Below are 112487 nucleotides of genomic sequence, written 5' to 3'. Positions count from 1 at the left end.
GTCAGTCACAGTCACCGCGCCGCGGGCGTCTATGGCGCCCATGTCGCCCGTGCGCAGCCACCCTGCGGCATCGAGCACGGCGGCGGTCTCGCCCGGCTGCTGCCAGTAGCCTTGCATGACCTGCGGGCCTCTAATGCAAATCTCGCCCACAGTCCCTGCCGGGAGCGTCGTGCCGGCGTCGTCGCGGATCGCCACTTCGGTCGACGGGAGAGGCAAGAGGCCACTGCCGAAGCCCAGATGAACCGGATTCGAGAGTGCGAACGGCGAGGTTTCGGAGAGTCCGTAGCCTTCTGTGATGCGGCAGCCCGTTGCCATAAGCCATCGCTGTGCCAAGGAGGACTGCGTGGCGGCGCCGCCACTGACCGCCAGCCTAAGCGTCGAGAAATCGATGCGATCGAAGGCCGGAGAATTCAGCAGGCCGTTGAACAACGTGTTGACGCCGGAGAGCACCGTAAAACCCGGCTCAAGCGCCGCCGACACCTGCTGCGGATCGCGCGGGTTGGCGACCAGACGGTTCAAGGCACCGATCTGGATCATCAGCAGGCCGTTGAAGCTCAGGCCGAAGATGTGATACAGCGGCAACAGGGTGACCGCCACCTCGCCGGCTTCGCCGAGGCGGTACCAGGCTGCGCCCTGCTGAAGATTGGCCACCAGGTTGCCGTGAGTGAGACTCGCGCCCTTGGATACGCCTGTCGTGCCGCCGGTGTACTGCAGCAGCGCCATGTCCTGCAACCCGATGGGCGGCGGGCTGAATTCCAGACCGGCGCCCTTTGCCAGCACGTCGGCGAGGTGTTCCTCACCCGATTCAAGCGAGGCGGCCTCGGCGTTGGGACGGCGCGGATCACCAGTTCCCGCGACGATCACGCGCCGGATGTCGACCGCGGCGCGCACCTGACGCACCAGCGGCAGGACACTGTCCACCGCGACGATGGCTTTCGCACCCGAGTCGCCCAACTGGTGCTGCAGTTCGCGGCTCGTATACATCGGATTGACATTGACAACCACAAGGCCGGCACGCAGCGCGCCGGCCAGTGCCACCGGATAGGCCAGCAGGTTGGGCATCATGAGCGCAATGCGCTCACCGGGAACAAGCCCGCAGTCACCCAGCAGAAACGCGGCGAAAGCACGGGACAGCGCATCGAGCTCGCGATAGGTCAAGGCGGTGCCACCCTGCTCGTAGGCACGCCGCTCGCTGAAGCGGTCACAAGCAGCCGTGATCATTTCGCCGATGGACTCGAAGGCTCGAGCGTCGATGGTGGTCGGCACACCGGGCGAGTAATGCCCAAGCCACGGGAACGTCATTTTTGTCTCCTGCCATGGTGGCGATGAGACAGATCGTATATCTGCATCTCGCGTCAGAAAACAATCAAATAAGATACACAGCTCCTCCTATTCCAGCCGCCGTGGCCACCCGACCCAAGCCTTCCTCCGCATTGGCCCGAATGGACCGGCGCTCGCACGAGCAGCAGCTGCTTCAGCAGCTCGCTGCGCGCATCCGCTTCCTGCGCGACCAGCGGGGCATGTCTCGCATGTTGTTCGCCGAGCAGTCCGGCGTTTCAGTGCCGCACATTGCACGGCTCGAAGCGGGACAAGGAAACGTCTCCGTGCTGGTGCTCGACAGGCTGGCACGTGCTTTGGGGGTGACGCTCGACGCAGTATTCGCATCGCCCGAGGAGGCAGAGGGTGGCGATCGATCGCTCATCATCGAGTTCGTGCGCAAGCAGCCTCTGCGAGACCTGCCGGCATTGCGCCGCAGCCTGCTGCACAGCCTTGGAGAAACGTCTGGCTTGCGGCGCGTTGCTCTGTTGGGGCTGCGTGGCGCGGGCAAGTCCGCAGTGGGTGAGTTGCTGGCTCGACGCCTACGCATTCCCTTCGTTGAGCTGGATCACGAGATCGCCGCCGAGGCTGGAATGGATCTCGATGACATCTTTGCGATGTACGGGCAGAACGGTTATCGCACCCTGGAGCGGCGCGTGCTGGAACGTGTGCTGATACAGCAAGCCGAGGCCGTCATTGCCACCGGCGGAGGCATCGTGACGGATCCTTCGTCGTATGAACTGGTGATGCGGACTTGCTATACCGTCTGGATTCACGCAAAGCCAGAGATTTGCTTCCAGCGAGTACGGTCGCAGGGAGACACTCGCATTGCTGCGCCGTCGCTTCGCCGCCAGGCGATGGACAGCATACGCAGGACTATGTCGGCGCGCACCGAGCTGTACGCGGCCGCGCGGCTGGCAGTTGACACCAGCGCCCTGTCGGTCGAGGAAGGGGCCGAACGCATTCTCAAGGCGCTGAAGGCTGCCCGCCGCACGGGCCCGACATAGGCTCGCCGTTCAAGTGGGGCTCGTGTTCACACGCTCGAGCTATCGCTGCCCAAATCTCATCGCGTTGAGCAATTGCTTGTGCTCGCGTTAAAGGCGCCGGTACTGCTTGGGAGCAAGCACGCGCGCCCAGCCCCGCGGACATGGACGCCATCATGGTGATCGCGAAGAAGCATGGTCTTTTCGTCATCGAAGACTGCGCTTGGATCGCCTTCTTCTCGTCGAAGCTGAACACCGTCGCGTGCAGAGGCGGACCGAGATACAGACCGGTCACGTCGGCCATGCCCCTAAGCTGTACCATGCCCCTTGGGATATCTCGAAGCATTCAGACCATGGCAGTGCCCAGCCATCGCTATGGTGAGCTTGACGAAGTAAAGTCCGGCACAAACACGCGCGGTAGATGCTCCATCAAACTGAATACCTATGAACACTGAAAAGCAAAAGATGTTAGCTGGCGAGTTGTATCGTGCCGGAGATGCGGAACTTCGTGACGATCGAACTGAAACTCAGCGATGGCTCGCGAAGTACAACGCCATGCTCGGCACATGCCTTTCAGAGCGAAGTTCCGTCTTGAAGGAGCGGCTCGGGTTCGTCGGCGAAGGCGCGGCGATACGCCCGCCGTTTCATTGCGATTACGGCTACAGCATCAAGCTCGGAAAAGACGTTTTTCTCAATTTCAACTGCGTCATTCTTGATGGTGTGGAGGTCGTTATCGGGGACGGCACACAGATTGGACCAGGTGTTCAACTCCTTACCGCTGACCATCCTCGCACCCCCGAAGAGCGCGCCTCGGGTGCGGAGTTCGGCAAGCCCATTCATATTGGAAAAAATGTTTGGATCGGCGCCGGTGCGTTGATCTTGCCAGGAGTGAATATCGGCGACGATGCGATCGTCGGCGCCGGGAGCGTTGTGACGAAGGATGTGCCGAAGGGAACGACTGTCATGGGAAATCCGGCGCGACCCAAGTAGGGTTCCTTGATCTCAAACGCGCAGCGCCGTCGACGCCGGAAAAGCTAGTGCGTGATCGATGCTCGCGACGCAGTCGATCCAGGTTCGGCTCGTGACGATGGTCTGCCTTTGGGACGGCCGGATCTATCAAGAGCCTAGAGCGTTTCGGCTCAATCATGATCTCCGCGACATCGCGCGCGGCAACGGGAACCCACCCTATCTTCTTGGTTGCGAGGTCGATCAGGTTCGTAAGCGCGTTCTGCAGGTCGCGCCTGACTTGTCGCGCCTCTTCGGCGAGCACGTTACCTTGCGGTGTAAGCACGATTTGGCGAGTGGAACGCTCGGACAGCGGAACTGTATCGCTGCAAGGAAGATCGCTGATCTGATCTCGTCATAAGCGATATCGCCATTAAACCAGCGAACGTCCAACAGCCTAGAAGCTGCGAACTCGCGTTCAAATCGCATCAATCTGCACGGAAAAGACGATCACCCTGAGTTGCTCTAACTCATTGAGTTCATTGACTTTGTGCGTCAGCTAGATAAGTCCGTCAACGAGAAATTTGTCGGCCGCGCAATTGCCAGTTTACGGCCTGACCGCGAATCATCGCTGACACCTGCTGCCCCAATCGGCTTTCGACTATCGGCTTCCATGGAACCAAGCTGAAGCCCAACCCGTCATCTAGCAGTGCGAAGCGGCCGCTGGTTAGTTGAATGGAGCGGCTGTAGACACCGCTGACCTGCTGCCCCTCCCGCAGCGGCCGGTAGACCCGGGCTGTCTGGTTCTGCAGTAACTTGCCCTCGGTCGCCAGTTCGCGGTCGCGCAAAGTCGCCAGCAGGTCCCGCGCGAGGACCACGTGCTGGCCCCTGCGTTCTGCCAGCCCCAGTTCGATGAGAAACTCTGCGCGGGATTGCATTGCGTCGAGAACTTGCGCGCCGAAGCCCTGGTTCACCGCGCCGCCATCAGCGACCAGGTTGCGGTCCAGCCAGGTGGCCCCGATGGCGCGCACCTGCTGCTCTATGGGCAGGTGCGAGCGTAACTCGATCACCCGGCCCACCGTCCTTCGTAAATCGTGCTGCTTCGCCTTCTGCATCAGGTCTGCCGGAATTTTCCATATACCATCTGCCAAGCGCTCCACCGCTCCCACGCCACGCAGGGCTTCGAGCCGGCGCACGTGGATTTCCACCGCGGCCTTCGAGTCTCGAACCTTGGCCTGCTCGAACTGGGCCTGATGATTCGCGGTGCTATAGATACCGTCCTTCGACACGGCCAGGATGTTGCGGTCCACGGCTTTCTCCCGCCCCTGCGGCTTTGCCTCCACGACAGCACTAATTGGCAGCCCGGACAGGTCGGAGCCAGCAGGCAGCTTCAGGTAATGTGCTCGACCATCAATGCCATCGACCACTAGATAGGCTAGGTCGTTCAACTCATCGGCCAGACCCTTGCCGGCGATGCGGCCGATCACAGGCGCAGCGTTAACACCATCCGCGTCATGCACCATCAGTTCGCGCTGCTGGCATTTAAGCGCGCGGCGCATCGTGTCCAACGCACCCTCCCGATCCCCCATGGCGCTGAGCGTGGCCGCCATGCCGGGCTGGAGCTTCCACCGGTTCGCATCCACCCGCGCGGCAAGCCTCATGCCTTCGAGCTGCTGCAACCGTGCCCGAAGTACGTTTTGGCGCTGCCGATCCGATGGATTGCCGGTTAGATCAATCCCGTCCGCATCCGCCTGCCGGATCAGCGCCCGGTCAAGGCTAGTGAGCCTCTGCTGGTCAACCTCCCTCAGCAGGCTCTGCCGCATCTCAGCTTCTGTACGCGGCCCCAGCCACTCGGAGGCGATCTCGATGGCACGCATGCGCATGCCGTGAGCCATGTAGTCCGGAGAGATGACCAGATTCTCCTTGCTGGCAGTACGCCCGTTCAGCACGATGTGCGTGTGCGGGTTGTCCGTGTCCCAGTGATCGACGGCTACCCAGTCCAGCCGCGTTTCCAGGTCAATCTCCACGCGGCGCATGAGTTGGCGGGTGAATCCTTTGAGGTCATCCAGTTCCATTCCATCTTCGGGCGAGACTATGAACCGGAACTGGTGGCGGTCCCCCTGGCCGCGCTCCTGGAATGCCTCGAGGTCCGCAGCGTCGGTATCGTTTCCGTAGGCTTGTCCCTTCTGTCCGTCACGCGTGACGCCGTCGCGTTCGATGTAGCGCAGGTGGAGGGCCACGGAGTTCGAGCTTGCGCGCCTCAGCACCACGAAGCGGCTCTTGATGATGACGCGCCTGGCGTTTGCGCCCAAGCGCTTGCCGGCCACGGTGGCTGCGACGCGTCCCGCGCCGAAGGTATTGGCGGGCCGCGCTGCGCCCTTTCCAGAACGCTTGGCAGCGGCCTTCGACACCTCCTTCAGTACCTGCGAAATGAAGCGCTGTGAGCCCGACCCGCCGCGCGACTTCGGTGCCGCCGGCTTGACGCGAAAGTCGTCATCGTCATGACTGGCCATAGCGAAGCCCCGGGCGCACCATGGCGCACGCCATCGAAAACGGCACGCGGCAAACGCCGCAGCCATGCGGGCTCCCGTGTCTGCAAGGCACATGCAAGGCCCCTCGCGGTGCCGCCGCACATCCACGTGCAGACTGGCTTTCGGGGGCACGGCGTGCCGCCCCCTTTATCTGGCCCTCCGTCTTCACCTCCCGCATTCGCTCCCGGCTCCGACCTGCCGCCAGCCGCGCACGGGGGGCACAACGCTGCTCGAAGGGCAGCGGCGGTGCAGTTCGCGCTGCACGCTGGCGGCGGACCCTCTGCAAGACCAGGTGCAGCACGGACGCACGTCCGGCTGCAGTTCGGCGGCATGCTTGGTCACGGGAAACAGCGCAGTTCATGGCGCACCCCATGTCCACAAGGGCCGCGCGACGCCAAACACGGCCGAAGCGGAGATGGGCCCGAAATACCGGCTGTCGAACGACGCCGGGTTCGTGTCGCCGAGCAGGAACAGTTCGCCCACCGCAAGGGGGCGGCATTGCGACCAGGCTTGCAGCGGGCGATGCGAGCCGTCATGCGTTCGCAGGCTCGCCACCACGGCACCGTCAATGCGCACGAGCTGATCGCAAGCACACACCGATTGCGGCGCAAGCGCGCCGATGCGCTTGAGGATCGGCACGCCGCTCGGCAGGTAGCCGCGCTGTGCCGCGAAGGCGGCCACGCCGGCCGGAAGCCGTGCCAGCACGATGCTGCCGAGGTGCAGCGAGGCTGCGCTCTCCATGCGGCCGATGCGATACCAACCGCGCGGCACGCTATCGCTCGGGTTGTAGACCACGAACACGCGGTCGCGTATCGCCATCGGCATGACGGCTGGCGCGCACAGCGCCGCCAGGCCGATGCTCATGCAGGCGAAGAGCAGGCGCTGCGTCATCGCAGCGCCCCGCGCGCCAGATGCGCCGCATGCCGTTCGGCGGTGTAAGCCGGCAGTGGCTGCCGCGCAGCCAGCCGATTTCCAACCGTGCGCCAGTACGTGATGGCCGCCGCGCACGGGTCGACGCCCGAGGCCTCGATGGCGTCGACCGCCGCGAGCACGGCCTTGACCTGGATCTCGCCATCGGCGCGCAGCAGAATGCGCGCGCCCGGCTGTACACCGGCGACGCGCTGTGCGCCGTCGGACGGCATGGGGGCCTGCAGCACCATCAGCTGCCAGAGCGCCGTGCCATAGTCGTTCCCGATCCACTTGACACGGCAGCAGACCGCATCCGGCTCGAAGATCGCAACGCGCCGCCAGCGATCGAGGATGGTCTCGCGCGCCGGCCGACCGAAGCGCAGCCAGACGTTCACGCGATGCTCGACGAAGGCCAGAGACACCCGCATGTGAATGGGCCCGCGCGTGGTCCCTGGAGATACGACGGCTACGGGCGAGGGCCGCGCAGAAGACGGCTGCGGCTGCATCACGGTTCACCTCCGCCGTACTCGCGCTCCAGCAACTCGCGCAGCATCTCGGCCGCAGTGACGCCGCGCTTGAACGCAATCACCTTGATGTGACCTCGCAGCGCCGGCGTCACGTCGATGGTCAAGCGCGCGGTGTAAATCGACGCCGTGGCCGTGGCCGCCGGGTCGTCGGCCCGTCGCACCCAGGCCGATGCCGGATCGGCAGCCGGCCTGCGGCCGATCTGCGCGCGCTTCGGCGATGCGGATGTCGCTCGCGACGTCACAGCATCTCCCGCACGGCCTGCACCAACGCAGCGATCTCGCGCGCCGCGGCGCATGTGGGCGCCGCTTCGCAGGCGAGCCGCCCTGCAGCAACGCTGTCGGCGAACACGATGCGCTGCGAGATTTCAGCGCGCAGCGCAGCGAACGGCTGATCGGCCAGCGCCGCACGCGCCTCGCGCCCGATGACCGTCCCCACCACACGCCGATTGATCACGAAAGCGGCGCGCAGTTGCGGCCGAAACACCCTCGCCTCGATCACGAGCTGCACCATCTCGTGGCTGGCCCACACGTCGTAGGCGCTGGGCTGCACCGGAATCAGCACCAGATCGGCGGCCAGCAGCGCGGAGCGCGCGAGGGCCGCGACCCGCGGCGGGCCATCGATGACCACGTAGTCGGCCTGCGAGGCGATTTGCGGCGCCTCCTGGTGCAGCGAGTCCCTCGCGAGCCCGAAGACGCCGTACAGCCGCGCCTGACCGTTCTGAAGCCGCCGCTGCGCCCAGTCCAGGGCCGAGCCCTGCGGATCGGCATCGAGCAGCGTGACGCGCCGGCCTTGCATCGCCAGTTCGCCGGCCAGATGCGTGGCGAGCGTTGTCTTGCCCGCACCGCCCTTCTGGTTCAGCAGCGCGATCACCTTGCCGGGCCGAGGCCCACTTCCCGGCGAGCGGTTCTCGGCTGTCTGGTCTGCTTGGGCCGCCTCGACAGAAGCACTGCCTAATGCTTGAGCAGGCTTGGCTCGCGCGCGCGTGACTTCCATTTATGTATCCCTTTAGATGTTTAGGGAGCCCCGAAGCCGTTGTCGAGCGCGGCTTCCCGCCCGATCGGTGCGGGCGATCCACCGATGTTTCTGCGGGTGATCCACCGAGAGTGGTGCGGGCGATCCACCGAGCCCGTCCCCACGTCATCCACAGGTTCTTCAACAGAAACTGTGGATAAGTCGCTTTGAAACGGTGCGCCCGTCATCGGTCGGAAAGCCAGCCACTCCATGCCACCACTGCGCTCAATGGACAGCCGGTAGCCCGGCACCGCCTGGCGCCTCACCAGTTGGCGCACCTGCAGCGCGAAGTCGGAATGGCGCTGCAGGCTTCCGGACTTCAGATGCAGGTGGCGCATTGCGAAGCGCCAGCCGCCGGGCTGCCGCCCGCCGTGCTTGCGCACCACCCGGTACAACCAGCGCTCGATGCCGCCGGAAAGCCGGAAGTACGTGGGATCGAGCGTGAGGACCAGGGCCTCGTCCATCACGCCCGAGAAGAACCAGTCGGCCAGGATCAGCTCGATGCCGTCGGCGCGTCCGTCGGAGCGGATGTACTCCTTCCACTCGTTGATCCAGGAGAAGCGGTGCACGCGCATCGCGCCATTCGGACGCTCCCGCTGGCGCAGGGTCGTGGCGACGGTGGTGGATTGCAGCCGGTCCAGCGCGGCGCGCAGCGCCAGGTAGTCGCTGCGGCCGGTGCCGCGCTGCGCGAAACGCAAGATCTCATAGGGCGTGGCCACCATCAGGCGCGAAGGCGCGATGCCTTCCTTCTTGGCTTGGACGATCTGGCTCGCGGCCCAGATCAGCACGTCGGCATCCCAGATCGTGGCGATCCCGTGCTCCGGCACGCCCTCGACGGTGAGCGAGACACCGCCGGCCTCGAAGCGGATCGGCACCGCGCGCGGCGACTTGGCCAGCGAGAAGAACGGGTAGGCCATCAGGTCCTGCGCATCGCGCAGCGCCATGTCAGCGCCCGGCAGCGCGCGGAACAGCGACAGCTGTTCGCGTTCGCTTGGCCGCTTCGACATGGATGGAGCCTCCCTGCCCTGCTTGCCGGTCATCGGACGGAGTCGCGCTGCACGTACCCGGGGTCGGACGTCATCTCGTAGGCCCGACTGTTGGCCCAGGCCCGCAGATCCTCGACGGCGTAGACCACGCGCGCGCCGAACTTCCGAAAGCGCGGGCCCCCGCCCAGCACGCGGTGCTTTTCGAGCGTGCGCGGCGACAGGCGCAGGAAGGCGCCGGCCTCGTCAGTGGTCAGGAACTCAGGGTTTGCCGGCGCGGCGGGCACCGCAAGGGGCCGCGGCGCAGCCGTCGCAGCGCGGGCGGAAAACGGGGAACTGGCACTTGCCATGAGGGCCTCCATCGTTGTCACGGGGCCGCGAACCATTCGTAGCCCAATGGAGGCAGTCTCGGGAGTAAGGCCGTTGTTGCGCAGGGAGATATTCAGCGCATCGGTTCGTCTCCGGAAGCATCGGCTGCACTGCGCTGTATGCCCGCGAGGCTCAGATAGCCGCCGCTCATGTACGTCTTGGCGCGCCGCAGCAGGTGCCGGACTGCGGCGCGCAGTTCGCCATCGGCATGCCAGCGCATCACGGCTTCGAGACCGAATAAGGCCTGAGCGATGTCGCGCTGCGACGCGCCGGCCTGCGCGCCGTCGAGCGCCTGCAGGGCGCGAAGATGCAGCAGCGCAGCACGGGTGACAGTCCGCGTGGAATCGTCGGCCGGCGCATGGCCCTGAAGAGCCCGTGCCTGCGCGTTGAACACGTCCAACTGGCCGCGCAGGCCAGGGCCGAGCGGGACGGCGCAGATGTAGACCGCGCCATCGCAGAGGTCGTCGGCCAGCGACATGCGCAGCCGCTGCGCGGGCACCTCGGTCAACAGCGTGAGGCCCGAGCCGCCGAGCGCCAGGCGCTTGCGGCCGGGCACGCGCCAGAGGTCGAAGGTCGGCCGGGTCGAAGCGCCGTGCGCGCGCGAAGCGCGCACGTGCAGCAACTCGTCAGCCGCCGTGATCCAGTAGGGTCGCGCTTCGCGCGCATCGAGACGGGGGTCTTCGGCGCTGTCGCAACCCCCACCGGTCGAGCGATGCGGCGCGGCGCCGTGCCCAGTCCACCTGGTACTGCGGATGGCGGCGCAGGTACTCCCACGCGAGCGCGGGGCTGTCGAGATCGAGCGTGTAGAGGTAGGCCGCCGACGCGCGCCAGGGCGCGGTCGGCAGGCTTTCGGCCTTGCGGTCGGTCATGGCAGAACTCACTTCTTCTTGCTTGCGCGAAGACTGCCACGGGCACGGCCGGCATGGCTGGCTTTTGCGGCGATGCGCTCTCGCGCGGGCGGCGACGACGATCCCGTGCGCCCCGCCCCCCAAGAAGTTCAGTCGTTGATCGATCCGTCGCGCTGCGCGTCGGCCGCATAGCCGGATAACGGCTGGCGTGCCCTGAAATGCGGATCGGCGACGATGCGCAGTCCCTGGGGGCCGCGCACACGCTCGAGCGCCGACAGGCTCACGTGCCCGAGTTCGGGGAAGCCCGTACCGGCATCGGTCAGCCCGTAGGCGCGATCGCCATCGGCATCGAACTCGGTGAGCAGCCAGCAGGCAGGGGCGTCCAGCGTGTACAGCTTGACGACGGGATAGGGATCGATGGCTTGGCCACGGGCGCGCGCCGTACCGTTGGCCAGCATCTCGGCGCGCTGCTGCTCGGTGAGAAGAGTCATTTGGCCCTCAAAAAGATGACGAGGTGCTAGCGCCACAAGGACAGGTGCAGAAGGATTTCTGCGCGCTGGCAGGTCTCGAAAACAACGATATGAGTTAAAGATAACGTGGTTTAAATTGTGCTGAAACGAGACGCTTCTGTCCATGCAGAAGCGAGCCATTCAGCGAGGACGCCCTACCGGCGCGACGACCTTCGAGGTCGCGCCGGCGCTGGCGTTCGGCGCTGTGGTGCGCGCACTGAGAACCGAGGACGGCATCGCCCAGGAAACGCTGGCGCACCTCGCCGGCATCGAGCGCTCTCACATGGGCAAGATCGAGCGCGGCGAGCACATGCCCACACTGGTTCTGGTGCTCAGGATCGCCCGGGCGCTGGGCCGCAGCGCCGGCGAATTGATGCTCGAAACAGAGGCCAGGTTGCCTAAGGAATGGCATCAGCCAGCCATCGGCGGCTGATGCCTTCAGCGCTACGCCACGATGCGACCAGCCAGCCGCGCTTCACGCGCATAGCCGCTAAGTGCCTTGTCGGCAACGAAGTAGAGATCGCGCTCGATAGGCAGCCCCCATCTCCCGCGCAAGCTCTCCAGTTCCGTCAGGCTCACATAGCCGAGTTCGGGAAAGCCTTGCCCGAGGTCGCACAGTCCAAAGGCGCGGTCCTGGTCATCAGGATCGATTTCGGTCAGCAACCACGTCGCGCCCGCGTTGGGGGTAAACAGCTTGACCACCGGCCGCGGGTCGAAGTGAGAGTTCTCGATCGATTCCCGGCCGTTGGCCAGCAGCAGCGCGCGTTGTTCGTCGGCAATGAGCTTCGTCATGGTCTTTCTCCTTGGAAGGATTCCGGGCGGAATTGCCCGAGACCGAAGCCGCACGGCGCAGCACAGCCGTCAGGGTTCGAGAGACGGCCGCCGGCCGCAAGCGCACGACGTGCGCGCAGACCTTGACGGGGAGAACGCCGTGCAACGATGAAGGGAACAGCAAGCCAGCCCCCCCTTCCTCGTGGCAAGCGAAGCGCGCAGGCCGGCAGCACAGTGAAGGCCACAGGCGTCAGGGATGGAGACCCGAAGGGGCGAGACGCCACCGGCGGCTCGATGCGCAGCACGACAGCGCGGCCCGGCACCGCCGGGAGACGCACCAATGTCTTCGCCGCCGAACCGTATGCACGCCGATTCGCAAAACCTGCGATGCGTCTCTGCACAAACGCACGGATCCGCAGAAACGCTTCCGTGCATCCACTTCCTCCCGTGCCTCCGTAGAAATCCAAAGTCGGAAGGCGACGATCCACAGATCAGGAAATCAGGAAGTACGGACTGACGCCGATCCGTACTTCCGCAATTCGGTGCGGGCTCGCAGCAGGGAAACGGCCCGCGACAAGCGCGGGCCGTTGATGGACCCGGAGGTAAAGCGCCCCGCTGCTGGCGGGGCGCCGGGGCGACGATCAGTCGCCCTTGCTGCGCGACCAGATCAGGTTGTGCGCGCCGTCGTCGCCCTCGACCAGGCGGGCATAGATGGTCGCCGGGAACGACGGGTCGTCCAGCGTCACCGACAGATAGGGCCGGTCCGCCTTGCTGACCTTCTTCCATGCCGCGCCGATCTCGTAGCCCGTGCCCGCCACGATGCGGTAGTCCGGGGCGTTCTCGCTTTCCTTGTCGCTGGGCGCGATCTTGACCTTGACGTTGAGCGTCAGGGTGCGAACCGTGCCGGCGAAGCCGTTGTTCTGTGCGGTGAAGGTGCCGATGTTGGCCATGATGAAGTCCTTTCGAAGTTGACCAGGTCCGCGCCCATCGCGGCCTTGGCGTGATCCGGACGGCGCGGGTCCGGGCGCGACGCACCGAAGGCCGCAACGCGAGTGGAGGACCGGGAGGCCCGAGAAATTTGCTTCGCGAGGAAGACCGCAGGTCGGGGAAATTTGTCGGGCCGCACGGTTGCGGCGATGAAGCCCGAGGCGAAGCGCAACGAAGAGAAGCGCCGCCGTGCCCGCGCCAGGATTCACGGCAAATACAAGGCCGTGGGCGCGAACCTGATCCCGAAAGGGCGCATGGCCCTGGTACTGCAATCGCAGCAACTGCTTTCCGGCATGGACCCGGACGCAGTCCAGGTCCATGCCGGATGACCAGGAAAGCGCCGCCGGAACGTCCCACAGCGTCGAGGCGGCAGACGTGATCGGCATCGGCGGCATGGAAGAAAGTCAGTTATCTGCGGCAAGAGCCTGAACCGTGACGCGGGATGACCCGTCATTCCCGGCCGTCAGCCCTGTTGCCCGCCGCCGCGAGCCGCCGCAAGCGCATCGACCTTCGTGGCGATACGCGACTCGATGCTGACCCGATGCGCCGCCACCAGCGTGACGGTCCCGTCGAGTACGAGTTCGTGGTCGTCATATGCCTGGACACGGAATGTCGCACTGCGCTCGCCGAGCCCCTCGGCCCATCCACGCAGTCGCAGCCGTGTCGTCGGTGGAATGGGGCCGAGATGCTCGATATGCACGGTGCGGCCCACAACCACCTCCACCATCGGATCGATATGCATCCGCATTTCGCGGACGCAGATGGACTCGACCACCGCGACCAGGTACCCGGTCGCCAGACATTCGATCAGCGTCTGCGCGTATTCGCGGCCATGCGGCAACCTCGCGAACAAAGACCGTGCCGTCTGGTCATGCGACACCGCATAGGTTTCTTCAAAACAGATTTCGCTGACGCCTTGCTGATTCATGGGGATGTGAGGGGTGAAATCGTCGAGCTCTCCGAATCCGAGAGACGCGTGCGCATCTGGACCGGAACTCTCACGATGCTCACGCGATGTGTCGGCGCAGCCAACCTAACGAGGCATGCCGGGGAGCACCACGGCGCAGGAAATTCCGATTGCTAGGGACGCGCAACGCCGCCACGGCGTGGCCATCGCCCTCCCCCTCGTCGCAAACGAAAACGCGCGCGGCACACTTGCCGCGCGCGTTTGCGCTCGCACATCGAAGGCCCCGGCCTCCGGCCGGGGCCTCATGCTTAGGCGACTGCCGCCAGTTCCTCGCGGTCTTCGGCCTCGGCAGCGGCTTCATCCGCTGCCGGCACCGCCTCGATCCCCGACGATGGCGACGTCTCAGGACTCGGTTCTGCCGCGCTCCTGAACATCACCGGCAGCCAGCCGGTTCCGGCCGCGAGCCTTTCGGCCTCGCTCGCCATCTCGGCCTTCTTGAGCTTGGACAGCCGGGTCACCTGATCGGGGGCAAAGGCCAGCACCGCCTCCAACGCCTTGGCCTTGGAGACATGTGCGAAGTAGCCTTCGGCGGTCGGTATCCACCAACCGTGCATGTCGAGGTTCACGGCCTCGGCCAGCTCGGCCGCAGGCGCCTCATCCTCGCGGGACACCAGCACGCTGACCGTGGAAGCGACGCACACCGCCAGCAGCGACAGCAACTCGCCCTGCGGCAGGTCCAGCAGTTCGGCAAAGAGAGCCTTGGGCTCTTTCGGCAGGCGCGCCGCCCACGCTTCGCGGACCTTGCCCATGCCCACCGCCGCGGGCGAGTCCCCGATATCGGGTGCATGCAGCGCGAGCCCATCCTGCGGCGTGGCGATGATGTCGACGGGCGACCCGCCCGAACCGTAGCTGTCCAGGACCACGCGCAGCGCGAGCCGATGCACCACAGCCACCAACGCCACCTGCGGATGCCGGGCGACCTCGGCCTGCAAGGCAGCCGTGCGGTGCGCGCTCAGCCGCTTCGCCAGCCTCTCCGAGATACCGGGCTTGGCCGACTCGTCAGCCTCATCACCATCGTGGCCGTTGCGCTCCTCGCCTGCCGCACCGGCTTCCTGCCGCTCCTGCGCCCGCAGCGCCTTGGCCTCCTGCTCGCGCAGCAGCCCACGGTGCACCACCACACCGCCCATGTGATCCACCGACACCACGGCACCGGCTATTTCTACCGCGCCGGGTGGATAGACCATCAGACTCTGCTCGATGGCTTCCAGCTCGTTGCCCAGCGGTCCAGTTCCTCCCGCAGCGCACGCTCGCCATCCTCGCCCAGTTCCGCATCCTCGTCGTCGAATCGGTCCTGCATCTCGTTCTGCTTCGCTTCGAGCTTGGCGATGCGCTTGGCCTCGGTCCTGTTCGGGTCGCGGCGCGTGCGCCGCACCCGCTGGAACACATGGAGTTCGGCCGCCGTGGCGCGCGGCGCGACCTCCACCCACCCCCAGCCTTCCAGCTGGACCTGCTCGGCGACAGCGGCGAGCTTGTGGCGCGCGAGCGTGTCCAGCAGTCCGGCATCGGTGAGATAGCCGCCTTGCCGTTCGTCCGAGAACAGGTCGCGGCGCACGCCGCCCCCTGCGGACGCGTAGGCCTCCAGCCCGACGAAGCGGGCCAGCGCATCGCGGCTGGCATCGATCTCGTCATGGGTCAGATGGTCGCGCAACGCCTCGGGGCTGCGCTGCCACGCCGGGCTGTCGTAGAACGCGGCCTCCTGCGCCGCGTGGTCATCGGTGATGGCAAGCGCCATCAATTGTTCGAGGATCGCGGCGCCGGCCTGATAGTCCGCCAGCAGGCGCGGCGAGACATTGGCGAGCCGCAGCCGGCGTTTGACCACCAGCGGCGTCACGCCGAAGTCCGCCGCGATGGCCTCCACCGAGCGGCCTTCGGCCACGAGGGCTTTCCAGGCGAGCAATTCCTCGACCGGCCCCATCGCCTCCCTCTGCAAGTTCTCGGTGAGGCTCGCCGTGCGCGCCAGCGTGTCGGCCACCAGCAGGCAAGGCACCGGCCAATCCTCCGGGATGCGCCGCTTCTTCGCGAGCAGCTTCAGGGCCGCGAGGCGCCGCCCACCGGCGACGACCTCGAAGTCCCCGTCGTCGCCGAAAGGAATCACGGTGAGGTTCTGCAGGAGGCCCAGACGCCGGATGCTCGCTGCCAGCGCAGCAATCGACGTGCGCGCCTTGCGGCGCACATTGCGCTTGGATGGCCGCGAGCGCAGCCGCGAAAGCGGCACCAGCACCATGTTCTGCGCAGGCATGGCCGCTTCAAGCGTGGAAGCTTCTGGCGTATCAACAGTATTCATGATCGAACTCCTGTCCCATGTCGGGACGTTGGAAAACAAAACTGGAAAGAAACGAAAACCGGAACTGGATTCAGGGTGTGGGTCTGTGCATAGGCGCTCTCCTTGGGTGTTGGGCTCCGCAGGGGCCGCGAAGCCCTTTCGCGGCCATAGAGGCCGGCTGGGGCCGGCGCGGGTGCGCCGTCAAGGGAGAACAGCGAAGGCGCTGGCGCGGCCCGCAGGCGAAGCCGAGGACACGGGCGCCGCAGCGGCCCTTGACGGGAGGAGCGCACGCAGAGGCCAGGCAAGCCGCAGACGGCGGCGCGCAGGTGGCGGGTACCGCCACCGGAGAGATGAAATCGAGAGAATCGGCCGGCACCGGCCGCCGGCCAGATGCACACGCGCAGCGCGCATGCGAATGGAAAATCGAAAGGGGGCGAAGCCCCCTTCTCCCTTCTGCTACATCAGCCCATGCTCGGCCATCGAGTAGATGGCGCTGCCGCCGACGATCAGGTGATCGAGCACCCGCACGTCCACCAGCGAGAGCGCGGTCTTGAGGGTCTGCGTGAGCGCCTGATCGGCCGGCGACGGCTCTGCCAATCCCGAGGGATGCCCATGCACCAGCAGGAGCGCCGCACTGTTGCGCGCCATCGCGTCCTTGAGCACCTCGCGCGGATACACCGAGGTCTGTGCCACCGTCCCCCGGAACATCTCCACATAGTCCAGCACGCGGTTCTGCGAATCCAGATGCACGACAGCGAACACCTCGTGTGCCAGTGCCCCGTGCCGCAGACGCAGGAAGTCCCGCACCAGCGCAGGCGAAGACAGTGCGTCGCTGCCACGCACCCGCCTCGCCAGCAGCCGCTGCGCCGCGAGCAGCACCTCGTCCGCCTGGGCCGGACGGTACTCGCCCGCGACATCGCGAACGAGGAGAGGAACAGAAGCGGAGAACTCGAATGAAACGAGAGAAGAAAAGAGATCGTGCGACATGGTCGGCTCCGTGAATCAGGCGGGATTGCCCGAAACCGAACCAGCACGCCGCAGCGCAGCGGTCAGGGTTCGAAGACGGCCGCCAGGACGCAAGCGCAATGCCATTGCGCGCAGACCTTGACGGCGAGAACGGCGTGCAACGATGGAAGGGACAGCAAGCCAGCCCACCCACCACCCCTTCCCTGCCTTTCAGCAAGCGCAGCGCGCAGGCCCGAAGGGCCGGAGGTCACCGGCAAGCACCGAGCAACACCCCGACCTCAGGCGTCCTGCGTATCGGCCGTCCGCAGCTTTAGCGAGAGGTCCCCAGCGGTTGTTGCTACTCGAAGTGCGCCGGCCAGCGCATCACGCTCGGCAATGAGCGCGGCGAGTTCTTCAGCGGTGATGGGGGCTGAATCTACTTTTTCTTCGGGCGCGCGCCCTTCTTTGTCTTCTCGTCAGACACCGACGCAATGCTGACAGTTTCCAAGTCAATATGCCAAGCCCTGCCGCCTCGCAGATTGGATGCCATCTGCCGCAGATCCGACTGCAGCAACTGCTGTCCCGCCCGAGTATCCAAACCCGTCGTCGTCCACTCGACTTCGAAAAATCCTGGGTCAATCCGCTTGAGAACCTTCTTCACTTCGCGCGTCAGGACGTCCGGGTCACTGTATTGGATATCTGCTTCGCTGAAGAGCCTCATCTGCTCGAGAGCGTCGCAAAGGTATGCCGTCAGTGCCTGGATGCAAGCCTTCTCCAGCAAGTGCGAATCGCTGTTCCAAAGATGCGGCCACTGCCCCTTAACGGTTACCCACACGAGGGTAAACGCCTCAAGTTCAATATCTTGAACCATGAGCAATGAGCTTCGGTTCAGCACCTCGGACAGTCCAGCCTCCAGCGCATTTGGCACGATGAACCCGTCGTTGTTCTTCGCCCACTTGACCTCCCCTTTAAAAGGGCTGTCCGTGCCGCGGTCAAAGTAGTCCAGCGCGGTGATCTTCTTTTCGTCGATATTGGTACTTCCGCTCGCCAGCATCCGATCAAAAAGTTCCTCTTCCTTATAGTCGGTGAACAGCGCCTTAACGTGGCTCGGGGAAACTTTCGAGCTGTTGTTGTTGATCACCAAGAACTGGAACGCACCTTCGGTCGGGTCGGCCCCAACAATTCCAACGACGTTCAGGTGAAGCGAGCCATCCACAACATTACTCGCCCCGATCACTCTATGCTGGCCATCGACGATCGTCGCTGCCTGAGCTTTCGGCCCTTTCCACTTCACCGTGAGATTCCCGCGCCCTTTAACCGCCTTTCCCTCGACTTTGGACTCGATGAAAGAGATGGCATCTTTATTGAACACAACGACGACAGAGGTTGCGATCGTATTGGGATAGGGCGCCTCCAAATATTCTTCCAACTTACGCACTTTGGTCTTATTCAGGTTTCGTTGAATCCCCTTAGGCGTGTTGGGCGATAGACGCTCGACGGCTGCCCACTCCAGAATGTCGGCTGCCGGCGCATGAAAAAGATAGAACTTGAGCTTCGGAGCTTCCGGCCGCTGAATGTTCTCTAGCGCATAGTACTTACGTTGAATTAGTGGTGCAGCAGTTGCCATGTCATTCCTCAGCAAATTGAATAAGTTCAAAGAACGTGTATCGCCTGCCCTGCTCAAGTCGCACTTTTGGTTCGACGACATTGAGCATCTGGGCCGCTGTCTTGAGAGACACTGCTGTGCGAGACATACGAGTTTGTCCACTCGCAACTCGCATCAGTCTGTGCAGAGCCAATGCGAGACGGACGTTTCGCGGCAAAGTCTGATGCTTGTCCAGCTTTTCGTTGAACCCTTGAACAGCGAACCAAGCCCACGAAAATGCATGCTGACGGGCCGCATTACAGCTGTCGCATGCAACTGCCGCGTTGGCTTGACTGCTCGATCCTCCAAGAAATGCAGGCCAGAGGTGCTCGATGGTGGCGATGGAGCCTTCGGCAGTGCCTTGCTTTCTCGAAACAGCCTTTCCACACCAGCAGCATCGACTGGACTCGCGATGAATCCTGTCGGCTCGATGAGCAGTGAAATGCTTCTCGAGTGCTGCAAGGCCTGCCTGCAAAGTCAACTCTGCAATCCGAAGGGTTGTCGGTCCCTGTCCATACATTTCTACAGACGATCGCAGTAGTTGCAGCACAACTGATACTGGCGCGGTGGGGCTGATCCGCAGATGCTCGCTCACAGCATTCAGGCAACGGTGCGTGAGTTCCATCGCCGCAGTAAGTCGAAGAAACTCACTAAGGCCATTGACCGACACAAACCAATCACGGTCGACAAACAGGTCGGGGACATCCTCTTTTACCAAGTCATAAAGCGCTAGGAATAGCCGCTCTCCTGGCGTTTCAGGATCCCAAGGATGCAACTCGGAAAAGTTCGCCACGCTATTCAAGCCGAAGATCGCAACGGTCTCCGATGCCGTCTCTCCAAACGGAAACTCGACTCAGACTGAAGCCTGAGGCTCCGGCCAACCTCACGATGAATGTGCAGAGGTTTTCAAGCGTTGGAGTGCCCAGATCCGGGACGTCGTCAAGCATCCGGTGGTCGAGCCGGTCACGAATCTTGTCGAGCGTCACGCGCAACTGCCCCAGATCAACGACCATGCCGGTCTCGGAGTTCACTGCTCCTCCTACGGCGACTTCGGCGTTATAGGTGTGCCCATGAATGCGGGCACTGCCCTCAACCTCGATCTCGCGATGCAGCGTATGGGCGGCGTCAAAGAAGAAGCGCTGAGAAACTTCGAACTTCATCGGATACCCACCATCTTGTGAGTCTGGACACTGAGTCGCCAACGAGGGTCCCGCATACAGTACTCGATGGCCCATTGCAGGTTCTCCTTCAAGAGAGGACCATCCATAGGCTGCAGAAGGTGCTGATCGAAGCTCAGTTTAATCAACTCGTCAAGGTCAAGACCAGCTTGGGGTACAACTACCTTGAGTTCACGCCCTCGCTGCACTTTGAGTTGAGTGTTCGCCTTCGGACTGACACAGACCCAATCCAACCCCTGCGGAGCCTCAATCGTGCCATTTGTCTCAACCGCGATTTCGAAATCGCGCTCATGCAGCGCCTGAACCAAGGCCGCATCGACTTGGAGCAGCGGCTCCCCGCCGGTCAGAACCACCAGCCTCTTGCCCGGGATTGCCGTTGGCCAGCGCAACGCCACTTGGTCTGCCAGTTCCGAGGCCGTGGGAAACTTGCCGCCCCCGGTGCCGTCGACGCCGACAAAGTCGGTGTCGCAGAACCGGCACCGGGCTGATATCCGATCCGCTTCCCGACCGGACCAGAGATTGCACCCCGCGAACCGGCAAAACACCGCCGCCCTGCCGGCATTCCCGCCTTCGCCCTGCAGGGTGTAGAAAATCTCCTTGACCATGTAGCTCATGGACTAGGGCCTTTTCGCCAGTTCGCGTAGCCCGCCGCTCGCAACTCGCATGCAGGACAGGTACCGCAGCCGAATCCCCATTCGTGCTTGTTCTCTCTGTCGCCGCGATAGCAGGTATGCGTGTCTTCCTGGATGGCCTCGACCAATTTGTCGCCGCCGAGATTCGCTGCCAACCGCCAAGTTTCGGCCTTGTCTATCCACATCAAGGGCGTCTCGATTAACAACGGCCGTGCAATGCCAAGACTCAAAGCAACCTGCATCGCCTTCATCGTGTTGTCCCGGCAATCCGGATATCCGGAATAGTCGGTTTCACACATGCCGCCCACGAGCACGGTGCAGCCTCTGCGATAGGCGACAGCCGCAGCAAGGGTGAGAAAGAGTAGGTTCCGCCCAGGAACGAAAGTGTTTGGCAACCCGTCGTTCTGCAGAACAATCTCCGCATCCTGCGTCAACGCCGTGTCGCTGATTTTCCCGAGCACCCCGATCTCAAGGAGGTGGTCCTCACCTAGACGTGCCGCCCATTGCGGAAAATCGCTCCGTATGCGTGCCAGGACGGTATGTCGGCAGTCCAGTTCTATCCGATGGTTCTGCCCGTAGTCGAATCCGATCGTCTCGACGTGCTCGTACTGATGGAGCGCCCAGGCCAAGCATGTCGTGGAGTCTTGCCCTCCCGAAAAGAGGACGATGGCTTTTCGTGCAATCATTTCGTCTTGCTCCCTTTGGTCCGCTGCTTGAGGACCGCGGCCCTCTTGACTCTGCCGACCAGGTGCAAGGCAAGCCGCTGAATCTGCCGTGGCGTGTTCTCGACCTCGTCCCACTTCGTCACCGTACCGTCAGTGAACGTCCAAGAGCCTGATGTCCAAGCGGAGTTCTTTGCGAGTGGTTGCAATCCCTCGACAAAGTCCTTGATCGCAATGCTGCCCGTGCGGCTGTACAAGGTCTCCATCACGTACCCCATGGACACCACGCCCGCCCCGTGCACGAGACGAGACGTTCGGGGCGTCTGGTCGTGCCAAGCCTTCGGGAAAACCTGAGCCACCGCCGCATAGAAGTTGCTCAGGAGTTCGTACCCAAATTCCATCCGCGTAGACGCTTCTGCGTGATCCCGGATTGCGCCGCTGTCGGCGGAGTTCATGATGACCTTCTGAAGCGATGTGTCCTTGATCGCACCGCCCGGGTTTGTATGCATGGAGATCAACCCGTGGAGCGACGACTGCTGACGGTAGTTGAGCAGTTCGACGAGCTTCGCCGCCAGGGCTCGCGACGTGAGTCGCTTGGGCAGCGCCTTGACTTCGGGCAAGAGTTCGTAGATCAGCGACTTCGGTAGCGGTCTGGTGTTATTGATCAGAATGAATTGCCTCCGCAGTTCTTCCTCACTATCACAGACAACACAGGAAACGAACACTTCGAAGTCATCGCGTTCCGTTTTCGCCAACGCCGTGAGCCGCTGCTGGCCATCGACCACAAAGCCGGGCTTGCCGCCAGCAGTGGAGATCGAGATCTCCACGACACCATTGCCCAAGGCTTTGATCTTCGTCCCACCCAAGAACCCGACGACTACGGCATTGGGCAGAACGGCCTCCGGCTTCTGCAGGTAGTCTTGGATTTCCTGAATATGCCCCGCGATCTGCGGCCGTTGGAAGCCGAACAGCTTTCCACTCTCCGAGCGGCCGGCCCTGCTGATCTCGCATGTCGCAAGGATGTCCTTGGCCTTGGCTGCGAACGTTAGAACATGTGCGCCGGGCGCCTGCCGAGCAGAAACTGCGTGGAACTTAAACTGTGTAGAACTCATTGGGCAAGCTTCTTCAGATGTTGGTGATAGACCGCTAGGTTGTGAAACCCTCTGCGCTTGTTACGGTTGCTGCCACGGAATATCACGGCATCGATCCCAGCCTCACTGCAGACCCGGCACGAGCATTGTTTCCAAGGCCTCTCATCGAGGGTGCGTTGCAATGCCACCTTGGTCTTTCCCATGGCGACCTCATTGGCATCAGCGCTCTTCTTCGGATCCCAAAGAAACTCACGGTTGTATTCAAGCACGGCATCCAACGCGCGCTTGCAGGAGCCGCCCTTCCGGTCGTATAGCCTGAGCTCGCGCAAGGCGCTTTGCTCCAGCTTGACCAGACTTTCCTGGTCAACGCCGGACTCCTTGGCCTTGCGTTTCAGACGGGCGTTCTCCGTGGCCTGCGGCACGCGGATCGCAGTGAAATACTCCAGACCGCCCTTGACCCCCGGAAGGTAGTAGTTGGACTTGGCATCCTTGAAGGCACGCGTCAGGGGTGACGTGCTGTCGAAACTGGCGATGCCATAGCCGGTAAATTCATGAATCTGTTCAGCTTTCGCAAACCCGAGGATGTGCAGTTTCACGCGCGTTGAGATCTTCTTGCGAATCGCCTGTAGGCATTGATGCACTTGGTCAGCAGACAAGGGCACCATCCCGCCAATGGCGAGATATGTGTAACCCATCTTCTCGAGGCGTTGCCCAGCGATAGCCATGCTCTCCGGCGACCAACCTTGAATCACGCCGAGCGGCGTGAAACCCTTCCCCATCGCCTTGGAGGCCTTCAGGAAGGCAGATGCGTTTTCCAAAGTGATGTCGAAACGCCGGCGAGCCTCCGGAGTTCCCCCTTCCAACCCTCTGGTATCGGGTAGGAAGTCGAAGATGATGTGGTCAACCGAGCAGCCGTGAGTGAAGCCTCCATCCGCATAGAAGTCGAGCATCATTTCCGGCGTGTACGGTGGTACCTCGCGATCCACATACGAGAACGCCCCACAATCGCCGAAGATGTCCATCTTCGCGAGCTTGCCCTCCATTCGCAGAAACTTGCGGGCGCCTATGCGACGAAACCGCATCATCAGATCCTCCGGATACTTCCCGGGAAACATGTCATCACCCACAATGCCGCGCGACACCAGGACTCCTTGGTAAGGAGGCGTCGAGAAGAATTCGTGCGGATACACGTCGCCCCAGTACATCTCGCGGTCCGCTCCTGACCGATCCGCTTCGAAGTCGAAAGTCGGATCGATCATGTCCATGGAATCAGCGAAGATGAATTTCATCGCTTGATCTTCTGGGCATAGAGTTGCACCAACGTCTGGGAAAGCATCTTGACATCTTGAGGCGTGTTCTGGATTTGGTCCCACTCCCGATCCAATCCTTTCCACATTCCCGCTGTCCAAGCGCAGTCCTTTTTGATCCTCGCCAACTCGGTGGCGAAGTACTCGCGCTGACCCTTCCGCGTCGTCACACGCGCAGCCATGCGATCCATCAAGTCTCCGAGCGCCGCGATTCCGGCTGAATGCATAAGCCGACTTTCCGAAGGAGGGAGTCCCCAGGCATCTGGGAACGTGTCCCGCACAGCGGTCCAAAAATCGATTAGCGTTTGCAGCATCGAATTGGCATCGCCGGTCTCATCACCAAGCGCTTTGAAGTCTGCCAACGCACCGATAGGGTTGTTGAGACTGCGTTTGATCATGTCAAGGATTGCGGTGTCCGTCACAACCTGTCCGGACCCGCTGGTCTGAGAAGAACGTTTGATCAAGCCGCGCAATGGCGATTGTTCATGCGAGTTGAGTGCGTCGCACAATCGGCTTGGCATCTGGCGCATCGTGAGATCACGAGGCAGCGAAATGCCTTGCGTTTCCGGCAGGAGTTCATCAATCAAGCGCTGCGGCAGTGGCTTAGCCCTATTCACCAGAATGAACTGCTCGCGTTGCACTTGAATCGAGTCGGTCACAAAGGCCACGACCGGAACAACCAGGCCCGGGTTCGAGGATTTCGAGAGCGCGAGAGACCTCTGCTGACCATCCACAATCCAGGCGAGCCGCTGTCCCTCCTCGTGCACAGGTATGTGAAGTCGACCAAGGGCCGCATCCTTAACGGTCACGTCGGACTTTGGGGGCCCACGGGATCCATCGAACTTAATGCTGGGCTCCAGGGCCAGAATGATCGCGTTCGGGAACAACGTCCCTCCATGGTCCAAGTACTGCGCAATTTCATTGACGTGGTCGCGAATCTCTTGACGCTGGAATCCTTCCAACTTTTGGTTCTTGTCGCGCTGCAGCCGACGAATATCTGCGATCCGCAGCAAATCACTACCTGGCAGGAAGGTCAGATAGAGGGTGATGTTGCCCTGTTTCGATCTGACGGCAGGGGCAATGACGACCTGCGTCGCCCTCTTCGATTTCATAGTGCTTCCCATGCGCTGGAGAAGCGCTGTTGTTCACAGGCGTAGCCGAGTTCCCGCCTCAGCTTGGCCAACGCACTGGTTTTCGATTCGCCGGCTTTCTTCAACGCGCGAACATGTCGACGCAGCGCTGCTGCATCGATTCGCTCTCGCTGAAGCCTCTCAGGTGCCCGGCGCTTGGAGAGCGAGAGACGTACACGTTTGGCATGGTCTTGTGGAGATTGAATGCACTCATCGCCGCCCACAAGGTCGACAAAGTGTGTCAGCGCCCTTGCTGCAAAGTCAAAGCGGGTGCCCCGCAAACCGACGTCAACATCATCTAGACGGTCGTCGTACGGCATCACCGAGGGGCGGAGTAGTTCAGGCAAAGCGTTGGCCTGCGTCGGCCCCACGATCCGGAGCCGCGCCACCTGGGCGGCAGTCAGACTCGCCAGTTCCTCCTCGACCATCTGGATGTAAGGACGAGTGGCGGCCAGAACCAGCATTGCCTTCGGTCTCCCGCTTAAGAGCTTCGCCAAAGGTCTTGAGCCTTGTGCTTCGTGAAGCGCCGCCCACCACTGAGACGCAGTGAATGGCTCAGCGCGTGATCGCAGCAGGATGCAGTCGTCCGTGTTGAGGGCTACTGAAAGGTTGTAGGGCGGCACCAGTGCGTCCTGCTTCACGAACCCCATCCCGGCCGATAGCACATAGAGATCCGCGCCCGCACCCTCAGCGGCCTTGCTCGCCAATGCGAAAGCTCGCCCCGAATAGAGTTCGCGCACAGGGATCTGCTGGACGATGGCAGCTTCTACCCGGGACCTCCACTCCTTGACCAACTGAGCGACCTCTCCTCGCTCGAGATCACGCGCGCAGAGGCGTCTCCCAGCCTCGGCAGTTTTTCTGGAGGTACAGTTTACGGCAACAATTAACTGCATACACTCTAAAGGATACCTCAAAATAACTGCAGTCCGCTCAGAAGAAGCATCTGCGGTTATTGCGGCACTGGCGGATGCGCGAGGCTTAGCCCAACCCACCTGCTGCGAGCAGAAGTCCGGAAATCGCAAGCGTCGATGGGACTTGTCCCGCAGTTGCGATGCAACACCTGTCCGGCATTCCTTGATCGCACTGGTGAGGCAGCGCCGTACACACCCGCTCTAGCGTTTGCCTGAAGGGATTGGAGCACGGACATTCGTTGATAACGACGTACGACAGGACATCCGCAACGCCGGTCCGTTCGTAGCGATCAGCGCACAAGCCGATGGGATACGAAATGAGCTTCGTAAGCGCGCGGTGATCCCGTCTTGAGCTGCGGGCTTGTGTCTATGACGATGGTGTCCACCAAGGATTTAGGTGGACACCTATGGAAGACTCCAAGCGCGTGAGCCGGCGGCGCCACGCGGCCGATCTGAAGCGGCAAGTGTTGGCGGCGTGCGCAGAGCCCGGGGCGTCTGTGGCTCAAGTGGCGCTGGCCCATGGCCTCAACGCCAACCTCGTTCACAAGTGGCGCCGCATGGTCGACGCGGGAGGCATCGCGTCGAAGGCCGGCGACCCGCAAGCCGAGTTCGTCTCCCTCACGCTGGCGCCAGATCCCACCGTCGCAAGTGACATCCGTCTCGAGCTTCGCCGCGGTGCGATCGCGGTGAACGTGACATGGCCGTTGAGCGCGTCAGGCCAATGCGCCGCCTGGCTGCGCGAGATCCTCAGGTGATCCGCGTCGACGCGCTGTGGCTGGCCGTCGAGCCGTTGGACATGCGCGCAGGCACCGAAGCGGCGCTGGCACGGGTTGTTCGTGTCTTCGGCGCCGCGCGCCCGCACCACGCCTATCTGTTCGCCAACCGACGCGCGAACCGAATGAAGGTCCTGGTGCACGACGGCATTGGTATCTGGCTGTCGGCACGACGCCTGCACCAGGGCAAGTTCGCCTGGCCCAAGGACAGCGGCACCACCCTCAGCCTGACTCCTCCCCAGTTCGATGCGCTGGTGCTCGGACTGCCGTGGCAGCGGATCGGCGAAGCTGGAGTGATCTGCGTGCTGTAGTGCAATTGCCGAATGTGCTGATGCGTGGACCCGCACGCTGGGGCACCATCACCTTCCGTGATCGACACGGCCGACCTTGACCACCTGGACGCGCAGCAACTGCGCGAGATGGTCCTCTCCCTGAGGAGAGGGGCTGCAGCCGACAAGCTCGAGATTGCCCGCCGCGACCACGAGATCGCGTTCAAGCAGGCCGCCATCGACAAGCTCACGCACGAGATGGCCGTGCTCAAGCGACTGAAGTTCGCCGCCAAGTCGGAAGCCTTCAATGCCGAGCAGAAGAGCCTGCTGGAAGAGACCATCGACGCCGACTTGGCAGCGATGGAGCGTGAGCTGGAGGACCTCGCGACGGTGCCGGCCGCGCAGCGCGAGAAGCAGCAACCCAAGCGCCGGGCACTGCCCGCGCACTTGCCGCGCCGGGAGATCCGCCACGAGCCCGAGAGCACCACCTGTGCCTGCGGCTGCACGCTCCAGCGCATCGGCGAGGATGTGGCCGAGAAGCTCGACTACCGCCCTGGGGTGTTCAGCGTCGAGCGCCACGTGCGCGGCAAGTGGGTCTGCACGAACTGCGAGACGCTGGTGCAGGCGCCTGTCGCCCCGCACATCATCGACAAGGGCATCCCGACGGGTGGGCTGCTCTCGCAGGTGCTGGTGGGCAAGTACCTGGACCACTTGCCGCTGTACAGGCAGGAAGCCATCTTCGCTCGCACGGGCCTCGCCATCCCGCGCTCGACGCTGGCCAGTTGGATTGGACAATGCGGCGTGCAGCTGCAGCCTCTGGTCGACGCGCTCAAGCGCGAGATGCTCGAAGACCGCGTGCTGCATGCCGACCAGACGCCCGTGGCGATGCTCAAGCCCGGCAACGGCAAGACACACCGGGCTTACCTCTGGAGCTACTGCACGACGAGCTACAGCGCGCTGCGCGCGGTGGTGTTCGACTTCGCCGACAGCCGCGGCGGCCAGCATGCGCGCGCCTTCCTCGGGCTGCCGGGCGAGCATGGCTGGCGCGGCACACTGGTGTGCGACGACTTCAGTGGCTACAAGGCGTGCTTCGAGCTGGGCATCACCGAGGCGGGTTGCCTGGCCCATGCAAGGCGCAAGTTCCACGAACTCTGGGCCAATCACGGCAGCCCGATCGGCGAGCAGGCGCTGAAGTTCTTCGGCGAGCTCTACGCTGTTGAACGCGAGGTCGCCGAGCTAATGCCTGACGAGCGACGTCGAATACGACAAGAGCAGTCCCGCAAGGTGGCCGATGCCCTGCAGCATTGGCTCGATGGGCAACGGCAGAGGGTGCCGGATGGCTCGGCCACGGCCAGGGCAATCGACTACAGCCTCAAGCGCTGGAAGGCGCTCACGCGCTACATCGACGACGGCGATCTGCCGGCGGACAACAACTGGGTGGAGAACCAGATCCGCCCGATCGCCATCGGACGATCGAATTGGCTGTTCGCGGGATCGCTACGGGCAGGCCAGCGCGCCGCGGCCATCATGAGCTTGATCCAGTCAGCGAAGCTCAATGGACATGAGCCGCACGCGTACCTCAGCGACATTCTTGAGCGGCTGCCTACTCACCCGGCCAGTCGCGTCGGAGAGTTGCTGCCGCATCGCTGGCTGCCAGCCTGAGCTGCGACTTCAGTCAAGACGGGATCACCGCGCTCTTACTGAGCTTCGCGCTGCGCGACGCCTTGGGTGGCGACAACTCGGTCTTTCTCCGAAGACACTGACGTCGTGGATTGAACGCGAGGAATCTAGGCTTTGCGCAAGTCCCGTCGAACACGGTCAAGGCGTTGCAAACGCCGCGGCTTTGGAAGGCGGATCGCAATCGCGAGGCGCGAAGAACGTATGCGCCTTCAGGGAGCCATAGGCGGAGCAATCTCGTAGTGCGACGGAGAGCCCGACGGTTTTGGGCAGGAGGGTTGAAAGTCACAAGCGACACAGGTCTGGGCGTCGTTGCAATTCGCGTCCCAGACGTGAGAGATTGCCCCGTCAGCCACCTCTTCCGAGATGTTCGACTCGATCTCCAACACCACTCTGTCGAACTCCTTCAATGATCTGGCGATGCTGGCCTCGGTAATAGGAATCACACGCAAAGCGCGCCTGATCCTGAAACCAACGGACAGGTTGCTCGCGCCGGCCACGCCTTGCCTCCACAAATTCAAGGTATTGAAGTCCTGGGAACCCTTTTCTGGAAGAACGTCACTGCGCCCTTCATGAAATGCACGCGCCATATTTCGCATGTCATCAGAGTTCGGCAGCAACTCATTGATGTACAGCAGTATCCCCGCCACCACAGGCTTGGCGTCCGCCTTCCGCTGACGCAGCCATCCATACGTCTGGATCTGCCATTCATGCTGCTGCCAGTACTCAGCGTTCGACTCGGGGCGAGCCGCGCCCTTGTAGTCAACGATCACCTCATACTCGGGAGGAGTTTCAAGTCCCTGTGCAGCCAATTCCTCTTCAATTGCCTGTCTGATGAGGTTCTCTGCGGGCACGGTGTTCATCTTGATCGCAGTGAGCACATCTACGACACCGGTAAGCCCGTAACGACTAGCGCGCAATGCTTCGCCCTGCGGGTGAGGCGGTAATAACCGAGAGCCAGTGAGCGGCTCTTCAGCGCATTCGACGAGTGGAAAAAGGTGCGGCCCGACAAGATTAATCGCCTCCCGAACTCGTTCGTATGCAGACAAGCGGGCAGAAGCATTTCTTGCCGATTTGCCTTGGATCGCCAAGGTATTCTCAACGCGTCTGCCTATTTCACCAATGTCGTTCTCAGCCAAACCAAGATCGTTCTGCCGCGCGCTCCATTCGATGGGGGTGCATGGCCAAGGCAGGGGGTATCCCTTGGCGCGCCATAAAGTGAAAGCCATCTCCATAACGCCATGGACGAACTCACCGAACCACAACTGAACTGGCCTCGCCGGAGGCAGAGCACTTCCATTCTGGTAACGGTACTGCCTAGAGCACCTCATGTATGACAAGAGGTCACCGGTGAGGCTGTAGTCCGGGATCGATTTCGCTTCCTCGCGCGCTGTTAATTTCATCACTGGTCTCCTAGATAAGCAGCAGAGGGTGATTCTCGGGCTGGGCGGGCGTCTGCTTTGTCAAGGGAGGGTTATTCGCGCGCCAAGTCCAGTCTCCGTTTCGCTGCCAAAACATAGCGACGTTAGAAATCTTGCTCCCATACTGCATACAGTTGGTTGTCCCCACCAAGATCAACAAGTGCTTTGGCCTGCTGTACGCGACGTAGTACAGGCGCACGAGATCGTCGAATGTCCGGTCAAGCGCCGGCCTGGCTGTGCGGTACGCCCCGATCGGCGTATGAACCGCAAGGTGATCTTCCATGTCTGCCTGCGAACTGGGCTTCTTGGGAAATCGCCGGAAGGCTTGGGTGTGATGGTTGGTCTTGAAGTCAGAACCTACATCCACAATCACGACGGGAAACTCAAGTCCTTTTGACTGATGAATTGTCATGATATTTAAGCGCGACCGGGGCAACGCAAATAGCAAGTCCTCATCGACGTCTATTTCACGCTCAGCCACCGGCACCAAAACGTCCGAAAACACACTGTTGACACTGCGCTCGTTGTGCTCTGCCTTGGGCGACGAGGCCGCATGATTGAGCACATCAAGGTTGTACGCGGAATAGTTCGCGCCCTGCGCGACACAGCGTGTGATGGCCTCCAAGTAGATTTGATGCTCCGGATCGTCTTGAAATCTGGGCAACCAAGTGATCAGCTTGTAGATCAAGTCGAGTACCGGCCACTCGTCCGGCCACTTCTTACCGTTGCCCGTCTTTCGCGATTTCCAACCAGCAACAAAACTCGCAAGGCTGCCGCTCTTCGTATGAGGCGCGGGGTTTGTACCCACATAGATTAAAGCGGTTGCCCGCCATTCCTGTATGTACTCTTTCGATTTGTTCGAGATGTACATCGTCAACTCGCGGTTTGCCCCGGGGTCTACGCACTCCGCAATGAGGCCCAACAAGATTCGCACATCTGGAATGTCGCGCAAGTCTTGGCCACGCGGATTGAAAACACCCGAGCCTAGAGCTTCGAGCTTTTCTCTGAGCAAAGCAGGTAACCGGGCCGTTCTGTCGTCGTCATCCTTGTACTCACGAACGGTGGACGACAGCAGCAACGCGTCACCCATCGCCCCAGCGGCACCATCTCTTTCGATCAGAGTGGAGGTGCCTGGCACCTGAAAGCCGGCACCCAGAAAGATGCTTTCCAGGACCGATGCCAAATCAGTGGCGATGTCGTCCGTGTTGGCGCGAAACAACCCTAGGATAGGCACTCCCTCGTCAGTCTTCGACACGACCACTTGTGGCTTGCCCTGAACCCTGGCTGCCTGAAAACCTGCGTCGTGAGTCGCGAAGGTGTTGAAGAAATTTATGATCTGTGGCGATGACCGATAGTTGCGCATCAAGTACACCGGCTTCGGGGCCACGGCAACTACATTGGCTTGGTACCTAGTCACAAAATTCGTGAACAACTCCACCGTTGCACCTCGGAAGCGGTAGAGCGCTTGGTCGTCGTCCCCAACCACCGTGAAAGCCGCCCCCGATCGCTTCGCCAGTTCAAGGTAGATGGCCTCTTGTATCGGGTTGGTGTCTTGATATTCATCAACCAGCAGCGCCTTGATCTCTGGCATCGATGAGTTGGGATACAAGGTGCCCGCACGCGCTGCTTCCAGGATGACGTGCGCACACGTCGAAAAGTCGACTAGTAACTGTTGATTTAGGTAGTCGCGATATTGGGTCAGGAGATCGTGCTGGATCTGCTCTGCCGACTTACCGTTGGCGCCTGCGGTGATTCCTGCCGTCGCCCATGCCGAAGCATCAACGAGGTCCTGGACCAGTCGACCGTTTAGCTCGAACGCCTTGTCGGCGGCGTCTCCTTGAGTCCGAGGCGGCCTGCCATCGAAGGTAAATTGGCCGAGGTAGTCGTACAGGGGATTGCTCGCGCCCTGGGTTCCCCATGCTCCCGAAGCCTGTGCCGCGTTCACCCCCCTGAAGATCTTTCTTCGGAAGATGAACTTCGCCGCGAATTGCTCTAACATGATGCGATTGGGCGAACCGACTGGCTTGATGACACGCAGCCAGTCCTGCAAGAAACTATCCAAGGTTCCGGTCTGGAACGAGTTGATGTCTATGCGTCCAAGCCAAGTCACTAAGGTGGCGTTTCCTTTTGCCGCCGCGTCAGACTCGAAGTATTCAACCAGCCGGGTGCCCCAGTCGATAAGACGATCCCTCAGTTCGGCGGCAGCCTTGCGAGTGAAAGTAGTGATTAGGACGTTGTCTGGCTGAAAACCATCCACGAGGACATGGCGCAGCGCACGAAGAACCAGGACAGTCGTTTTCCCGGACCCCGGCCCCGCAACAATCATCAGAGCTGGGCTCAGACCTTGCTTGACGGATTCGAGTTGTTCCTTGTTGAGCTTCTTGTCGAGTACTGCTGGGGCCGTAACCGCAGCAAGAAAGCTGTCTATGGAGATCATGTGGTGCGCGCCCCTCATGCGCTGCAGCAGCTTGTATAAAAATGTACTGCTGCTGGTAATTTCACAGAAATTCGTCTCTATGGCAATCGATTTCTAAGGTTGGGCCCGCTGGGTGAAAAACACGAGTAGCCGCTTCGAAAACGTCGTGCGTCGGTCAATCGGTTCGCTTACGAGCGGCTTGGAGACCGCAACTTGCCCGGACACCTACGTCGGCGTGGTTTCGGACCTGCTAGATGCGGCCACCGACTTTCCAACCAGGCAGGAAATCGACTCCCGGCCAACGATCCCCTGCGTCGTCTTGATTCTGGAATCTCCTCACGATAAGGAGTTCAAAGGAACGCCAGGGCCAGCCAAGGGTGCCACCGGCGTGCAAATCCGCCGGCACTTAGCTGGCCTGCTACAAATTGACTCGAGGTCGTTCGGACTGCTGCTTATGAACGCGGTTCAGCATCAGTGTTCGCTCGGGTGGGCTGCTGCCGGTTTCGTGGACACCGACCTAAGCTTTTTGAGCTTTCTCGAACTGTATCGGACTGACGTAGCCGAGCGTCGAGTGACGACGCGTCGGGTTGTAGAACCGCTCGATGTAATCGAACACATCAGCGCGGGCCTGTTCCCGGGTCCGGTACACCTTTCTAGCCGTGCGCTCAGTCTTCAGTGAACTGAAGAAGCTCTCCATGGCCGAGTTGTCCCAGACCTCGCCCGCGCGGCTCATGCTGCAGGTGATGCCTTGCTCCTTGAGCAGCTCCTGGAAGTGCTCGCTGGTGTATTGGCTTCCTTGATCGGAGTGATGCAGCAACGCGACCGGCTTGCCCCGGCGCCACACGGCCATCATCAACGCATCGGCCACGAGTTGCGAGGTCATGCTGTCCTGCATCGACCAGCCGACGATGCGACGCGAGTACAGGTCGAGCACCGCAGCGGCATACAGCCAGCCCTCGGCCGTCCAGATGTACGTGAAGTCGGCCACCCACTTCTGGTTGGGCGCATCAGCCTGGAACTGCCGGTCTAACACGTTGTCGGCGATAGCGCTGCGCTGGCCTCGGTCTTGCGGCAAGCCTCTGCGTCGTGGCCTCGCACGCAGGGCCTGTTGACGCATGAGCCGTTCAATGCGGTGCAATCCGCATCGCTGACCGAGTGCCAGCACGTCATGCCACACGCGCCGGGCACCATAGGTGCGGTCACTGCCCAGGAAACTCTGACGCACCTGGCTGCCGAGCACCTCGTCTTCCAGACTGCGTTGGCTTCGGGGCCTGCTAAGCCACGCATAGAAGCCGCTTCGCGAGACACCGAGCGCCTCGCACATCATTGCCAACGGCCACGTCCCTCGGTGTTTCGCAACGAAGCCGAACTTCACATCGACTCCTTGGCGAAGTAGGCCGCCGCTTTTTTCAACAGGTCACGCTCCATGCGCAGCTTGGCGTTCTCCTTCCTCAAACGCTCCAGCTCAGCCTGTTCGGGCTTCATCACGCCATGACCAGGGAACGCCTGCTGCGGGTCCGCAGTCGCCTCACGTACCCATTTGCGCAGCACGTTCTCGTGCACATCGAGGTCGCGTGCAGCCTGCGCCACCGACACGCCTCGTTCCTTCACCAGCTTGTTGGATTCCATCGATCTCTGACCCGAGATTTCCATTGAATACTGACCCACCCGCTTTGTGAGCCTGAAGGCTTCACGGTGTGGATAAGTGCTTGGTGTTCTCCTTGTGTGGATCTGCCGCAGATTGCGCCGCTGTTTGCGCGATTTGGTTGCCTCGATCGCGAGCCAGGTCGCGAGCTTCTCGGCATAGGGATCGAGCTTGCTTGAGCTCGTCCGCTTGGCGTAGCGCGGCTCTTCATCGCCGGCTCGCAGGTACTTCTTTACGGTGTTGCGAGACAGGCCTGTACGCCTGGCTATCTCGCGAATGGACATCTGCTCGCGCAGGGCCCAGCGTCTGATGACACTCAATGTCGCCACGTCTATCACTCCTAGGATCCCCTGCTTTAAAAATGAGCAGGGTAGGGTTTTACGTGGGTCAGTCTTAGACGGAAATTACTGCGTTAGCTGGGTCAATTTTCGGCGGCAATCAACACTAGGTCATCCGAAGCGCTCCAACTTGGCAATACTGGTGCACACGCCGTGCACACGGACGCCCCTAAGTAGTTGATTTATCTCAGGTTTCCGATTTATCCATCATGGGCGCGACGGAAATGACTTTTTCTTTCAAATTCAACAGCTTGGCGCTTTCGTTCATACAGATGGCCTTCAGCTGTAGTTTCTCATGCAGCGGCCGCCCGGGCGCGGTTCACCGCCCCATCAGCCGCCGCGCGATGTAGCTCGCGGCATCCACCAGGGCGACCAGCACGATCATCGCCAGCAGCACCGTGCCGGTCTCGCCCATCTGGAACAGGCCCAGGTGGAAGGCCAGCATCTGGCCCAGCCCGCCGGCGCCGACCACGCCCAGCACGGCCGCGGCGCGGATGTTGTTCTCCCACCGGTAGAGCGCATAGCTCATCAGTTGCGGCAGCACCTGCGGCAGCGTCGCATAGAGGAACACCCGCCCTTCCGGCACGCCGCGCACGCGCAGCGCGAAGGCCGGGCCCTGCGCCGCGTTCTCGATGCTCTCGGCGAACAGGCGGCCCAGCACGCCGGAGGTGTGCACCGCCAGCGCCAGCGTGCCCGCGAAAGGCCCGAGGCCCGCGGCAATCAGCAGCAGCGCGGCCCACATCAGCTCCGGCACGCTGCGCAGGGCGTTGAGCAGCAGCCGCGTGGGGCCGCGCCAGCGCGCCGGATCGCCGGCGTGCAGCTTGCTCGCGGGCAGCGCGAGCAGCAGGCCGGCCACCACGGCCAGCAAGGTGCCGACCACCGACATCGCCAGCGTCTCGAGCGCGGCCGGCAGCAGCTTCTGCAGGAAGGCCGCGCCAAGGGCCGGCCTCGCGAGCTCGCCGGCGAAGCGGCCCATGCGGGCCAGCGAATCGATCGAGAAGAAGCGCGCCCACTGCAGGTCGAGCGACCAGAAGCTCGCGACCACCAGTGCCACCATCGCAGCGACCATCCAGCAGGCGCGGCAGCGCGCATCGAACAGCGGCGGCGGCAGCCGGTAGACCTCGTTGGCGGCGGATGATTGCGGCTCGATCTTGGGCATGGCGAGGAGGCTCTCAGGCCAGGGCGCGCCGCAGCCAGGCGCTCAGCCGGTCGGTGGCGGCGACCAGCAGCACGAACACCAGCAGCATGGTGCTGACCTCGGCGCCGTTGAACATCTTCATCGACGAATCCATCTGCTGGCCGAGGCCGCCCGCGCCCACGAAGCCGAGCACGGCGGACGATCGGATGGCGCACTCCCAGCGATAGACGGTGTAGCTGGTGAGCTCTGCCGCGTTCTGCGGCAGCAGGCCGTAGAAAAAGGCCTGGATGCGGCCGGCGCCGTTGCGCAGCAGCGTCTCGGTGGGATGGGCATCGCCGCTCTCCAAAATCTCGCCGTAGACCTTGCCCAGCATGCCGGCGTAGGTCAGCGCGATGGCCAGCACGCCGGCCGTGACGCCCAGCCCGACCACGCGCACGAACACCAGCGCCCAGATGAGCTCCGGCACGCTGCGCAGCACGATCAGCAGGCCGCGCACCGAAAAGCGCAGCACCGCCGGCAGCGCCGCCATGCGGCCGGCCAGCCCGGAGATGGAGAGCGAGCGCACCGACAGCAGCGTGAGCGGAACCGCCAGCACCATGGCCAGCGTCAGCCCGGCCGTGGCAATGGCCACGGTGCGCCAGGTTTCCCGCGCCACCAGCGCCAGGAACTCCGCGTCCATGCGCGGCGGCACGAAGCCGGCCAGAAACCGCAGCGCCGGCTCCATGCTGCCGGGCGCCAGCAGCAGCCAGGGCTTGAATTCGGTCAGCACGAGCATCGGCCACAGCACCACGGCCGCGGCCAGCAGCCAGAACACGCGGTGCGCCCAGGCGGGGTCGCGCTCGGCCGGTGTTGTGCGTGACGGGACGGCGGCCATGGTCAGCGGCAGTGCATCACGACAGGAGCCGCTGCGACCGGGCCCTCGTCGAGGACCCCAGCCTGCGCCGGCTCCTGCGCATACAGCTCGCGCAACAGGGCCGGCGTCACCTGCGCGGTCGGCAGGTCGAAGGCTAGCGACCCGTCGCGCAGGCCGATGATGCGCGGGAAGTGCTGCAGCGCGAGCGGCACGTCGTGCAGGGTGGCCACCAGCGTCGCCCCGCTCTCGCGCGCCCACTGCGTGAGAGTGTCCAGCGCCTGCCCGGACCGAGCCGGGTCCAGGGCCGACAGCGGCTCGTCGACGAGCAGCAGCTGCGCCTCGGACAGCAGGCCGCGCGCCAGTCCCACGCGCTGCCGCTCACCGCCGGACAGGCGGTCCACGCGCGCGAAGAGCTTGTCCGCCATGTCGAAGCGCGCCAGCGCAGCATCGGCCTGCGCGATGCCGATCGGATAGAACAGGCTGCGCAGCGCCTGCCACAGCCCGATGCGCGGCAGCCGGCCGGCCAGCACCGCGGTCACCACGCGCTGGCGCGGCGGCAGCGGCGGCACCTGGGGCGCAAGGAACAGCCGGCCGCGCAGGCGCTGCAGTTCGCGCCGGGGCAGCCGCCACGGATTGCGGCCGTCGAGCTCGATGCTGCCGGCCGCGGGCGCGAGCGCGCAGGCCATCAGGTGCAGCAGCGTCGTCTTGCCGGCGCCCGAGGGGCCGATCACCGCGGCCTGCTCGCCCGCCGCCACGTGCAGGTCGAGCGCCCGCAGTGCGGGCGGCGCCGCGGCGGGGGCCGCCGGATGACGGCCGGACGCCGACCGCAGCTCGATGTTCACCGGCCTCGCTCCTGCATGGCGCCGGTCAGTTCAGCAGCCCGGCGTTGCGCGCCGCGGCCTCGATGCCCTTGTAGTTCTCGGCGCGCGTCGGCACGAAGCGCGTGGCGCGCTGCAGCGCGAGGATGTCCTTGCCCTCAGGCGTGGCCGGGCTCAGCTCGACGAATGCGCGCACCAGCTGCTCGCGCCTGGCGGCCGGCATGTCGGCATGCACGGTCCAGTTGTAGTCGTAGTAGGCAGGCGTGGTGTAGAACACCCGCACCTTCGCCGGATCGACCTTCTTGTCGGCCACGAGCTTCTCCCACACCGAGATGTTGAGCGCCCCGGCGTCCACCTTGCCGGATGCGACCGCGGCCACCGTGGCGTCATGCGCGCCCGAATAGGCCACGCGCTTGAGGTCGCGGTCGGGGTCGATGCCGGCCGCCAGCAGGAAGCTGCGCGGCATCAGGTGGCCCGAGGTGCTGGACTGCGAGCCGAAGCTCAGGTTGCGGCCCTTGAGGTCGGCGAGCGAGCGGATGTCCGGGTTCGTCGTGATGAACACCGAGCGGAATTTCTCGTCTTCCTCGCGCTGCACCAGCGGCACCACCTTGCCGCCCGAACGATGGCTGGCCTGCACGAAGGTGAAGCCGCCGAGCCAGGCCAGGTCGACCTGCTTGTTGGCGAGCGCCTCGACCGCGGCCGCGTAGTCGGTGACCGGCGTGAACTCGACCTTCACGCCCAGCTTGCGCTCCAGGTAGGCGGCCAGCGGCGCCGACTTGCGCGCGAGCTCGGTCGGCGATTCGTCGGGAATCGCGGTGATGCGGAAGGTTTGTTGGGCCTGCGCGGCCGCGGCACAAGCCAGCAAGGCCAGCGCCAGCACGAAGCGCGGCAAAACAGCAAATTTCATGAGACTCCCGAAAAGCGAAGAACAAGGCGGGGATTAGACCGCAAGAGCCCCGGTCACCCGCCGGCGGCCCGGCAGCTGCGGAAGCCGGCGAAGATGTCGCGGCGGTGCGGCTCGAAGAAGTTGCGGTAGCGCGCATGCGCGAGCGCCGCCGACGTGGCATGGCAGGCGCCGCGCAGCACGCGCCGGGTGCCGAACCACGGCGCCGAGTAGTCGCGGTAGGGATGGGGCGTGAAGCCCGGGTAAGGCTCGAACGGGCTCGAGGTCCATTCCCAGACCCGGCCCCAGGCGAAGCCCGGCAGCGTGAGCGCCGCGCACTCCCATTCGGCTTCGGTCGGCAGCCGCCGCCCGGCCCAGCGGCACCAGGCTTCGGCTTCATGGGCGTTCAGGTGGACCGCTGCGCCCATCGGGTCGAGCGGCAGCCAGCGGCCGCCGCGCCGCTGCTGCCAGCCGGTGCCCGCCACACGAAGATGGGTCGGGTGGCGCAGCGACTGGCGCGCGAGCCAGTCGCGGCCTGCGTCGGACCACCACGCCGGTTCCTCATAGCCGCCGCCTTCCACGAACGGTAGGAAGCGCGCCCAGCTCACGGGCTGCGCGTCGATGCGCAGCGGCTCGATGGCGACGTCGTGGGGCAGCAGCTCGTTGTCGAACGCAAAGCCGGTGCCGGCGTCGGACCCGATGCGAAAGCGCTGCGCCGGCAGTTCCAGTTCGGCATCCTCCGCAGGCTGCGGCGCAGGCCCGCCCTCGCGCAGCGCGATGCCCAGGCCCTCGCCCATGTAGGCCGCCGCTTCCGCATGCATGGCCTCGTGCAGGGCGACCAGGCGGAAGAAGTAGAGCGCATCGTCGTGCGCATCGGGCGAGAGCTCGTCCAGCAGGGCCAGCGTTTGCGCGATCGTGCGTTCGAGATAGCCGCGCGTGGCTTCGGCATCGGGCAGCGGGAGCGCCCAGCGGGTGCGGTGCGCCACGCGGCTGGAGTCGTACCAGGCATCGGCCTGCGGCAGCAGCGAGGGCTCGCGCGCATGGTCCGGCTCGCAGGCCACGCCGCGGGCGCGCTGCCTGTTGCGGCCGATCCACCATTCCTGGAACCAGGCCACGTGGCCCAGTTCCCAGAGCGGCGGATTGAGTTCGGGCGCGTAGCCGATGCCGGGATAGGCGTCTCCCAGCGCGGCCCGAACATCGTCCGCAAGATCGAGCGTGCGCCGCCGCGCAGCGAGCAGCGCCGCGCGCACCGAGGCCGGCGGCCCCGCGCGAAGCGCGAGTGCCTCGGGCGCGGCGGCCACGCTATAAACAGGCGATGTCGAATCCATCGGTTGTCATCGTAAGCCCGGCGTTGCCCGGCGCCAACAACGGCAACTGGCGCACCGCCCAGCGCTGGAAGACCCTGCTGTCGCCGGCCTGCAGCGCACGCGTGGTGCAGCAGTGGCCCGATGCGGGCGCATCGGCCGACACCGTGATGCTGGCGCTGCACGCGCGGCGCTCGGCACAGTCCATCGCGCACTGGGCAAAGGCCCACCCCGGCCGCGGCCTGGCCGTGGTGCTGACCGGCACCGACCTGTACCAGGACATCGGCAGCGACCCGCAGGCGCAGCGCTCGCTGCAGCTGGCGCAGCGCCTGGTCGTGCTGCAGGCGCTGGGCGCCGAGGCCCTGCCGCCGGAATGCCGGAGCAAGGCCCGCGTGGTGTACCAGTCGACATCCGCGCGCGCCGAACTGCCCAAGTCCGCACGCCAGCTGCGCGCGGTGATGGTCGGCCACCTGCGGCAGGTCAAGTCGCCGCAGACGCTGTTCGACGCGGCGCACCTGCTGTGCGGACGCGAGGACATCCGCATCGACCACATCGGGGACGCGGGCGATGCCGGGCTGGGCGAGCTCGCGCGCGCACTCGCCCGCGACTGCCCGGGCTACCGCTGGCTGGGCGCCCTGCCCCATGCGCAGACCCGCCAGCGCATCCAGCGCGCCCACGTGCTGGTGCACACCAGCGCGCTGGAAGGCGGGGCCCACGTGATCATGGAGGCGGTGCGCAGCGGCACGCCGGTGCTGGCGTCGCGCGTGCCCGGCAACGTCGGCATGCTCGGCGGCGACTACGCGGGCTACTTTCCGCACGGGGACGCCGCCGCACTGGTGGCGCTGCTCGAGGCCTGCCGCACGGGCCAGGGTTCCAAAGACCGCGCGGCCGGTCTGCTGGACAGTCTGCGCACACAATGCGCGTTGCGCGCGCCGCTGTTCGACCCCAGGGCCGAGCAGGCCGCACTGTTCCAACTCCTGAACGAACTCCAGCCACCACCATGAACGCTGCCCTCCCGCAAGCCCCCGCCACCGAGCCCCGCCTCACCTCGCTGTCGCATGGCGGTGGCTGCGGCTGCAAGATCGCGCCCGGCGTGCTGTCGGAAATTCTCAAGGGCACCGCGCGCATGCCGATGCCGCCCGAGCTGCTGGTCGGTATCGAGACGGCCGACGACGCGGCCGTCTACCAGCTCAACGACGAACAGGCGCTGATCGCCACCACCGACTTCTTCATGCCGATCGTCGACGATCCGTTCGACTTCGGCCGCATCGCGGCCACCAACGCGATTTCCGACGTGTATGCGATGGGTGGCAAGCCGATCCTGGCGCTCGCGCTGGTCGGCATGCCGATCAACGTGCTGAGCACGGCGACCATCGGGCGCATCCTCGAAGGCGGCGAATCGGTGTGCCGGGCGGCGGGCATTCCGATCGCGGGCGGCCACACCATCGATTCGGTCGAGGCCATCTACGGGCTGGTCGCGCTCGGGCTGGTCCACCCGAAACGCGTCAAGCGCAATGCCGGCGCAAAGGCCGGCGACGTGCTGGTGCTGGGCAAGCCGCTGGGCGTGGGCATCCTGTCGGCGGCGCTCAAGAAGGAAGCACTCGACGCGGCCGGCTACCAGCGCATGATCGCCACCACGACGCGGCTGAACACGCCCGGCCCCGAGCTCGCGGCGCTCGACGGCGTGCATGCGCTGACCGACGTGACGGGCTTCGGCCTGGCCGGCCATGCGCTGGAACTGGCACGCGGCGCGAAGCTGTCGCTGGAGATCGACTGGCAGCAGGTGCCCGTGCTGGAAGGGGTGCGCGACCTGGTGCAGTCGGGGCATGTCACCGGCGCGTCCGGCCGCAACTGGGCCGGCTACGGGTCCGACGTGGCGCTGCCGCAGAACTTCGCCGAGGAAGAGCGCGCCCTGCTCACCGACCCGCAGACCAGCGGCGGACTGCTGGTTTCGTGCGCGCCCGAGGCACTCGACGAGGTGTTGGCCATCTTCCACCGGCATGGCTTCGAAGGCGCCGCGGTGATTGGCAGTGCCGGTCCGCAAGGCAGCGCGCCGCGGCTGGCGATCCGCTGAGGCGCGGCCGCGTGGGCCGGTCTGCCCGGCCATCGGCCGCACAAGGCCGCGGTTTTTCTCATGCGGCCCTTTCCACCCGCTGCCGGCTGGCCATGTAGTTGCCCGGCGTCACGCCGAAGCAGCGGCGGAACCACCTGGAGAAATGCGCCTGGTCCACGAAGCCGCATTGCGTCGCCACCTCGGCAGGCGCGATGCCTTCGCGCAACAGCGCCTTGGCCCGGCCGATGCGCGCGAGCCGCGCATAGTGGGCCGGCGTCATGCCGACGGCCGATCGGAACAGGCGATGAAAATGCTCGCGCGACACGCCCAGTCGCTGGGCGAGCGAAGCAGGGGCGATGCGGCAGGCGTCTTCCATCGCCAGGGCCTCGCAGACCGCCTCGACGCGGGCATCGCCCGGCAGGCGCTCGACCGGCACGCGCTCTTCTCCGGTCTGTGCGCGCAAGATCCGCTCCAGGAGACCGGCGACGTCCGCACCATCCTCCGATTGCGCTGCCGCAGCCAGTGCACGGGCCGCACGCTCGTCCTTCCAGACTCGCTGGCGAAGCACGCCCCGCTCATCCGGTGGCCACGCGAGGCGCGCCGCCACCCAGCCATGCGGCACATAGAGCATCACCATCCGGAACCCCTGCGCGCTGACGCCTGCCGTGTGCAGCATGAACGGCGCCATCAGCACCAGGTCGCCGGCCTGCGCCACATGCCGTTCGCCGGCGCATGTGAACTCGCAATGGCCTTCGAGGATGGCGCCCACGCTCCACTCGGCATGCCAGTGCAGCTCGAAGCGCGCCTTGGGATCGGCCGCGAACATCGCCTCGATCTGTGCGCCGCCTTCCATCGGCAGGCCGATCACGTGGGAGGTGGCGGAGAAGTTCATCCTCCGAAGGTTAGCGCCGGCGGCGCCCTCATGCGGCCAGCGCCCCCCGAACCGTGATGCCGATCCAGCCTGCACTGGCCCCGGCCGCTTCCACGCGTCCAAGCAGCGACAGCTCCTCGACGGGGTGTTCGTGAAACTGCAGCGTCGCGCGGCCTTCCGTCCAACCCGGTTCGACGCGATCCACGATGTCGGCACGCAGGTAGCGAGGCGCCGCGGGAATGCCGGGCTGCGTCAGATCGGGCCAGCCCACCGCGCCGATCGTCGGTGCGGCGAGGAAGCCCAGGCGCCCGGCCTTGCCGCCCGTGAGCGTGACCGTGGCATCGACCAGCCGACGCTCCTTCACGCTGAGGCTCGCACCGAGCCGGCTGCCCGTGGACAGCGGCGCGGCTGCGGGATGCGCCAGCGGCAGGCTGCGGGTGAGCCAGGTCTGGCCGATCTTCTTGGGCCAGCCCTGCAGCCAGCCGCGCAGCAGCGAAATATCCTGGTCGACGTAGATCAGGGGGCAGTAGAAGCGCGCATCGCCGCCCTGCCTCGGCGCAATCTCGAGCACCACGATGGTCTCGCGGTATTGGGCATACACGGGGTCGAGCAGTTCCTGCCCATCGTTGCCGCAGGACTGCCAGTCGGCGAAATGAACGCAGCCCTTGCCAGTGGGCGCGCCGAGTTCCGGCGGCACCATGGCCGCGCCAAGCCGCGCGTCGAAAGCGAACGCCACGTTGACGAGCCAGCCGGCGTAATGCCAGGGCGGCGCCTGCACGAGGGCGCTGCGGCCGGAAGAAGTGAAAGGCGGCGTGAAGGACGGCGGCATCGGTTTCCTGCGAGTTGGAGAAGACAACGCCGCACGATAGGACCGCGGACACCGGCCGTCTTGTACGCCAGTGATCTGCAACTCGGCCGGGCTTGCGCTACATCGCACCCAGTCTCTGGCGGATCGCGTTCATCTGGTCGATCTCATTGCGCTGCGAGCTCGAGATCTGCCCGCACAGCCTGAGCAGCTCCGGGTCCTTGAGCTCGGCCTCGCGGCACATCAGGATGGCGCCCGAATGGTGCGGCACCATCGAGGCAACGAACTGCCTGTCGCCGATCAGGCCCTGCTGCCGTGTACCGGCAAAGGCTGCGACAAACAGGATCGCGAGCCCCGCATGGAGCACCGCGTTGAGCGCCTTGCTGCGGTACATGCCTCGCATGGTGGCGAGCATGATGATTCCCATGGGCGCGACCATGGTGAGCGCCATGTAGAACATGTTGAGGTTGTTCCGGAAGTCGCCCCAGCCGTCGATCATGGAAAACATGACGAGGTACATGGCGACGAAGCTGAGCAGCATGTTCACTGCAAACATCCCGTAGGGGTGCCCGCCTTCGTGCTGCGGGGCATGTTCGTGAGATTCCATCGTGTTCTCTCCTTGTGTCGGTTGGTGATGATCGGGGCCTCGCGCGCAAGGACGTCATCCGTCGGCCCCATCGGGGAAGCGGACCGCCAGTCGCTGCTCGGCCACCGCCCAGGCTCGGAGGTGGTAGCGGCGCAGCAGCAGGATGCAGGCGGCGAAAACCAGCGCACCGGAAATCACGGCAAGCGGCATTCCCAGGCCGAACAGCGATCGCGCCAGGATGCCGGCGAACACGCCTGCAATGGCGCCGCTGATCGTGCTCACCATGCCCGCGGTCGTCATGAAGTACTGCAGGGGCGACGGCTTGAATCCCTTGTCGACGAGCACTGCCGAGTTGTCGTCGTGCGTGGAGTGGATGAGGTATTGCTGCATGGCCGGTGCGAGCTCGACGTAGTAGTGCCGGATCCGCGCCATGCCGCGGGCGTGCACCATGTCCTCGATCGCAACCTGCACGGCGCGCACGAAGGTGGCCACGCCGATGAAGAAAAGACAGGGAAGCAGGACCAGGCTGAACAGCACGAACGGCAGGCCCATTTCCGTGACCTGCGCGACGAACGACAGCGCGATCGTGACGCTCGACACCGCCGTAAGGAACAGGTTGGCGCGCTGGTTCGCCTCCTGGATGGTGGCCGCACGCGCGGTCTGCAGCACGAAGTGCTCGGTCGTCATGCACTGCAGGAGCTGTTGCGCCTCGTGGCTTTCCTTTGTCATTCGGCCAACCTTGGAGATCCATCGACGCCTGGCAAGCTCACGGACGCGAACGCCTCGCGTAGGAAAAGAGCGCATCGCCTCGTGAGAAGGTGCACGTGTCGGCGCGCCGTGCATCCTTTTGGATGCGTCGACGCGTCTGAATTGCCATTTCAGCCCGGCTGTCGCCTATCCTCGGACCCGCGTTCCAGCATTCCAGAGAGACCTGTCCCTTGCCCTCTTCCAAAGCATCCGCCCCTCGGCCTCGTCCGGCGACGATGGCCGACGTCGCCGCGCGTGTCGGCGTCTCGAAGATGACGGTGTCGCGTGCGCTGAATCGCCGCACGGGCAGCGACCGCGCGACCTCGGAGGCGCTGCGCCAGCGCATCCTCCAGGCCTGCGAGGAGATGGGCTACGTGATCGACCAGACCGCGCGCACCTTCTCCAGCAAGCGCTCGGGCTTCGTTGCGGTGCTGATCCCGTCGCTGAACAACTCCAACTTTTCCGAGACGGCGCAAGGCATCGCGGCCGCCCTGGAAGCGCGCGGACTGCAATTGCTGCTGGGCTACACCGACTACCGCGTGGAGACCGAGGAGCGCCTGCTGCGCGCCATGCTCGCGCGCCGGCCCGAGGGCGTGATCCTCACCGGCGGTGCCCACACGCCCGCCGCGCGCGCCATGCTCCAGGCGGCCGGCGTGCCGGTGGTCGAGACCTGGGACCTGCCCGCCACGCCCATCGAGCACACGGTCGGCTTCTCCAATGCGGAAGCGGCCGCCGCGATGGTGCGGCACCTGCACGGCCAGGGCTACCGGCGCATCGCCTTCATCGGCGGCACCTCGAACCGGGACACGCGCGGGGCCGACCGGCAGCGCGGCTATGCCGAGGCGATCCGCGAACTGGGCCTGCCCGACGGGCGCGTCATCGGCTTCGGACAGCCGCCGATCTCGATGGCGCAAGGTGCCGAGGCCGTGGTGCAGTTGATCCGGCAATGGCCCGACGTGGATGCGGTGATGTGCGTGTCCGACCTCTCGGCCTTCGGCGCGCTGATGGAGTGCCAGCGCCGCGGCTGGGAGGTGCCGGGCCGCATCGCGATCGCGGGCTTCGGCGACTTCGAGGTGGCCCGCGCCTCGCACCCGCGCATCACGACCGTGGCGCTGGACTGCGTGGGCATGGGCAGGGCCGCGGGCGAATTGCTGCTGCGCGTGATCGACGGCTCCCGCGAGGGCCGCCGGCCGCCCGCGGAAACGGTGCTGATCCCGTTCCGCGTCGAGCAGCGGGAAAGCTCCTGAGGGCGTTCAGGCCGCCGCGGTTTCGGCGCCGGTGTCGGTGTCGGCAAAGTCGATCAGCACCTTCATCGCGCGCTGCCGATCGCTCGCGAGCTCGAAAGCCTCGCGCGCCTGCAGCATTGGAAAGGTGTGCGACACGACCGGCGACAGGTCGACCCGCCCTTCGTTGATGAGCCGCACCGCCAGCGCGAATTCCGCATGGAAGCGGAACGAGCCGCAGATGCTGAGCTCCTTGGCCACCACCATGTTCTGGGGAATGCTCACGTCGCCGCCCAGGCCCAGCTGCACCACCACGCCGCGCGGGCGCATCACCTCGAGCCCGTCACGCAGGGCGCGTTCGTTGCCCGAGCATTCGAGCATCACGTCGAAGCTGCCCTTGTCGGCCGAATAGCGCGACACCCAGGCCTTGTCCTGCGCGACGTTGATGGCGTGGTCGGCCCCCATGGCGCGCGCGATGGCGAGCGGTTCGTCGACCACGTCGGTGGCGGTGATCTCGGCCGCGCCGTGCGCGCGCGCGGCCGCAATGGCCAGCACGCCGATGGGCCCGCAGCCGGACACCAGCACGCGCTTGCCCAGCAGCGGGCCTGCGCGCGACACGCCATGCAGCCCGACCGAGAACGGCTCGGCCAGCGCCGCCAGCCGCAACGGCACATGATCGGCCACCTTCACGCACTGGGTGGCCTCGCACAGCAGCATGTTGCGGAATGCGCCCTGCACGTGCGGCATGCGCATGGCGCTGCCGTAGAAGCGCATGTCCAGGCACTGGTTGGGCAGGCCCTCGAGACAGAACTTGCAGGCGCCGCATGGGCGGCTCGGATTGATGGCCACCTTGTCGCCGATGCGCACGCTGTCGACGCCGGGCGCCGTGGCCACCACGGTGCCGGCCACCTCGTGGCCCAGCACCATCGGCTCCTTGATGCGCACGGTGCCGAAGCCGCCGTTGTGGAAGTAATGCAGGTCGGAGCCGCAGATGCCGCCCATGCCGACCTTCACCAGCACCTGGCCCGGGCCGATGTCTCCGGCGTCCTGTTCCTCCAGGCGCAGGTCGTCGGGGGCATGGATCACGAGGCACATACAGCGCATACGCATGGGGTTCTCCTTCAGGCCGTCAGGCGACCGGGGTGACGAGGGGCTGGCCGCCGAAGTGGGCCTGCAGGTTGCGGCGGACCAGCTCGCCCATGGCGCGGCGCGTCTGCTCGGTGCCGCTGCCATGGTGCGGGTGCAGCACCACGTTGTCCAGCGCCGCAAAGCGCGGGTCGATGCGCGGCTCGTTCTGGAACACGTCGAGTGCCGCGCCCGCGATGCTGCGCTGCTCGAGCGCCTGCAGCAGCGCGCCCTCGTCCACCGTAGTGCCGCGCGACACGTTCACGAGCCAGCCCTTCGGGCCGAGCGCCTGCAGCACCTCGGCATCGACGATGCCGCGCGTGGCCTCGCCGCCGGGCAGGATGACGATCAGCACGTCGCACCATTCGGCCATGGCCGCGAGGCTGCCGAAGTGGCGGTGCGGGCTGTCCTCGCGTGCCGTGCGGCTGAAGTAGCCCAGCTCCATCTCGAAGCCCGAGAGCCGCCGCGCGATGGTGCTGCCGATGCGCCCGAAGCCGGCAATGCCCACGCGCTGGCCGAAGAAGCGCGTGGCCAGCGCCATCGGGCCCTTGGCCCACTCGCCGCTGCGCACGAAGCGGTCGCCGGCCGGAATGGACCGCTGCAGCGCGAGCGTGAGGCCGACGGCAAGGTCGGCCACGTCGCCATTGAGCACGTCGGGCGTGTTGGTCACGCGGATGCCGCGCGCGCGGCAGGCTGCAAGGTCGATGCCGTCGGTGCCCACGCCATAGCAGGCGATCAGCTCCAGGGCCGGCAGCGATGCGATGAGCTCGGCGCTGGCACCGAGCTCGCCGCGCGTGGCCACCGCGCGGATGTCCGCGGCGTGCTCGGCGATGAAGGCCTGCCGGTCCGGCGCCTCCCACCAGCGAAGCAGCGTGTAGCTCGCCTGCATCGGCGCCATGTCCCATTCCGGATAGGGGCCGGGCATCAGCACATGCGGGGGTTTCGAGGCAGCGGTCAAGCGGATTCTCCTGCGGGGATGGCGCGGCTGCGCAAATTAGATACCGGTAACTCTAACCGCGATCCACCAGTGCCAGAGAGAAGCCACACGAAGGTTTTCACCATTGACGGCACAATAAGATACCGGTAACGTATTTGCATTGCCACCGCGCCCGCGCATTCCGCCATCCCTCCTGGAGCCCCGCTTGAAACTCTTCGACCTGACCGGGCGCACCGCCCTCATCACCGGCTCCAGCAAGGGCATCGGCTTTGCGCTGGCCGCGGCGCTGGGCTCGGCCGGCGCGCGCATCGTGCTCAATGCGCGCGATGCCGTCGCGCTCGAAGCCGCGCGCGACGCCCTGCGCGCCCGGGGCGTTGCGGCCGAGGCCGTGGCCTTCGACGTGACCGACGCCGCCGCGGTGGAAGCCGGCGTGGCGCGCGTCGAAGCCGACATCGGCGCCATCGACATCCTGGTCAACAACGCCGGCATGCAGCATCGCGGCGCGTTCGCGGAGTTTCCGATCGACGCCTGGCACAAGATCACCACCACCAACATCGACAGCGTGTTCTTCGTCGGCCGCTTCGTGGCGCAGCGCATGATCGAGCGCAAGCGCGGCAAGATCATCAACGTCTGCTCCGTGCAAAGCGAGTTGGGCCGCCCGGGCATTGCGCCCTATGCCGCCACCAAGGGCGCGGTGAAGATGCTCACCAAGGGCATGGCGATCGACCTCGGCAAGCACGGCATCCAGGTCAACGGCCTGGGCCCGGGCTATTTCAAGACCGAGCTGACGCAGTCGCTGGTGGCCGATGAAGCCTTCACGGCCTGGCTCTCCGGCCGCACGCCCGCGGGCCGCTGGGGCGACGTGGAAGAACTCGGCGGCGCGGCGATCTTCCTGGCGTCGGACGCATCGAGCTTCGTCAACGGCCACATCCTGTACGTGGACGGCGGCATCACCGCGAGCCTCTGATCCATGGGCGCGAAGCCAGGCCAGCGCGTGGCCGTGATCGGCGTCGGCATCATGGGCTCGGCCATTGCGCGCCGCCTGCTCGAATGCGGCCACGCGGTGTGCGTGTTCGACCTCGACGCTGCCAAGGTCGCCACGCTGCAGCAGCAAGGTGCGCTCGCCGCCGGCACTGCGGCTGCGGCCGCATCGGCGAGCGACTTCGTCATCACCAGCCTCAACTCTGCGGCGGTGCTGGAGCGTGCGCTCTTCGGCGAAGCCGGCGTGGCCGCCGCTGCGCCCGCCGATCCGCGGCGGCTGCTGATCGACATGTCTTCCATCGACCCGGCCTCCACGCGCCGTCTCGCACAGTTGCTGCACGAGCGCACGGGCATGGGTTTCGTCGATGCGCCGTTGTCGGGCGGCGCGCCCAAGGCCCTGCTCGGGCAACTGACGGTCATGGCAGGCGGCAGCGAGGACGACGTGGCGCGCGCACGCGCCGTGATGGACAGCCTGTGCGCCAACTACACCCGCATGGGCGAAAGCGGCGCGGGCCAGACCACCAAGCTGGTCAACCAGCTGCTTTGCGCGATCGGCTTCCAGGCCGTGGCCGAGGCGGTGCGGCTGGCGGAGGCCGGCGGCGTCGATGCGTCCAAGCTGCACACCGCGCTGGCCGGTGGCCGGGCCGACAGCCAGATCCTGCGCGAGTTCGGCCCCAAGATGGCCGCGCGCGACTTCACGCCCACCGGCCGCATCGACAACATGCTCAAGGACCTCGAGGCCGTGCAGGCCTTTGCACAGGGCGAACGCCTGCCGCTGCCGCTGGCGGGCGCGGTCTCCGAGCTGCACCGCGCCTTCGTCGCGGCCGGGCTCGGGGCAGAAGACACGGCCGCCATGATGCGGCAGTTCAACGGCTACGCGCGCGACTGAAGCGCGTGCTGGCTGATATTGGCCACCCACAGAAAGAAGACACCATGTTCATCCGTTGCGCGTTTTTCCGGGGCCGGGTCAAGGCCGGCATGGAAGAGGCTTTCGACCGGCACGTGCACGAAAAGCTGGTGCCGCTGTGGACCCGCTTTCCGGGCGTGCTCGAAGTGCGCGTGCTGCGCCAGATCGAAAGCGACGTGAGCGATCCCGAACTGGCCATGGTGCTGTCGACCCGCTATGCGAGCCGCGAAGACATCGCGCATGCGCTCGATTCGCCGGTGCGCTACGAAAGCCGCGAGGTCTCGAAGCACCTGTTCGAGATGTTCGACGGCACGGTCTTCCACACGGTCTTCAGCGCCGAGGAATTCCCGCTCGCCAACCGTTGATGCGGGGAGGAGCCGCTGGCGGCAAAGGAGAAAGCTCTCGCATGAACGGGGCGGCACAATCGTCCGCGTGCGCCTCTTCAACCACTGCCTGCCCGCCGGCCTCGCGCTGGCACTCGCTCTCGCCGCGCCCGCTGCGCGCGCGGCAGACCCGGTGCTGCTCGTCACCTCGCCGGCCGCCCTGCAGGCCGCCGAGAAATCCGGCGCCGGCTTCGCCCGCTGGATCGGCGCAGCACCCGCTTCGGCCGACGGCATCACGAGCAACCAGGCGCTGATGCGCGCGCCGGCGTGGCAATCGATCGCCACGCCGCTCGGCGACAGCCTCGCGCGCATCCGGCGCAGCGACCCGCAGGCCGGCGTCGGCATCTCGCGCTACCCGCATCGGCTGTTCGATGCGCGCTGGCTTGCGAGCCCGGACGCATTCTTCGAACTGGTGGGCGTTGCCAACCGCATGGACCGCCGGCCCTTCCAGAACGGCGCCTGCGGCGAGACGCGGCTGGTGTACCGGCTCGCCTACCGCACCGCCGCGATGCAGTCGCGCCTGCCGATGACCGTCAACGTGGAACTGCGCGGCGATGCGCCCGACGCCGACGGTAGTTGCGCGAGCACCGCACGGCGCTGGCAGCCGCCGCAGCCCTCGATGCGAGACGAGGCGTTCGGCCGCTGGCTGGTGTCGGCCGACGGTCCGCTGGCGCCGCAGCGCCTCGCGCCCGCGCGCATCGCGCAGGTCACCATCAACCTGCAGAGCGTGCGCTGGCCCTCGGCCGTGCGACCCGATCTCGGCGGCCATGCGGAGTACATGCTGCGCGCTTTCCGCTGGAATGCAGGCACGCGGCGCTTCGACGTGGCGCCGCTCGAAAACACGCCCGATGTCGCGCGGCTCAAGGCCAGTGCCCCGCTGCGCAAGGAGCTGCGGCAGTGGCTGCAACAGCCCGCCAACCTGCGCGCGCTGGACGAGGCCACGCTGCAAATTCCCGAGAAGTTCCTGGCGACCGAGGCCATCTCGGTGGCGCCGCGCGGCCTTGCGCGGCTGGCGAACCGGCCGTTCGCACAGGTCTTCCCGCCCAGCGAATGGCAGGCCGTGCCCGGCAGCCGCACGCTGCAGTCGCCGCAGGCGCTGCTGCGCCGCCTCGACGACCTCAGCTGCATGGGCTGCCACCAGAGCCGCGCGGTCGCTGGCTTTCACCTGCTCGGCATCGACCGGCGCGGCGCATCGCGCACCTTCACGGCGGGCAATGCGCTGGCGCTGCCGCACTCGCCGCACCTGCAGGACGAACTGGCGCGGCGCGGCCGCTATGTGCACGCCGCGCTGTCCGCGCCTCTGCCTGATCCGTTCCGGCCGCTGGCCGAACCCGACGTCACCGATGCCGCACCGCAGAAAGCCACGGTCGGCGCGAGCTGCGAGCCCACCCGCATCACGCAGTCGGCCAACCCATGGCTGGACCGCGCCGAAAAACTGCCGCGCGTCGCCTGCGAAGGCGCGTCCTCCGTGTGCGAGAAAACCTCGGTGGGCTTTCCCGGCGGCATGTGCTCGGGCCCGTGCGATCCGCTGGACAAGAACGGCACCTGCGGTGGCATTGCCATCCTCAGCGACTTCAACCAGTGCCTGGCCGCGAACAGGCCCTTCGGCGAATGCCTGGGCAGGCACACGCGGCCCGGCAACCTGCGCAGCTGCTCGGCGCAGCAACCCTGCCGCGACGACTTCATCTGTGCGCAGGCTGAGGGCCAACCCGAAGGCCGCGGGGCGTGCATACCGCCGTACTTCCTTTTCCAGATGCGGGTGGACGGGCACTCCTGACACCACCGGCACGGCGCGTCATCCTTTGGGTGACAACTTCTGAACTATGGACAAGGCGCAAGCCGGCGGTGCAGCATCGTTGTCTTGTCAATTTTGTTGCACGCCAGCGCTTTCCTCGAAGTCGCACTTCCTATCGGCGTAATTTTCCAACCAAGGAGCGTTTATGCCTACGTTGAACATGACGGCCGGCTCGACCGTTACTCTTGACGAATCCGCCACTTTGCAGAACCTTGCCGCTACCCCCGCTGTTGCGGGGGACAGTAACGACAATGATATTTCCGTAAGCTCTCTGCCCACGGCCTTCAGCAGCCGCCTGGCGGTGCAGGGTGTGGGAACCGCCATCAACGCCGCGCTGAGCGGCTATGACGGCACCAACACCGGCACGAACGCATTCACATTCAGCGTATCCGGCACGGTCACCGATGTTTCATTTACGGACGCGAACGGCGCATTGCTCAATGGTTTCGACAGCGGCCTCGATACTGCCGACGGCGAAGATATTTTCCTGTACACCGACACGACCAACAACAACGTCGTGTACGGAAAGACGGCCCTCAATGTCGTCGTGTTCGCAGCCTACCTGGAGGAAACGGGAAGCCCGGTGACGGGCGCCAAGCTGTGGACGGTCCAGTATGAAGCGTTGTCGAACCCGGATGCTTCGAACCCGGACGACGCCGTCAATCTTGCCGACAAGATATTTGTGTCGGTCGCTTCGGCCAGCGAGTTCTCATTCGCGAATGTGCCCTCGGGCCAGAACCTGTTCGCGATGTTCGGCAATGCAAGCACCGCGATCGTCGTGACAGGCAAGAATCCGGCGAACGAATCGACCGGAGCCAGCATCAACACCGGCGACACGGTCAATACCAGTATGGGAGGCGGGCTCACGACCATCGGCACCAACAACCAGATGATCGATCCGCCCAGTGCCAAGAACCCAGGCGAGGGGATGTACTTCACCTTCGTGACTGGCGCCAATGCCGACGATACGGTTCCCAATCTCGATCAGAACGAGGCCGACGAAGAATCGAACATCGATTTCACCGGCCTTCTCGGCACCACTGCGGCGTCTTTCACTATCTCGCAATTGCAGCCCAACAAAGCCGCCACCCTCAAGATCAGTGCCTTTACGACGGTGCTGGCGTCTGGCGACGCATACGTGGACAACCTGCAAAACAATACGGCGATCAATATCGGCTCGGTCGTCGTTCGTGATTCCGCTGGGAATCTGGTCACGGGCCTTTCCATCGATCTCAGCGGCAACACCGCTGTTATCGGTGGAATCAAGGCCGGCTATGTCATCGAGTACCAGACGGATGCCAACCACAATCGGGTATTGATCGAGAACGTCGGATCGGCCACCAACAACAATCTCAACGCCAGTTTCGACATCGGTGGTTTCAGCCTGCCCAGGTCCGAGCAGGCGACCGGGGAAGTCGGCTCCATGATGATCTTCGAGGACGACGGCCCGTCCATCGTGCTGGCAGCGCCCATCGACACGGCACTGCTCAACACGCAGGACGTCGACACCATCGGCGCCGCCACCGACTCTGCCACGGAGGACTTCTCGACCGCCTTCAGCGTGGCGTCGAGCAGCTACGGCGCCGACGGTCCGGGCACCACCGTCTCGAGCTTTGCACTTGGCGTGGCCACGCAAGGCGGCGACTCCGGGCTCAAGAGCGATGGCGCCACCATCTACCTGTACCTGGTGGCCGGCAAGGTCATCGGTTCGACGGCCGCTGTCGTGGGCGACATCACGGCGGGCAACACCATCTTCGACCTGGCCGTGAGTGCCACCGGCTCCGTGACCTTGCAACAGTTCGCCGAGATCGACCATGCGCTGCCGGGTGATTCGTCCAACTACGCGGACCAGGAGGCCACGCTGGCCGATGGACTGATCACGCTCACCAATACCGTGACGGTCACCGATGGCGACGGTGACACGGCCTCCGATTCCGAGGTGCTCAACATCGGTGCCAACATCCGCTTCGACGACGACGGCCCGTCCGTCGTGCTGGCAGCGCCCATCGACACGGCAGTGCTCAACACGCAGGACGCCGACACCATCGGCGCCGCCACCGACTCCGCCACGGAGGACTTCTCGACCGCCTTCAGCGTGGCGTCGAGCAGCTACGGCGCCGACGGAGCGGGCACCACGGTCTCGAGCTTTGCACTTGGCGTGGCCACGCAAGGCGGCGACTCCGGGCTCAAGAGCGATGGCGCCACCATCTACCTGTACCTGGTGGCCGGCACGGTCATCGGTTCGACGGCGGCCGTCGTGGGCGACATCACGGCCGGCAACACCATCTTCGACGTCACAGTCAGCGCAACCGGCTCGGTGACGCTGCAGCAGTTTGCCGAGATCGATCACGCGCTGCCGGGTGATTCGTCCAACTACGCGGACCAGGAGGCCACGCTGGCCGACACCTTGATCACCCTCACCAATACCGTGACGGTCACCGATGGCGACGGTGACACGGCCTCCGATTCCGAGGTGCTCAACATCGGTGCCAACATCCGCTTCGACGACGACGGCCCGTCCGTCGTGCTGGCAGCGCCCATCGACACGGCACTGCTCAACACGCAGGACGCCGACACCATCGGCGCCGCCACCGACTCTGCCACGCAGGACTTCTCGACCGCCTTCGGCGTGACGTCGAGCAGCTACGGCGCCGACGGGGCCGGCACCACCGTCTCCAGCTTCGCGCTCGGCGTGGCCACGCAGGGCGGCGACTCCGGGCTCAAGAGCGATGGCGCCACCATCTACCTGTACCTGGTGGCCGGAACGGTCATTGGATCGACTTCGGCCACCGAAGCCGGCATCACGGCAGGCAACACCATCTTCGACGTCACAGTCAGCGCAACCGGCTCGGTGACGCTGCAGCAGTTTGCCGAGATCGACCATGCGCTGCCGGGCGACTCATCCAACTACGCGGACCAGGAGGCCACGCTGGCCGATGGACTGATCACGCTCACCAATACCGTGACGGTCACCGATGGCGACGGTGACACGGCCTCCGATTCCGAGGTGCTCAACATCGGTGCCAACATCCGCTTCGACGACGACGGCCCGTCCGTCGTGCTGGCAGCGCCCATCGACACGGCAGTGCTCAACACGCAGGACGCCGACACCATCGGCGCCGCCACCGACTCCGCCACGGAGGACTTCTCGACCGCCTTCAGCGTGGCGTCGAGCAGCTACGGCGCCGACGGAGCGGGCACCACGGTCTCGAGCTTTGCACTTGGCGTGGCCACGCAAGGCGGCGACTCCGGGCTCAAGAGCGATGGCGCCACCATCTACCTGTACCTGGTGGCCGGCACGGTCATCGGTTCGACGGCGGCCGTCGTGGGCGACATCACGGCCGGCAACACCATCTTCGACGTCACAGTCAGCGCAACCGGCTCGGTGACGCTGCAGCAGTTTGCCGAGATCGATCACGCGCTGCCGGGTGATTCGTCCAACTACGCGGACCAGGAGGCCACGCTGGCCGACACCTTGATCACCCTCACCAATACCGTGACGGTCACCGATGGCGACGGTGACACGGCCTCCGATTCCGAGGTGCTCAACATCGGTGCCAACATCCGCTTCGACGACGACGGCCCGTCTGTCGTGCTGGCAGCGCCCGTCGACACGGCGGTGCTCAACACACAGGACGCCGACACCATCGGCGCCGCCACCGACTCCGCCACGGAGGACTTCTCGACCGCCTTCGGCGTGGCATCGAGCAGCTACGGCGCCGACGGCCCCGGCACCACCGTCTCGAGCTTCGCGCTCGGCGTGGCAACGCCGGGCGGTGCTTCCGGACTCACGAGCGACGGCGCATCCATCAAGCTGTACCTGGTGGGCGGGAATGTCGTTGGTTCGACGGCGGCCGTCGTCGGCGACATCAACGCGGGCAACACCATCTTCGACCTGGCCGTGAGCGCCACCGGTTCGGTGACCTTGCGGCAGTTTGCGGAAATCGACCATGCGCTGCCGGGCGTGGGGTCCAACTACGCGGCCCAGCAGGCCACGATGGTCGACACCTTGATCACCCTCACCAATACCGTGACGCTCACCGATGGGGATGGCGACACCGCAACCGATTCCGAGGTGCTCAATATCGGTGCCAACATCAAGTTCGACGACGACGGCCCGACGGTGACCGCCATCTCCGACCTCACCGGAGCGAACGACGGCCTGCCTATTGCCGGAACCTACAACTTCTCCGTGGGCGCCGACGATGTGGACAACGCGTCGACCGACGGCATCGTGCTGAACAGCCTGACCGGCACGACCGGCGGCGGGCGGGCCATCACCGATGCGGCCGTCTCGCACTTTGCCGAAGACGCCACCACGGTCACCTACCACTTCAGCTTCAACTACTACCCCGGGCCCACGTCGACCACGACGCAGGCGGCAACGGGCACGGTCGTCTTCAACAAGACCGACGGTACCTTTGCCTTTGACATGGATCAGCTCATCGGTGGACAAACGACGTTCTCCACGAGCTCGCCGCTGGCCTCCTTCAACTACGACACCGAAGGCAACAACTCGCCGGAGATCGTGGTCCAGCAGTACAGCAGCGACTTCTTCGGCGTGCTGTCCGCCAGTTCCGCCAAGCCTCCGAGCGACTCCGGCGATCTGATGTCGGGCAACGATCACGCGTTCGCGACGGGCGAAATCTTCACCAGCGAGAGTACGGCCTTCGTCAACGTCGCAACCGACACCCTCGGGGTCAACTCCGACACCGTCCAGGCTGGCGAACTGCTGAACTTCGACTTCTACAGGTCGAATCCGGTGAGCAACCCCACTTCGACGAGTCCGCCGCAACAGCCCGGCGCGGCCATTGTCGGTACGGACAAGGCCTATGCCGACGCAATCGACATCACGATCGATCAGATCACGGACGGCGAAGACGTGGCCATCCTGTTGAAGTTGTTCGATGCCTCGACCAACACCACCACGACCCGGCTGCTGATCGCCAACTCTGCGGCGGACTATCAATCGGCCGGAGGAGGCACGAAGATCGTCAGCATCGGCGAGGACGACTACGACAGCGCCATCTACCAGATTGCGGGCGTGCAGGTCCTGAGCAGCACCGAAGACCTCACCGGCACGGGCATCAGCCTGAGTACCCATGAGACGGTGAACCTGACGGCAACCGGGATGAACTATGCCGATACGTCGGACAACGATGTGTTCAAGATCATCAAGATCGATGTGATCACAGAAACGACCATCAACTCGGACGTGGACCTGAACTTTGCAGGCCAGTTGATCGACGGCGATGCGGACTACGCGAACTTCGACTTCGATGTTCATCTGGAAATCGATGGCATCGCCAACCTGATCGCCACAACCAACCAGCCGGAAGCGATCGCGTAGCGCGCTCCACTCCAGGGGCAAGGGGCGGCAGAAATGCCGCCCCTTCTCGTCTGGCCCTGCGCCAGGTGGACAACCACAAGAGCTGCCCATCAGGCACCCGCCGAACTATCGCTTGCAATTTGATCGCATGCGATATATCATCGGGCCCATGCCTGCCAAGCCCCCCTCCATCCCATCCGCCGATGCCCCCCAAGGCGACGCGCTCGCGCTGGACGAGCAGCTCTGCTTCGCGCTCTATTCGACGATGCTGAGCCTCAACAAGGTGTACCGCGGGCTGCTGCGCGACCTGGACCTCACCTACCTGCAATACCTCGTCATGCTGGTGCTGTGGGAGCAGGACGGCATCAACGTGTCCGAGATCTGCGCGCGGCTGTCGCTCGAAACGACCACCCTCACTCCCCTCCTCAAGCGGCTCGAAGCGCGCGGCCTCATCCAGCGCGTGCGGTCGGCAACGGACGAACGGCAGGTAATCGTGTCGCTCACGGCCGAAGGCCGCGCACTTCGCGGCACGGCCAAGGCTCTTCCCTCCTGCGTCGCACAGGCCATGGAGTTGCCGCCAAAGGACATCGTCAAGCTGCGCACGCAGTTGCGAACGCTGCGCTCCAACCTCGACAGGAACGCGTGATGGCCTGCCGCATCCGCCTTCCTGCTTCTTTTTCCTATTTATATCGCACGCGATATTCATACGAACGATAGTTTCAGCCACTGTATCAACCACGACGTCAAAGAAGGAACGCACCATGTCCGCAAACAGCAAGAATCTCACCGCCACCCCGACCCGCCGCAGCCTGCTGGCCGGCGGTGCTTCCATTGCAGCCGGAGCCCTCGTGGCGACCGGCTTCTCCAAGGCGGCATCCGCCGCTTCCACTGCCGCGCCGAAAGCCGGCGCGGTTCACGCCTCTTCGAAAGGAAAGCAGACCATGAGCAACACCATCGTCACCAAGGACGGCACCCAGCTCTACTACAAGGACTGGGGCTCCGGCCAGCCCGTCGTGTTCAGCCACGGCTGGCCGCTCAATTCCGACAGCTGGGAATCGCAGATGCTGTTCCTGGCATCGCAGGGCTACCGCGCCGTGGCGCACGACCGCCGCGGCCATGGCCGCTCGAGCCAGCCCTGGAACGGCAACGACATGGACACCTACGCCGACGACCTGGCCACGGTGATCGAAACGCTGGACCTGAAGAACGCCATCCTGGTCGGCTTCTCGACGGGCGGCGGCGAGGTGGCGCGCTACATCGGCCGCCACGGCACCAAGCGCGTGGCCAAGGCCGCGCTGATCTCGGCCGTGCCGCCGCAGATGCTGAAGACCGCCGCCAACCCCGGCGGCCTTCCGATGGAAGTGTTCGACGGCTTGCGCGCGGCGCAGCTTGCCAACCGCTCGCAGTTCTACAAGGACGTGCCCTCGGGTCCGTTCTTCGGCTTCAACCGGCCGGGCGCCAAGGTCTCGCAGGGACTGATCGACTCGTGGTGGGCGCAGGGCATGCTCGGCGGCCACAAGAACACCTACGACTCCATCAAGGCCTTCTCGGAAACCGACTTCACCGAAGACCTGAAGAAGTTCGACGTGCCCACGCTGATCATCCACGGCGACAACGACCAGATCGTGCCGATCGGCGCGTCGGGCCTGGCCTCGGCCAAGCTGGTGAAGAACAACAAGCTCATCGTCTACCCCGGCGCACCGCACGGCCTGACCGACACGCACAAGGACAAGTTCAACGCCGACCTGCTGGCGTTCATCAAGTCCTGAGCGAGGGGCGGGCCTCTCTCGGGCCCGCCCTCCTCACGCTTCTTCGTACCACCGGTCCTTCGACAGCATCACCCGGTGATGCCCCTGCCCGGCCGGCATCATCGGAAAGCAGTTCTCCTGCGCGGCGACCTGCACGTCGAGGAAGAACGGGCCTTCGCTGGCCAGGCATTCGGCCAGCGCGGCTTCGAGTTCGGCCGGGTCCGACACGCGGCGCGCACCCCAGCCGAAGGCCTTGGCCAGCGCCACGAAGTCGGGCAGTGCCTCGTTCCAGCTGTGGCTCAGCCGGTTGCCATGGTTGAGCTCCTGCCACTGCCGCACCATGCCCATGTAGCCGTTGTTGCACAGCACCAGCTTCACCGGCGCACGGTGCTGCACGGCCGTCGACAGCTCCTGGATGTTCATGAGCACCGAGGCATCGCCGCTCACGCAGACCGTCAGCGCATCGGGGTGGCCGATCTGCGCGCCGATGGCTGCGGGCAGCCCGTAGCCCATGGTGCCGGCGCCGCCTGACGTGAGCCAGCGGCGCGGGTTGTCGAAGCGCAGGTACTGCGCGGCCCACATCTGGTGCTGGCCCACGTCGGTGGAGACGATCGCGTCGCGGCCCGCGATGGCGCGCTGCAGCGACGACATCAGCTGCTGCGGCAGGATCGCATCGCCGCGCGGCACGAAGCGCAGGCACTCCTCGGCGCGCCAGCGCTCGATGCGCTCCCACCACGGCGCGAGCCGCTCGGGCGCAAGGCCTTCGGCGGGCAGCAGCGCAAGCACGGCGTCGAGGATCGCCGCGCAATCGCCCACCATGGGCACATCGACCTTCACCACCTTGTTGATGCTGCCGGGGTCGATGTCGATATGGATCTTGCGCGCATGCGGGCAGAACTCGTCGAGCTTGCCCGTCACGCGGTCGTCGAAGCGCGCACCGACGCACACCACCAGGTCGGCCGCGTGCATCGCAAGGTTGGCTTCGAGCATGCCGTGCATGCCCAGCATGCCGATGAATTTCGGGTCGGACGCGGGGAAGGCGCCGAGCCCCATCAGCGTGAGCGTGCAGGGCGCGTGCAGGCGCTGCACCAGCTGCGCGAAGGCCTCGCAGGCGGCCGGCCCCGAGTTGATCAGCCCGCCGCCGCCGTAGAGCACCGGCCGGCGCGCGGTAGAGAGCAGGTCGGCCGCGCGCTGCAGCATGGCCTTCGGCGGCAGCGCCGCCCTGCCCGTGCGCAGCGCGCGCAGCGGCTTCGGCGCGGCGCCGTGCGCAAGGCGCATGAGCTGGACATCCTTCGGCACGTCGAGCAGCACCGGCCCCGGCCGGCCCGAGGCGGCGATCTCGAGTGCACGGCGCACCAGCGCCGGCACATCGTCCGCCGCGCGCACCTGCTGGTTCCACTTGGTGACGGGGCGCGACATGCCCAGCGCATCGCTCTCCTGGAAGGCCTGCGTGCCGATCACCGCGGTCGCGACCTGCCCGCTGATGCACAGCACCGGCACCGAATCGCTCATCGCGTCGAGCAGCCCCGTGATGGTGTTGCCCACGCCGGGTCCCGAGGTGACCAGCACCACGCCCACGCGTCCCGTGCTGCGCGCATAGCCCTCGGCCGCATGCACCGCGGCCTGCTCATGGCGCACCAGCACATGGCGCAGCCGCGGTTCGCCGTGCAGCGCGTCGTACAGCGGCAGCGCGGCGCCGCCCGGGTAGCCGAAGATGGTGTCGACGCCGCACTCGACCAGCGTGTCGAGCAGGGCCTCGGCGCCGTTGCGCACGCGCACGGCCGGGTTGGGAGCCTCGTGGGCTCCGGGATGGAGGGCCAGGGAGGACGGAAGGGGAAGGTCGAGCAGTCGCATGCCGTCGATTCTTCCGCTTCTGATGCAGAATTTGCTTCTTTCTTTTGGCTCTTTCGGTCCAATTCATGAAAACCCTTCGGAAAACAGCCTCCAACGAAGAAGGATCTTTCGACAAAATCGACATGGCGATCCTGCGGGTGCTGCTGCTCGACTCGCGCAAGACCCTGCAGGAGATCGGCAACGAGGTCGGCCTGTCGCCCACCAGCTGCTGGACGCGCATCAAGAAGCTCGAAGCGCATGGCGTGATCAAGCGCTACACCATCGACGTGGACCCGGCCAAGCTCGGCTACCACGACTCGGTGATCGTGCAGGTCACGCTCGAAAGCCACACCGACGAAACGCTCTACGACTTCGGCCGCGTGCTCGCGACCATTCCGGAGATCCAGGAGGCCTACCTGGTGTCGGGCGACTACGACTACTACATCCGCATCGCGGTGCGCGACACGCGCGACTACGAACGGCTGCTGCGCGAAAAGCTCTACAAGATCCCGGGCATCCGCCACAGCAAGTCGCACTTCGTGCTGCGCGTGCTGAAGGAGACCAGCGTGCCCGTGATCTGACCGGGGGCTGGGTCAGCGCACGAGCCACCCGTTGATCTCGTCGATGACCTCCGTCCTGGGACCACCCGCCAGCGCCTGCAGCCGTATCCGCGACATCAGGTAGACGAAGCGGGCCTGCGCCAGGTCACGCTGGGCGGAGACCTTCTGCTGCTCCGCGGTCAGCACGTCGGGCAAGGTGCGGCTGCCGGCCTCGAACGAGCGGCGGTTCGAGATGACGACCTGCTCCGAGGAGCGCACGGCCTGTTCGAGGGCCCTGACCCGGAGGACGCCTTCCGTCACGCCGCGGAACTCGCGGTGCAGCCGTACCGCGAGGTCGCGGCGCAAGGCCTCGAGGGCCTCTTCTGCACGCAGCTGCCCTGCGATGGCCTGCCTAACGGTCGAACTCACATGGCCGCCCGAGTAAAGAGGAATGCTGAGCTGCAGGCCGATGGACTTGTTGCTGTAGCGGGTCTTGATGTTGTTGATGGTGTCGCTGTCGTTGCGGGACCACTGGGCGATGGCGTCCAGGGTCGGGTAGTGGCCGGCCTGTGCCTTCTCCAACTCGTATTTGGCCGCTTCCACCTGCGCGACGAGCGACTGCAGTTCGGGGCTGTTGGTTTCGGCCTGTTCGACCCAGTCTTCCAGCCGGTCGGGCGACGGCGGGACCAGCCGCATCCTGGACGAGTCCAGCGGCGCCAGCCGGTCGATCGGGCGATTGACCAGGCTCTGGATCTGCCTGCGCGTGAAGTCCAGGTTCTGGCGCGCCTCGAGTTCCTGCGCCAGGTTGAGATCCAGCGCCGCACGTGCTTCGTCGATGTCGGTGCGCGTACCGAACCCTGCGCCAAGCCGCTTCTGCGCGGCATCGAACTGGGTCGTGTAGGCGGTCTTCTGCGCCAGCACCAGTGCAAGATGCTCCTCGGCCAGGAGCGCCTCGAAATAGGCGCCGCTCACGCGCACGCCGACGTTCTGCGTTTCGCGCTCGAGCGTTGCCTCGGCATCGTCCACCTGCGCCTGCGCCTGGCGGTAGTCGGCCATCTGGTACATGCGGAAGATGGGTTGCCTCAAGGTCAGCGCCTCGCTGCTGCTGGTATAGCGCAGGTTGGCCGTGACGAGTTGCCCGGAAGCATCCGGCGAAGTTCTCTCCAGCCAGTTCCGATAGCGCGAGACGCTCGCCGACACGCTGGGAAGCAGCTGCGCACGGGCCTGCGGCAGGCGCTCGCGCCGGGCGTCCGTGGCAGCCCGCACCGCCCGGATCGTCGAGTCTTGAACCAGCGCTTCCCCATAGGCCTGCGACAGGTCGAGCGACCAGGCCGGCCCGCAGAAAAGGCCGGCGCCAGCAGCGAATGCCAGCAGGTTTTTCTTCACCTTCATTCTTCCGTCATCGAGGCGGCGATGCGCTTGGTGAGCGGATGCAGAAGGTAGACGAGCAGCGAGCGTTCCCCCGTCTTGAAGACCACCTCGACGGGCATGCCCGGCTGCAGCGAACGTTTGCCGAGCTTCTTCAGCCCCTCCTGCGTCACGGCCACCCGCGCCAGGAAATAGCTCGCGTTGGTCTGCGGGTCGACCAGCAAGTCGCCGGAGACCGACACCAGCTTGCCCTGCACCACGAGCTGCGGAGAATGGGCAAAGCTCGAGAAGCGCACATCCACCGGTATGCCGGCGCGGACGCGGTCGATCAGGTGAGGCGGCACCCGGGTCTCCAGCAGCAGGGGTTCGTTGGCAGGAACCACGTCCATCAGTTTTTGCCCCGGCGCGACCACGCCGCCAACGGTCTGCGCCACCAGCGCCACCACCTGGCCCGAAGCGGGCGAGCGGATCTCGGTGCGGCCCAGTTCATCGCGCAAGGCGACGAACTTCTCGAAATCTCCAAGCACCTCGCGGCTGACTTCGGCCTGGTGGGTTTCCACCTCCTTGTGGTACTCCTGCTGCCTCGCAATGGCACGTTGGCGAAGCTCCGCGATCGACCGCCGGGCCCGGCCCATGTTGCCGATGAGTTCGGCAATGAAGGTGTTCGATTCCGCAACCTGGCGCTCCATCTCCAGCTGGCGATTGCGCGGGGCAAACCCCTCGCCGACCATCTTGCGCGTCTGGCCCAGTTCTTCGTTGAGAAGCGACAACTGGATTCGGCGGCTGCCCAACATGCTTGAATAGGCTTGGGACAGCTCCTGCTGGCCCTGGATGTTCTCTTCGATCGATTGCAGGTCGGCGCGCAAGGCGGCGCGGCGCGACCTGAGCAGTTGCTCCTGGTTGAACATCTGCTGCCGGATCAGCGGGTCAGAAGCCGCCGCCTGCAGGTCCGGGTGAAAGTCGATGGTGTTCTGGCCGGCCTGTTCCGCCAGCAGCCGGCTTTGTATGGCGCGAAAACCCAGGTACCGCTGCCGCACGGTCTCGAAGCTCGCCCTGGCCGCGGCGTCGTCGAGCTTGAACAGCAACTGGCCCTCCTGGACCTGGTCGCCCTCGCCCACCCGCACTTCCTTGAGGATGCCGCCGATCTGGTGCTGGACCGCCTTGCGCTTGGTGTCGATGGCCACCTGTCCCTGGCTCGGCACGCCCTCGTCCAGCGGAGCGAATGCAGCCCACAGCACGAAGCCGCCGAATCCGGCAGCCAGGGCCCACGCGCCGATGCGCCCGGCACGGCCGAACTCGTTCCTGAGGCCGTTTGCATCGTCCTGCGACGGATCGTTGTCCTCGACCGGCACGGGGTTGGAAGTGACGTCCCTGAGAAGATTCGGTTTGGCCATTTGAAGCTCCCGGAAATGAATCGATGACTGGAGGAAGGCACCGGCTCAGGCCGACTGCACCACCAGGGGCGCCGTTCGCACCGCAGGCTGCGGGCGGCGAAAAGACGCGAGCACGGCATCGCGCGGCCCGTCCGCGGCCAGCACGCCGTCGCTCAGGACCATGAGGCGGTCGGCCACGGAAACCGCGCCCTGGCGGTGCGTCACCAGGAACACCGTTTTTCCCTTGGCCTTCAGCTGCCGTATGGCGCACACCAGCGCGGCCTCTCCGGCGTCGTCGAGGTTGGCATTCGGCTCGTCCAGGACAATGAGCGAAGGGTCGCCATAGATCGCACGCGCCAGCCCGATGCGCTGCCTCTGCCCGCCCGAAAGCAGGCTGCCTGCGTCGCCGATGGGGGTGTCGTAGCCCTTGGGGAACCGCAGGATCGTCTCGTGCATGCCGGCGCTGCTTGCGGCCTCGATCACCTTGCGCGAGTCGGTCTCGCCGAGCCGCGCGATGTTTTCGGCGATGGTGCCGCCGAACAACTCCACGTCCTGCGGCAGGTAGCCGATATGCGGGCCCAGCTCCAGGCGGTTCCAGCCACCGATCGGCACCTCGTCGAGCAGCACCGAGCCGGAAGATGCGCTCCAGATGCCCACCATCACCTTTGCCAGCGTCGACTTGCCCGAACCCGAAGGGCCCAGCACCGCGACCACGGTTCCTGCGGGAACCGCAAACGAAATATTCCTGAGGATCGGTGTCGCTCGCCCTGCGGCCCCTGCAGAGACAGCTTGCAGGCTGATGGTGCCGGTCGGCCCCGCCCGTGAAGGGACACGGTCCTGCTCGGGAAATTCGTCCAGCAGTCTTTCGAGCCGCTGGAATGCGCTGCGGCAGGAGACAAAGCCACGCCACGTGCCGACCAGCTGGTCGATCGGCGCCAGTGCGCGGCTCATCAGCACGTTCGCCGCGATCATGGCGCCGGGCGACAACTGGCCATCGATCACCAGCAGCGCGGCTGCGCCCAACGCGAGCGACTGTTGGCTGTAGCGTATGAACTTGCTCCAGCCGGCAACGCGGTTGATGGCGCCCTGCGCCAGGGTGCCCTTGCCCATGGAGGCCGCATGCTGGCGATTCCAGCGCTTTTGCAGATTGGCGACCATGCCCATCGATTCGAGCATCTCGATGTTTCGAAGCTTGCCCTGCAGGTCGCCCATCGTTTCGCCCGCGGCTTTCAGCACCTCTTCCGATGGCGCGGCAGTCTGCCTCTGCCCGAACCAGGCCACTGCCGCCTGGACCAGCGCGAACCCCAGCGCAAGGACCCCGAGCCAGGGATGGAGAAAGAAGATCACCGCGATATAGATCGGCGTCCAGGGCGCGTCGAAGAGCGCAAAGACGCCCGGGCCGGTGAGGAACTGGCGGATCTGGCTGAGGTCTGCGAAGGGCCTGGACTTGCTGGAATCCGACTGGCCGAGATAGGCCTGGAAGCTTCCGTTGAACACCCGGGTGCTCAGTTGCCGGTCGAAACGCAGGCTGGCCCGCACCAGGAGGCGCGAGCGCAGCCATTCCGACAAGGCCAGCGCCACGAAGAGGAGCAGCGTGATCAAGGACAGCGCGAGCAAGGTCATCTCGCTTTGGCTGGACAGCACGCGATCGAATATCTGCAGCATGTAGAGCGTCGGCCCGAGCATGAGCAGGTTGGCCAGGAAGCTCAGCGAGCCGACCAGCAGGAACTCTCGTCGGAAACCCCAAAGAGCGCGCGCCAGTTCGCTGCGGCTGAAGAACGATGGCTTGTTCATGGCTGTGGGCTCACCTGCGGCGCCACGCTCGCGGCGTTTGCCGCCTTGCGCACGCGGTCCATCGCCTGCTCGCCGGCTTGCCGCAGCGCGGCCAGTACTTCGTCGCGTGCGCCGAAGCCCTGCATCGCGCCATCGCACAGCACCAGCATCTTGTCGGCCACGGCCAGCACGCTGGTGCGGTGCGTCATGATGACGAACGTGGTGCCGCGCGCCTTGAGCTTCAGGATGGCGGCCGTGAGTGCGGCATCACCGGCATCGTCGAGGCTCGAATTCGGTTCGTCGAGCACCACCAGCGTGGGCTCGCCGTAGAGCGCGCGCGCCAATGCAACCCGCTGCCGCTGCCCGCCCGACAGCACCGTGCCTTCGGGCCCGACGGGGCTGTCGTAACCCAGCGGCAGGCCCGTGATGTGGGCATGCAGGTCGACCGCCTGCGCGGCCTCCTTGACCTTCGAAGGCCGCACCTCTCCAAAGCGCGCAATGTTTTCGGCCAGGGTGCCTTCGAGCAACTCCACCTCCTGGGGCAGATAGCCGATGTGCGGGCCGAGTTCGGCCTTGTCCCACGCGAACACGTCCGCGCCATCCAGCCGCACCTTGCCGCTCGCCGCCGGCCAGAGGCCGACGATCAGGCGCGCCAGGGTCGTCTTCCCCGCGGCAGAGGGACCGACGACGGCAAGCACGTCGCCGGGCAGCAGGCTGAAGGCCACGTTCTTCAAGATGGCCGAACTGCCGCCTGGCGCGCCTGCAACAAGGCTTTCGACTTGCAGCGCGCCTTTGGGCGGCGGCAGCGGCATCGTCTCCGGCCGCGGCGCGATGGCACCCAACAGGCTGCCCAGCCGCTGCCATGCATCGCCCGCGTGCACCACCGTGCGCCATTGCGCCACCAGCAGCACCAGCGGCGCCAAGGCCCGGCCGCCCAGGATGGAGCCGACCACCATCATTCCGGCGTCGCCGTTGAGCTGGTTCGTCAGCAGCAGCCAGGCACCCAGGCCGAGCAGCAGGGAACCCATGGTGACCTGCATGAACTTGCTGACGGCCTGGCAGGCTCCGGCGTTGTCCGAGGCCAAGGCTTCGCGCTGCAGGAAATCGCGCCGCTTGCCCATCCAGCGGCGATGGACGTCCCGCAGCATGCCCATCGACTCGATCACCTGCGAATTTCGCAGCGCCGCATCCGCATACTGCTGCGCTTCGATCGCGCATCGGTTGGCCGACACCAGCGGCGGCCGCGTGTTGCGGTCGTTGAGCCAGCCGACGAACACCTGCAGCAGCGAGCCCACCACGGCCGACCAGCCCAGCACGGGGCTGATGGCGAACATGAGCCCCATGAAGACCAGCGCAACCGGCGCTTCCATCAGCGCGAGCAGCGGCGATGAATACAGGAACTCGCGCAAGGTGCGAAGGTCATTGAGCGGCTGCACGGTCCCGCCCGGCAAGCGCTTGAGGCCGGCTTCGAAGATGGCGGCGAACACGCGGTCCCGCAGCTTCTGGTCGAGCTTCTGCCCGGCCCGGTACATCACCTCGGCGCGCGCCCAGTCGAGCACTTCCATCAGGCAGTAGGCGGCCAGCACCAGCAAGGTCAGCATGGCCAGCGTGAGCGTGCTGCGGCTGTTCACGACCCGCCCATACACCTCGAGCATGTACGCGCTCGGAGCCAGCAGGAGAAGGCCCGAGCACACACTGAACCAGGCCGCCCGCACGAAGTAGCCCTTGAGCGCCGCCACCGCCTGGCGCAGTTCGCCGGACTTTTCCTGAGGTTTCATGCCACCTCGCAGATTGAACGATCGATACGCCTGGGCACAGGCCAAGTGGCAAGGGGCGGCATTGCCGCTGCCCCTTGCCGAAGAGTTCGTTACGCAATGGCCTCCGTTTGCTGGGTGGTGCCGATCAGGTTGGCCACGCCATCGATTTCCAGGTGGACATCGAAGTCGAAGTTCGCGTAGTCGGCATCGCCGTCGATCAGCTGGCCTGCAAAGTTCAGGTCCACGTCCGAATTGATGGTCGTCGATGTGATCACGTCGATCTTGATGATCTTGAACACATCGTTGTCCGCGGTATCGGCATAGTTCATTCCGGTTGCCGTCAGGTTCACCGAGCCGTGGGTACTCAGGCTGACACCCGTGCCGGTGACGTCTTCGGTACTGCTCATGACCTGCACGCCCGCGATCGTGTAATTGGCGCTGTCGTAGTCGTCCACACCGATGCTCACGATCTTCATGCCTCCTCCGGCGGACTGGTAGTCCGATGCGGAATTGGCGATCAGGAGCGTGGTCGTCGTGTCGCTGCTGTCCGTCTTGTTGACCAGCTTCAGCAGGACAGCCACGTCTTCGCCATCCGTGATCTGGTCGATCGTGATGTTGATCGCATCGGCGTAGGCCTTGTCCGTACCGACGACCGTCGCGTCGGGCCGCGGTGGCGGGCTTGTCGCCGTGGGGTTGTTCACCGGATTCGACCTGAAGTAGTCGAAGTTCAGCAGCTCGCCAGCCTGGACCGTGTCGGAATTCACGCCAAGGGTGTTGGTCGCGACATTGACAAAGCCCGCACTCACGCTGTTGAAGGTTTCCCCCGCCGCGAACACGTGATCGTTGCCTGACACCAGGTCGCTGGAGTCGCTCGGCGGCGTCGCGGCCCTGGCGGACAGCACCCCGAAGAAGTCGCTGCTGTATTGCTGCACCACGATCTCCGGCGAGTTGTTGCCTTCCGTGTCGTAGTTGAAGGAGGCCAGCGGCGCACTCGTGGAGAAGGTCGTTTGCCCTCCGAAGACCTGGTCCAGGTCGAAGCTGTAAGTACCGTTCTCCTTGTTGAAGATGACCGTGCCCGTTGCCGCCTGCGTCGTGGTCGACGTGGGCCCGGGGTAGTAGTTGAAGCTGAAGTGGTAGGTGACCGTGGTGGCGTCTTCGGCAAAGTGCGAGACGGCCGCATCGGTGATGGCCCGCCCGCCGCCGGTCGTGCCGGTCAGGCTGTTCAGCACGATGCCGTCGGTCGACGCGTTGTCCACGTCGTCGGCGCCCACGGAGAAGTTGTAGGTTCCCGCAATGGGCAGGCCGTCGTTCGCTCCGGTGAGGTCGGAGATGGCGGTCACCGTCGGGCCGTCGTCGTCGAACTTGATGTTGGCACCGATATTGAGCACCTCGGAATCGGTTGCGGTGTCGCCATCCCCATCGGTGAGCGTCACGGTATTGGTGAGGGTGATCAAGGTGTCGACCATCGTGGCCTGCTGGGCCGCGTAGTTGGACCCCACGCCCGGCAGCGCATGGTCGATTTCCGCAAACTGCCGCAAGGTCACCGAACCGGTGGCGCTCACGGCCAGGTCGAAGATGGTGTTGCCCGCGTTGATGTCGCCGACGACGGCCGCCGTCGAACCAACGACATTCCCGCCCACCAGGTACAGCTTGATGGATGCGCCGTCGCTCGTGAGTCCGGAAGCACCGCCCGGCGTTGCCACGCCGAGCGCGAAGGTCGAGTCGGTGGTGCCGGCTCCGTCGGCGCCGTAGCTGCTCGAAGTCGTGCCGAAGGCGGTCGAGAAGTCCGTGGTGGCGGAGTCGGTGGCGGCTGCAATGGTCTGGGCGTCCTGCGTGTTGACCAGCGCGGTGTCGGTGGGCGCTGCCAGCACGACGGACGGGCCGTCGTCGTCGAAGCGGATGTTGGCGCCGATGTTGAGCACCTCGGAATCGGAGGCCGTGTCGCCATCCCCGTCGGTCAGCGTCACCGTGGCGGCCAGGGTGACCAGGTCGTCGGCCATCGAGGCCTCCTGGGCCGCGTAATTGGACGAATCGCCCGGCAGCGCATGGTCTATTTCGGCGAACTGCTGCAGCGTCACCGAGCCGCTTGCGCTCACGGCCAGGTCGAAGATGGTGTTGCCCGCCGTGATGTCGCCCACGACGGCGGCTGTCGAACCGATGACCTTGCCGGCCACCAGGTACAGGTAGATGGTGGCGCCATCGCTCTTGAGCCCGGAGTCGCCACCTTGCGTTTTCACGCCGAGCGCAAAGACCGAGCCGGTGGTGCCGGCCCCGTCGGCGCCGTAGCTGCTCGACGTCGTGCCGAAGGCGGCCGCGAAGTCCGTGGTGGCGGAGTCGGTGGCGGCGCCGATGGTGTCGGCGTCCTGCGTGTTGACCAGCGCGGTGTCGGTGGGCGTCGCCAGCACGATGCTCGGCCCGTCGTCCTCGAAGTTCATCATCGAGCCGACTTCTGCCGTTGCGTTGGAAACCTGCAGCAGCCGGAACCCGCCGATGTCGAAGTCGGCGTGGGTGTTGCCCGAGGCGTTGGTGGCCGCCCCGTTTTCGATGAGTACGCGGTTGTGGTCCGCCGACGTCGTGTATTCGATCGATTGGTCGGCCTTGACGCCGATGATCGTCGCGATGCCGTCGGTGATGCTGATGCCGATGGTCGAACTCAGTGCGCCTTCGACGCCGCCCGAGAAGGTTTCGAGAACCGCCCCGGTCACGGAGTCGAACACGCGCACGCTCGTGATCGAGATCACAGCGTCGCCCGCATAGCCATCGACGAAGCTGTTGCCGGACTCGACCTCCGTGCTGTATGCGGTGACCTTGACCTGGGCACTCTTGCCGCTTTGCAACTGCACGACGTCAAAATCGGCCGTTCGCGCTCCGACGAACATGCCGGTGAAGTCGATGTTCGACTCCAGATCGGCCTCGTTCTGGTCCAGCTCCGGAATGGTGACGTCCGCCCTGGCGCCGGTCACGAACGTGAAGCGGATGCCCTCCTGCTCCGTGAGCATCTGGCTGTTGGTGCCGAACGTGGTCGGCCCGCCGGCCTTGCTGGTGTTGACCGTGTCACCGGTGGAGATGTTGATGTCGTCGGCAGTGCTGCCGGGATTGGCCCCGGACTGGTTTGCCGGGTCCTTGCCCGTCGCGATGATCGTCACGTCGGTAATCCGGCCGTCGACGATGGTCGGGTTGACCTTCGTGAACATCAGGAACAGGTTCTGGCCGGACGGCGCGCCTGCGAGGTTGAACTCCGCATCCTGGCTGACGCTGACGAAGACCTTGCCAGCCAGGTCGATTGCGTCGTCGGCGTTGGTCGCATCGGGGTTCGACAGCGCTTCGTACTGGACCATCCAGATCTTGGCGCCCGACACCGGGGTTCCCGTTTCCTCCAGGTAGGCAGCGAACACGATGACGCCGGCGCCGGTCTTCCCCAGGACGATGTTGTTGTTGGTCGTATCGGTGAACAGGAAGATGTCGTCGCCATCGGCGGTATCGAGGCCGCTGTCCAAGCCATTGAGCGGAGCGCCGGTCGCGCCCGTGAACGAGAGATCGGTGACCGTGCCGGTTGCACTGAACGTGAATACGTTGGCGCCGGTGTTGCCCCCGGTATAGCCACTCAAGGCGACCTTGGTCGGGGCTGCCGCCCCCAGGGTGGTCAAGCGGCTGCCAAAGGCGGTCGGCAGCGAACTTGCAAGGATGTCGTTGTCGTTGGCGTCTCCCGCAGGTGCGGGAGTATCGACAGAGTTCTGCAACCCGGCGGATTCATCGAGAGTAACGGTCGAAATTGCCGTCGTTATCAGCACAGTCATATTCGCTCCTCGAACTAGATAAAAACGCCGACGCAGAACAGCGCAACTCCGAACGAGGTGCGTCGCTGGCAGTGACCAGGTTCACTTATCGGCAAAGGGGAAACGATGCTGAACCGCGGGCCCGCGCACTGTCCATAGGTCGAAAGTTGTCACCCAAAGGATGACGCGCGGCGCCGGCCGTCGCGTCTTGACCCGCCATACATCTCGATACCTTGCAGCGCCAGCAGCCATTCCTGATAAACATGTAGCCCTTTATCATTACTTCCAAGGTGCATTCAACAGGCTCCCTGGGGAACACATGGAAGAAGTCCCACGCCCGTCTGCGAGGCTGGGTTCTGCGTGGAACGCAGGTCCGCAGCCATCAACGCAAGGCTCTCGCGCGCTGTCGCCGTTCGCGCCCCCCGCGTTGAGCACGTCGAACCCGGAGACCCCCTCTCCCGCGCCGTGCGCCCCATTCGAAGCCGGTGTTCCGGTTCTGATCGCCACCTGCCCAAGCCGCGCATCGGCGCTGCTCGGACTCGGCCTGTTGGCCTCGGGGCATCGGTCCGGGCGGATGTACCGGGTCGAGCACGCGGGGATGGACTGCCTCCCTGACCTGGAGGCCCGCTGCCGGCAGCACGCGCCTCGTCTGCTGCTCGTGGACATCGCGCTGATTTCGCCAGAGGGTGTCGACAGATTGGACGATCTGCGCCGCCACTTTCCCGCCACCGACTGGCTGCTCGGCTGGGATCGGCCCTCGCCCCAGGGCCTGGATGCCGCAATCCGGATCCAGGCCCGCGGCTGCGTCGAGTGGACGGCGAACGCGGAGCAGCTCGCCCAATCGCTGGATGCCGTACTGGCAGGCACCTTGGGTTTTCCGGATCGGGTATTGCAGGCGCTGTACTTGGCCGTGCTGCGGTTGGTGGCAGCCGGCGGCCGGCCGGCATCCAGTGCAGCACTGCCCGCAGTCAGGCTGACCGCGCGCGAGGACGAGGTGCTGTCGCTGATGCACCAGGACATGTCCAACAAGCAAATCGCCGAGCGACTCGGAATCAGTGTCAACACGGTCAAGAAGCATCTTGCCCACGTGTCCGCGAAGCAGGGGCAGCACAGCCGGCGCTGGCATCTCGCCCGGCCCGGGCTCGTCGGACCGGTTCCGGAAAGATCCATCCCGCATCTCGAGCCGGCGCCCTCCCCACTGCCCGTGGAGAAATTCAAGATGGCGACCGCATCGAATGCCCCGCTCGATGCGGGCTACTTCAAGAACGTGAGCGGGGGCCAGTTTCCGCGGATCTCCTATCACCTCGGCGGAGCCGCGGACAACGAGCTGCTTGAAGCTTCTGTGTCGAAGATCGACTCGCATCTTGCGTGCTACGCCGGATGGCCCAATGCCTTCTCGACGTTGCTCGCAATGAAGGGCGCCTTCGAGGTCCGGGGCAAATAGCCATCCGGACCGTCGAGGATCCGCAAGCGCCTACAGGCTTGCCGCAATCCGTTCCCGCAACCACCGGTGCCCCGGATCGCGATGCCGCCGCTCGTGCCAGAGCATCGCCATCTCATAGCCCGGCACCTCCAGCGGCGCTTCCACCACGCGCAACCCCGGCGCGCCGCGCGCCAGCCGCTCGGGCAGCATCGCGACCATGTCGGTGCTCGCCAGCACCGACATCATGAAAAGGAAATGCGGCACCGACAGCGCCACGCGCCGCGCGAGCCCCTGCTGCGCCAGCGCGTCGTCCGTGGGCCCGGCAAAGCCGCCGCCGCCGAGCGACACCACCACGTGCTCCAGCGCGCAGAACTGCGCAAGCGTGGGCCGGCGCTTCAGGCGCGGATGGCCGGTGCGCCCGGCGAGCACGTAGCGCTCGTGGAACAGCACGCGCCGGTGCAGCCCGGGCGGTGCGCCCACGCTGGTGTGAAAGAACAGGTCGATCTCCCCCTGCTCCAGCTGCCGCGCCATGCGCGAGGGCACCGCCTCCACCACGGCCAGCCGCGTGTGGGGCGCAGCCGCGCGAAGTCCCGCGAGCGCCGGCAGCAGGATCGCCGACTCGGCGTAGTCGGCCGCGGCCACGCGCCAGGTGGTGGTCGCCTCGGCGGGGTCGAAAGGCTTTGTGGGTGCCACCGCACGGCCCAATGACTCCAGCGCTTCGCGCAGCGGCTCGCGCAGTTCGTCGGCCCGCGCGGTGGGCCGCATGCCGCGCTGCGCGGGCACCAGCAGCGGATCGTTGAACACCTCGCGCAGCCGGGCGAGCTGCACGCTCACCGAGGGCTGCGACAGGTTCAGGCGCTCGGCGGCACGAGTCACGCTGCGCTCGGCCAGGAGCACGTCGAGCGTGAGCAGCAGGTTGAGGTCGAGCCGCTTGAAATTGTCCATCGCTATTCCTGGAATTCTGAATATTCATTTCCAATATAGCTCGGCGACGCCTAACCTGCCTGCATCTTCATCCGACGAACCATGCAGCCATGAAAATCCTTCTTGTCCATGCCCACCCCGAAGCCCGCTCGCTCAACGGCTCGCTCAAACAGTTCATGCGCGAACGCCTCGCCGAAGCCGGGCACGAGGTGCAGGTGTCCGACCTGTACGCCATGCAGTGGAAGGCGACGCTGGCCGCCGACGACTTCGCGCACCTCGAACCCGGCGCGCCCTTCGATCCCGTCACCGATTCCCAGCGCGCCTTCGAGGCCGGCACCCAGCGCGAGGAAGTCGCCGCCGAGCAGGCCAAGCTGCTCTGGGCCGACACCGTGATCTTCCAGTTTCCGCTGTGGTGGTACACGATGCCGGCCATCCTCAAGGGCTGGGTCGACCGTGTCTACGCCTATGGCTTTGCCTACGGCGTGGGCGAGCATTCCGACACGCACTGGGGCGACCGCTTCGGCCAGGGCGTGATGGCCGGCAAGCGCGCCATGCTGGTGGTCACGACCGGCGGCTGGGCCTCGCACTACAGTGCCCGCGGCATCAACGGGCCGATGGACGACCTGCTGTTCCCGATCCACCACGGCATCCTCTACTACCCCGGCTTCGAGGTGCTGCCGCCCTTCGTCGTGTACCGCACCGGCAAGGTCGATGCCGCGGCTTATGCGCGCATCACCGAAGAACTGGGCCGCCGGCTCGATACGCTGGCGACTACCGAGCCGATCCCGTTCCGCCCGCAGAACGCCGGCGACTACGAGATTCCCGCCCTCACCCTGCGCGACGACATCGCACCGGGCGAAGCGGGCTTTGCGGTGCACGCCGCGCCGGCTGGCAGCAACGCTCGCTAGGGCAGCACCGGATTCGCCGCCGCATTGGCAATGGCCGCGTCCGCATCGGCGCGCAACATGAAGCGCCTGGCGACCAGGTCGTTGGCGGCGGCGGTCAGGGCCGCGACGTAGCCGGCCTGGTCGGTGTAGCGCTCCTGCAGCGACGGCCGCGGATCGCCGCTCCCCGAACGCTCGGCCGCCGTCTTCGCAAACGGAAAGTACGCGCCGAACAGCCCCGCGAGGTCGATGGTGCCCGGCTTGCTGGTGTAGTTCCAGCCGGTGTTGGTGCCCACCGGCACCGCGACGTCGAGGCTGCGGATGCCCGCGATGTCGTTGCCGTCGGCATCCACCTGCGGCACGAGGATGGCGTAGTCGCGGCCCAGGTAGGCGGGCGGCACCTGCGTGGCAATGCCGCTCTCGTCCTGCGGCCGGTAGTCCGGCCCCCAGTCGAGCAGCGAATAGGTGTTGACCAGGGCCGTGTAGTTCGCGCCCGGAATGGCGGGGAACTTCAGCTGCTGCGGCCGCACCAGCGTGGCGTCGGCGAGCTTGGGCACCTGGTTGTCGGGCGGCGTCGTGCCCTTGGCGACCCAGTCTTCCAGGTTCTGGTAGAGCGCGCGCACCACCGGCACCACGCCGGCGTTGGCGTTGGTGGTGTAGAGCGCCCCGGCGCTCGCGCCCGGCAGCGAGGGCAGGCCCAGCAGGTGGTGGGTGCTGGCGTAGTAGTAGATGCGCGCGTTGTCCGGCTGCACGAGGTCTGCCGTGCCCCAGGCATCGGTCAGCAGCGGCGAGCCCTGCAGCACATAGAACTCCGTGCCGCTGAAGCCGATGAAGAGCTTGGGACAGGTGCCGCTCGCCTCGCAGCGCGACAGGATGCCGCCGCGGCGCTGCGCCACGTCGTCCACATAGTCCTTCGAAAGGCCGCGCGTGCCGGCCTGGCCGAAGGCCGTGTGGTCGGTGCGCACGCCCCCGCCGCCGCCAGGGATCGCGAAGCGCATGTTGATGTTGGTCTGCCGTGCCGCGATCTGCGCGAACACGCCGTCGAACACCTTGCGCCCCGCGAGGTCCTGGTTGAAGCCCAGGTGCACGAAGGTCTTCATGAAGTTGCCGCACTGCGACACGCCGGAAGCGATGGTGTTCCTGATGGCGGCCGCCACCGGGTTGGCGGTGCCCGCGGCGTCGCTGGCCTCGCGATGGAAGAAGGCGATCATGTCGCGCACCGCCGCGAGGCCCAGGCCCATGACCTTCGGGTCCTTCGCGACGTAGACAAGCTCGTACATGTAGGCCGGGTCCCATTTGTCGCGCAGGCACACGTTCGTCTCGTCGGGCGTGCCGGGGAACGGCGCGGCGGCGCTGCACCTGGCAAACTTCCAGTCGCTCGCGGGAATGAGCTGGCGCGCATCGGCTTCGTTGATGCGCCGCGTGAGCACGTAGCCGGACTGGGTGTTGTCGAGGCTCGCCGTCGCATAGGCCTGCATGGCCGCGTTGAACGGACCGCCGGGCAGCGGCAGCGAATCGGCGGTGGCCGCCGTGGGCAGCAGCTCGGCGCGGTAGGTGCCGGTGATGCTGCTGCCGTCCGCGTTCCGGGCCACGGGCACCTGGAGCCTGAGCTTGCCCGCCGCGGCCGGCACGTCGCCCTGCCACGCGGCCGTGAGAAACACGTAGCCGCGCGAGGCGAAGTACGGGTCGAGGTTGACGATGTTGCCGCGGTTCGGCGCGTCGTAGCGCAGCACGCCGTTGGCCTTGCCCATGTCCTTGGGCTTGAAGAGCACGAAGTCGGAGCTGTACTCGACCTTGCCGCTGGCATTGAGCGGCGCGAGCAACAGGTCCTGGATGATCGCGTTGCGCGGGTCCTTCGGATCCACCTCGCCGGTGAAGGTGCCGGTAATCTTCTCGTAGGCACCGATGCTGCCGAAGCTGCCGGCCACGTCCTCGGTCTTCGAGATCGCGAGCTTGAACTTCGGCGCTTCAGCGGCCGGCGGCGACGGCGTGGTCGCGGCGGGCGGCGGCAGCACGAAGCCACCGCCTCCACCACCGCCGCTTCCGCCGCATGCGCTCAGAAAAAGGGCGGCCGAAGCCACCGTGGCAGCCAACAGGCTCCAGCGTTTCATGGTTTGTCTCCTTCGTTGTGGTGTCTGCGCGGTGCCGATCCCCGCTGCGGCCGGCGTGCGCCCTACTCGGCTTCGATGCCGGCGGCCTTCACGATGCGGCCCCACTTCTGCGACTCGGCCGTCTGGAACTTCGCGAGCTCTTCGGGCGAGGTGGTGAACACCTCGGTGCCGGTGGATTCGTAGAAAGCCGTCTTCGCGGACTCGCTCTTCGCGGCCTTCACCAGCAGCTCGTTGAGCCGCTTGACAACGGCCGGCGGCGTCTTCGCGGGCGCATAGGCCGCGAACCAGTAGCCCATCTCGTAGCCCTTCACGCCGGCTTCCGAGATGGTGGGCACGTCGGGCGCGAGCGGCGAACGCGCGGCGCTCGACACGCCCAGTGCGCGCAGCTTGCCGGCCTTGACCTGCGGCAGGCCGGTGGCCGCGTCGGTGATCATCATGTGGATCTGGCCGCCCAGCAGGTCGGTGACGGCAAGCGTGTTGCTCTTGTAGGGCACGTGCAGCAGCTTGATGTCGGCCATCTGCTGCAGCAGCTCGCCCGCCATGCGGCTGGACGAACTGCCGCTGCCGAAGCTGTACTTGCCTGGCTCCTTCTTCGCGAGCGCCACGAACTCGGCCACGCTCTTCGCAGGAAACGACGGATTCACCACCATGATCTGCCCACCCTTGCCGAGTGCGGTGAGGGGCACGAAGTCCTTCACCGGGTCGTAGGGCAGCTTCTTGAACAGGTGCTCGTTGGCTGCATGCGTGGTGTTGGTGGTGATCAGCACGGTGTAGCCATCGGCCGGCGCCTTGGCCGCCTGCTGCGAGGCGATGAAGCCGCTCGCGCCGGCCTTGTTGTCGATCACGACCGGCTGCTTCGTTTCGGCCGTGATGCTGTTGCCCAGCGCACGCGCGATCTGGTCGGTGGCGGTGCCGGCCGCAAAGGGCACGACGAAGGTGATGGGCTTTTCTGGAAAGGCCTGTTGCTGTGCGTGGCCCAGCAGCGGCACCAGGACCAGCGCAGCGGCCGAAAGGGTGAGGGAACGTCGTTTCATTGTTTTGTCTCCGGAGGGATGGCTGGTAAAAAATGGATGGCCGCCGCTATGGCCCCGCCAACAGCGGCACCAGCGGGCGCGGCACGCGGATGGGCATGTCGAGCAGCAGGAAAGACAGCGCCTTGCCGTGCGCATCGAGGTTCAGCGCATCGTTGACGCCGCCGTCGAGCACCGCGTCGAGCACGAAGTTCATCGCATGCAGCCGCGGCAGCAGGAAGCACTGCACCCGTGCCGGTGCGCGGTGGCGGAACTGCATCGACACGCGCTCGGGCGTGAGCTGTTCGGCCAGCAAGGCATAAAGATCGGGATGCCAGGCGATCACGCTGATGTTGGAGCGGTCGCCCTTGTCGCCGGTGCGGCCGTGGGCTGCGCGGTAGAGCGGCACTTCGATCATGTCGTGGGTCGATGCGTTCATGCCAGGGCCTCCGCGCCGAGCAGTTCGAAGCGCACCGGCACCGCCTCCCGCGGCAGCAGGCACGACAGGGTATTGAGCCGCGGCGTGAGCGCGGTGCGCACGCCGCCGCCGCCCGCGGGCCCGCAGGTGTAGAGCGCCATGACCTCGCGCGCGAGGCGCTCGGCCTGCGCGCGCTCCGCATGCGTGGCCGCCACGCGCAGGCGCACGTCGCGCAGGCCGGTGCCGGGCGTGTCCGCGAGCATGCGTCCGGCATCGTCACCCAGGATGCTCAGCGCGCCGATCAGGTCCACGCGCAGCGCCAGCCCGTCGAGCCGCTTGCGCAGCACCTCGGCCGCGAGCCGGGCGCGCGCCTCGGCACGCGGCCCCGCATAGGAGATTTCGCCCTCGGCGAGCCAGCCGCCTTCATGGCAGACGTTGACCTTGTAGTGGCTCGGCCGCGCGTGGCCGCGCACACCGGAGAGCTCGACGCGGTCCCTGCCGGGCAGCGCGCGCACCTCGGCTTCGGCAATGTCGGCCACCACGTCGGGCGTGAGATAGGCGCTCGGGTCGTGCACCTCGTAGAGCAGCTGCTCCTTCACCGTCGCTTCGCTCACGAGCCCGCCGGTGCCATCGGCCTTGCCGATGCTGCAGTGGCCGTCGGCATCGATCTCGGCAATCGGAAAGCCCACGTTGTCGAGCCCGGGCACGTCCTTGTAGCCCGGGTCCGCGAAGTAGCCGCCGCACACCTGCGCGCCGCATTCGAGCAGGTGGCCCGCCATGGTGGCGCGGCCCAGCCGGTGCCAGTCGTCGGCACGCCAGCCGAAGTGCGACATGGCGGGGCCGACTGCGAGCGAGGGATCGGCCACCCGGCCGCACACCACGATCTGTGCGCCGGCGTCGAGCGCGGCGGCGATCGGCTCGGCGCCGATGTAGGCATTGGCGCTGACGATGCGCAGGCCCTCCATCTGCGCGCCCAGCGTTTCATGCAGCAGCGCGCGGTGCGCGGGGCCGGAAAGATCGTCGCCCTCCACCACCGCGATGCGCGGCGCGTCGGCGCCCAGTTCGCGCGCCATGCGGGCGATGTGGCGGGCCGCGGCGCGCGGGTTGGCCGCGCCGAAGTTGCTCACGATGCGGATGCCGTGCGCGAGGCAGCGCGCCAGCACGGGCCGCAGCATGGCGTCGAGCAGAGGCTCGTAGCCGGCGTCAGGGTTGTCGCGGCGGCGCAGCTGGGCGAGCGCGAGCGTGCGCTCGGCCAGCGTCTCGAAGATCAGGAAAGCGCGCTGGCCCGCGGGGCCGCCGGCGAGCCGCGCAATCAGCGTGTCGACCACCGGCCCGGCCGCATCGGTGCGGTCGCCGGAAAAGCCGGCTGCGCAGCCGATCAGCAGTGGGGGCGGTGCGTTGGCATTCATCGAGGCGGACTTTAGGCAGCCGGCCGTCATCCGTAAAATCGAAAATTCGGATCAATTGATCTGGATTTCAGATCATCCGAAAAACTCACTGGTCGAGCCGGATGCCGCGCCTGGCGATGATCGCGCCCCACTTGCGGCCCTCGCTGTCGATGAACGACCTGAAATCTTCGGCAGACCCGCCGCCCGCCACCAGGCCCTGGTTGGCCAGCAGTTCGCGCACCGCCGGCTCCTGCAGCACCGTGTTCACATCGGCATTGATGCGGCGAACGACATCGGGCGGCGTGCCGCTCGCGGTGAAGAGGCCGTTCCAGGCCAGCGCCTCGAAGCCCGGATAGCCCGACTCCGCCACCGTGGGCAGGTCCTTCATGAGATCGGGGCGCTTCGCGCTCGTGACTGCGAGCAGCTTGATGCGCTTGCCCTGGACGAGCGGCAGCAGCGCCGGCGCCACGGTGAACAGCGCCTGCGTGTCGCCGGCCGCCACCGAGAGGCCCGCCGGCGGCGATCCGGCATAGGGCACGTGCACCGCCTCGATGCCGGCAACGCTGCGGAACAGTTCCATCGTCAGGTGCGAGGAACTCCCCGCGCCCACCGACGCATAGCTGAACGGGTGGCCCTGCTTCCTGGCCCACGCCACGAATTCCGGCAGGGTATTTGCAGGGTTGGCGGCCTGCACCGCCAGCACGTTGGGCTGCGAGGTGGTGAGCACGATCGGCACCAGGTCGCGCGCGGGCGCATACGGCATGCGGCTGTACATGTAGGGGCCGAAGGCGATCGGCCCATTGAAACCGATGCCCAGCGTATGGCCGTCGTTCGGCGCCTTGGCCACGGCGTCCATGCCGATCAGGCCGCCCGCGCCGGCCTTGGTCTCGATCACGATGGGCTGCTTCCACATGGGACGCAGCCGGTCGGCCAGCGTGCGCGCGATCAGGTCCAGCGAACTGCCGGCGGGCGCGGGAACGATCATGCGCACGGGCTTCGTCGGCCACTCCTGGGCGGAGGCGGCCATCGCCGATGCGCAGGCGAGGAGGAATGCGGCGAGCTTGCTCTTCTTGTTCATGTTCGATCTCTGCTTGGGCCCGCAACCTTACATCGGCCGGGTGCTGCGCAGGCCGGCGCTCCACGCAAAAAAGCCGGACCCGCTTTCGCAGGCCCGGCTTCTTGCCTTTCTGCAATTAGAGCGGCAGCGCATTGCCGCGTGCGGCGGCATAGGCTTCGGCCCGCACCGTCGCGCGGTCCACCGCACCGGCGACGATCGGCGCAGTGCCCGACGAGGCACCTTCGGCGTAAGGGTCGGGCGCGCGGGCGGCGGCCACTGCTTCGGCACGCACCGCGTCGCGGCTGTTCTGGGCGACCGGCGGATGCATCGGGCCTGCATCGACACCCGTGGCATAGGGATTGCCAATGCGCGCAGCCACCACGGCCCCTGCCGCCACATCGGCGCGGCTCTCGGCGGTGGTGAGGGGATGGACGCCTTCATAGGTTTCGGCATGGGCGGCGCCGGCGGCGGCTGCGAGGGCCAGTGCGGCGGCACTGAGGAACTTGGAACTGTGTCTGGAGCTGGAGCTGGAGAGAGTCATTCGGATTTCCTTCGATTCAATGATTGATTGGATGGAGGGAGGCTGCGAACCGTTCTTGCTTTTTGGGCTGGTCCGTGAAATCAATTTTGCGATGGCATCCAGGTACAACCTCATGGCGCACGCAATCCCGGTAATCGCGGTGTGGAAACAGCCGGCCGCGCTTTGAAGCGATGCGCGAAAGCTGCTAGCGGCCGGCCTGCGGAGCCCGCCACTTCACGGAGCACGGCAAGGCCATTTGCGCAACGCAGGCATGATCGGGGTCTACCAGATCGGCCCGGAAAGCCTGAGGGCCTTCCTCTCGACCCGCCCGCTGGACCCGATGGAGCGGTACCAATGAAAGCACCACCACGACTGCAGTCGCTGGTCGACGAAGGCCTGATCGACACGGTGGTACGCCAGCTGATGAGCGGCAAGGAAGCCATGGTCTACGTGGTGCGCTGCGGCGAGGAAACGCGCTGCGCCAAGGTCTACAAGGAAGCCGACAAGCGCAGCTTCCGCCAGGCCGTCGACTACACCGAAAACCGCCGCGTGCGCAATTCGCGCGAGACGCGCGCCATGGCCAAGGGCACGCGCTTCGGCCGCCAGGTGACCGAGGCCATCTGGCAAAGCGCCGAGGTCGATGCGCTCTACCGCCTGGCGGCGGCCGGCGTGCGCGTGCCCGTTCCCTACAACTTCCTCGAAGGCGTGCTGCTGATGGAGCTGGTGACCGACGCCAATGGCGATGCGGCCCCGCGCCTGAACGACGTGGCGTTCACGCGCGAAGAAGCCGTGCAGCACCACGCCAGCCTGCTGAAGGAGGTGGTGCGCATGCTGTGCGCGGGCGTGGTGCACGGCGACCTCTCGGAATTCAACGTGCTGCTGGCGGCCGACGGCCCGGTGGTGATCGACCTGCCGCAGGCGGTGGATGCGGCGGGCAACAACCACGCAAAGCGCATGCTGCTGCGCGACGTGGAGAACCTGCGCAACTTCTTCGGCCAGTTCGCGCCGGAGCTGCTGGGCACGCACTACGGCGACGAGATCTGGCACCTGTACGAGCGCGGCCTGCTGCGCGTCGAATCGGTGCTGACCGGCACGCATGCGCGCGACACCGGTCCCGTCGACCTGGGCAACGTGCTGCGCGAGGTGGACGACGCGCGCGAAGAGGAAGCGGCGCGGCGCCTGCGCATGCAACTGCCGAGGCCCTGACGGCAGCGGGCCGTCAGGGCCGCTCGTTCTTCAGCTCACGCAGCTGCGTCTCGGCATGCTCGAGCTCCGCCCGCAGCGCGCGGATGTCGCGCTCCAGCCTGTCGATGCGCGCCGCGCGGCTTTGCGGCGGTTCGGACGCCCGGCACCGCGCCCGCAGTGCGTCCAGGTTCTCGGCGAGCTGCCGGCGGCGCAGCATCTGGCCCCTGGAGCGGGCCAGGTCCATGTCGCGCTCCAGTGCGGCTTCCTCCGCTTCGCAGGATGAAGAAGCGGTAGATGCGCCCTCCCCCGTCTCCGCGGGTTGTGCGAATGCAGGTGAGGCCAGCGCCAGCACGACGATCCATGGCCAGGGTTTCATCCGCAGCCCCCGCCGTGTCCTCGAAGGCCACCATTCCAGGCGAAATCCATTGCAGCAACTCCCGTTTCATCGGCCGCGCCAACGCACGGCGTGCCGCATTCTGTCTCAGGCCAGCCCCTCCACGCACAGGGTCGTGGCCTTTCCCGCGACCGAGGGATGCGCCTGCAGCGCATGCAGCGCCAGGTCCATCTCGCCCTGCCGCACCGGCTGCGTCAGCACCAGCACCTGCGCACCCATGCCGGGCTGCGCAGCCGCCAGCGCCACCTGCTGCACCGGCACCTGCTGCCCCGCCAGCCAGCCCGACACCGCCTCGATCTGGCTCGCGGCATGCACGGGGATGCGCAGGTAGTGCGCACAGCACGCGGCCGCGCGGGGCAGCACCGGGAGTTCGCTCATGGCGTGCGCATGGAAGCCGAGGTGCGGCACGCGCTCCGCGGCATGGGTGCCGTCGAGCCGCGCCACATCGACCAGGTCGGCAATCACCGCCGATGCGGTCTGTTCGGAGCCGGCGCCCGCGCCGTAGTACATCGTCACGCCGGCCGCATCGCCCTTGACCATGACGGCGTTCATCGACCCGTTCACATGCGCCAGCAGGTGCGACGCAGGCACCAGCGCGGGCTGCACGCGCAGTTCCACGCCCTCCTCCCGGCGCCGCGCCACGCCCAGCAGCTTGATGCGGTAGCCCAGCTGCCCGGCGCAGGCCACGTCCACCCGCTCGAGTGCCGTGATGCCTTGCACCTGCACATCGGCCAGCCGCACGGACGTGCCGAAGGCATTGGCGGCCAGCAGCGTGAGCTTGTGCGCGGCATCGATGCCTTCGATGTCGAAGGCCGGATCGGCCTCGGCATAGCCCAGCGCCTGGGCCTGCGCGAGCGCGGCTGCGAAGTCCAGGCCTTCATCGCGCATCTTGCTCAGGATGAAGTTGGTGGTGCCGTTGATGATGCCCGCCACCCATTCGATGCGGTTGGCCGCAAGGCCTTCGCGCAGCGCCTTGACGATGGGAATGCTCACCGCCACCGCGCCTTCGTAGGCCACGGCCACCCCATGCCGCCGGGCCGCGGCAAAGATCTCGGCGCCATGCACCGCGAGCAGGGCCTTGTTGGCCGTGACCACATGCTTGCCGTGCGCGATGGCGGCCAGCACCCATTCGCGCGCCGGTCCGGTGCCGCCGGCCACTTCGACCACCACGTCGACGTCGGGGTGGGTGGCGACGCGCAGCGGATCGTCCGTCAACGGAACATCCGCGCCCACGATGGCGGCGGCGCGCACCAGGTTGCGCGCGGCCACCATCACCAGCTCGATGGGCCGGCCCGCCCGGCCCGCGATCTCGGCCTGGTTGCGCGCCAGCACCCGGAATGTGCCGGAGCCGACGGTGCCGATGCCGATCATGCCCACGCGCAGCGCACGAATGGCCGCGGGGCGGCTGGGCAGGGGTTCGAGGGACTGGACGGGATCGCGGTACATGGACATCTCCGGATGAAAAACAAGAAACCCAGCTGCCAGAGCTGGGTTTCATTCATTCGGGAAGAAGAGCGATACACCAGGTGGCTGCCGAAACGGCCACCTGCGCGTGCTCAGGTGGCCGCGGTGGTAATGGTGGTAATCATTCGTGCAACCAATGACCCCTCCGCCCGCGCGAAGGCAGGCGGCATCATGCGTGCCATGGAGGCTGCGCAGACGGTGGCGGGGAAGGATTGGCACGGCATGAGGGTGCCAGTGTACAGGAGCAGGCCGAGCCGACGGCACCGGCATGGGGCGGCTGGCGCGCCCAGCCTGCGGAATTTCGGGGAGCAGGCCTACAGCAGGCGGGCGGCCGCGGGCCTAGTGTGGTGGGCAAAGAACTGCATCACCAGGAGGCAGCATCATGAAGAATTTCGTTCTGGAGCCGCGCATGCGCTCGAGCATCGGCGGCGCCTTCTACCCCACAGGCTATTCGATGGTGATGTTTCCAAGCGCGGAAGACGCCAACCGCATCGGTCACAAACTGATCGAGAACGGCGTGAGCGGCGACGAGATCTACCTGCTTCCCGCGGCCACGATCCTGGAGGAGATCACACCCACCGTGAGGGAGGCCGACGAGCCGCTGCCTTCGGCCGGCACCGACGCGGCCACCGTGCGCGCCTACACCAAGCTGGCGCGCGAAGGCCACACCGGCCTGCTGGTCAGGACCAAGAATGAAGAAGCAGCCAACCACCTGATGGAGGTGGTGCGCACCGTGCCCTATTCGATCGCGCAGCGCTATCGCACGCTGGTCATCGAAGACCTCTGAATTCCCCTGCCGATTGGCGGCTCAGGCAGCCGCCGCTGCGCGCCGCACCACGTCGCGTGCCATGGCCTGCGCGAGTTCCTGTTCGCCCAGGAAGACCGTGGCGGCCATCTCGCGCGTCAGCAGCCCGGCCTCCTCTTCGTTGTGGCTGCGGATCACGGTTTCGATGGCCGGATTGAGGGTGCGGGCGGTCTCCATCATCTGCCGCACGTTCATGGCGTCCGGTATGGCCACCACCAGCACGCGGGCGCGCGCGATGTGCGCCTGGATCAACACGGCCGGATCGGCCGCGTCGCCCCAGACGGCCGCAACGCCAGCCTCGCGCAGCTTCTCCACCAGTTCGCGGTTCTGCTCCGCCACCACGTAGGGAATGTCGTGCGCCTCCAGCTCCGATGCGATGCGGCGCCCGACGCGGCCGTAGCCCACGAGCACCACCTGCCTGGACAGGTACCGGGCTTCGGTGCTGGTCGGCAGTTCGGCCAGCGGATGGTCGTGCGACTCGAGGCCGCGCGCCACCGGGAAGCGGCCATGCAGCCATTTCTCCACCGGCGCGACCAGGCTGAACCACAGTGGATTGGTGGCAATGGAAATCAGCGCACCGGCCAGGATCAGGCTCTGGCCTTCCACCGGCAGCAGGCCGAGCGAGACGCCGAGCCCCGCAAGAATGAACGAAAACTCCCCGATCTGCGCGAGGCTCGCGCTCACGGTGAGCGCCGTGCCCAGCGGATAGCGGAACGCCAGCACCAGCGCGCAGGCGGCCAGCGACTTGCCCAGCACGATCACGCCCACCACCGCCAGCACCTGCAGCGGCCGCTCGATGAGCACCGAGGGATCGAAGAGCATGCCCACCGACACGAAGAACAGCACCGCGAAGGCATCGCGCAGCGGCAGCGATTCCTGCGCCGCGCGGTGGCTGAATTCGGATTCGCGCATCACCATGCCCGCGAAGAAAGCGCCCAGCGCAAACGACACGCCGAACAGCGCCGCCGACGCAAAGGCGATGCTGACCGCGGCCGCGATCACGCACAGCGTGAACAGCTCGCGCGAGCCGGTGCGCGTGACCTGCCAGAGAATCCATGGAAACGCGCGCCGCCCCACCACCAGCATCAGCGCCACGAACCCGCCCACCTGCAGCAGCGTGACGCCGAGCGTCTGCCACAGCGGATCGGCGTTGGCCGAATCGCCCGCGTGGCCGCCCAGCGCCCCCGCGAGCGGCGGCATCAGCACGAGGACCAGCACCATGGCCAGGTCCTCGACCACCAGCCAGCCGACCGCGATGCGCCCGGTGAACGAATCGAGAATGCCCAGGCTCTCGAGCGCGCGCAGCAGCACGACCGTGCTCGCCACCGACAGCGCCAGCCCGAAGACCAGCGCCTGGCCCCATGACCAGCCCCACCAGAGCGCCAGCGCACCGCCCAGCAGCGTGGCCACCGCGATCTGCGCGAGCGCACCCGGCAGCGCGATCTTGCGCACGGCCAGCAGGTCGTCGAGCGAAAAATGCAGGCCCACGCCGAACATCAGCAGCATCACGCCGATCTCGGCCAGCTGCGCCGCAATGCCCGCATCGGCCACGAAACCCGGCGTGAAGGGCCCGATGATCACGCCCGCGAGCAGGTAGCCCACCAGCGCCGGCAGCCGCAGCCGCAGCGCCAGGAAACCCAGCACGAGCGCCAGCCCCAGGCCGGCGGCAATCGTGTTGATCAGGGAAACGCTGTGGGGCATTGCTCCATTTTGCAGGAACGATGCGCCCCTCTGGTTTCACACGGGCATCGTCAGTCGGCCATCTTGCTGATGCGCGCGCCTTCGAGCACTTCGGGCTCCTGCGACTCCACCCAGTTCTCGTTGTCGAGCCCGGCCCGCAGCCGCTCGGTGTCGAGCTCGTTGGTCCACTTGGCCACCACGATGGTGGCCACGCCGTTGCCGATCAGGTTGGTCAGCGCGCGCGCCTCGGACATGAAGCGGTCGATGCCCAGGATCAGCGCCAGGCCCGCCACCGGCACGTGGCCGACGGCCGACAGCGTGGCCGCCAGCACGATGAAGCCGCTGCCCGTGACGCCCGCCGCGCCCTTCGAAGTGAGCAGCAGCACGGCCAGCAGCGTGATCTCCTGGGTCAGCGTCATCGGCGTGTTGGTGGCCTGCGCAATGAACACCGCCGCCATCGTCAGGTAGATGGAGGTTCCGTCCAGGTTGAACGAGTAGCCGGTGGGAATCACCAGGCCCACGCAGGCCTTGTTGGCGCCCAGGTTCTCCATCTTCTCCATCATGCGCGGCAGCACCGACTCGGAGGACGAGGTGCCCAGCACGATCAGCAGCTCTTCCTTGATGTACTTGATGAACTTCCAGATGCTGAACCCGTGGAAGCGCGCAATGAGCCCCAGCACCACGAAGATGAACAGCAGGCAGGTCAGGTAGAAGGTACCCATCAGCTTGCCGAGCGAGAACAGGCTGCCCAGGCCGTACTTGCCGATGGTGAAGGCCATCGCGCCGAAGGCGCCGATGGGCGCCAGCTTCATGATGTAGCCGACGATCACGAAGAGCACGTGCGAGCCCTTCTCGATCACGTCGAACACCAGCGTACCGCGCCCGCCGAAGCGGTGCAGTGCAAAGCCGAACAGCACCGCGATCAGCAGCACCTGCAGGATCTCGCCCTTGGCGAAGGCATCGACCACCGTGCCGGGAATGACGTTGAGCAGGAAGTCGACCGTCCCCGTCATCTTGCCCGGACCGGTGTAGGACGCGAGCGCCTTGGTGTCGAGCGTGGACGGGTCGATGTTCATGCCCGCGCCGGGCTTGAGCAGGTTGACCAGCACAAGGCCCACCACCAGCGCGATGGAGCTCACGATCTCGAAGTACAGGAGCGCCAGGCCGCCGGTCTTGCCGACCTTCTTCATGTCTTCCATGCCCGCGATGCCCACCACCACCGTGCAGAAGATGATCGGCGCGATGATCATCTTGATGAGCTTGATGAAGCCGTCGCCCAGCGGCTTCATGGCCTCGCCGAGCGCGGGATGGAAGTGGCCGAGCAGCACGCCGATGATCACAGCCGTGATCACCTGCACGTAGAGCGAGCGGTAGAGCGGGAGCTTTCTGGTGGGTGTGATTGTTGTGTCTGCCATGTTGCCTCCGGAAAGGTTCGAAACTGTAGAACCGAATCGGCCGCTTTCCATTCGTAGAAGCCACATCGCAGACATGAAAAAACCCGCCGAGGCGGGTCTTTTCGATCAGCTTCCCGTCAGGGTGATCAATGCATGTGCAGTCCGCCGTTGACCGAGAAATCGGCGCCCGTGCTGTAGCCGCCCTCGTCGGTGGCGAGCCACGCGATGATGGAAGCAATCTCGCTCGGCTCGCCCAGGCGCTTGACCGGAATGGTGGCCACGATCTTGTCGAGCACTTCCTGGCGGATGGCCTTGACCATGTCGGTGCCGATGTAGCCCGGGCTCACCGTGTTGACCGTGACGCCCTTGCTCGCCAGTTCCTGCGCCAGCGCCATCGTGAAGCCGTGCATGCCGGCCTTGGCCGCCGAGTAGTTGGTTTGCCCCGCCTGGCCCTTGGCGCCGTTGACCGAACTGATGTTGATGATGCGGCCCCAGCCCTTTTCGACCATGTCGCCCACCACCTGCTTGGTGACGTTGAACATGCTGTTGAGGTTGGTCTCGATGACCGCACTCCAGTCCTCGGGCGTCATTTTCAGGAACATGCGGTCCCGCGTGATGCCGGCGTTGTTGACCAGCACGTCGATGGGGCCATGCGCTGCCTTGGCGGCAGAAAAGGCCTCGACGGTGGATTGCCAGTCGCCGACGTTGCCGACCGAGGCGTGGAACTCGAAGCCCAGGGCCTTCTGCTCGGCCAGCCATTTGGCATGGTCGCGCGTGGGGCCGCAGCCTGCGACGACAGTGAAGCCGTCCTTGTGAAGGCGCTGGCAGATGGCTGTTCCGATGCCACCCATGCCTCCGGTGACATATGCAACTTTCTTGCTCATGAATTTTTCCTTGATGTGTGCGAAAAGCCTGAACGGCCGCCTTCACTCTAGCGAGTTTCAAGCCGTCGAACTCTGAGGAAAACACTGAGCCGAGCTTGCAACCAGCTGTCACGGCGCGGCCGCATCTGCAACCATATGGCATAAGTCCGTCCCCGTCCCTGTACGGCCTTTTGTTTTCAAGGAATCCGAAAGTATGAATTTCGAAATCGCCAGGCGACGTCCCCATGTCTGACACCGCCGGTCTCGAGCCGCTTTCCGTGCTCGCCGCCCGTGTCGGCGCCCTCCTCCGCGAGCGGCGCCAGACGGTGGCCGTGGCCGAATCCTCGGCCGGCGGCCTGGTGTCGGCCGCCCTGCTCGCCATTCCGGGTGCCTCGGCTTTTTTCCTCGGCGGCGCGGTCGTCTATTCGCGCCGGGCCGGAAAAGCGCTGCTGGGGCTGACGACCGAAGACATGGCCGGCATGCGCGCGGAAACCGAACCCTACGCCAGCTTCATTGCAGGCAGGATCCGGGGCAGCCACCGCGCCACCTGGGGAATCGCCGAGAGCGGCGCGGCCGGCCCTTCCGGCAGTCCCTACGGCGACGCGCCGGGACATGTGTGCGTGGCCATCGCCGGAGAGATCGCGGCGAGCAGGACGATCGAAACCGCCGATGCGGACCGCGTGTCGAACATGGACGTCTTTGCGCGACAGCTGCTCCTGCTGTTCCACGAGACGCTGCTGGCCCATTCAGGAACACCCGGCTGAACAACGAGGTGCCGATGAAGAAACCGACCACCCAACCATATGTGCAGTACCACAAGGACGGCAGCGTCTGGGCGCGCGGGCAGAAGACGCCTGAGGGTGTCCTGACGGGCTATTGGGAATGGTTCCGCAGCGACGGAACCCGGATGCGCTCCGGCCATTTCGAGAACGGCGAACAGACCGGCGAATGGACGACGTACGACAAGGAAGGCGCTGTGTACAAGGTCACGCGCATGAAGCCGAAGAAGCCGCCGGCCGGCGCTTGAGCATCCGTCTGCGGCCGGCAGACCGAGGATCGCTCACCCGTGCTAATCCGCCTGCACCCCCGCCGCCCGGATCACCTTCCCCCACTTCTCGGTCTCGGCCGCCAGGTGGGTGCGCAGCGCTTCGGGCGTCACCTTGTCCATCGGCACGGCCTCGGTGCTCAGTTCGGCGAAGCGGTGCTTGACCATGTCGTCCTGCAGCGCGGCGCGCAGGGCCGTGTTGAGCTTTTCCATCACGGCCGGCGGCGTGCCCTTGGGCGCGTAGATGCCATGCCACACCTTCACGTCGAAACCCTTCAGGCCCTGCTCGTCGAGCGTGGGAATGTTCGGCATGCTGGACAGCCGCTTCGGCGTGGTCACGCCGAACACCTTGACGCGGTTGCCGTCCTTGATGACCGGCGCGGTCTGCGTGGTCTGGTCGCACAGCAGGTCGACCTGCCCGCCCATCAGGTCGTTGAGCGCCGGGCCGGCGCCCTTGTAGGGCACGGTGGTGAGCTGCACCCCGATCTGGTGCGCGAAGAGCATGCCGCACAGCTGCGACACCGCGCCGATGCCGGCGTTGGCAAGCGTGACCTTGTCCTTGTTCGTCTTCACGTAGGCCAGCAGTTCCTGGAAGTTGCTGGCCGGAAAGTCCTTGCGCGAGAGCAGGGTCATGGGCACGTCCATCACCTGGCCCACGTATTCGAAGTCCTTCAGCGGATCGTAGTTGAGCTTCTTGTAGAGCGCGGGCGCGGTGGCCATGCCCATGTGGTGGATCAGGATGGTGTAGCCGTTGGGCGCCGCCTTGGCCACGCGCGCGGGCGCGATGGTGCCGCCCGCACCCACGGTGTTCTCGACGATCACGGTCTGCCCGAGCGACTTGCCCATGGGAATCGCGAGCATGCGCGCGACCACGTCGGTGGGGCCGCCGGCCGAGTACGGCACGACCATGGTGATGGTTTTTTCGGGCCAGGGCGCCTGCGCCACGGCCTGAGTTTGCGCAGCCAGCAGGCCTGCGCCCAGCGATGCGGCCAGTAGCGTGCTGGCCTTCCAGTTCTTCTTCAGATTCACTTGCTTGTCTCCTGGGTTGTTGGATGCCTGTCTTGTTCTGCAGCGAGCGCCACCAGCCGTTCGGCCAGGCGCACCACCGGCGCGTCGACCATGCGGCCGTCGAGGCTGACGACGCCGCCGCCGGCCGACCGCACGGCGTCGATCACGCGGCGTGCCCATGCGAGCTCGCCGTCGCTCGGGCCGAGCGCGGCCTGCACCGGCGCGACCTGGTCGGGGTGGATGCACAGCTTGGCGCCGAAGCCGCCGCGGCGCGCGCGTGCGGTGTCGGCGGCGAGGCACTGCGCATCGCGCCAGTCGGCTGTCACGCCGTCGATGGGCGCGACCAGCCCGGCGCGGCGCGAGGCCAGCAGCAGCGCGAGGCGCACCGGCACCAGTTCGGCTTCGTCCGCATCGCAGGCCAGCCAGAGGTCGGCCTGGAAATCGAGATTGCCGAAGGCGAGCCGCAGCACCTGTGGCGCCGCCGCGAGTTCATCGACCGCCGCAAGCCCGGCCGCAGATTCGACGAGCGGCACGAGCACGCCTCGAGGGCCGATGGCTTCGGCCAGCAGCCGCAGGTCGCCGGCGCGCTCCGCCTTGGGCAGCACCACGCCCGCAATCAGCCCCTGCGAGACCAGCCCGGCCACGGCCGCGCGGTCGTCCTCGTGCCAGGGCGTGCCCGCGGCATTGATGCGCACCAGCAGGCGCTGCCGGCCGGCGGCGGGCAGCGCGGCGAACGAGGCCGCAAGGCCTTCGCGCGCCGCGGCCTTGCGTTCGGGCGCCACTGCGTCCTCCAGGTCGACGATCACAGCGCCCGCGCCGGTGGCCAGCGCCCGCGCATGGCGCTCGGGCCGGTCGGCCGGCACGAAGAGAAAGGCGCGCGCCAGCGCGAGCAGCGCTGCCGTGCTCACACCGCCCCCGCCTCGCGCAGCGCCGCAATCTCGGCCTCGCTGCGGCCGAGGCCGCGCAGGATGGCGTCGGTGTGCTGGCCCACGGCCGGTATCGCATCCATGCGGTAGTCGAAGGCGCTCTGGCGGCCGGCCGGCAGCAGCGCCGGAATATCGCCGGCCGGCGAGCCCACCTGCCGCCAGCGCTCGCGCGCCTGCAATTGCGGATGCGCCCACAGCCCGGCCATGTCGTTCATGCGCGCATTGGCGATCTGCGCCGCATCGAGGCGCTCGACCACCTGCGCGGTGCCGAGCGCGGCAAAGGTCTCCACGATGATCGTGCGCAGCGCATCGCGGTTCTCGTTGCGCCGCGCATTGCTGTCGAAGCGCGCGTCGGTGGCGAGCCCCGCCTGCAGCAGCACCTTCTCGCAGAACACGCGCCATTCGCGCTCGTTCTGCAGGCCCAGCATCACCGTGCCGCCGTCGCCCGCGGGAAACGGACCGTAGGGATAGATGGTGGCGTGCGAGGCGGCGCTGCGCGGCGGCGGCGGCGCGCCTTCGTAGGCGTAGTACATCGGGTAGCCCATCCACTCGGCGAGCGATTCGAGCATCGAGACGTCGATGTGCGAGCCCTTGCCGGTCTTGCCGCGCTGCAGCAGCGCCGCGAGGATGCCGGTGTAGGCGTACATGCCCGCCGCGATGTCGGCGATGGAGTTGCCCGACTTGCACGGATCCTCCGGCGTGCCCGTGACCGAGAGAAAGCCAGCCTCGCTCTGGATCAGCAGGTCGTAGGCCTTCTTGTCGCGGTAGGGGCCGTCGTCGCCATAGCCCGAGATGTCGCAGACGATGAGCCGCGGATGCAAGGCCTGCAGCGCCTCGGCACCCAGGCCCATGCGCGCGGCCGCGCCGGGCGCGAGGTTCTGCACCAGCACGTCGGCCTCGGCCACCAGCGCCTGAAGCACCGCGAGCGCGTCGGGCTGCTTGAGGTCGAGCGTGAGGCTTTCCTTGGAGCGGTTCACCCACACGAAGTGCGAGGCCTCGCCGCCCACGCGTGCATCGTAGGCTCGCGCGAAATCGCCGGCGCCGGGGCGCTCCACCTTGATGACGCGGGCGCCAAGGTCGGCCAGCTGCCGGGTGCAGAAAGGCGCGGCAATCGCATGCTCGAGCGAAACCACGGTGATGCCGTCGAGGGGTCTTGTCATGGGCTTGTTTTCCGTTTTCTTCATGCGAGCACGGCCGTGGCCTGCATCGTGAGCCAGCCATCGGCGTCCTCGCCCCAGAGGCTGAAGGTCTTGCCGTCTGTGCTGCCTTCGGCCGGCCTGCCATGCACGCGGAACGGCGCGATGTCGAAGGTCGGCCGCACGGCGCGGAACTCGAAGCGCGCGAGCTGCGCGCCCGGCACGTTGCGGCGCAGCAGGTCCACCAGCAGCGTCGCGATCAGCGGGCCGTGCACGATCAGGCCCGGATAGCCCTCGACCTGCGTCACGTAGCGGCGGTCGTAGTGGATGCGGTGGCCGTTGAAGGTGAGCGCCGAATAGCGGAACAGCAGCACGTCGTCGGGCACGATCTCGCGGCTGAAGGCGGCGTCCTTCGGCGCCGGCGTGGGCGGCGGCGCCTTCTCGCCGGGCGCGGCCGCGGCGCGGTAGACGATGTCGTGCTCCTCGGTCAGCGCAAGGCCGCGTTCGTTGCGCACTTCATGGCGCACCAGCACGAACATCAGCTCGCCCGTGCGGCCGACCTTGTGGGTGACCGAGGCGATGGTCGAGGTGCGCTCGACCTTGTCGCCCACCTGCAGCGGATTGCCCCGTTCCCACGCCAGCCGGCCGCCGGCCCACATGCGGCGCGGCAGCGGCACGGGCGGCAGGAAGCCGCCGCGCTTCGCATGGCCGTCCTCGCCGATCTCGGACTGGCGATGGTGCGGCAGGAAGTAGAGCCAGTGCCAGAGCTCGGGCAGGCGCGTGCCGGCGGCGGGCGGTGCGTCGTCGCGGTCGAGCGTGGCCGAGAGTGCGCGCACGGGGGCGGCGGTGATGTCGTCGGCCAGCGTTTCGCTGCGGCCTTGCCAGGCCTGGAGCTTGGCGAGCGTGCCGCTGTCGATCGCGTCGGAGAACTTTTCTTGGGTGGGATTGCTCATCGGTTCCTTCAGTCGACCGCTGCCCCGGAGGCCTTGACGATGCGCGCCCACTTGGCGAGGTCGTCCTGCAGCAGTTTCGAAAATTGATCGGGCGTGGTGGGCTGCGCGATCTCCACGCCCTGCTGTTCGAGCTTGTCGCGCAGGTCCTTCGCGGCCAGCGCCTTGCGCGTCGCGTCCTGCAGCGTGGCCAGCACGTCGGCCGGCACGCCCGCTGGCGCGAACAGGCCGATCCAGAGCGTGCCGTTGTAGCCCGGCACGGCCTCGGCGATGGCGGGCACCTCGGGCAGCACCGGCGAGCGCTTCTCGCCGCTCACGGCCAGCGCGCGCAGCTTGCCGGCCTTGATGTGCGAGAGCGCCGAAGGCAGGCTCGCGAAGACGATCGGCAGCTGCCCGCCGAGCACGTCGTTGAGCGCAGGCGCCACGCCCTTGTACGGCACGTGCTGCATCGAGATGCCCGCCATGCTGTTGAGCATTTCGCCGAGCAGGTGGTTGAGCGTGCCGTTGCCGGCCGAGGCGTACTGGTAATTGGCGCCCTTCTGCCGCGCGAGCTTCAGGAACTCGTTGAAGTCCCTGGCGGGAAACGAGGGGTTGACCAGCAGCACGTTGGGCACCGCGCCGATCAGGCCCACGGGCTTGAAATCCTTCACCGGATCGAAGCCCGCATTCTTGTAGAGCGCCGGGTTGATGGCCTGGCTGCTGCTGATGGTCATGAGCAGCGTGTAGCCGTCCTTCGGTCCCTTGGCGACCAGCTGCGTGCCGATGTTGCCGCCCGCGCCCGGCCGGTTGTCGACCACCACGCTCGCGTTCATCAGCTCGCCGATCTTCTGGCCCACGAGGCGGCCCACGATGTCGTTGGTGCCGCCCGCCGCCTGCGGCACGACGAGCGTGACGGGGCGCGAGGGGTATGGCTGCGCGGCAGCCGGAACCGCAGTGCAGAGCGCTGCCGCGGCAAGGGAAAGAAGCGCCAGTGCGCGGAATTTCATTGTCTTTGTCTCCATGGCCGCATGGTGTTCTGCCGTGGCAGTGCGCGCAATCTGCGATTTCGGAACCCAGGCTTCTGAAATGCCGAAGGCTTGGGCTTTACGATGGCGTCATGCTTTTCGACCTGACCGACCTGCGCCTCTTCGTTGCCACGGCCGAGCTCGGCAATATCACGCGCGCGGCCGAGCGGCAGCACCTGTCGCTTGCGGCGGCCAGCGCCCGCATCAAGGCGCTCGAAAACCAGGCCGGGCTGCAGCTGCTGCAGCGCGAAGCCCGCGGCGTGCGGCTGCTGCCGCCGGGGGAAGCCTTCCTGCACCACGCGCGCCTCGTGCTGCACCAGACCGAGCAGCTGCGCGCCGACCTGCTCGAATACGGCGGCGGGCTGCGCGGCCATCTGCGCGTGTTCGCCAACACCACGGCGGTGACCGATTTCCTGCCTGAAATCTTGCCGGGCTTCCTCGCGCGCAACCCGCGCATCAACGTCGACCTTCAGGAAAAACCGAATGCTCAGATCCCGCGCGGCGTGCTCGACGGCCGCGCCGACATCGGCATCGTCGCGGGCCGCGTCGACACGCTGGGCCTCGAAGCGATCCACTTCAGCACCGACCGGCTGGTGCTCGTCACCTCGCGCAAGCACCGCTTCGCGAAGCGCCGCAGGATTTCATTCGCGGAAACGCTGGACGAAGACGCCATCGGCATGCAGCAAGGCAGCACCTTGCAAACCTTTCTGGCGCAGATCACCGACAACCTCGGCAAGCGGCAGAAGCTGCGCATCCAGCTCGGCAGCTTCGACGCCATGTGCCGGATGATCGGCAGCGGCGTGGGCATTGGCGTGGTGCCGGAGTCGGCGGCGCGGCGCAACCAGGAAAGCATGCAGCTCGCGCTGATCGATCTCAGCGACGCATGGTGCGTGCGCGAGCGCTATCTACTGGTGCGCGACCGGGCTGCACTGCCGATCTACGCGCAGGCATTGGTCGAGACACTGTGCCAGCACTACGCCGTGGAGCAGGCCGCTGCCGACTGAGTGCCGCAAATCAAGGACTTGCGGGCGAATTGTGAAGAAGCCGATGCCATCCCCATTTTCCGTGGACAACTTTGGGGATAACTGATGTTCTTCCTTGTAAAGCCGATCTAACTTGTTGTTTTACAACGGGAATAATCAGTTTGCTCAAAATTTGGGCGGTGAACAAAGTGGGCCGCGCCTCCTCGGGGCTGGCAGCGAGCTGTTGTTCCTGGTGCTTTTGTTCAGGGCTTTGTTCAGGGGGGTGCCCAGGCCACGCTCTGGGTGTACAGCCGATCAACGACCGCTCCGCATAACGCTCCCGTCGATGGGGTGCCTTGCGCAGCGAAATCAAGGGGGAGGCCGAAGGCCGGAGGACATTCGCGGAGCAAGGTACCCCGTCGGCGGGAGCGCGCCCTGAACGGGAGCGCCCCGCGGTCGAAACATCCACGCTCACCCCGAACAGAGATGCGCGTGAAAGGCCAAAGGAGCCTATCGCTCGATCGTCAGCGCCACGCCCATGCCGCCGCCGATGCACAGCGACGCAATGCCCTTCTTCGCGTTCTGGCGCTGCATCTCGTGCAGCAGCGTCACCAGGATGCGGCAGCCCGACGCGCCGATCGGGTGGCCGATGGCAATGGCGCCGCCGTTCACGTTGACCTTGTTCACGTCCCAGCCCATTTCCTTGTTCACAGCGCAGGCCTGCGCTGCGAAAGCCTCGTTGATCTCGAGCAGGTCGAGGTCGGCCGCCTTCCAGCCGGCGCGCTGCAGCGCCTTGGTCGAGGCGGGCACCGGGCCCATGCCCATGATCGCCGGGTCGAGGCCGGCCGTGGCGTAGCTCGCGATGCGGCCCAGCGGCTTGAGGCCGAGCGCGGCCGCCTTCTTGGCCGTCATCACCATCACGGCGGCGGCGCCGTCGTTCAGGCCCGAGGCATTGCCCGCGGTCACGCCGCCGGCCTTGTCGAACGCCGGGCGCAGGCCGGCCAGGCCTTCGGCGCTGGTCTTGCGGTTGATGAACTCGTCCTTGTCGAAGACGATCGGGTCGCCCTTCTTCTGCGCAATGCTCACGGGAACGATCTCGTCCTTGAACTTGCCGGCGTCCTGCGCGGCCGCGGCCTTGGTCTGGCTGCCGAGCGCGAGCTCGTCCTGCGCGGAGCGGTCGATGCCGTACTTCTTGGCCACGTTCTCGGCCGTGATGCCCATGTGGTACTGGTTGTAGACGTCCCACAGGCCGTCCACGATCATGGTGTCGACCAGTTTCCAGTCGCCCATGCGCTGGCCGTTGCGCGAATTGGGCAGCACGTGCGGCGCCAGGCTCATGTTCTCCTGGCCGCCTGCAATCACGATCTCGCTGTCGCCCGTGGCCACGGCCTGCGCCGCGAGCATCACGGCCTTCAGGCCCGAACCGCACACGGCGTTGATGGTGAGCGCCGGCGTTTCCTTGGTGCCGCCGCTCTTGAGCCATGCCTGGCGCGCGGGGTTCTGGCCCGCACCGGCGGCCAGCACCTGGCCCATGATGGCTTCGCCGACCTGGTCGGCCGTGAGATTGGCGCGCGCAATCACTTCCTTGATCACGAGGGCGCCCAGCTCGGTGGCTGCAATGCCGGCGAGCGAGCCGCCGAACTTGCCGACCGCCGTGCGTGCAGCCGAAACGATGACGATGTCTTCCATGAGGTTCTCCGTTGAAGTGATTTGAATTGAAGTGGTGCGGGATGTGTGTGACTGGTATCAGGCCCTTGCCTTGACGTAGCGCCCGGGCGCCGGCTCGATGGCCTTGTAGGCCTTGCCGTTGCCATAGGCCTTGGGCGCCGGAACCTGCTTGCCCGCATGGCCCTTGAGCCATTGCGCCCAGTCGGTCCACCAGCTGCCGGGATGCTCGGTCGCCCCGGCCAGCCATTCGGCCTGGGTCTTGGGGAACTTGCCGTCTTCGCGGATCCAGTGGCTGCGCTTTTTCTTGGCGGGCGGATTGATCACGCCCGCGATGTGGCCCGAGGCGCCCATGACGAAGCGCTTCTTGCCCGGCAGCAGCTGCGTGGACGCATAGGCGCCGCCGATCGGCACGATGTGGTCTTCGCGCGAGCCGTAGATGTAGGCGGGGATGTCGATCTTGCCGAGGTCGATCTTCTCGCCGCAGACCGTGAGCGCATTGGGCTTGGCGAGCTTGTTCTCGTGGTACGTGTTGCGCAGGTACCAGGTATAGAACGGGCCCGGCAGGTTGGTGGCGTCGCTGTTCCAGTAGAGCAGGTCGAAGGGCGGCGGGGTCTCGCCCTTCAGGTAGTTGCCGACCACGTAGTTCCAGACCAGGTCGTTGGGCCGCAGGAAGCTGAAGGTCGAGGCCAGGTCCATGCCCGGCAGCAGGCCGCCCTTGCCCAGCTGCATTTCGCGGTACGCCACCATCGCCTCGTCCACGAAGATGTCGAGGATGCCGGTGTCGCTGAAGTCGAGAAAGGTGGTGAGCAGCGTGACCGACGCGGCCGGCTTTTCGCCGCGCGCCGCGAGCACGGCCAGCGCGGTGCTCAGGATGGTGCCGCCCACGCAGAAGCCGAGCGCGTTGATCTGCTTGCTCCCGCTGATCTCCTGCACGAGGTGGATCGCCTTGATGGCGGCGTTCTCGATGTAGTCGTCCCAGGTGGCGTTGGCCAGCGACTCGTCGGGGTTGCGCCAGCTCACCACGAACACGCGGTGGCCCTGCTCGTTGGCATAGCGGATCAGCGAGTTTTCGGGCTGCAGGTCGAGGATGTAGAACTTGTTGATGCAAGGCGGCACCAGCAGGAACGGCCGCTCGTAGACCTTGGCCGTGAGCGGCTTGTATTCGAGCAGCTGGAAAAACTCGTTCTCGAACACCACGGCGCCCTCGGTGGTGGCCACGTTGCGCCCCACTTCGAAGGCGCTTTCGTCGGTCATGCTGAGATGGCCCTGCTTGACGTCGTGCAGCAGGTTCTGGATGCCCTTGGCAATGCTCTCGCCCTGGGTGTCGATGGCTTTCTTCTGTGCCTCGGCGTTGAAGGCGAGCGAGTTGCTGGGCGAAGCCGCCGCCATCCACTGCTCGACCGCGAAGCGCATGCGCGCCTTGGTCTTTTCGTCGGCGTCGATGGCCTCGGCCATGCTGAGCAGGGTGCGGCCGTTGAGCAGGTAGACCGCCGCCGAGAAGGCCGCGAGCGGGTTGCTGCCCCAGGCTTCGCCCGCAAAGCGCTTGTCGCCCTCGGGTTTGGCTTCGAGGCCGCGGCGCCAGAGCTCGGTGGCTTCGGCCATGTATTGCTGCTGGATCGATTGCAGCTTCTCGGGCGCGATGGAGACTTTCGGCAATTCAGGCAGCTTTGCCCCCGGCGGCAATTGCCACAGCGGCGTGCCGCCGCCGTTGAAGGCCGAGGCCCCCTGTACGGCGGACTGCTGGAGCGATTCCAGCGCCTTGGTCCATCCCTCTGAAAGAGCCTGCTGGAAGGGCGCGAACGCATCGGCCCCCGTGGCTTGTTGCTTCATCATGTCTCCTGGTCCTCGCCTGAATCGGTACGGATGGCTTGCGTATTTTGAGTATCCTGCATTTCGCAAGGCACCCACAACGCTCCCCGCTCACTTACCGACTGAAACTTCTTGTGTTTATCCACCTGATCGTGATTGGCTGGCTCTACGTCGTCCTGATGATGGCCGTGGCCGAAGCCACCAACACCACCGGCACCGTACTGGGTGCCATCTTCACATTTCTTTTGTACGGATTGGCGCCTGTCGCACTGGTGGTTTACCTGATGGGCACCCCCGGGCGGCGCCGCGCGATCAGGGAGCGCGAGGAAAAGGCACAGGAAGAAGCGCGCCGCGCCGCGAGCGAGGCGGCCGCGGCGGCAGGCACGGACTCAGACCTTCCAGACCAGCGCGGCGAAACGCCCGCTGACGCCGTCCCGCCGGTGCGAAAAGAACCGTGACGGGTTGGCGACGGTGCACCACGCGTCGCTGCCATCGTTGCCGTGCACCGATTCCACGCCGGCCGCGTGCAGGCGCTGTCGCGCGAGCGCGGGCAGGTCGGCCAGCCACTTGCCAGGCGCCGGCGCGGGCCGGAAGCAGCGTGCAGCCTCGGGCGCATGCGCCTCGAAGGCGGCCTTGACCTCGGGCCCGACCTCGAAGGCCCCGGGGCCGATGCAGGGGCCGAGCCAGGCCATGACCTTGCCGCCGCCCTGCGCGGGTTCGAAGCACCGGGCCGCCGCCTCGAGCACGCCGCCGGCCAGGCCGCGCCAGCCGGCGTGCGCGGCCGCCACCCGCCGGCCCGACTCGTCGGTGAAGAGCACGGGCAGGCAGTCGGCCACCATGATCGTGCAGGCCAAGCCGGTGGCCGTGGCGGTGCAGGCGTCGGCCGGCGTGCCGTCACTCGCGATGCTGACTTCGGCGTCGAGCGCCACGAGGCCGGTGCCGTGCACCTGCTGAAGAAAGACCGGCCGCGCGCCGCCGAGGGCCTGCGCGAGGCGACGGCGGTTTTCGGCGACGTGGTCGGCCAGGTCGCCCACGTGGTCGCCCAGGTTGAGGCTCTGGTAGCGACCCTGCGAAACACCGCCCTCGCGCGTGGTGCACACGGCCCGCACGTTGGGCGGCGCCGGCCAGTCGGGCACGAGCCAGTGCGCGTCGTCCATGGCGGCGGGCGCGATCAGGCTTCCGCGTCGGGGCACTGCGAAGGCTGGGCGCGCTGGAAGGCGTCGAGCTCCATGCAGGCCTCGAACGCGGCCATGCTGCGCGGCAGTCCGCTGAAGTCGCAGTCGAAGCGGCGGCCATTGAAGATCTGGGGCACCAGGCAGCAGTCGGCCAGCGTGGGCGTGTCGCCGTAGCAGAACCGGCCGCCGGGATGCTGCGCGAGCTGGCGCTCGAAGGCCAGCATGCCGTCGCGCACCCAGTGGCGGTACCAGGTGTTCTTGGCCTCGTCGTCGAGCTTGAGTTCCTTCACCAGGTACTTGAGCACGCGCAGGTTGTTGAGCGGATGGATCTCGCAGGCAATGGACTGCGCCAGCGCGCGCACATGGGCGCGGCCCACGGGATCGTGCGGCAGCAGCGCCGGTTCGGGGTAGGTTTCGTCCAGGTATTCGATGATGGCCATCGACTGCGAAAAGCGCTCGCCCTCGTCCTCGAGCAGCGGCACCAGCATGTCGGCCGAGATGGCCGAGTACGGCCCGGTGCGATGCTCGCCGCGGGCGATGTGCACCGGGATGTAATCGAACTCCAGGCCCTTCAGGTGGAGCGCAATGCGCACGCGGAACGACGAGGAGGATCGGAAGTAGTTGTGCAGCTTCATCATCCCGCAAGCATAGCGCCGCACCGGCAGCCCGGGCCGGCCTCTGGCACACTGCCGCTTTTCTCCGTTCCGCTGAAAAAGGACAGACGCAATGGCTTCCGAGTTTGTTTTCGCCCCGCCCGCGACCGTTTCGATCCCCGTGGTCGGCCAGCCGGCCCGTTTTCCGGTGCACCGCATCTACTGCGTGGGCCGCAACTACGAGGACCACGCCAAGGAAATGGGCTTCACCGGCCGCGAGCCGCCCTTCTTCTTCATGAAGCCGGCCGACGCGCTGGTGGTGGTCGATGCGGGCCAGACCGGCACCATGGCCTACCCGACGCTCACCAAGAACCTTCACCACGAGATCGAGCTCGTGGTGGCCATCGGCACCGGCGGCAAGAACATCAAGGCCGCCGATGCGCACAAGCACATCTACGGCTATGCCGTGGGCCTGGACATGACCCGCCGCGACCTGCAGGGCGAGATGAAGAAACAGGGCCGCCCCTGGGACATCGGCAAGGGCTTCGAGCAGAGCGCGCCCATCGGCCCGATCGTGCCGGTGGCCGAGGCCGGCGATGCCGAGAACGCCGAGATATCGCTGCAGGTCAACGGCACCGACCGCCAGCGCAGCAGCGTGAGCAAGCTGATCTGGAACGTGGCCGAAACCATCGAGCACCTGTCGGCCGCGTGGGAGCTGCAGCCCGGCGACCTGATCTACAGCGGCACGCCCGAAGGCGTGGCGGCGGTGGTGGCGGGCGACACGCTGGTGGGCGAAGTGGCGGGCCTGCCGAAGCTCACCATCAAGATCGCCTGAAACCCACGCTCGCCGCTCCATGATCCTGCGCGTACCCATCAAGCACTGCAAGAACTGCGGCACCGCAGTGGTCTACCGCGTTCCCGACGACGGCGACACCAAGGAGCGCGCGGTCTGCCCGGCCTGCAGCACCATCCACTACGAGAACCCGCTGAACGTGGTGGGCACCATTCCCGTGCTCGGCGACAAGGTGCTGCTGTGCAAGCGCAACATCGAGCCGCGCTGGGGCAAGTGGACGCTGCCCGCGGGCTTCATGGAGCTGGGCGAAACCGCGGCCCAGGGCGCGGCCCGCGAGACCGATGAAGAGGCCGGCGCCCACTACGAGATGCAGGGCCTGTTCGCGGTGATCAGCGTGGTGCGCGTGGGCCAGGTGCACCTGTTCTACCGCGCCCGCCTGCTCGACGACCGCTTCGACCCCGGCCACGAGACCATCGAGGCCCGGCTCTTCACCGAAGAAGAAATTCCCTGGGAAGAGATCGCCTTTCGCACCGTGCGCGAGGCGCTCGAACACTTCTTCGAAGACCGGCGGCGCGGCAGCTTCGACCGCGTGCACGAACTCAGCATCGTTTGAAACAACCCCCATGACCCAGGCCCCCCGCGCTCCCCTCTTCCTTCGCGGCGCCTTCGCATGCGGCATGGCGACCGGCCTTGCGCTGGCCTCGGCCGCGCATGCGGAAACGGTGGGCGACGTGGACACCGCCTTCAAGCTCATCGGCCCCGACCACAAGATCGTGGTGGAGGCCTACGACGACCCCAAGGTGAACGGCGTGACCTGCTATGTCTCGCGCGCCAAGACCGGCGGGCTGGCCGGCGCCTTCGGCGTGGCGGAAGACAAGTCCGAAGCCTCCATTGCCTGCCGCCAGGTCGGGCCGGTCAGCATCACGCAGCCCCTGCCCAAGCGGGAAGAGGTCTACAGCGAGCGGCTGTCGATCCTGTTCAAGCGGCTGCGCGTGGTGCGCATGGTCGACGCCAGGCGCAACACGCTGGTCTATCTCACCTACTCCGACCTGCTGATCGAAGGTTCTCCCAAGAACAGCGTGACGGCGGTGCCAATCGACCGCGGCACGCCGATTCCGCTCAAGTAGAGCCGGCCCGGGCGGAGTTTGCTAGCATGGACGAGGTGGCTCGCCCGGCGCGCCGACCGCGGGAACCCTCAGCAACGAATTCGTTCCAAAAGAGCCATGCACCTTCAGACTTTTGCCCTTCGTACCGGCGCCGCGCTCCTGGTGGCCGCCGGCCTGGCCGCCTGCACCACGCCGCAGCCGCCCGCGCGGCCCGGTGTCGTCATTCCGCCGCCCGTGCAGCAGCCGCAGGCCATGTTCATCCGGCCCGCCGCCGGCACCACCATTGCCCGCTTCGACGGCGTGCGCAACAAGGGGCTCGACATTGCCGGCAACCTGGGCGACCCGATCGTGGCCTCGGCCGACGGCCGCGTGGTGTACGTGGGCGGCGAACTGCGCAGCTACGGCAACATGGTCATCATCAAGCACAACGAGACCTTCCTGACGGCCTACGCCCATGCGCAGACCATCCTCGTGAAGGAAAACGCGGTGGTCCGGCAGGGCCAGAAGATCGCCGAAATGGGCAAGAGCGAAACCGACCGCGTGAAGCTGCATTTCGAAATCCGCAAGAACGGCACCGCCGTCGATCCGGAGCCCTACCTGAGCGGACGCCTGCAGCAGTAGCGCCCTACAGCAGGCTTTCCGGCACCAGCGGGGCAAACAGCTCCAGCTTCCAGCGCGACCAGAAATCCGTTTCCGGCTCCACGTGCAGGATGGTGTCGGCGCCGTCGCCTGTGGCCGGGCTCACCCATTCGATGCCGCCGCTCGGCCCCAGCTGCAGCTGGTAGGCGCCGTCCAGCCGGATGAAGCCGATCAGGCTGGTGAGCTGCTGGGCAATCTGCGGGCTGAAGATGAACAGGCCGATCTCGGTGTTGTGCAGCATCGAGCGCGGATCGAAATTCATCGAGCCGATGAACACCAGGCTGCGATCGACCACGGCCGACTTTCCATGCAGCCGGCCGCTCGCGGAACCGTAGATGCCGAAGCGCTTGGTCTGCTCGACGCGCTTGGGGCTCAGTTCGTAGAGCTCCACGCCCAGGGCGAGCATCTCCGGCCGGTAGCGGCGATAGCCGATGTGCACCAGCGATTCGTCCGTGGCGGCCAGCGAATTGGTCACGATGGTGTAGCTCACGCCCCGCTGCCGCACGATGCGGAACGTCTCCATGCCGCCGCGCCCCGGAATCAGGTAGGGCGTGGTCTGCAGGATCTCCTGTTGGGCGCCGCGCAGGTAGCGCCGCACGTTGTAGAGCACGCTGTCGGTCGACTCGTCGGCCGGCAGTCCGCGAGCCTCCGGGGGGCCCAGTGCCTTGGCGGGCGCGTCGGCATAGGCTTCGGCGCGCGCCCAGACGAGCGACAGCGCGCCCTCGCCCAGGTCCTTGCCGAGCGCGTTGTTGCCCAGCAGGTCGGTGGAAGTCAGCGGCTCGGGATGCAGCGTGTCCGGCCCGGCAGTCAATTGCTCGAAGCGTTCGCGCAGCTGCTGCGGCGTGGCCCCGCCGCTGGAGACCAGCGACTCGATCGGATAGACGTACGGGCTGTTCCAGTACATGTCGAACAGCGACGACAGCCGCGGCACCACCGTGCCGGCCACCAGCGTGTCGATGTCGATGAAGTTGGAGCCGCCATCGCGCAGAAAATATTCGTTGGCGATGTTGCGCCCGCCCATGACCGCCATGGTGTTGTCCACCACGAAGAGCTTGTTGTGCATGCGCCGGTGCACGCGGTCGAAGTCGAGCAGCGATGCCGCCCAGCGCGTGCCCAGGAAATCGCGGCCGGCCGGGAACGGATTGAAGAAGCGCACCTCCACGTTCGGATGCGCCGCGAAGCCCGCGAACAGCGGATCGGCACCCGCGGTGTAGAGGTCGTCCACCAGCAGGCGCACGCGCACGCCGCGGTCGGCCGCGTCGCGCAGCGTGCGCAGCAGGTAGCGGCCGGTTTCGTCGTTCTGCACCAGGTAGTACTGCACGTCGATCGAGCGCTGGGCGCGGCGCGCGAGCTCGATGCGCGCATGCAGCGAATACTGCGGCATCGGCAGCAGCCGGAAACCGCTCAGCCCCTGCCCCGGCGGCGAGGCCGCTGCCACCAGGCGCCCCAGCACGGTGTCGGCCCCGTCGGCGATGGCCACCGAAGGCTTGCGCTCCACCCCGGCCGGCAGCCCCGCGCAGCCGCCCATGAACAGCAGGGCCAGGCCGAGCAGCAGCAGCCAGGGCGCGCGCCCCAGGCGGAGGCCAAGGCCGGTTGGCGGGACGGAGTGTCGTGGATTGAAGGAGAGGTCTTCGGCCATCGGTGCGATGCAATGCGCGACGTGCGCAGGGTGGCCGGTTTCTACCACGGCCCCGGGCGAAAAACCCGTTCATGGAGTCCTCCTACACCATCGGCAAAGGCAAGCTGACGCATCCACCGGCGCAGGCGCGCCACATTCTCGCGAGGAACCGACGAGGCCGGCCCGTCCGGCGCGACTTCAGAGAGGTGACGGATGACGAAGAAGAACGAACCGCTGGCTCGCCTGGACGGCAAACTCACGATGATCGGCTTCGGCTCCATCGGGCAGGCGCTGCTGCCCTTGCTGTTCCGCCATTTCGGCCTCAAGGCGGCGGACGTCAAGATCGTGAAGGCCGGCGAAGACCGCAGCGGCCTTGCGAGGGAGCTGGGCGTCGAGGTCATTCCCGTCCGGCTCGAGGAAGGCAACTTTGCCGCCGTGCTGGAGCCGCTGGTGGACAAGGGCGACTTCCTGGTCAACCTCTCGGTCGATGTCTCGAGCCTGGCGCTCATCAAGCTCTGCCGCGAACGCGGCGCGCTCTACCTGGACACCTGCAACGAGCCCTGGGGCGGCCGCTACGACGATCCCGGCCTTCCGCCTTCGCGCCGCTCGAACTACAGCCTGCGCGAAGAGGTGCTGGCCTGGCGCCTCGACAAGCGCAGCGGGCCCACGGCGGTGATCACGCAAGGCGCGAACCCGGGACTGGTCTCGGCGCTGCTCAAGCAGGCACTGCTGAACATTGTGGCCGACACGCATGCCGAGCTCGAAGCCATGCCCGCGAGCTACGAGGACTGGGCGGCGCTCGCGCAGCAGTTGGGCATCAAGGTGGTGCACATCGCCGAGCGCGATACCCAGGTCGCGAAAGCGCGCAAGCAGCGCGGCGAGTTCGTCAACACCTGGTCGGTGCAGGGCTTCGTCGACGAGGGCCTGCAGCCCGCCGAGCTGGGCTGGGGAACGCACGAGCGGCACTGGCCGGCCGATGCCGCGCGGCACGGCTTCGGCAGCGATGCGGCCATCTACCTGGAGCGCCCCGGCATCGGCACGCGGGTGCGCAGCTGGACGCCGCTGGAGGGCCCGTACCACGGCTTCCTGGTGACGCATGCCGAATCGATTTCGATTGCCGACCACCTGACGCTGCGCAAGGATGGCCAGGTGGTGTACCGCCCCACGGTGCACTACGCCTACCACCCCTCGGACGACGCCGTGCTCTCGCTGCACGAGATGGCGGGAAAGAACTGGCAGCTGCAGCATCGCCAGAGGATCGTGCGCGACGAGATCGTCGAAGGCATGGACGAACTCGGCGTGCTGCTGATGGGCAATCCCAAGGGTGCCTATTGGTACGGCTCGCGGCTCACCATCGAGCAGGCGCGCGAACTGGCGCCCGCCAACAGCGCCACCAGCCTGCAGGTGGTGGCCGGCATCCTGGGCGGGATGTCATGGGCCTTGCGCCATCCCGATGCCGGCCTGGTGGAGCCGGACGACCTTGATCACCGCGTGGTGCTGGAAGCCGCCATGCCCTACCTCGGAGAAGTGGCGGGCGTGTACGGCGACTGGACGCCGCTGAAGGAACGCAGCCCGCTCTTCAATGAGGAGAAGGACGAGGACGACCCCTGGCAGTTCATCAACTTCCGGGTGGCCTGATTGCTGCTGCGCAAAGAACTCGGCGTCGTCGAGAACTCCTACTACGAAGCCAGCGTGCAGCGGGCGGCGCGCTTCGAGCCCGCACGTCCGCTCGAAGGCATTGCCACTGCCGATGTGTGCGTGGTGGGCGGCGGGCTCGCAGGGCTGTCGGCCGCGCTCGAGCTTGCGTTGCGCGGCTACGCGGTGGTGCTGCTCGAGGCGCAGCGCGTGGGCTGGGGCGCCTCGGGCCGCAACGGCGGCCAGGTGATCGTGGGCTTCGGCGCCGACGGCGAAGAGGCCATCGAAAAGCAGTTCACGCCCGAGGACGCGCGCCGTGCCTGGAACATCTCCATCGAGGGCCTGGACCTGCTGCAGGAGCGCATCGCGAGCCACGCGATCGATTGCGACTGGCAGGCCGGCTACCTGAACCTGTCGGTCAAGCCCGCGAAGTCGCGCGCACTGCGCGAATGGATGGACCACGTGGGCCGGCTCCACGGCTATCCGCTCCAGTGGCTCGGGCCCGGCGAGGTCGCGCAGTGGGTGGACAGCAAGCGCTTCGATGCCGGCACCTTCGATGCGCGCTCGGGCCATCTGCATCCGCTGAAGTATTCGCTGGGCCTGGCGTCCGCGGCACGAGCGGCCGGCGCGCAGCTGCACGAGAACTCGGCCGCGCAGGTGATCGAGCGCGGCGCGCGGCCCGTCGTCAAGACCGCGCAGGGCGAGGTGCGCTGCAGCTTCGTGGTGCTGGCGGGCAACGTCTACCTGGCCGAGTACGGCGACGACGTGGCGCCCGAGGTGTCGTCGCGCATCATGCCCGTGGGCACCTACATGATTGCGACCGAGCCGATGGCGCCGGCGCGCGCCGATGCGCTCATGCGCGGCAGGCCGGCCGCGTCGGACACGAACTTCGTGCTCGACTACTTCCGGCTGAGCGCGGACCATCGCCTGCTGTTCGGTTCGGGCGACAGCTACAGCGCGCGGACGCCGCGCAACCTCATCGAGAAGATCCGCAAGAGCATGCTCGCGGTGTTTCCGCAGCTTGCGGACCTGGGCATCGACCATGCGTGGGGCGGCTTCGTCGACATCACGATGAACCAAGCCCCCGACTTCGGACGCATCGGGACCAACATCTACTACCTGCAGGGCTTCTCGGGCCATGGCCTGGCGCTCACGGGCATGGCGGGCAAGCTGGCGGCCGAGGCCATCGCGGGCCAGGCGGAACGCTTCGACCTGTTCGCGCGCATCGGGCACCACGCCTTTCCCGGCGGCACCCTGCTGCGCACGCCCGCGCTGGTGCTGGGAATGATGTACTACCGGCTGCGGGATTTCCTCTAGCCGGCGTCCACCACCAGCGCCCCGATCTCACGCGCCGGATGCCGGTGCTTGGCGAGCGCCGCGACGAAGGCCTCGATGGTGGATTCGAAATTCTCCGCCGCACCGCGCAGCACGCCCGGGTCCGCGTCGCCCGACGGCAGGGTCTCGGGAATCTTCGCTTCGGCCAGCAGCGTGGCCGAGGCTCCGAGCGCGAGAATGGTCTTGCCGTGCTGGAACTGGTCCTTGATGAACTGCTCGGTGTGCGCATTGGCGGAGAGAAGCTCCACGCCTTCGGCGCCATCGGGCAGCACGAGCGCATCGAACAGGAAGCCGGGTTCGTTTTCCATCGAGGCGTCGGCTTCCATCGTCTCGCCTTCGGCCGTGCGGAACGGTCCGATGCGCGGTCCCACCAGGCGGCCCACGGCGCCTTCGGCCAGCAGCGCCGCCTGGATGGCCGCGATCTGCTCGCCCTGCACGCCGTCCGCCACCAGCAGTGCCACCTTGCGCGTGCGCACGGACCCATCGCCGGGCCGCGCCGTCAGCGACAGTGCGTGCGAATGCGTGACCTCCGGCTTTGCGGGCTGCGCAAGTGCGCGAGGCAGCGCGGGCGGCACCGGAATGCCCAGCCCGTCGGCCACCTGCTGCGCGAGCAGCGGCGATGCATTGGCGAGGCTCGCCACCATGCGCTCGCGCACGGCGGGCACCGTGCACTTCGAGAGCTCGAAGCGGAACGCCGCCGCGATGTGGGCCTGCTCGGTGGGCGTCTGGCTTTCGAAGAAGAGCGTGGCCTGCGTGTAGTGGTCGGCAAACTTCTCGGGCTTGCCGCGCACCTTGTCCTGCTCCACGCGCTGCGGAAAAGTCATGAAGCCTGCCGAAGCCCCCGCTTGGAACGGGCAGCCGCCGCCCAGCGAGTTGGGCTCGTAGGCCGCGCGGCCGCGGTGAATGGCCTGGCGATGCATGCCGTCGCGCTGGTTGTTGTGCACCTGCGCAACGGGCGCGTTGATCGGCAGCTCGTGGAAGTTCGGCCCGCCCAGGCGCGTGATCTGCGTGTCGACGTACGAGTGGATGCGCCCGGCCAGCAGCGGATCGTTGGTGAAGTCGATGCCCGGCACCACGTGCGCGGCGCAGAAGGCCACCTGCTCGGTCTCGGCAAAGAAATTGTCGGGATTGCGGTTGAGCACCAGGCGCCCCACGGGCGTGAGTGGCACCAGTTCCTCGGGCACGATCTTGGTGGCGTCGAGCACGTCGAAGCTCAAGGCCTCGGCCTCTTCCTCGGTGAAGATCTGCAGGCCGAGCTCCCATTCCGGAAACTCCCCGGCCTCGATGGCTTCCCACAGGTCGCGGCGATGGAAGTCGGGGTCGGCGCCCGAGATCTTCACGGCCTCGTCCCACACCAGTGAATGCGTTCCGAGCACGGGCGACCAGTGGAACTTGCAGAACACCGAATCGCCGGCCTCGTTCACGAGCCGGAAGGTGTGCACGCCAAAGCCCTGCATCATGCGGTAGCTGCGCGGGATGGCGCGATCGGACATGTGCCACATCAGCATGTGGGTCGACTCGGGCATGAGCGAGACGAAGTCCCAGAAGGTGTCGTGCGCGCTCGCGGCCTGCGGCATCTGGTGATGCGGCTCGGGCTTCACGGCGTGAACCAGGTCTGGAAACTTCATCGCGTCCTGGATGAAGAACACGGGCATGTTGTTGCCCACCAGGTCCCAGTTGCCCTCGTCCGTGTAGAACTTGACGGCGAAGCCGCGCACGTCGCGCGCGGTGTCCTTGGAGCCGCGCTCGCCGGCCACGGTGGAAAAGCGCACGAACACCGGCGTGATCTTTCCGCCTTCGCGCAGCGGCGCCGCCTTGGTGAACTGCGGGATGCCTTCGTAGCACTCGAAGTAGCCATGGGCACCCGAGCCGCGCGCATGCACGATGCGCTCGGGAATGCGCTCGTGGTCGAAGTGGGTGATCTTCTCGCGCAAGATGAAGTCTTCGAGCAGCGCGGGGCCGCGCAGGCCGGCCTTCAGCGAATTCTGGTTGTCCGCGATGGGCACGCCCTGGTTGGTGGTGAGCCGCTGGCCGCCCGAGTCGACGCGCACCCGGTCCAGCGGTTCGATGGTGGCATTCAGGCCCGGCATGGCCATGCCGCCGGCCTTCTCCGAGTTGATCTCTTCCGACAAGGTGCTGGCCGTTGCCGCGGACGACAGCGGCTGCACGGCCTGGCCCGCCTGCGGGCGAAGCGCGTTGTCGTGGCCGTGCTCCAGCGGCTTGTTCACATTGAAGGGCATTGCTGCCGCCAGCGCCTGCGCATGCGCGGCTTTCTGCGAGGGCGGATCGGGCGGCGGGCCGTCCGGCAGATGCGCGGCGCCGCTGTCGGTGTTGCGGGCGGCCGCCGCCGCGCTGGTGGCGGCGCTGTCGGAATCGGGAGGAGGCGTTCTGGAAGGCGACATGAATACTCCGTTCGATGGGATGAAGGGAAGCGATGGCGCGGGCCATCGGCCCGATGAAGTCGTCGGGCGCGTTGCCGGCAAGGCCGGCGGAATTCAGCGCGGCGTGCGCTCGCGTCCCAGCTTGCCCTCGGCCGCCAGCTGGAGCACGCCCTCGGCAAAGTTCATGAGTTCGTCCGAGAGCGGCGCGCCCGGCGCGAGAACGCCCACGCGCTCGGCCAGGGCCTGGAATGCGGCGCGCGGGGACTCGGGCGCGGCGGGCAGGGGAATGTTGGTGTCTTCGGGCATGGGGCGGTCTCTCCGGGTGCCTCAGGTGCGCGCGTGATGCGCATGCTGCGCGTGGGGCCAGCGCAGATGGCCGGAACGCCGCGCGAGCAGCAGCCCGGCCGCGGCCAGCCCGACCATCGCAATGGCGGCCGTGTTGCCGGATGCCGCACGGCCCATGTCGAGCGCGATCTCGCCGGTGCGCGGCCCGGCAAGCTGCAGCCGGCGCTTGGTCATCTGCGCGCCCAGTTCGCCGAGCCTGTCGGCCAGCAGCTTCTCGGCGGCCGGCAGCAGGATGGTTTCCTCGTCGGCCACGTGGTGCATCACGTCGCGCATCAGCGCCGAGAGGGTTTCGTCGTAGTCGCGCGCTTCGGGCTCCATGGCGCGAAGCAGGCCGATGAGGCGGCGCATCTCGGAATGCTCCTCGAGCGCCTGGGTGATGCGTTCGTCGTCCTCGCAGACCTTGCGCATCTCGGGATAGAAGATTTCTTCCTCGAGCTGCGCATGGATCTCGAGCGCGGTGCAGATGGTGTTGACCAGCCCTTTCTTCACCCGTGGCGGCGCGCCGGCCTTGTACTGGTGGAAGGTGGAGAGCACGTGCGTGTGGTCCAGGCGGATCATGTTGGTCGCCGTGGGAAAGAGCCGGGAGACGATGTTTGTCATGTGGAACTCCAGGATGGGACGCCCCCCGAAGCGCCTGCGGCGCCTCCCCCCACTGGGGGGCGCACCCGGTGGCCCGGCGGAGCCGGTTCCACGGGTACGCTCGGCTGGGTTGTCGCGGGTTGTGCGGCCGGTCAGGCGGCTGCGGTGAGCTCTTCCATGAGCTCTTCCTTGCGCGCGGCGAGCTGCTCGCGCATGGCCACCAGGTCGAGCCCCCTGGCGGCGCGCGCCTTGACGAAGATCTCGTTGCGCTCTTCCTTCACGTGGTGGTCGATGTATTCGCCCAGCACGATGACCTTGGCATCGAACTTGTCGTCCACCTCGGTGGCGGCCTCGATCTGCGCGATCAGTTCCTTGGCGCTGGTGTGCTCGACCTCGGCTTCGTCGAGAAGATCGGTTTCGCTGATCGCCTCGCGCACGGCCGGATAGAAGATTTCTTCCTCGATCTGGGCATGAACGGTCAGCTCGGTGCAGATCTGGTTGGCGAGTTCGCGCTTCTTCTGCTGCACGTTGGCAGCGCGCGAATGAGTCAGTTCCTCGTACTCCTTGAACATCTTCTTGACGTTGCGGTGGTCGGTATCGAGAAGGCTGCATGCATCGGGTGCTGCGCGCTTGGTGGAGTTGGGCATCGTGGGCTCCGGTTGGGTTGATGGAAGCCGAACGATGAAAGGGCTGCCGGCACCGCGGCGTAGGAAAGCTCCCTGACTACGCGTAGCAAGGCGCACTACTCGCGCGCGCTGCGGCGCTGGGCCAGCAGGCATCCGGCCGCCAGCCCTACGGCGAACAGTCCGTAGACGACACCTAAAGAGCGCTTCGAAAGGTGGTGCTCGAAGCCCGGCCTGAGCCGGTGCGGGGTGATCGTGTAGTCCACCGCGCAGGCCAGCGCGGTGGCGGCGCCGGCGCTCGCGAGCGCCGCGGGAGCCGACTGCGCGGGATGCCGGCTGGCATGCAGCCAGCCATAGATCAGCGCCCAGAAGATGGCGCTCGCATGGTGCGTGGCATAGCCCAGCGCGGTGTGCTTCAGCGTGGGGCCGCGCACATCGAAGGCCGGGTCGCCCCAGAGCCAGTGGCTGGTGGCGTTGGTCGGCGCCACCATGCTGCCGGCCTCGCGGCGGCCGCACAGCATCAGCGCGGCGGTGGAGGCAATGCTTGCGAGGGTTCCCGCGACGAGGCCGGTCCGCAGCGTCGAGAGTTGCCTTTCTGTCAGTGTTCGGGCTAGGGTTTGCATGGGAAACCTGTCTTTCTATGCGGGACTCGCGGAGACGGGCCGCGTCATGGTGCCGGTCGCCCGGGCGCCCAGCGTCATTTCCGTCATCCAGGAGACGAGGAGTTGTCCATAGGCCTGGCGGTGCGCCTGCTTCGACAAGGCATGGTCG

At 66.1% G+C, this 112487-nt stretch carries 103 protein-coding genes and 3 pseudogenes (2 of these 106 cut by a window edge); 32 read left to right on the top strand and 74 right to left on the bottom strand.

What is annotated here, in order from left to right; all coding sequences use genetic code 11:
• Positions 1 to 1302, bottom strand: partial view of an AMP-binding protein gene (locus tag RZE77_RS11435; RefSeq protein ID WP_319441942.1) — the 5' portion only. It extends 300 nt beyond the left edge of the window; 1302 of the gene's 1602 nt are visible here — the first part of the coding sequence; the start codon lies at positions 1300 to 1302; its stop codon lies beyond the left edge, outside the window.
• 140 nt (positions 1303 to 1442) lie between these two features.
• Here RZE77_RS11435 and RZE77_RS11430 point away from each other — a divergent pair, with 140 nt between their 5' ends.
• Both RZE77_RS11430 and RZE77_RS11425 read left to right on the top strand, forming a co-directional pair.
• The gene (locus RZE77_RS11430; RefSeq protein ID WP_319441941.1) at positions 1443 to 2324 is read left to right on the top strand and encodes a shikimate kinase; all 882 of its coding nucleotides are present in this window, start codon (positions 1443 to 1445) and stop codon (positions 2322 to 2324) included.
• 420 nt (positions 2325 to 2744) lie between these two features.
• A complete protein-coding gene (locus RZE77_RS11425) occupies positions 2745 to 3290 on the top strand; it encodes a sugar O-acetyltransferase (protein WP_319441940.1) in 546 nt (181 codons plus the stop codon).
• Positions 3291 to 3817: 527 nt separating this feature from the next.
• Here RZE77_RS11425 and RZE77_RS11420 read toward each other — a convergent pair.
• The 10 genes and pseudogenes from RZE77_RS11420 to RZE77_RS11375 all read right to left on the bottom strand — a co-directional run bounded on the left by RZE77_RS11420 (position 3818) and on the right by RZE77_RS11375 (position 10915).
• Positions 3818 to 5824 (bottom strand): DUF3363 domain-containing protein, encoded by a 2007-nt coding sequence (locus RZE77_RS11420; RefSeq protein WP_319441939.1) that lies wholly within the window; start codon positions 5822 to 5824, stop codon positions 3818 to 3820.
• Positions 5825 to 6133: 309 nt separating this feature from the next.
• The gene (locus RZE77_RS11415) at positions 6134 to 6667 is read right to left on the bottom strand and encodes a S26 family signal peptidase (protein ID WP_319441938.1); all 534 of its coding nucleotides are present in this window, start codon (positions 6665 to 6667) and stop codon (positions 6134 to 6136) included.
• Positions 6664 to 7191, bottom strand: a complete 528-nt coding sequence (locus tag RZE77_RS11410) for a DUF2840 domain-containing protein (RefSeq protein ID WP_319442338.1) — start codon at positions 7189 to 7191, stop codon at positions 6664 to 6666. Before RZE77_RS11410 ends, RZE77_RS11415 begins: the two co-directional genes overlap by 4 nt.
• A complete protein-coding gene (locus RZE77_RS11405; RefSeq protein ID WP_319441937.1) occupies positions 7191 to 7454 on the bottom strand; it encodes a chromosome partitioning protein ParB in 264 nt (87 codons plus the stop codon). The genes RZE77_RS11410 and RZE77_RS11405 overlap by 1 nt, the downstream gene beginning before the upstream one ends.
• Positions 7451 to 8206, bottom strand: coding sequence for a ParA family partition ATPase (parA, locus tag RZE77_RS11400; protein WP_319441936.1), 756 nt, complete (start codon positions 8204 to 8206; stop codon positions 7451 to 7453). The genes RZE77_RS11405 and parA overlap by 4 nt, the downstream gene beginning before the upstream one ends.
• A gap of 203 nt (positions 8207 to 8409) precedes the next feature.
• Positions 8410 to 9264 (bottom strand): annotated as a pseudogene (locus RZE77_RS11395) (replication initiator protein A); the annotation flags it as partial.
• The gene (locus RZE77_RS11390) at positions 9261 to 9557 is read right to left on the bottom strand and encodes a helix-turn-helix transcriptional regulator (RefSeq protein ID WP_319441935.1); all 297 of its coding nucleotides are present in this window, start codon (positions 9555 to 9557) and stop codon (positions 9261 to 9263) included. The pseudogene RZE77_RS11395 and the gene RZE77_RS11390, both read right to left, overlap by 4 nt.
• Positions 9558 to 9649: 92 nt before the next feature.
• The gene (locus RZE77_RS11385) at positions 9650 to 10189 is read right to left on the bottom strand and encodes a DUF2285 domain-containing protein (protein WP_319441934.1); all 540 of its coding nucleotides are present in this window, start codon (positions 10187 to 10189) and stop codon (positions 9650 to 9652) included.
• 13 nt (positions 10190 to 10202) lie between these two features.
• Positions 10203 to 10445, bottom strand: coding sequence for a transcriptional regulator domain-containing protein (locus RZE77_RS11380; protein WP_319441933.1), 243 nt, complete (start codon positions 10443 to 10445; stop codon positions 10203 to 10205).
• 128 nt (positions 10446 to 10573) lie between these two features.
• Positions 10574 to 10915, bottom strand: coding sequence for a DUF2958 domain-containing protein (locus tag RZE77_RS11375; RefSeq protein ID WP_319441932.1), 342 nt, complete (start codon positions 10913 to 10915; stop codon positions 10574 to 10576).
• 142 nt (positions 10916 to 11057) lie between these two features.
• Here RZE77_RS11375 and RZE77_RS11370 point away from each other — a divergent pair, with 142 nt between their 5' ends.
• Positions 11058 to 11366, top strand: a complete 309-nt coding sequence (locus tag RZE77_RS11370) for a helix-turn-helix domain-containing protein (protein ID WP_319441931.1) — start codon at positions 11058 to 11060, stop codon at positions 11364 to 11366.
• An 11-nt stretch (positions 11367 to 11377) separates the two neighbouring features.
• Here the strand turns inward: RZE77_RS11370 and RZE77_RS11365 are convergent, their stop codons facing one another.
• On the bottom strand, positions 11378 to 11725 hold the full coding sequence (locus RZE77_RS11365; protein WP_319441930.1) for a DUF2958 domain-containing protein: 348 nt from the start codon (positions 11723 to 11725) through the stop codon (positions 11378 to 11380).
• A 620-nt stretch (positions 11726 to 12345) separates the two neighbouring features.
• The gene (locus RZE77_RS11360; protein WP_319441929.1) at positions 12346 to 12654 is read right to left on the bottom strand and encodes a DUF736 domain-containing protein; all 309 of its coding nucleotides are present in this window, start codon (positions 12652 to 12654) and stop codon (positions 12346 to 12348) included.
• Positions 12655 to 12840: 186 nt separating this feature from the next.
• Here RZE77_RS11360 and RZE77_RS11355 point away from each other — a divergent pair, with 186 nt between their 5' ends.
• Positions 12841 to 13020 carry a hypothetical protein gene (locus RZE77_RS11355; RefSeq protein WP_319441928.1) on the top strand — a complete coding sequence of 60 codons (180 nt, stop codon included), beginning with the start codon at positions 12841 to 12843 and terminating at the stop codon, positions 13018 to 13020.
• A gap of 134 nt (positions 13021 to 13154) precedes the next feature.
• On the opposite strand, the gene RZE77_RS11350 is transcribed toward RZE77_RS11355, so the two are convergent.
• The 12 genes and pseudogenes from RZE77_RS11350 to RZE77_RS11290 form a co-directional block, all read right to left on the bottom strand.
• Positions 13155 to 13619 carry a thioesterase family protein gene (locus RZE77_RS11350; RefSeq protein WP_319441927.1) on the bottom strand — a complete coding sequence of 155 codons (465 nt, stop codon included), beginning with the start codon at positions 13617 to 13619 and terminating at the stop codon, positions 13155 to 13157.
• 287 nt (positions 13620 to 13906) lie between these two features.
• A pseudogene (locus RZE77_RS33350) lies at positions 13907 to 15942 on the bottom strand (ParB/RepB/Spo0J family partition protein).
• Positions 15943 to 16377: 435 nt separating this feature from the next.
• Positions 16378 to 16908: a JAB domain-containing protein gene (locus tag RZE77_RS11335; protein WP_319441924.1), complete on the bottom strand. Its 531-nt coding sequence runs from the start codon at positions 16906 to 16908 to the stop codon at positions 16378 to 16380.
• Positions 16909 to 17302: 394 nt separating this feature from the next.
• Positions 17303 to 18493 carry a DGQHR domain-containing protein gene (locus tag RZE77_RS11330; RefSeq protein ID WP_319441923.1) on the bottom strand — a complete coding sequence of 397 codons (1191 nt, stop codon included), beginning with the start codon at positions 18491 to 18493 and terminating at the stop codon, positions 17303 to 17305.
• A gap of 1 nt (position 18494) precedes the next feature.
• Positions 18495 to 19304: a hypothetical protein gene (locus RZE77_RS11325; protein ID WP_319441922.1), complete on the bottom strand. Its 810-nt coding sequence runs from the start codon at positions 19302 to 19304 to the stop codon at positions 18495 to 18497.
• A 1-nt stretch (position 19305) separates the two neighbouring features.
• Positions 19306 to 19671, bottom strand: coding sequence for a 6-carboxytetrahydropterin synthase (locus RZE77_RS11320; RefSeq protein WP_319441921.1), 366 nt, complete (start codon positions 19669 to 19671; stop codon positions 19306 to 19308).
• Positions 19668 to 20303, bottom strand: coding sequence for a 7-carboxy-7-deazaguanine synthase (gene queE, locus RZE77_RS11315; RefSeq protein ID WP_319441920.1), 636 nt, complete (start codon positions 20301 to 20303; stop codon positions 19668 to 19670). Before queE ends, RZE77_RS11320 begins: the two co-directional genes overlap by 4 nt.
• On the bottom strand, positions 20300 to 21007 hold the full coding sequence (queC, locus tag RZE77_RS11310; RefSeq protein ID WP_319441919.1) for a 7-cyano-7-deazaguanine synthase QueC: 708 nt from the start codon (positions 21005 to 21007) through the stop codon (positions 20300 to 20302). The genes queE and queC overlap by 4 nt, the downstream gene beginning before the upstream one ends.
• Positions 21004 to 22095, bottom strand: a complete 1092-nt coding sequence (gene dbpB, locus RZE77_RS11305) for a DGQHR domain-containing protein DpdB (RefSeq protein ID WP_319441918.1) — start codon at positions 22093 to 22095, stop codon at positions 21004 to 21006. Before dbpB (RZE77_RS11305) ends, queC begins: the two co-directional genes overlap by 4 nt.
• Positions 22092 to 23363 (bottom strand): tRNA-guanine transglycosylase DpdA, encoded by a 1272-nt coding sequence (dpdA, locus tag RZE77_RS11300; protein WP_319441917.1) that lies wholly within the window; start codon positions 23361 to 23363, stop codon positions 22092 to 22094. The genes dbpB (RZE77_RS11305) and dpdA overlap by 4 nt, the downstream gene beginning before the upstream one ends.
• Positions 23360 to 24493 carry a DGQHR domain-containing protein DpdB gene (dbpB, locus tag RZE77_RS11295; RefSeq protein ID WP_319441916.1) on the bottom strand — a complete coding sequence of 378 codons (1134 nt, stop codon included), beginning with the start codon at positions 24491 to 24493 and terminating at the stop codon, positions 23360 to 23362. The genes dpdA and dbpB (RZE77_RS11295) overlap by 4 nt, the downstream gene beginning before the upstream one ends.
• The gene (locus tag RZE77_RS11290) at positions 24490 to 25251 is read right to left on the bottom strand and encodes a DUF6884 domain-containing protein (RefSeq protein ID WP_319441915.1); all 762 of its coding nucleotides are present in this window, start codon (positions 25249 to 25251) and stop codon (positions 24490 to 24492) included. Before RZE77_RS11290 ends, dbpB (RZE77_RS11295) begins: the two co-directional genes overlap by 4 nt.
• A gap of 578 nt (positions 25252 to 25829) precedes the next feature.
• On the opposite strand from RZE77_RS11290, the gene tnpA reads away from it, so the two are divergent.
• Genes tnpA through tnpC form a run of 3 tightly spaced genes read left to right on the top strand, consistent with a single transcriptional unit; the run spans position 25830 to position 28126 of the window.
• Entirely contained in the window at positions 25830 to 26177 is a 348-nt protein-coding gene (gene tnpA, locus RZE77_RS11285) for an IS66-like element accessory protein TnpA (RefSeq protein ID WP_319441914.1), read from the top strand.
• Entirely contained in the window at positions 26174 to 26506 is a 333-nt protein-coding gene (tnpB, locus tag RZE77_RS11280) for an IS66 family insertion sequence element accessory protein TnpB (RefSeq protein WP_319441913.1), read from the top strand. The genes tnpA and tnpB overlap by 4 nt, the downstream gene beginning before the upstream one ends.
• 57 nt (positions 26507 to 26563) lie before the next feature.
• A complete protein-coding gene (gene tnpC / locus RZE77_RS11275; protein WP_405547421.1) occupies positions 26564 to 28126 on the top strand; it encodes an IS66 family transposase in 1563 nt (520 codons plus the stop codon).
• Positions 28127 to 28353: 227 nt separating this feature from the next.
• Here tnpC and RZE77_RS11270 read toward each other — a convergent pair whose 3' ends face one another.
• The 9 genes and pseudogenes from RZE77_RS11270 to senA all read right to left on the bottom strand — a co-directional run bounded on the left by RZE77_RS11270 (position 28354) and on the right by senA (position 38981).
• Positions 28354 to 29544 (bottom strand): PD-(D/E)XK nuclease family protein, encoded by a 1191-nt coding sequence (locus tag RZE77_RS11270; protein WP_319441912.1) that lies wholly within the window; start codon positions 29542 to 29544, stop codon positions 28354 to 28356.
• 10 nt (positions 29545 to 29554) lie between these two features.
• The gene (locus tag RZE77_RS11265; protein ID WP_319441911.1) at positions 29555 to 31999 is read right to left on the bottom strand and encodes an ATP-dependent helicase; all 2445 of its coding nucleotides are present in this window, start codon (positions 31997 to 31999) and stop codon (positions 29555 to 29557) included.
• 496 nt (positions 32000 to 32495) lie between these two features.
• A protein-coding gene (locus RZE77_RS11260) for an IS3 family transposase (protein ID WP_405547598.1) occupies positions 32496 to 33631 on the bottom strand; the annotation gives its coding sequence in 2 pieces (ribosomal slippage) (positions 32496 to 33379 and positions 33379 to 33631; 1137 coding nt in all).
• A gap of 72 nt (positions 33632 to 33703) precedes the next feature.
• Positions 33704 to 33961, bottom strand: a pseudogene (locus RZE77_RS11255) (helix-turn-helix domain-containing protein); the annotation flags it as partial.
• 319 nt (positions 33962 to 34280) lie between these two features.
• The gene (gene phnE / locus RZE77_RS11250) at positions 34281 to 35120 is read right to left on the bottom strand and encodes a phosphonate ABC transporter, permease protein PhnE (RefSeq protein WP_319441910.1); all 840 of its coding nucleotides are present in this window, start codon (positions 35118 to 35120) and stop codon (positions 34281 to 34283) included.
• Positions 35121 to 35133: 13 nt separating this feature from the next.
• Positions 35134 to 35973 (bottom strand): PhnE/PtxC family ABC transporter permease, encoded by an 840-nt coding sequence (locus tag RZE77_RS11245; RefSeq protein WP_319441909.1) that lies wholly within the window; start codon positions 35971 to 35973, stop codon positions 35134 to 35136.
• A gap of 2 nt (positions 35974 to 35975) precedes the next feature.
• Positions 35976 to 36794 (bottom strand): phosphonate ABC transporter ATP-binding protein, encoded by an 819-nt coding sequence (locus tag RZE77_RS11240; protein WP_319441908.1) that lies wholly within the window; start codon positions 36792 to 36794, stop codon positions 35976 to 35978.
• Positions 36795 to 36819: 25 nt separating this feature from the next.
• Positions 36820 to 37677 (bottom strand): putative selenate ABC transporter substrate-binding protein, encoded by an 858-nt coding sequence (locus RZE77_RS11235; RefSeq protein WP_319441907.1) that lies wholly within the window; start codon positions 37675 to 37677, stop codon positions 36820 to 36822.
• A 53-nt stretch (positions 37678 to 37730) separates the two neighbouring features.
• Positions 37731 to 38981 carry a selenoneine synthase SenA gene (gene senA / locus RZE77_RS11230; RefSeq protein ID WP_319441906.1) on the bottom strand — a complete coding sequence of 417 codons (1251 nt, stop codon included), beginning with the start codon at positions 38979 to 38981 and terminating at the stop codon, positions 37731 to 37733.
• Here senA and senB point away from each other — a divergent pair.
• On the top strand, positions 38969 to 39961 hold the full coding sequence (senB, locus tag RZE77_RS11225) for a selenosugar synthase SenB (protein WP_319441905.1): 993 nt from the start codon (positions 38969 to 38971) through the stop codon (positions 39959 to 39961). The genes senA and senB overlap by 13 nt on opposite strands.
• Complete coding sequence (gene senC, locus RZE77_RS11220; RefSeq protein WP_319441904.1) at positions 39958 to 41031, top strand: selenophosphate synthetase SenC; 1074 nt, start codon at positions 39958 to 39960, stop codon at positions 41029 to 41031. Before senB ends, senC begins: the two co-directional genes overlap by 4 nt.
• A 58-nt stretch (positions 41032 to 41089) precedes the next feature.
• On the opposite strand, the gene RZE77_RS11215 is transcribed toward senC, so the two are convergent.
• From RZE77_RS11215 to RZE77_RS11200, 4 genes are all read right to left on the bottom strand, one after another.
• A complete protein-coding gene (locus RZE77_RS11215; protein ID WP_319441903.1) occupies positions 41090 to 41902 on the bottom strand; it encodes a helix-turn-helix transcriptional regulator in 813 nt (270 codons plus the stop codon).
• 28 nt (positions 41903 to 41930) lie between these two features.
• The gene (locus RZE77_RS11210) at positions 41931 to 42710 is read right to left on the bottom strand and encodes an acetoacetate decarboxylase family protein (RefSeq protein WP_319441902.1); all 780 of its coding nucleotides are present in this window, start codon (positions 42708 to 42710) and stop codon (positions 41931 to 41933) included.
• 97 nt (positions 42711 to 42807) lie between these two features.
• Complete coding sequence (locus RZE77_RS11205; RefSeq protein ID WP_319441901.1) at positions 42808 to 43293, bottom strand: DUF305 domain-containing protein; 486 nt, start codon at positions 43291 to 43293, stop codon at positions 42808 to 42810.
• 54 nt (positions 43294 to 43347) lie between these two features.
• Positions 43348 to 44001: a hypothetical protein gene (locus tag RZE77_RS11200; RefSeq protein ID WP_319441900.1), complete on the bottom strand. Its 654-nt coding sequence runs from the start codon at positions 43999 to 44001 to the stop codon at positions 43348 to 43350.
• 254 nt (positions 44002 to 44255) lie between these two features.
• Here RZE77_RS11200 and RZE77_RS11195 point away from each other — a divergent pair, with 254 nt between their 5' ends.
• On the top strand, positions 44256 to 45266 hold the full coding sequence (locus RZE77_RS11195) for a LacI family DNA-binding transcriptional regulator (protein ID WP_319441899.1): 1011 nt from the start codon (positions 44256 to 44258) through the stop codon (positions 45264 to 45266).
• 6 nt (positions 45267 to 45272) lie between these two features.
• On the opposite strand, the gene RZE77_RS11190 is transcribed toward RZE77_RS11195, so the two are convergent.
• Positions 45273 to 46352, bottom strand: a complete 1080-nt coding sequence (locus RZE77_RS11190) for an L-idonate 5-dehydrogenase (RefSeq protein ID WP_319441898.1) — start codon at positions 46350 to 46352, stop codon at positions 45273 to 45275.
• 19 nt (positions 46353 to 46371) lie between these two features.
• A complete protein-coding gene (locus tag RZE77_RS11185) occupies positions 46372 to 47292 on the bottom strand; it encodes a 2-hydroxyacid dehydrogenase (protein WP_405547596.1) in 921 nt (306 codons plus the stop codon).
• Between the two features lie 217 nt (positions 47293 to 47509).
• On the opposite strand from RZE77_RS11185, the gene RZE77_RS11180 reads away from it, so the two are divergent.
• The 7 genes from RZE77_RS11180 to RZE77_RS11150 all read left to right on the top strand — a co-directional run bounded on the left by RZE77_RS11180 (position 47510) and on the right by RZE77_RS11150 (position 58468).
• Complete coding sequence (locus RZE77_RS11180; RefSeq protein WP_319441896.1) at positions 47510 to 48271, top strand: SDR family oxidoreductase; 762 nt, start codon at positions 47510 to 47512, stop codon at positions 48269 to 48271.
• A 3-nt stretch (positions 48272 to 48274) separates the two neighbouring features.
• Positions 48275 to 49174, top strand: a complete 900-nt coding sequence (locus RZE77_RS11175; protein WP_319441895.1) for an NAD(P)-dependent oxidoreductase — start codon at positions 48275 to 48277, stop codon at positions 49172 to 49174.
• A gap of 44 nt (positions 49175 to 49218) precedes the next feature.
• Positions 49219 to 49557 carry a putative antibiotic biosynthesis monooxygenase gene (locus RZE77_RS11170; RefSeq protein ID WP_319441894.1) on the top strand — a complete coding sequence of 113 codons (339 nt, stop codon included), beginning with the start codon at positions 49219 to 49221 and terminating at the stop codon, positions 49555 to 49557.
• Positions 49558 to 49624: 67 nt separating this feature from the next.
• The gene (locus RZE77_RS11165) at positions 49625 to 51352 is read left to right on the top strand and encodes a hypothetical protein (protein ID WP_319441893.1); all 1728 of its coding nucleotides are present in this window, start codon (positions 49625 to 49627) and stop codon (positions 51350 to 51352) included.
• A gap of 328 nt (positions 51353 to 51680) precedes the next feature.
• Positions 51681 to 56720, top strand: coding sequence for a beta strand repeat-containing protein (locus tag RZE77_RS11160; RefSeq protein ID WP_319441892.1), 5040 nt, complete (start codon positions 51681 to 51683; stop codon positions 56718 to 56720).
• A gap of 148 nt (positions 56721 to 56868) precedes the next feature.
• Complete coding sequence (locus RZE77_RS11155; RefSeq protein ID WP_319441891.1) at positions 56869 to 57345, top strand: MarR family winged helix-turn-helix transcriptional regulator; 477 nt, start codon at positions 56869 to 56871, stop codon at positions 57343 to 57345.
• 115 nt (positions 57346 to 57460) lie between these two features.
• A complete protein-coding gene (locus RZE77_RS11150; protein ID WP_319441890.1) occupies positions 57461 to 58468 on the top strand; it encodes an alpha/beta fold hydrolase in 1008 nt (335 codons plus the stop codon).
• A 33-nt stretch (positions 58469 to 58501) separates the two neighbouring features.
• Here RZE77_RS11150 and ilvB read toward each other — a convergent pair whose 3' ends face one another.
• A complete protein-coding gene (gene ilvB, locus RZE77_RS11145) occupies positions 58502 to 60301 on the bottom strand; it encodes a biosynthetic-type acetolactate synthase large subunit (RefSeq protein WP_319441889.1) in 1800 nt (599 codons plus the stop codon).
• Between the two features lie 65 nt (positions 60302 to 60366).
• Here ilvB and RZE77_RS11140 point away from each other — a divergent pair, with 65 nt between their 5' ends.
• Positions 60367 to 60861: an Lrp/AsnC family transcriptional regulator gene (locus RZE77_RS11140; protein ID WP_206168836.1), complete on the top strand. Its 495-nt coding sequence runs from the start codon at positions 60367 to 60369 to the stop codon at positions 60859 to 60861.
• Positions 60862 to 60873: 12 nt separating this feature from the next.
• On the opposite strand, the gene RZE77_RS11135 is transcribed toward RZE77_RS11140, so the two are convergent.
• The 5 genes from RZE77_RS11135 to RZE77_RS11115 form a co-directional block, all read right to left on the bottom strand.
• A complete protein-coding gene (locus RZE77_RS11135) occupies positions 60874 to 62211 on the bottom strand; it encodes a TolC family outer membrane protein (protein WP_319441888.1) in 1338 nt (445 codons plus the stop codon).
• Positions 62208 to 63581: an HlyD family type I secretion periplasmic adaptor subunit gene (locus RZE77_RS11130; protein WP_319441887.1), complete on the bottom strand. Its 1374-nt coding sequence runs from the start codon at positions 63579 to 63581 to the stop codon at positions 62208 to 62210. The genes RZE77_RS11135 and RZE77_RS11130 overlap by 4 nt, the downstream gene beginning before the upstream one ends.
• Before the next feature lie 45 nt (positions 63582 to 63626).
• Positions 63627 to 65354: a type I secretion system permease/ATPase gene (locus RZE77_RS11125; protein ID WP_319441886.1), complete on the bottom strand. Its 1728-nt coding sequence runs from the start codon at positions 65352 to 65354 to the stop codon at positions 63627 to 63629.
• Positions 65351 to 67111, bottom strand: a complete 1761-nt coding sequence (locus tag RZE77_RS11120) for a type I secretion system permease/ATPase (RefSeq protein ID WP_319441885.1) — start codon at positions 67109 to 67111, stop codon at positions 65351 to 65353. Before RZE77_RS11120 ends, RZE77_RS11125 begins: the two co-directional genes overlap by 4 nt.
• Positions 67112 to 67200: 89 nt before the next feature.
• The gene (locus tag RZE77_RS11115) at positions 67201 to 70887 is read right to left on the bottom strand and encodes a DUF5801 repeats-in-toxin domain-containing protein (protein ID WP_319441884.1); all 3687 of its coding nucleotides are present in this window, start codon (positions 70885 to 70887) and stop codon (positions 67201 to 67203) included.
• Between the two features lie 406 nt (positions 70888 to 71293).
• On the opposite strand from RZE77_RS11115, the gene RZE77_RS11110 reads away from it, so the two are divergent.
• Positions 71294 to 72310 (top strand): helix-turn-helix transcriptional regulator, encoded by a 1017-nt coding sequence (locus RZE77_RS11110; protein ID WP_319441883.1) that lies wholly within the window; start codon positions 71294 to 71296, stop codon positions 72308 to 72310.
• A 30-nt stretch (positions 72311 to 72340) separates the two neighbouring features.
• On the opposite strand, the gene RZE77_RS11105 is transcribed toward RZE77_RS11110, so the two are convergent.
• Positions 72341 to 73234 carry a LysR family transcriptional regulator gene (locus tag RZE77_RS11105; RefSeq protein ID WP_319441882.1) on the bottom strand — a complete coding sequence of 298 codons (894 nt, stop codon included), beginning with the start codon at positions 73232 to 73234 and terminating at the stop codon, positions 72341 to 72343.
• Between the two features lie 89 nt (positions 73235 to 73323).
• Between RZE77_RS11105 and RZE77_RS11100 the strand changes: the two genes are divergently transcribed.
• Positions 73324 to 74121, top strand: a complete 798-nt coding sequence (locus RZE77_RS11100) for an NAD(P)H-dependent oxidoreductase (protein ID WP_319441881.1) — start codon at positions 73324 to 73326, stop codon at positions 74119 to 74121.
• Here the strand turns inward: RZE77_RS11100 and RZE77_RS11095 are convergent.
• From RZE77_RS11095 to RZE77_RS11070, 6 genes are all read right to left on the bottom strand, one after another.
• Positions 74118 to 76208 (bottom strand): alpha/beta hydrolase domain-containing protein, encoded by a 2091-nt coding sequence (locus RZE77_RS11095; RefSeq protein WP_319441880.1) that lies wholly within the window; start codon positions 76206 to 76208, stop codon positions 74118 to 74120. The two genes, RZE77_RS11100 and RZE77_RS11095, sit on opposite strands and share 4 nt — an antisense overlap.
• A 62-nt stretch (positions 76209 to 76270) precedes the next feature.
• Positions 76271 to 77242, bottom strand: a complete 972-nt coding sequence (locus RZE77_RS11090) for a Bug family tripartite tricarboxylate transporter substrate binding protein (protein ID WP_319441879.1) — start codon at positions 77240 to 77242, stop codon at positions 76271 to 76273.
• A gap of 46 nt (positions 77243 to 77288) precedes the next feature.
• Positions 77289 to 77657 (bottom strand): AtuA-related protein, encoded by a 369-nt coding sequence (locus tag RZE77_RS11085; protein WP_319441878.1) that lies wholly within the window; start codon positions 77655 to 77657, stop codon positions 77289 to 77291.
• On the bottom strand, positions 77654 to 79045 hold the full coding sequence (locus tag RZE77_RS11080) for an acyclic terpene utilization AtuA family protein (RefSeq protein ID WP_319441877.1): 1392 nt from the start codon (positions 79043 to 79045) through the stop codon (positions 77654 to 77656). Before RZE77_RS11080 ends, RZE77_RS11085 begins: the two co-directional genes overlap by 4 nt.
• Positions 79046 to 79130: 85 nt before the next feature.
• Complete coding sequence (locus RZE77_RS11075; RefSeq protein ID WP_319441876.1) at positions 79131 to 80102, bottom strand: Bug family tripartite tricarboxylate transporter substrate binding protein; 972 nt, start codon at positions 80100 to 80102, stop codon at positions 79131 to 79133.
• Between the two features lie 115 nt (positions 80103 to 80217).
• Entirely contained in the window at positions 80218 to 80622 is a 405-nt protein-coding gene (locus RZE77_RS11070; RefSeq protein WP_319441875.1) for a helicase SNF2, read from the bottom strand.
• 333 nt (positions 80623 to 80955) lie between these two features.
• On the opposite strand from RZE77_RS11070, the gene RZE77_RS11065 reads away from it, so the two are divergent.
• Positions 80956 to 81807, top strand: coding sequence for a PA4780 family RIO1-like protein kinase (locus RZE77_RS11065; protein ID WP_319441874.1), 852 nt, complete (start codon positions 80956 to 80958; stop codon positions 81805 to 81807).
• A gap of 13 nt (positions 81808 to 81820) precedes the next feature.
• Here the strand turns inward: RZE77_RS11065 and RZE77_RS11060 are convergent, their stop codons facing one another.
• Together RZE77_RS11060 and RZE77_RS11055 are read right to left on the bottom strand one after the other, a co-directional pair.
• Entirely contained in the window at positions 81821 to 82162 is a 342-nt protein-coding gene (locus RZE77_RS11060) for a DUF1090 family protein (protein ID WP_319441873.1), read from the bottom strand.
• 105 nt (positions 82163 to 82267) lie between these two features.
• Positions 82268 to 83626: a homoserine dehydrogenase gene (locus RZE77_RS11055; protein WP_319441872.1), complete on the bottom strand. Its 1359-nt coding sequence runs from the start codon at positions 83624 to 83626 to the stop codon at positions 82268 to 82270.
• Positions 83627 to 84026: 400 nt separating this feature from the next.
• On the opposite strand from RZE77_RS11055, the gene RZE77_RS11050 reads away from it, so the two are divergent.
• Positions 84027 to 84431, top strand: a complete 405-nt coding sequence (locus RZE77_RS11050) for a hypothetical protein (protein WP_319441871.1) — start codon at positions 84027 to 84029, stop codon at positions 84429 to 84431.
• Positions 84432 to 84452: 21 nt separating this feature from the next.
• Here the strand turns inward: RZE77_RS11050 and ybaL are convergent, their stop codons facing one another.
• The 3 genes from ybaL to phbB all read right to left on the bottom strand — a co-directional run bounded on the left by ybaL (position 84453) and on the right by phbB (position 88407).
• Positions 84453 to 86150: a cation:proton antiporter domain-containing protein gene (gene ybaL, locus RZE77_RS11045; RefSeq protein WP_319441870.1), complete on the bottom strand. Its 1698-nt coding sequence runs from the start codon at positions 86148 to 86150 to the stop codon at positions 84453 to 84455.
• A gap of 50 nt (positions 86151 to 86200) precedes the next feature.
• Complete coding sequence (locus RZE77_RS11040; RefSeq protein ID WP_319441869.1) at positions 86201 to 87544, bottom strand: dicarboxylate/amino acid:cation symporter; 1344 nt, start codon at positions 87542 to 87544, stop codon at positions 86201 to 86203.
• A gap of 125 nt (positions 87545 to 87669) precedes the next feature.
• Positions 87670 to 88407, bottom strand: a complete 738-nt coding sequence (gene phbB / locus RZE77_RS11035) for an acetoacetyl-CoA reductase (protein WP_012747162.1) — start codon at positions 88405 to 88407, stop codon at positions 87670 to 87672.
• A 224-nt stretch (positions 88408 to 88631) separates the two neighbouring features.
• On the opposite strand from phbB, the gene RZE77_RS11030 reads away from it, so the two are divergent.
• Entirely contained in the window at positions 88632 to 89150 is a 519-nt protein-coding gene (locus tag RZE77_RS11030; protein WP_319441868.1) for a CinA family protein, read from the top strand.
• Between the two features lie 14 nt (positions 89151 to 89164).
• Positions 89165 to 89413, top strand: coding sequence for a toxin-antitoxin system YwqK family antitoxin (locus RZE77_RS11025; RefSeq protein WP_319441867.1), 249 nt, complete (start codon positions 89165 to 89167; stop codon positions 89411 to 89413).
• A 42-nt stretch (positions 89414 to 89455) separates the two neighbouring features.
• On the opposite strand, the gene RZE77_RS11020 is transcribed toward RZE77_RS11025, so the two are convergent.
• Genes RZE77_RS11020 through RZE77_RS11000 form a run of 5 tightly spaced genes read right to left on the bottom strand, consistent with a single transcriptional unit; the run spans position 89456 to position 94437 of the window.
• A complete protein-coding gene (locus RZE77_RS11020) occupies positions 89456 to 90460 on the bottom strand; it encodes a tripartite tricarboxylate transporter substrate-binding protein (RefSeq protein ID WP_319441866.1) in 1005 nt (334 codons plus the stop codon).
• The gene (locus RZE77_RS11015) at positions 90457 to 91347 is read right to left on the bottom strand and encodes an HpcH/HpaI aldolase/citrate lyase family protein (RefSeq protein WP_319441865.1); all 891 of its coding nucleotides are present in this window, start codon (positions 91345 to 91347) and stop codon (positions 90457 to 90459) included. Before RZE77_RS11015 ends, RZE77_RS11020 begins: the two co-directional genes overlap by 4 nt.
• The gene (locus RZE77_RS11010; protein ID WP_319441864.1) at positions 91344 to 92525 is read right to left on the bottom strand and encodes a CaiB/BaiF CoA transferase family protein; all 1182 of its coding nucleotides are present in this window, start codon (positions 92523 to 92525) and stop codon (positions 91344 to 91346) included. Before RZE77_RS11010 ends, RZE77_RS11015 begins: the two co-directional genes overlap by 4 nt.
• Before the next feature lie 20 nt (positions 92526 to 92545).
• On the bottom strand, positions 92546 to 93454 hold the full coding sequence (locus RZE77_RS11005; RefSeq protein ID WP_319441863.1) for an HTD2 family dehydratase: 909 nt from the start codon (positions 93452 to 93454) through the stop codon (positions 92546 to 92548).
• An 8-nt stretch (positions 93455 to 93462) separates the two neighbouring features.
• Positions 93463 to 94437, bottom strand: coding sequence for a tripartite tricarboxylate transporter substrate binding protein (locus RZE77_RS11000; protein WP_319441862.1), 975 nt, complete (start codon positions 94435 to 94437; stop codon positions 93463 to 93465).
• A gap of 110 nt (positions 94438 to 94547) precedes the next feature.
• Between RZE77_RS11000 and RZE77_RS10995 the strand changes: the two genes are divergently transcribed.
• Positions 94548 to 95459 carry a LysR family transcriptional regulator gene (locus RZE77_RS10995; RefSeq protein ID WP_319441861.1) on the top strand — a complete coding sequence of 304 codons (912 nt, stop codon included), beginning with the start codon at positions 94548 to 94550 and terminating at the stop codon, positions 95457 to 95459.
• A gap of 468 nt (positions 95460 to 95927) precedes the next feature.
• On the opposite strand, the gene RZE77_RS10990 is transcribed toward RZE77_RS10995, so the two are convergent.
• A complete protein-coding gene (locus tag RZE77_RS10990) occupies positions 95928 to 97106 on the bottom strand; it encodes an acetyl-CoA C-acetyltransferase (RefSeq protein WP_319431821.1) in 1179 nt (392 codons plus the stop codon).
• A gap of 57 nt (positions 97107 to 97163) precedes the next feature.
• Positions 97164 to 98915, bottom strand: coding sequence for a class I poly(R)-hydroxyalkanoic acid synthase (gene phaC, locus RZE77_RS10985; protein WP_319441860.1), 1752 nt, complete (start codon positions 98913 to 98915; stop codon positions 97164 to 97166).
• A gap of 113 nt (positions 98916 to 99028) precedes the next feature.
• Here phaC and RZE77_RS10980 point away from each other — a divergent pair, with 113 nt between their 5' ends.
• Entirely contained in the window at positions 99029 to 99352 is a 324-nt protein-coding gene (locus RZE77_RS10980; RefSeq protein WP_319441859.1) for a hypothetical protein, read from the top strand.
• Here RZE77_RS10980 and pgeF read toward each other — a convergent pair.
• Both pgeF and maiA read right to left on the bottom strand, forming a co-directional pair.
• Positions 99284 to 100051 carry a peptidoglycan editing factor PgeF gene (pgeF, locus tag RZE77_RS10975; protein ID WP_319441858.1) on the bottom strand — a complete coding sequence of 256 codons (768 nt, stop codon included), beginning with the start codon at positions 100049 to 100051 and terminating at the stop codon, positions 99284 to 99286. The genes RZE77_RS10980 and pgeF overlap by 69 nt on opposite strands.
• 14 nt (positions 100052 to 100065) lie before the next feature.
• Positions 100066 to 100704 (bottom strand): maleylacetoacetate isomerase, encoded by a 639-nt coding sequence (gene maiA, locus RZE77_RS10970; RefSeq protein ID WP_319442335.1) that lies wholly within the window; start codon positions 100702 to 100704, stop codon positions 100066 to 100068.
• 91 nt (positions 100705 to 100795) lie between these two features.
• Here maiA and RZE77_RS10965 point away from each other — a divergent pair, with 91 nt between their 5' ends.
• The 4 genes from RZE77_RS10965 (at position 100796) to RZE77_RS10950 (ending at position 103182) form a co-directional block, all read left to right on the top strand.
• Entirely contained in the window at positions 100796 to 101497 is a 702-nt protein-coding gene (locus RZE77_RS10965; RefSeq protein ID WP_319441857.1) for a fumarylacetoacetate hydrolase family protein, read from the top strand.
• Positions 101498 to 101516: 19 nt separating this feature from the next.
• The gene (locus tag RZE77_RS10960; RefSeq protein WP_055804497.1) at positions 101517 to 102068 is read left to right on the top strand and encodes an NUDIX hydrolase; all 552 of its coding nucleotides are present in this window, start codon (positions 101517 to 101519) and stop codon (positions 102066 to 102068) included.
• Positions 102069 to 102078: 10 nt separating this feature from the next.
• Entirely contained in the window at positions 102079 to 102582 is a 504-nt protein-coding gene (locus RZE77_RS10955) for a CreA family protein (protein WP_405547398.1), read from the top strand.
• 96 nt (positions 102583 to 102678) lie between these two features.
• Positions 102679 to 103182: a murein hydrolase activator EnvC family protein gene (locus RZE77_RS10950; RefSeq protein ID WP_319441856.1), complete on the top strand. Its 504-nt coding sequence runs from the start codon at positions 102679 to 102681 to the stop codon at positions 103180 to 103182.
• 4 nt (positions 103183 to 103186) lie between these two features.
• Here the strand turns inward: RZE77_RS10950 and RZE77_RS10945 are convergent, their stop codons facing one another.
• Positions 103187 to 104839 (bottom strand): phospholipase D family protein, encoded by a 1653-nt coding sequence (locus RZE77_RS10945; RefSeq protein WP_319441855.1) that lies wholly within the window; start codon positions 104837 to 104839, stop codon positions 103187 to 103189.
• A 192-nt stretch (positions 104840 to 105031) separates the two neighbouring features.
• Here RZE77_RS10945 and RZE77_RS10940 point away from each other — a divergent pair, with 192 nt between their 5' ends.
• Entirely contained in the window at positions 105032 to 106456 is a 1425-nt protein-coding gene (locus RZE77_RS10940; RefSeq protein WP_319441854.1) for a homospermidine synthase, read from the top strand.
• On the top strand, positions 106457 to 107770 hold the full coding sequence (locus RZE77_RS10935) for an NAD(P)/FAD-dependent oxidoreductase (protein WP_319441853.1): 1314 nt from the start codon (positions 106457 to 106459) through the stop codon (positions 107768 to 107770).
• On the opposite strand, the gene RZE77_RS10930 is transcribed toward RZE77_RS10935, so the two are convergent.
• The 6 genes from RZE77_RS10930 to RZE77_RS10905 all read right to left on the bottom strand — a co-directional run.
• Positions 107767 to 110190, bottom strand: coding sequence for a catalase (locus RZE77_RS10930; RefSeq protein WP_319441852.1), 2424 nt, complete (start codon positions 110188 to 110190; stop codon positions 107767 to 107769). The two genes, RZE77_RS10935 and RZE77_RS10930, sit on opposite strands and share 4 nt — an antisense overlap.
• A gap of 93 nt (positions 110191 to 110283) precedes the next feature.
• Positions 110284 to 110475 carry an aminoglycoside phosphotransferase gene (locus RZE77_RS10925; protein ID WP_319441851.1) on the bottom strand — a complete coding sequence of 64 codons (192 nt, stop codon included), beginning with the start codon at positions 110473 to 110475 and terminating at the stop codon, positions 110284 to 110286.
• A gap of 21 nt (positions 110476 to 110496) precedes the next feature.
• The gene (locus tag RZE77_RS10920) at positions 110497 to 111114 is read right to left on the bottom strand and encodes a hemerythrin domain-containing protein (RefSeq protein ID WP_319431798.1); all 618 of its coding nucleotides are present in this window, start codon (positions 111112 to 111114) and stop codon (positions 110497 to 110499) included.
• A 131-nt stretch (positions 111115 to 111245) separates the two neighbouring features.
• Positions 111246 to 111740 carry a hemerythrin domain-containing protein gene (locus tag RZE77_RS10915; RefSeq protein WP_319441850.1) on the bottom strand — a complete coding sequence of 165 codons (495 nt, stop codon included), beginning with the start codon at positions 111738 to 111740 and terminating at the stop codon, positions 111246 to 111248.
• Between the two features lie 95 nt (positions 111741 to 111835).
• Positions 111836 to 112339, bottom strand: a complete 504-nt coding sequence (locus RZE77_RS10910) for a hypothetical protein (RefSeq protein ID WP_319441849.1) — start codon at positions 112337 to 112339, stop codon at positions 111836 to 111838.
• A gap of 15 nt (positions 112340 to 112354) precedes the next feature.
• Positions 112355 to 112487 carry the end of an alpha/beta hydrolase family protein gene (locus RZE77_RS10905; protein ID WP_012747137.1) on the bottom strand. 647 nt of this gene lie beyond the right edge of the window, so only the last 133 of its 780 coding nucleotides appear in the window; its start codon lies beyond the right edge, outside the window — the gene reads right to left on this strand; it ends in the stop codon at positions 112355 to 112357.

Origin of the sequence: Variovorax sp. SPNA7, from assembly GCF_033807855.1 — a bacterium.
GTDB classification, from domain to species: Bacteria; Pseudomonadota; Gammaproteobacteria; order Burkholderiales; family Burkholderiaceae_C; genus Variovorax; species Variovorax beijingensis.
The sequence above is the reverse complement of the archived record's forward strand: the minus strand, read 5'-3'. Positions and strand labels throughout refer to the sequence as shown.

Excerpts from the sequence above, each read along its gene's own strand:
- RZE77_RS10965 (WP_319441857.1), top strand. The coding sequence starts at position 100,796 with ATGGCTTCCGAGTTTGTTTTCGCCCCGCCCGCGACCGTTTCGATCCCC.
- RZE77_RS11155 (WP_319441891.1), top strand. The coding sequence starts at position 56,869 with ATGCCTGCCAAGCCCCCCTCCATCCCATCCGCCGATGCCCCCCAAGGC.
- RZE77_RS11095 (WP_319441880.1), bottom strand. The coding sequence starts at position 76,208 with ATGAAACGCTGGAGCCTGTTGGCTGCCACGGTGGCTTCGGCCGCCCTT.
- RZE77_RS11040 (WP_319441869.1), bottom strand. The coding sequence starts at position 87,544 with ATGGCAGACACAACAATCACACCCACCAGAAAGCTCCCGCTCTACCGC.
- RZE77_RS10925 (WP_319441851.1), bottom strand. The coding sequence starts at position 110,475 with ATGCCCGAAGACACCAACATTCCCCTGCCCGCCGCGCCCGAGTCCCCG.
- RZE77_RS11360 (WP_319441929.1), bottom strand. The coding sequence starts at position 12,654 with ATGGCCAACATCGGCACCTTCACCGCACAGAACAACGGCTTCGCCGGC.
- RZE77_RS10915 (WP_319441850.1), bottom strand. The coding sequence starts at position 111,740 with ATGCCCAACTCCACCAAGCGCGCAGCACCCGATGCATGCAGCCTTCTC.
- queE (WP_319441920.1), bottom strand. The coding sequence starts at position 20,303 with ATGAGCTACATGGTCAAGGAGATTTTCTACACCCTGCAGGGCGAAGGC.
- RZE77_RS10910 (WP_319441849.1), bottom strand. The coding sequence starts at position 112,339 with ATGCAAACCCTAGCCCGAACACTGACAGAAAGGCAACTCTCGACGCTG.
- ybaL (WP_319441870.1), bottom strand. The coding sequence starts at position 86,150 with ATGCCCCACAGCGTTTCCCTGATCAACACGATTGCCGCCGGCCTGGGG.
- RZE77_RS11175 (WP_319441895.1), top strand. The coding sequence starts at position 48,275 with ATGGGCGCGAAGCCAGGCCAGCGCGTGGCCGTGATCGGCGTCGGCATC.
- pgeF (WP_319441858.1), bottom strand. The coding sequence starts at position 100,051 with ATGGACGACGCGCACTGGCTCGTGCCCGACTGGCCGGCGCCGCCCAAC.
- RZE77_RS11355 (WP_319441928.1), top strand. The coding sequence starts at position 12,841 with ATGAAGCCCGAGGCGAAGCGCAACGAAGAGAAGCGCCGCCGTGCCCGC.
- RZE77_RS10990 (WP_319431821.1), bottom strand. The coding sequence starts at position 97,106 with ATGGAAGACATCGTCATCGTTTCGGCTGCACGCACGGCGGTCGGCAAG.
- RZE77_RS11120 (WP_319441885.1), bottom strand. The coding sequence starts at position 67,111 with ATGAAACCTCAGGAAAAGTCCGGCGAACTGCGCCAGGCGGTGGCGGCG.
- RZE77_RS11370 (WP_319441931.1), top strand. The coding sequence starts at position 11,058 with ATGCAGAAGCGAGCCATTCAGCGAGGACGCCCTACCGGCGCGACGACC.
- RZE77_RS11365 (WP_319441930.1), bottom strand. The coding sequence starts at position 11,725 with ATGACGAAGCTCATTGCCGACGAACAACGCGCGCTGCTGCTGGCCAAC.
- RZE77_RS11335 (WP_319441924.1), bottom strand. The coding sequence starts at position 16,908 with ATGTCGCACGATCTCTTTTCTTCTCTCGTTTCATTCGAGTTCTCCGCT.
- RZE77_RS11140 (WP_206168836.1), top strand. The coding sequence starts at position 60,367 with ATGAAAACCCTTCGGAAAACAGCCTCCAACGAAGAAGGATCTTTCGAC.
- RZE77_RS11425 (WP_319441940.1), top strand. The coding sequence starts at position 2,745 with ATGAACACTGAAAAGCAAAAGATGTTAGCTGGCGAGTTGTATCGTGCC.
- RZE77_RS11265 (WP_319441911.1), bottom strand. The coding sequence starts at position 31,999 with ATGATCTCCATAGACAGCTTTCTTGCTGCGGTTACGGCCCCAGCAGTA.
- dbpB (WP_319441918.1), bottom strand. The coding sequence starts at position 22,095 with ATGAGTTCTACACAGTTTAAGTTCCACGCAGTTTCTGCTCGGCAGGCG.
- dbpB (WP_319441916.1), bottom strand. The coding sequence starts at position 24,493 with ATGAAATCGAAGAGGGCGACGCAGGTCGTCATTGCCCCTGCCGTCAGA.
- RZE77_RS11330 (WP_319441923.1), bottom strand. The coding sequence starts at position 18,493 with ATGGCAACTGCTGCACCACTAATTCAACGTAAGTACTATGCGCTAGAG.
- RZE77_RS11245 (WP_319441909.1), bottom strand. The coding sequence starts at position 35,973 with ATGGCCGCCGTCCCGTCACGCACAACACCGGCCGAGCGCGACCCCGCC.
- RZE77_RS11005 (WP_319441863.1), bottom strand. The coding sequence starts at position 93,454 with ATGAGCAATCCCACCCAAGAAAAGTTCTCCGACGCGATCGACAGCGGC.
- RZE77_RS11170 (WP_319441894.1), top strand. The coding sequence starts at position 49,219 with ATGTTCATCCGTTGCGCGTTTTTCCGGGGCCGGGTCAAGGCCGGCATG.
- RZE77_RS11235 (WP_319441907.1), bottom strand. The coding sequence starts at position 37,677 with ATGAAATTTGCTGTTTTGCCGCGCTTCGTGCTGGCGCTGGCCTTGCTG.
- ilvB (WP_319441889.1), bottom strand. The coding sequence starts at position 60,301 with ATGCGACTGCTCGACCTTCCCCTTCCGTCCTCCCTGGCCCTCCATCCC.
- RZE77_RS11195 (WP_319441899.1), top strand. The coding sequence starts at position 44,256 with ATGGCCGACGTCGCCGCGCGTGTCGGCGTCTCGAAGATGACGGTGTCG.
- RZE77_RS10945 (WP_319441855.1), bottom strand. The coding sequence starts at position 104,839 with ATGGCCGAAGACCTCTCCTTCAATCCACGACACTCCGTCCCGCCAACC.
- RZE77_RS10995 (WP_319441861.1), top strand. The coding sequence starts at position 94,548 with ATGCTTTTCGACCTGACCGACCTGCGCCTCTTCGTTGCCACGGCCGAG.
- RZE77_RS11075 (WP_319441876.1), bottom strand. The coding sequence starts at position 80,102 with ATGAACAAGAAGAGCAAGCTCGCCGCATTCCTCCTCGCCTGCGCATCG.
- queC (WP_319441919.1), bottom strand. The coding sequence starts at position 21,007 with ATGATTGCACGAAAAGCCATCGTCCTCTTTTCGGGAGGGCAAGACTCC.
- RZE77_RS11380 (WP_319441933.1), bottom strand. The coding sequence starts at position 10,445 with ATGACCGACCGCAAGGCCGAAAGCCTGCCGACCGCGCCCTGGCGCGCG.
- RZE77_RS10960 (WP_055804497.1), top strand. The coding sequence starts at position 101,517 with ATGATCCTGCGCGTACCCATCAAGCACTGCAAGAACTGCGGCACCGCA.
- RZE77_RS10920 (WP_319431798.1), bottom strand. The coding sequence starts at position 111,114 with ATGACAAACATCGTCTCCCGGCTCTTTCCCACGGCGACCAACATGATC.
- RZE77_RS11205 (WP_319441901.1), bottom strand. The coding sequence starts at position 43,293 with ATGGAATCTCACGAACATGCCCCGCAGCACGAAGGCGGGCACCCCTAC.
- RZE77_RS11030 (WP_319441868.1), top strand. The coding sequence starts at position 88,632 with ATGTCTGACACCGCCGGTCTCGAGCCGCTTTCCGTGCTCGCCGCCCGT.
- parA (WP_319441936.1), bottom strand. The coding sequence starts at position 8,206 with ATGGAAGTCACGCGCGCGCGAGCCAAGCCTGCTCAAGCATTAGGCAGT.
- RZE77_RS11080 (WP_319441877.1), bottom strand. The coding sequence starts at position 79,045 with ATGAATGCCAACGCACCGCCCCCACTGCTGATCGGCTGCGCAGCCGGC.
- RZE77_RS11125 (WP_319441886.1), bottom strand. The coding sequence starts at position 65,354 with ATGAACAAGCCATCGTTCTTCAGCCGCAGCGAACTGGCGCGCGCTCTT.
- senA (WP_319441906.1), bottom strand. The coding sequence starts at position 38,981 with ATGGATTCGACATCGCCTGTTTATAGCGTGGCCGCCGCGCCCGAGGCA.
- maiA (WP_319442335.1), bottom strand. The coding sequence starts at position 100,704 with ATGAAGCTGCACAACTACTTCCGATCCTCCTCGTCGTTCCGCGTGCGC.
- RZE77_RS11100 (WP_319441881.1), top strand. The coding sequence starts at position 73,324 with ATGAAAATCCTTCTTGTCCATGCCCACCCCGAAGCCCGCTCGCTCAAC.
- RZE77_RS11420 (WP_319441939.1), bottom strand. The coding sequence starts at position 5,824 with ATGGCTGCGGCGTTTGCCGCGTGCCGTTTTCGATGGCGTGCGCCATGG.
- RZE77_RS11135 (WP_319441888.1), bottom strand. The coding sequence starts at position 62,211 with ATGAAGGTGAAGAAAAACCTGCTGGCATTCGCTGCTGGCGCCGGCCTT.
- RZE77_RS11390 (WP_319441935.1), bottom strand. The coding sequence starts at position 9,557 with ATGGCAAGTGCCAGTTCCCCGTTTTCCGCCCGCGCTGCGACGGCTGCG.
- RZE77_RS11105 (WP_319441882.1), bottom strand. The coding sequence starts at position 73,234 with ATGGACAATTTCAAGCGGCTCGACCTCAACCTGCTGCTCACGCTCGAC.
- RZE77_RS10930 (WP_319441852.1), bottom strand. The coding sequence starts at position 110,190 with ATGTCGCCTTCCAGAACGCCTCCTCCCGATTCCGACAGCGCCGCCACC.
- RZE77_RS11000 (WP_319441862.1), bottom strand. The coding sequence starts at position 94,437 with ATGAAATTCCGCGCACTGGCGCTTCTTTCCCTTGCCGCGGCAGCGCTC.
- RZE77_RS11060 (WP_319441873.1), bottom strand. The coding sequence starts at position 82,162 with ATGAAACCCTGGCCATGGATCGTCGTGCTGGCGCTGGCCTCACCTGCA.
- phaC (WP_319441860.1), bottom strand. The coding sequence starts at position 98,915 with ATGAAGCAACAAGCCACGGGGGCCGATGCGTTCGCGCCCTTCCAGCAG.
- RZE77_RS11430 (WP_319441941.1), top strand. The coding sequence starts at position 1,443 with ATGGACCGGCGCTCGCACGAGCAGCAGCTGCTTCAGCAGCTCGCTGCG.
- tnpA (WP_319441914.1), top strand. The coding sequence starts at position 25,830 with ATGGAAGACTCCAAGCGCGTGAGCCGGCGGCGCCACGCGGCCGATCTG.
- RZE77_RS11270 (WP_319441912.1), bottom strand. The coding sequence starts at position 29,544 with ATGAAATTAACAGCGCGCGAGGAAGCGAAATCGATCCCGGACTACAGC.
- RZE77_RS11085 (WP_319441878.1), bottom strand. The coding sequence starts at position 77,657 with ATGAACGCATCGACCCACGACATGATCGAAGTGCCGCTCTACCGCGCA.
- senB (WP_319441905.1), top strand. The coding sequence starts at position 38,969 with ATGTCGAATCCATCGGTTGTCATCGTAAGCCCGGCGTTGCCCGGCGCC.
- RZE77_RS11210 (WP_319441902.1), bottom strand. The coding sequence starts at position 42,710 with ATGCCGCCGTCCTTCACGCCGCCTTTCACTTCTTCCGGCCGCAGCGCC.
- RZE77_RS11010 (WP_319441864.1), bottom strand. The coding sequence starts at position 92,525 with ATGACAAGACCCCTCGACGGCATCACCGTGGTTTCGCTCGAGCATGCG.
- phnE (WP_319441910.1), bottom strand. The coding sequence starts at position 35,120 with ATGCCCAAGATCGAGCCGCAATCATCCGCCGCCAACGAGGTCTACCGG.
- RZE77_RS10955 (WP_405547398.1), top strand. The coding sequence starts at position 102,079 with ATGACCCAGGCCCCCCGCGCTCCCCTCTTCCTTCGCGGCGCCTTCGCA.
- RZE77_RS11320 (WP_319441921.1), bottom strand. The coding sequence starts at position 19,671 with ATGAAGTTCGAAGTTTCTCAGCGCTTCTTCTTTGACGCCGCCCATACG.
- RZE77_RS11185 (WP_405547596.1), bottom strand. The coding sequence starts at position 47,292 with ATGCCCGGCCCCTATCCGGAATGGGACATGGCGCCGATGCAGGCGAGC.
- RZE77_RS11215 (WP_319441903.1), bottom strand. The coding sequence starts at position 41,902 with ATGAACTTCTCCGCCACCTCCCACGTGATCGGCCTGCCGATGGAAGGC.
- RZE77_RS11055 (WP_319441872.1), bottom strand. The coding sequence starts at position 83,626 with ATGTACCGCGATCCCGTCCAGTCCCTCGAACCCCTGCCCAGCCGCCCC.
- RZE77_RS10950 (WP_319441856.1), top strand. The coding sequence starts at position 102,679 with ATGCACCTTCAGACTTTTGCCCTTCGTACCGGCGCCGCGCTCCTGGTG.
- dpdA (WP_319441917.1), bottom strand. The coding sequence starts at position 23,363 with ATGAAATTCATCTTCGCTGATTCCATGGACATGATCGATCCGACTTTC.
- RZE77_RS11410 (WP_319442338.1), bottom strand. The coding sequence starts at position 7,191 with ATGCAGCCGCAGCCGTCTTCTGCGCGGCCCTCGCCCGTAGCCGTCGTA.
- RZE77_RS11200 (WP_319441900.1), bottom strand. The coding sequence starts at position 44,001 with ATGACAAAGGAAAGCCACGAGGCGCAACAGCTCCTGCAGTGCATGACG.
- RZE77_RS11130 (WP_319441887.1), bottom strand. The coding sequence starts at position 63,581 with ATGGCCAAACCGAATCTTCTCAGGGACGTCACTTCCAACCCCGTGCCG.
- RZE77_RS11090 (WP_319441879.1), bottom strand. The coding sequence starts at position 77,242 with ATGAAACGACGTTCCCTCACCCTTTCGGCCGCTGCGCTGGTCCTGGTG.
- RZE77_RS11025 (WP_319441867.1), top strand. The coding sequence starts at position 89,165 with ATGAAGAAACCGACCACCCAACCATATGTGCAGTACCACAAGGACGGC.
- senC (WP_319441904.1), top strand. The coding sequence starts at position 39,958 with ATGAACGCTGCCCTCCCGCAAGCCCCCGCCACCGAGCCCCGCCTCACC.
- RZE77_RS11350 (WP_319441927.1), bottom strand. The coding sequence starts at position 13,619 with ATGAATCAGCAAGGCGTCAGCGAAATCTGTTTTGAAGAAACCTATGCG.
- RZE77_RS11070 (WP_319441875.1), bottom strand. The coding sequence starts at position 80,622 with ATGACTCTCTCCAGCTCCAGCTCCAGACACAGTTCCAAGTTCCTCAGT.
- phbB (WP_012747162.1), bottom strand. The coding sequence starts at position 88,407 with ATGAGCAAGAAAGTTGCATATGTCACCGGAGGCATGGGTGGCATCGGA.
- RZE77_RS11190 (WP_319441898.1), bottom strand. The coding sequence starts at position 46,352 with ATGCGTATGCGCTGTATGTGCCTCGTGATCCATGCCCCCGACGACCTG.
- RZE77_RS11375 (WP_319441932.1), bottom strand. The coding sequence starts at position 10,915 with ATGACTCTTCTCACCGAGCAGCAGCGCGCCGAGATGCTGGCCAACGGT.
- RZE77_RS11065 (WP_319441874.1), top strand. The coding sequence starts at position 80,956 with ATGAAAGCACCACCACGACTGCAGTCGCTGGTCGACGAAGGCCTGATC.
- RZE77_RS11050 (WP_319441871.1), top strand. The coding sequence starts at position 84,027 with ATGAAGAATTTCGTTCTGGAGCCGCGCATGCGCTCGAGCATCGGCGGC.
- RZE77_RS11415 (WP_319441938.1), bottom strand. The coding sequence starts at position 6,667 with ATGACGCAGCGCCTGCTCTTCGCCTGCATGAGCATCGGCCTGGCGGCG.
- RZE77_RS11115 (WP_319441884.1), bottom strand. The coding sequence starts at position 70,887 with ATGACTGTGCTGATAACGACGGCAATTTCGACCGTTACTCTCGATGAA.
- RZE77_RS10940 (WP_319441854.1), top strand. The coding sequence starts at position 105,032 with ATGACGAAGAAGAACGAACCGCTGGCTCGCCTGGACGGCAAACTCACG.
- RZE77_RS11150 (WP_319441890.1), top strand. The coding sequence starts at position 57,461 with ATGTCCGCAAACAGCAAGAATCTCACCGCCACCCCGACCCGCCGCAGC.